Source organism: Candidatus Pantoea communis (assembly GCF_011752685.1).
GTDB classification, from domain to species: Bacteria; Pseudomonadota; Gammaproteobacteria; order Enterobacterales; family Enterobacteriaceae; genus Pantoea; species Pantoea communis.
Window position 1 is genome coordinate 173,014 of record NZ_VWXC01000001.1, and the last position, 110,570, is coordinate 283,583.

Genomic DNA, 110,570 nt, shown 5'->3' on the forward strand with positions numbered 1-110,570 from the left:
TGAGCATGAAGGATGACCACTTCGCCAATCCGCAGGTGCGCGAAGCCGTTCGCTACTTAGTCGATTATCAGGGCATCAATAAAACGCTGATGGCCGGTTATGGCACCTTGCATCAGCGTCCCATCCAGTCTGGTATGCCGGAAACACTGCCCGATCCCGGTTATCGTCTTGATGTGCCGCGAGCCAAAGCGTTGCTAGCCGCAGCGGGCTACCCTAATGGCTTCGACACCACCTTGCGTGTGCTGGCTGATCAGCCGTTCCTCAATATCGCCATCGCCATTCAATCCACGCTCATGCAGGCAGGCATTCGCGCCAAAATCATCACCGGCACTGGCAACCAGATTTATGGCGCAATGCGCGAACGTCAGTTCAATTTACTGGTGGGGCGTGGCGGCAGTGGTGTTGAACCGCATCCGCACTCCAGTTTGCGATCGCTGGTGTACAACCCAAATAACGCCGACAGCGCCCGACTTACCAACTTCCAGGGCTGGCGCACCGGCTTCTACGATGCTCAGCTTAATCAGATGATCGATCAGGCGCTGCTGGAGCGAGACAGCACCAAACAGCAGCAGGATTACGTGGCGATTCAGCAGCGTTACGACCAGTTGATCCCGGCGCTGATGCCGATTTCGCAGATGACGGATTCCGTGGTGGTAAATAATCGCGTGCAGGATTATGTGCCGCATCCTTCTGCCACCACCTTCCTGCGTGATGTGTGGAAAACGCCAGACAGCCTGGCCGGAGGTGTCCAATGACCTTAACCAAACGCCACTGGCGTCGAGCGCGTAGTCGAACATTACAGGTTGCCATCACGCTATTCGGCCTGTTGCTGCTGACCTTCTTTATTGGCCGCGTGATGCCGCTCGATCCGGTGCTGGCGATTGTTGGACCGGATGCCGACCACGCCACTTACCAGCAGGTTTATCACCAGTTAGGCTTTGATAAACCGCTGTGGGTGCAGTTCTGGATCTACCTGCAAGGTTTGCTGCACGGCAATCTTGGGCTGGCGCTGCTCACCGGGCAGCCGGTGATTAACGATATCCTGCGCGTGTTCCCTGCCACCCTTGAACTCGCCACGCTGGCGATTGTGCTTGGCACCGGACTCGGCGTACCGCTGGGCGTCTGGGCTGCGGCACGCCGTAACAGCCTGGTGGATTATCTGGTGCGCATTATCAGTCTGGCTGGATACTCCACGCCAATCTTCTGGGTCGGCATGATCGGTTTACTGCTGTTCTACGCGCATTTGGGTTGGGTTGGCGGTGCCGGACGGGTTGATTTCAGCCTGGATGGTATTGTGCCGCGCCGTACAGGTTTGCTGCTGGTGGATGCGCTGCTGGCGGGCAATATCACGGTGTTTAACAACGCGCTCAATCATCTGATCCTGCCCGCTTCGCTGTTGGGTTTCCACTCGCTAGCCTACATCAGCCGCATGACGCGCAGCTTTATGCTTGCGCAGCTGTCGCAGGAGTTCATCCTGACCGCACGGGTGAAAGGGCTGACCGAGTGGCAAGTGATTTGGCAACACGCCTTCCGCAATATTCTGGTGCAGTTGCTGACGGTGGTGGCACTGGCATACGGATCCCTGCTCGAAGGCGCGGTGCTGATTGAAACCGTGTTCTCCTGGCCCGGCTTTGGCTCTTATCTCACCGGCAGTTTGATGCTCGGCGACATGAATGCGGTGATGGGCTGCGTATTGGTGGTCGGCCTGATTTTCGTGCTGCTTAACCTGCTCTCTGACCTGCTTTATCAGGTATTCGATCCGAGGACCAAAGTATGACTGCCTCTCTCGATCTGCTTCATGCGAGCAGCACGCGCGAACGTGTGGCACGCTGTCGTCGTACCCTCTCGCGTATCGGCCATTTCCTGTGGCAAATGGCCTGCAATCCCCTCACGGCCATCGGCGGCGGCATCATTTTACTGCTGCTGATCGTGGCGCTGTTTGCGCCGTGGATCGCCCCCTACCATCCATTGATTCAGGATTTAAATAACGCACTCACGCCGCCGAACACGCAGCACTGGTTTGGCACCGATGAGTTTGGACGCGACATCTTCAGCCGCTTAGTGTGGGGCGCGCGCATTACCTTGTATATCGTCATGCTGGTGTCGATCACCGTCGGGCCATTAGGCCTGTTGTTGGGCGTCACTGCAGGCTACTTCGGCGGCAAAGTGGACAGCGTATTAATGCGCTTCACCGATATCTTCATCTCATTCCCGAGTCTGGTGCTGGCGTTGGCGTTTGTCGCGGCGCTGGGTCCCGGCCTGGAACATGTGGTGATGGCGATTACCCTCACTGCCTGGCCGCCGATTGCCCGTCTGGCACGCGCGGAAGCGTTGTCGCTGCGGCAGGCAGATTTCGTTTCTGCCGTGCGCTTACAGGGCGCGTCTTCCCTGCGCATTCTGTGGAAGCACATTGTGCCGCTGTGTCTGCCTTCGGTGATCATCCGCATCACGATGAACATGGCAGGCATCATTTTGACTGCTGCGGGCCTGGGGTTCCTCGGTTTGGGCGCGCAGCCGCCCGATCCGGAATGGGGCGCGATGATCGCCAGTGGCCGCACTTATATGCTGGAGTGCTGGTGGGTGGTCACCGTGCCTGGGTTAGCGATTCTGATCAACAGTCTGGCGTTTAACTTCTTAGGAGATGGCTTACGTGACATCCTCGATCCCCGCAGCGAATAGCGCTGCCCACCTGCTCGATGTGCAGGATCTACAGGTTAATTTCGTCAACGGCCGCCAGATGACTCCAGCGGTGCGCGGCATCTCCTTCCAGTTGGGTAAGGAAAAGCTGGCGATTGTCGGTGAATCGGGCTCGGGCAAATCCACGGTGGGCCGCGCACTGTTGCAACTGCATCCGCGCAGCGCGCAGGTTACCGCCCAGCGCATGCAGTTTGCTGATGTCGATCTGCTGCGGGCTTCTCCTGCACAAATGCGTGCCGTGCGCGGCAAACGTATTTCGATGATCATGCAGGACCCGAAATACTCACTGAATCCCGTGGTACGCGTGGGTGAACAAATTGCCGAAGCCTGGCGCAGTCACCATCCGGGGCAGCGTGAGGTGGCACGCCAGCGGGCGCTGGAGATGCTGGAGGTGGTGCAGATCCGCGATCCTCAGCGCGTCTATCAGTGCTACCCACATGAGATCTCCGGCGGACAAGGTCAGCGTGTGATGATCGCCATGATGCTGATTACCGACCCGGAACTGCTGATCGCCGATGAACCGACCTCGGCGCTGGATGTTTCCGTTCGCTTGCAGGTATTGACGCTGCTGGATGAACTGGTGCAACAGCGCGGACTGGGCCTGATCTTTATCAGTCACGACCTCAATCTGGTGCGGCGCTTTTGCGATCGCGTATTGGTGATGTATGCCGGCCGCGTGGTCGAATCGCTGTCTGCCGATCAACTCGACCACGCCCAGCATCCTTATACCCAGGGATTACTGGCCGCGCTGCCGGATATGGATGCGCGCCGTTCTCGGTTGCCAGTGCTACAGCGCCAGGCCAGCTGGTTACAACCTTAAGGAGAGAGCATGAACGAGATGATCCGTGTGAGTCACCTTAACCTCAGCTTTGGCGAGGATGAGCAGCGCAACCAGGTGCTATATGACGTCAATTTGTCGGTGCGTGAAGGAGAAATTTTTGGTCTGGTCGGCGAGTCTGGATCGGGGAAAACCACGGTGCTGAAATGTCTTGCCGGGTTGTTTACCCATTGGGATGGTGAACTAGCGATTGCCGGAGAAAAACTGGAGCATCGCATTGCCCGCGCACGCTGCCGCGAGGTGCAGATGGTGTTCCAGGATCCTTATGGCTCGTTGCATCCGCGCCATACCATTGGCGACATTCTGGAAGAGCCGCTGCATATTCACGGCATCGGACAACGTTCCGAACGCGTGATGACCATGCTGGAAAAAGTGGGCCTCAACCGAGCCTGGCAAACTCGCTATCCGCATCAACTGTCTGGCGGTCAGCGCCAGCGTCTGGCCATTGCACGTGCGTTGATCCTCGAACCGCGCGTGCTGTTACTGGATGAGCCAACCTCAGCGCTGGATGTGTCGGTACAGGCGGAGATCCTGAACCTGTTGAGTGATTTACAGCAGCAGGAAAATCTCACCTACCTGATGGTGACACACGATCTCGGTGTGGTGGCGCATTTGTGTCATCGGGTTGCGGTGATGCAACACGGGAAAGTGCTGGAGACACTGGATGTTGATGCATTAGTGGGGAATCGGGCGCAGGTGGCCTATACGCAGATGCTGGTGAAGTCGAGTCGGACTTAGACGGTACAGGCTGCCATCAACGGGGATGGCGCTGAGGTGAGTTCTGGTCAGGTGCGCAAGGGTGCGCACCTGATTTGAGTAGCAAGATCCGCTTAACAGCAGCGCATTACAGCAATTCACGCACGTATCGCACGATATCCTGATTCTGTCCGTGTTCGAACAGGCACTCCTGCAGACGCGACCCGCTCACTGCGGTTTTTACTAACTCAGGGTCCAGCGCACGCAGCGAATCCAGGTAATTGTCTTTCAGCAGCGCGGCTTTGACTTCATTGAGAATGCCCGCATTGCGCACCTGCGGCTCTTTACGCTCAGGCGGGTAACCCAGGCCTTTCTCGCCGGTAAAGGCTTTCTCAAAGATAAAGCGCAGATTCAGTTCTGCACCCCAGCCAAAACCTTTGGCGAACGGCAGCGAAAGCGCATTGCCATTGTTGATCTGAGCAAACAGATAGGCATCAGCGGGATCGATACAGTAGCCACACACCACGCCAGGATGCAGGTTGAGCGATACCAGGGCGCCCTGTCCGGTGCCACAACCGGCGACCACAAAGTCCACCGCTTTGCTGTTAAGCAGGACGCTGGCCACGATGCCGAGGTGAATATAAGTCAGATGATGATCCTGCTCGTCGCTCATGCCGACGTTAAATACCTGATGGCCGAGCGGTTGCGCGACGTTTTGCAGTTCTTTCCATACGGTTGCGTTCTTAGCGGCCTGGCTATTTTCCATCATCAAAGCGATTTTCATGATCCATCCTCAAATTAAATTGAAACACTGTTTCATTTTAATCAAGGTGCGCTAAAATGCAGCCCTGAAATGTCCCTTTTGGTGTGAGTTACTTCACACATTAATGAAGTCACTGGTGAGGAGAACCCATGTTTATTTATAAAAGCGCAACCACTCAGGAAGACCTCGGTAACGGCGTGAAGAGGCGAGTCATGGCCCACGGGGGACGGATGATGGCGGTCGAAGTGACCTTTGAGAAGGATGCGGTTGGACCGTTGCATCATCATCCACATGAACAACTGACCTACGTGTTGTCGGGCCGTTTCGCTTTTACGATTGATGGGCTTACGCGGGAGGTCGGCGCTGGAGATACGTTGTATAAAGCGCCCAATGTGGTGCACGGTTGCGTTTGTCTGGAAGCGGGTACCCTGCTTGATACCTTTACACCGCAGCGTGAGGATTTTCTCGGAGCGCGGTAGATAGCGGATACACATGCAGTTGCATCTCTGGATAGTGCATGAGTTCCTGCTGGATTACCGCTTGTCTGTTAAACGACCAGCGTGAACGCAGTCTGGGGCCCCTTTGGGGCTGGCGGTCCTCGCACCGCTAACGCGGTGCCTTCACGTCATTCGTTTGCCTTAGCACGAAAAGCTGCCACTCCGAGAAGTGACAGCCTGGCTAAGCAGTAATCCTATCTGTCAGTCAATACGCTGTTTAGGGCGATCTGACATTCACTTACGCGCTAGCTAAATTTTTCCGCCCACCAGAGCCGCAATTTCAATCCCCAACTGCTGCTCCAGCCGGTGGTGGTGCTCACCACTTTGCCCTGCTGCAATACGATAAAGGTCGGTGTCACGCTGATGTCCCAGCGTTGACTCACTGCACCGTTCTCATCGTTCACCGCCGGACCGCGCAGACCTTTCTTCTCCAGCCAGGTCGCGACACGCGGGTCATCACCCGATCGCAGCGCCACAGTCACCACCTGCGTACCGTTCTGGCTCAGTGCAGCCACCGTTGGCGTGGTAAGTTTGCACACCCCACACCAGGTGGCCCACACATACACCAGCACCGGCTTGTCCTGGCTTAATGTGACCAGATTGACTTCGCCTTGCAGCGTCGTTAGCGGCTTTTGTGCCAGATCGGCTGGCAGCTGCGGCGCGCGCAGCCAATCCATGCCCCAGATTATCGCCGCGGCGATCAGCACCAGCACTGCTGCTTCACGCAGCCAGCGCTTAATGCGCGTCATGGCTTCGCCTGCAACGCGCCCTTCACTGCCGCCTCCAGTTGCGCATAAGGCACCGCGCCGCTGATCAGCTCATTGCCCACCAGCGTAGCAGGTGTGCCCTGAACGCCTAACTGCTGCGCCAGCGTCAGATTCTCATTGATGGTGTCGAGGCTGGCTTTGCTGGGTTCTTTCAGCTTAATGCCAGTTTTATCCAGCGCCGCTGCAATGCTCGCCTCATCGTGGTTACCCTTTTTCGCCATTAAGCGCTCATGAAGTTTCAGGAAGTTTTTAGGTTGTTGTTCCCAAACCGTTAACGCCAGACGCGCGGAGGTCAATGATGTCTCGGCACGATACGGCAGCGGTTTCAATACCACCGCCACTTGAGGATAAGTTTTCAGCAGTTTCTCGATATCCGCATCGAACTTCTTGCAGAACACGCAGTTGTAATCAGTGAAATACACCAGCGTCAGTGCTGGTTTTTCAGCGCCGATGCGTGGCGAGCCCGCATCGTTGAACAAGGCATCGTGGTTTTTCTTCACCATCTGCGCGACAACGCTCTGCTGCTGTTTCGCCGCTTCTTTATCAAAGGCATCCGCTGCTTCGGCCAGAATCGCCGGATTCTGCACCAGCGTTTCTCGAATCAGCTGTTTGATGCGTGCCTCTTGTTCAGGTGTAAAGGGTGCCGCCGCCAGCGCAGGCAGCGTCAGAAACATCAGGGACAGTAACAGGGATTTTTTCATCATTTTTTGGCCTCAGAGAGAGTAGAAATCACCGCTTCACGACTCAGCAACGGTGACAAAATGTGGCCATGCGGCAGTGCCGGGCCATAAATTTGGTTAAAAGGGATGGCGACACGGTCGCGTTTACGCAGGAATTCACCAATCGCCGGATCGGGCTGGGTCCAGTCACCGCGCAGCAGCACCACATCGTCGGCTTTCAGCGCGGCACGCACGTCAGGTTGATTCAGCACGCGGGATTTATTCACCTTGCAGGTAATGCACCAGTCGGCGGTGACATCGACAAACACGCGCTTATCTTGCTCCAGTGCCTGATTGATTGCCGCTTCGGTCAGCGGCTGCCAGTAGAGCGTTTCCTCCTCTGGCTCAATGCGCGTCATCAGGAATACCGCCCCCACCAACGTCAGAGTGATAAATACCACACCGGCTTGTTGCAGCGCCCGACGCTGAATTAACCAGCCACAGAGCACCAGCAGCAATACGCCACCCAGTACCGTGGCAACGGTGCTACCCCAATGCGGGATCAACAGCGTGACCAGCCAGAAGGTGGCGAGCAGCATTAACAGACCAAGCAGAGTACGCAGATGAATCATCCAGCGTCCCGGACGCGGCAGACAGCGCGCCAAACCTGGCAATGCCGCCACCAACAGCCATGGCAAGCTCATGCCGATACCTAATGCGGCAAACAGCAACCATAACTGCGGCAAGGGTGCGGTAAGCGCATAGGCCACTGCGGTTCCGAGAAACGGCGCGCTGCACGGCGTCGCCAATAACGTGGCAAAAGCCCCCTGACCAAAATGCCCCAGCAGCCCGCTACCGCCCTGCGTTGCCAGTCGAGTATTAAGGCCTGAAGGTAAACGGAAATGCAGTAAATCGAACAGACTGGCGGTGAACAGGAACATCACCAGTACCATCAATAGCAGGAAACCACTGCTCTGGAACTGGATGCCCCAGCCCAGCGCCTGCCCGCTTAGCCGCAGGCCGGTCATCAACGCCGCGAGCAGCAGGAACGAAAACAGGATCCCAGCGCTGGAGGCAAGAAACTGCTGCCTGGTCTGACGCCGCGATTGGCCTTGTTGCTGCACCAGACCGCTGAGTTTTATGGCCAGCACCGGCAGCACACATGGCATCAGGTTAAGGATCAATCCGCCCAACAGCGCCAGCAATATCACCGACCATAGGGTTTGTGATGTGCTGTCGGAGACAAGGGGCTGAGCGCCGATAATCACCGAACTTTGCTGGGCAATACCCGCGTCAACAACCACCAGCGACAAGGTTTTACCGCGCAAATCGGGTGCTGCTTCGCCCCACTCATCGGTGACCGCGACCCGAGCGCTGAGTATGTCGCCCTTCACCGTGATCTGCGGTGCAGCCAGCATGCTGCCTTTTGGATAGTCGAAGAACAGCTCAGGTTTAGTCCAACCACCCTGACGCTGAGCGCGGATTTGCAGTTCGCCATTGACGTTGCTGACGTCGAGTTGATCGGTCAAACCGCTTTCAGCGGGGATCTGCCCCATCGCCCGGGCGTAATCGCGGGCAAAATCGGGGTCAGCCTGCTGGTCGAGATCCAGCGTGAAAGGGAAATCGGTCAGAATGCAGACATCGCTACAGGTCGACAGCGTGAGCGTGCCGGCGAGGTGTTTATTTGACACCTTCGCCAACGCTATCGGCAGCGTGATATCGCCTTTATAGCCTTGGGTGGTGAGTCCGCTCACGTCAAAACGAGCAGGTGCTGGCCAATACCACGTGGCATTGACATCGGGGGTTTGCCAGCGAATTTCAGGGGCCACGCCGCCTTCGCCCGGCGACCGCCAGTAGGTTTTCCAACCCTTTTCCAGGCGGATATCCAGCAATATTTGCGCATCGGCGCCATTGTTTGCGCTGCGTAAGCGCACTTCAGCATGGCTGTTTTGTGCATTACGCAGCCAGCCTGTGTCGGCAGCGTGCACAATACTCGTGCAGCTGACCAACAGGAGCAGCAGGCTCCTGATAAAGAGATTCATGAATTTTTCTCCGGTGAATAACAAGGTTTACGCGATGGACAGCGTGGTGTTATTCCTGGAAGACACAGAAGGTCAGATGCCGCCGCTGTATCGGCGGAAAGAGGGGTTCGCGACGATAGCCGCTAACCGCATTAGAAGTGCATAGCGTGGTAAGCAGAGCCACGACCATCAATAAAAACGGCATGACGCTGTCGATAATCGGGGCAGCCGCGTGCAGTGATTTTCCGCTGATGGAGCAGAGTTTTTCGCCACCGAACGTTTCATGATCGCTGAACGACGAGGCGCTGATCTGCGCCTGAGGGGCACTCGGCAAATTAAAGCTACGCTGGGCAAGACAAAACGCCAGCACCAGACAAAGCAGTGCCAGAATCCATTTTGCGCGTTGTGCTGATTTGGTCATGCCATCGCCCCAGAGTAAAGTGCGGGCATTTTATTCACTCGCAGCAGAAACACCAAGCTTTGCTGTGTAAACTTTTGTCTTGGTGTTTTGCATGTCGATAGCGTAGCAGCGCAATGATTTATGCTTTCTGGCAGTTTGATAGCTGTCAGAAAGCATAAATCACGCCGCTACGGTTTTGTGCTTACCATCAAATGGTTAAACAATATCATCCACCACACCGCCATCAACGCGCAACGCCGCGCCGGAGGTAGCTGATGCCTGTTGTGAACAGACGTATACCACCATATTGGCAACTTCATCGACCGTTGCCGCGCGCTGAATCACCGAGCTCGGCCGCTGTGCCATCACAAACTCTTTTGCCAGCACCTCTAACGATTTTCCGGTACGTTTTACCTCGTCTTCCATCATCGCGGCAAAGCCATCGGAGATCGTAGGGCCAGGCAGCACACTGTTTACCGTCACGCCGCTCCCTGCCGCGACTTTCGCCAGCCCACGCGCCAGGGAGAGTTGCGCGGTTTTGGTCACACCGTAATGCACCATATCCGCGGGGATATTGCGCGCCGATTCAGAAGAGATAAACACCACACGCCCCCAACCGCGTTTCACCATCTCCGGCAACAAAGCGCGAGACAGACGTACGCCCGACATCACATTGGTCTGCCAGTACGCTTCCCAGGTTTCATCATCGGTGGCGTAAAAGTCCTGCGGACCATAAATCCCCGCATTGTTGACCAGAATATCGATGGGCGGTAACCCGTTAAGCAACTGCTTCACGCCCTGCGCGCTACCCAGATCGGCGATAAAAGTATGAATTTTGGCCCCCGCCACCAATCCATTCAGCTTCTCACGCGCGCGGCTTACCGAGGCTTCACTGCGACCGTTAAGCACCACTTCGGCCCCACTCTCAGCCAATCCCTGAGCGATGGCGAAGCCAATGCCGCCCGTTGAGGCAGTGACTAATGCGGTTTTACCGTGCAAATCAATTTTCATACAGATCTCCTTGATGGATGCGCAATATCATGCAGAACATCCATCAAGCCTGGTTGAGCGTATGAAATATGCCTTATCAAATCATGCGGTTATTATCACGATCCGGGATGACCATAAGCGCTTGCGGCCCGTTTTCTTCCCCGCCAAATCGTCCACAGTGCCACCGTCAGCAGTAATAAAAGTGCCGGGGCAAAACCGCTGACGCCGACGCTATGCAACAACGCCCCCCCGAGGATTCCGCCGCCGGCAATCGCCAGATTCCAAACCGTGACCAGCATCGATTGCGCAACATCCACCGCATTACCGGCATGCTCCACCATCGCGGTTTGGAACAGTGTGGCCGCTCCGCCAAACGCCAATCCCCACAACATGACCGCTAACCCGATTGCCATTGCCGAGGTGGAAAACAGTTGCAGCAGCAGCGCGGCAGCCATAAACAACAGAATGCTGATCAACAACATCGGCTGTAAGTAGCGGTCCACCCACCAGCCTGTGATAACAATGCTGATCAGCGAACTGATACCAAACATCAGCAATATCGCGTCAGCGCAGGGGGCCAGCCCGGCAGGTTGTAAAAATGGCACGATAAAGGTGTAGAGGATGTTGTGCGCCAGCACCACACAGAGCACCAGCATCAGCACTCTGGCCACACCGGGTAGTATTAACACCTGGCGCAAAGGCAAACGCTGCTGCGCCGGGTCTGCTGGCTGCTGTGGCGCAGTCAGCCGTAATAACAGCATCAGCAGCAGCGATAAACCACTCAGTGCGGCAAAACTCAGGCGCCAGCCAATTACGTTGCCCACCAGGGTTCCCAGCGGCACGCCAAACGCCAGCGCCAGGGGCGTGCCGGCCATCGCCATGGCGATGGCTTTGCCCTTCTGCTCAGGCGGTACCATGGCGGCGGCGTAACCCGCCAATAGCGCCCACAGCAGACCCGCTGCCATACCGGCCAGAATCCGAGCCACTAGCATCAATGAATAGTGGCTCACTAGCGCGGTTGCCGCGTTGGCGGCGGTGAATCCTGCCAGCGCAAAGAGCAGCAGGCGACGTCGTGGTATGCCCTGCAACAAGGCCATCAGCGGTATGGCAGCCAGGAGGGAACCTATCGCAAAAGTCGACACACTCTGGCCCGCAGCAGCCACTGATACCTGTAAATCTTGAGCCATGGGTATCAGTAATCCGGCGGGCAAGGCTTCGGTAACGATGGTGACAAACGCCGCCAGACTGAGCGTGAACAGAGGCACTAACGGTAAACGTGCGCTCATTAGGCCCCCTGTAATGCCTGGTAAACAACATTGCGCAGGTCATTAACAAATTGTCCGGACATGCCTTCATAAAGCGTGTTGGTAAAGGCCACCACACTCAAGGCCTGTTGTGGATCGACAAACCACGCATGACCGTAAGCGCCCCCCCAGCGCCAGGTGCCGACGGATTCCGGTGAGCCTGCCAGCAGCGGATCGCGCAATATCGAGAAGCCCAGTCCAAACCCGACCCCAGGCATATCCGGCAAGACGTGCTCGCTGACTTGATCCTGGGCCATCTCTGCAATCCACTCTGGCGACAGTAGAGTACCGCCTCCGCTGCGCAGCATTTCCAGCAGCGTCATGAGATCACTGACCGTTCCGACCATGCCTGCGCCGCCAGACGGAAACGCCTGAGGATCGTATACGCGTGCGGGGCTATATGGGATACCCACGGTCCCTTCAAACGGTGCAACCACCTCTCCTTCGCTCAGGATATGTGGACGCGGCGTGTCGCTGACATAAGCGGTTGCAACAGATTGGTCGGCTGACAGTGAGAAGCCCGTCTGTTTCATCCCCAGTGGCCCGGTGACCAGAGAACGTATGGCCTCAGGCAATGGCTGCTGCTGGACCTGTTCAATGATCGCCCCCACAACATCCATCGCCAGTGAATAGCACCACGCTGTTCCCGGAGTGAACAGCAAGGGAACCGTACTCAGTCTCTGAAGGTTCTCCTGCAGGGATAATGGGGTCGCATCCATACCGTCCGAGACCCCTGCCCGCGCATAGGGTCCATCGGGTGTGGCTTCAAGGAAGCGATAGCTAAGACCGGCGCTGTGGCTTAGTAGTTGACGCAACGTGATCAGCGCCCGGCTGCCGTCAGGCTGCCGCGGTTTAAACGTTGGCAGCCAGCGCGTGGTATCGCTATCCAGTGACAGCCTTCCCGCTGCGACCAGCATCATCGCCGCAGTACTGACTATTGGCTTGCTGACGGAGGCGAGGCGAAAACGCTCACCCACGCTCATCAGTCGTTGGCTTTCGCGATCGGCATAGCCCGCTGCCTGATGGAACAGGGTTTCGCCATCGCGCTTCACCATGACCTCCATCCCCACCAGACGCTGTTCATCCAGTGCCGTTTGCATCACCTGCTTAAGGATCTTTTGCATCGTTCTCGCTCCTGAGTCATAAGTCCGATTAAGGTAGCCACTTCCCGATTACGGAAAAAGTAGGGTACATTTCATGACTCACCGGACATTTTTGTCCTGAATAAGGGGTCAAGATGGACAGCCTCAATGGATTTATGGTGTTCGTTCAGGTGGCGGAAACACGCAGTTTTGTGGCGGCGGGACGACATCTGGGGGTTACGGCGTCGGCGGTCGGGAAGAGTATCGCCCGTCTGGAGGACCGGTTGGGTGTAAGGCTGTTTCACCGCAGCACGCGTAGCATCACCCTCACCGCTGAAGGCACGCTGTTTCTGGAGCGTAGCAGGCGTATTCTTGCCGAGATAGAAGCAGCCGAAAGTGAATTATCGAAGGCCGCACAGCGTCCGACCGGGCGATTAAAACTCAGCCTGCCAATCGTTAGCTCACTGATTTTGCCAGTGCTGGGTGATTTTATGGCGGCCTATCCTGATATTCAGCTGGATCTCGATTTTAGCGATCGCCTGGTGGATGTGATTGCCGAAGGCTATGACGCGGTCATGCGTGGCGGCCAGCCGACGGATTCTCGTCTTTCGGCGCGCAAGTTGGGTTATGCCTGCTCGGTTGCCGTCGCGTCACCCGATTACCTGGCGCGTCACGGCACGCCGCAGATGCCGGAAGATTTGCAACATCATGCCTGCCTGCATTATCGCTTCAACACCACCGGCAAGCTGGAACGCTGGGTACTACGCGGTTATGAAGATGAACATGAGCTGGCTTTGCCTTGCAGCATGGTGTGCAACAACATCGAGACGCGAGTCTGTTTTGCGAAGCGAGGTTTAGGGATTGCTATGCTGCCTAATTTCTCAGTGCGGGAAGCCCTCGCGCAAGGCACACTGGTCGAAATCCTTAGCGATTACGCCTGTCACCGCAATGTGTTTCATCTGCTGTGGCCCGCCAGTAAACATCCTTCACCCAAAGTCCGCGCGTTAATTGATTTTCTCAGCACGCGCGTCTTTTCGCCGGGTTAACGGTTGTATTTGCTTGCACTTCCCTGCACACGATCCTTTTAGCACGTTCCATACTGAGAAGTTAATGCCTGAAGGAGTTATCGTGATGACAACCATTGCTATCGCCGCACCCGGCGCTATGGGCGCGGCCATCGGGGCTGTGCTTGCCCAGCACGGGGCGCGGGTGATTACCCCGCTAAGCCAACGCTCCGCCCAATCTCAACAGCGTGCACAACAGGCCAATATTGTCGACTGCAGCGCAGAGGCACTGTGTGAGGCCGATATTATCCTGTCGATCCTGCCGCCCGAATCGGCACTCAGTTGGGCGCAGCAGATGGCCCCGCTTCTGCAAGCTGCCGTACATAAGCCGCTGTATGTAGATTGCAACGCCATCAGTCCGGAGACGCTAAAGCAGGTGGCTCAGGTGATCGAAAGCACCGGCACACCCTTTGCTGATGCAGCGATTATTGGCTTGCCGCCGGGCGAGCAAAATCCCACCGGACCACGCTTCTGGTTTGCAGGGCCCCATGCCGGGAAACTGGCGCAGTTAAGTGATTATGGATTGCGGATACGGTTGATGAACGCTCAAAACGGCGCCGCCTCAGCATTGAAGATGGCGTACGCCGGTATCAACAAAGGCATTACCCTGCTGACGTCGGCGATGCTGATTAATGCCAGCCGCGTGGGAGCCGCCGAGGCATTGCGCGAAGAGATGCAGGAGAGCCAGCAGGCCCTGCTGAAACGAATGGAAAAAGCCGCCCCGGATATGCTGCCAAAAGCCTGGCGCTGGGCGGCGGAGATGGATGAGATTGCCACGCTCAATCAGGGCGAACTGGCCACCGACCAGCTTTATCGCGCATTAGGGGAAATCTGCCGCCAGCTGGCTGACAATCGCCAACACGATCAACAGTTCAGCGCCTTACTGGCGGACTTCTTTCAACCTGATGCAGACAAAGCGGGCTGAGCACTCACCGGCAGCCGCAGCTGACGCTGCAACCAGGCACTCGCGGCCGCTTCATCCGGATCGGCGGCATCAAGTTGCAGCACCGGTCCGAGCGCCATCGGCTGCGCCGTTTCCGCCAGCTTGCGCAGTTCCGGCAGATACTCGGCACCTGGATGGCCCGGGATGCGATCGGTCAATCGTGACTGATAGCGCGCGACCGCTTCGTCCGGTGTGATGGAAAGCCACAGCTCCAGTACCCGGGTAATGCCCGCCTGCTGCAATCCTTGCTGCAGCACTTCTTTAGGCTGGAAGCCAAACCAGGCATCAATCAGGTATACGCAGCAGTTGGGTGCCTGTCCGACCACCTTCCAGATCGCCTGATAGGCCGCGCACCCCAACTGCCGGTTACGCAGTCGGTCCACCGGCGCGAAACTGGCCATAAACGGTTCTTTCAGGCTGTCCAGCGTCAGCACTGGAAAACCAAACTGCTCCGCCATGGCGCGTGTCAGGGTGCTTTTCCCCGACGCGGGGATGCCGTTGACCAGCACCACCACCTTTTCTGCAGTGTGAGAAGTCATAGGATTTCTATCACCTCCGCCACACTGCTGGCCTGGCGTAACCGCACCAGCGTCTCTTCATCTTCCAGTAACGAGACAATTGCGCGAATGCCTTCTTCGATGTGCGCATTGCTGTCGCGCGCGCCGAACATGATCACGATATCGGCTTTGTCACTACCCTCAAAAGAGATCGGTTCATCCAGCACAATCATGCTGAAGCAATCTTTCAGCACGCCCGTTTCCGGACGCGCATGCGGAATGGCTATCCCTTCCTCAAACACATAATAAGCACCGTGCGTCAGCGTATTGGCAATCACCGCCTCCGGATACGAATCCTTCACATATCCTCCGCTCACCAACGGTTGTGCGGCCAGCGCGATCACTTCGCGCCAGTCCGTGGCGCTGATCCCCACCTGAATCGCATTCGCTTCTTGCAGCAGTCGCTTAATACTCATACTGCCTCCTTAAATTGATTTGCGGATGGTATTACGCAGTTCATCAATTTTAACGAACAGCGGATCAATTTCCTGACGAAAACGGCGGCTTTTCGCAAAGATATTTAATGCACGATTATATTCCAGCATTAATTGTTTCTGTGTATCAACTGCCTGCGGATTAACAGCGAGCTGTTGTTCCAGCTCGCTAATTTTTCCACTGATGGTTTCTGCCTGAAGATCTATTTCTTGTGAATCCTGGCTCTTATTTTCTGAGCCCTTTTTCAAGAATCCAAACATAGCGTCTCCTGCCCCGAATGGCGCCAGGGCACCTCAGGTTTATTACGTCATGAGTGAGTCGTACTTAACGGAACAGTGAAATCTTTTCTACCAGCACATTGGTAACGGCATCATTTGCGGGCACCAGGAAGTTGCGTACGCTGTCATTCACTTTACCTTTTTCAAACGTCTGCTTGCAGTTTGCCACCCACTGCACATTCATTTCCGTGCCGACGTTCACTTTTTCGATACCGCTGCGCACGGCCAGGCGCATGTCTTCATCACTCACGCCCGTACCGCCGTGCAACACCAACGGGGTTTTAGTCGCTTCAGTAATATCGGCCAGACGCTGATGCTGAATATGCGCTTTACCGGTATACAGTCCATGTACAGTACCGATGGAGATGGCCAGCATATCAACGCCTGTTTCATCCACGAAACGCTTAGCATCATCTACGGTGGTAAAGGACGCATCGTTCATTTCGACTTCTTTACCGTCTTCTGAACCACCGATAGCACCCAGTTCGGCTTCAACCGATACCTGCAATGGGCGCGCCATATCAATCACGCGACGCGTATTGGCAATATTCTCTTCAATCGATAAATGCGAGCCGTCGTACATAATGGAGCTGAATCCGGCGTCCAGTGCCGTTTGAATCGCATCGAGATCTGAACAGTGATCCAAATGCAGGCACGTCGGTACATTACGGCTTTCAGATAATGAGCGAATCGCATCGACTAATAATTTGTGTCCGAGATATTTCGCCGTGCCGGTTGAGATCTGAATCATTAATGGACTGTTGGTTTTCTCTGCTGCTTTAAAAAAGGCCGGTAACATTTCCAGGCAGTGCAAATTAAAGGAACCTAGCGCTTTAAATTCACGTTGTTTAGCCACCTGTAACAGATCGGTAAAGTTATAAAGTTTCATGAAGCTTTTCCTCGTGGGATTTAGGGGATTTTCCGTTAACAAACCAGGCGATCAGAGTGATAAAGACAATAAAGAGTGCGACGAACAACCAGTTGCCCTGGAACGCATGACCCAATACCAGTCCGGTACTGATGACGTCAGAGTCACTGAAGGTCACACCGGTGAAGCCGTAGCTTTCGAGCATCGGTACCAGAATGGCCGGCAGGAAGGTGATAAACAGACCGTGTACAAAGCCGCCAATCATCGCTCCGCGGCGTCCACCCAGCGCGTTACCAAACACGCCAGCGGTGCCACCGGCAAAGAAGTTGGTGAGCAGCCCAGGCAGAATCATCGCCAGACCGAACATAGGGAACACCAGCATACCGACCACGGAACCCAGCGTTGTTGCCAGGAAGCCGACAATCACGGCATTCGGTGCGTAAGGGAACATTACCGGGCAATCGAGTGCCGGTTTGGCATCCGGCACCAGGCGCATAGCGATACCACGGAAGGCTGGCACCAGTTCGTTCAGCAGTAAACGCACACCGCTGTACAATACGAATACACCCGCAACAAACTGAATCGATTGCATGAAGGCATACATCAGGTAGTTCATGCCATTGCTGTACTGACCGATAAATTCTGGGCCTGCTGCCACTGCCGGGATCAGGTACATCGGTACCATCACCACTGCCATCGACAGATAGGTGTCCTGCAGGAACTTGAAGTTGTCTGGCAGCTTGAGATCTTCCGTTGAGCGCGAGCCTTTACCGACCACCTTCGCCACTGCCGCTGTCAACAAGTAGCCAATGGTGCAGAAGTGTCCGAGTGCCACATCATCGGAATCCGTGATTCGGCGCACCACCGGCTGAGCCAGCGCTGGCATCACGACCGCCATAATGCCGCCGAAGATGCCGCCCGTCAGGATCAGCGGTAAACCTGTCAGCCCGGCTTTGTAGCCAATCACCGCGCCGATGGTTGCCATCCACAGCAGCGCCTGGCCGGTGAGGAAGATGTATTTGAACGGCGTCAGACGCGCGATGATGATGTTGACGATAAAGATCACCAACAATGTCAGCGCCACTTCTGATCCCAGCTCGCGGCTGGCTAATCCGGCAATGGCGGCCACATCGGTGATATAGCCCTTCATGCCAAAACCGTGGGTGAAGATGGTATTCAGGAAGGTCAGCGTACCGACAATAATGTTGATACCCGCCATCATAATTAAGAAACCCAGCAGCGTTTTAAAGGTGCCTTCCACCACCTTACCTGCGGATTTTTTCTGCAGTAGCAGACCAATCAGGGCAATAAAGGCGATCAGAATCGATGCCTGCCCTAATAAGTCTTTTACCAGGAAGTTGATCACACTATTCATGGTTAGCAACCTTCAGATTACGTTCTTTCATAAACGCCACGATTTTTTCTTCAATTTCTGCCTTGTCGGTCAGCTTATTGAGAATAATCACCCGTTTGATTTGCTCGGGGCTGGCATCGGCATTCAGGACATCCGCAAAGGCTTTTTGGGTTAGAATCATGTCGGATTTAAAAGCATTGGCTTCTGAAATCGTGGTGTGATCAATATCCGCTTCAATTTCGAGTTTCTTTAATACGGATTTGGCACTCATTTCGATAGCGAAACTGGAGCCCAGACCACATCCACAAACACATAATATTTTCAGCATGGCGTTTTCCTCACAGAATATGCAGTTGTTTAGCGAGTTTGTAATGATGCCCTTCGGTATCAACCAGGCGTTTTTTCATGCTTATAAGATCAATCGGTATCGGTCGATTACTGCCATTAATAATCACCGCTTTGTTGCGCATCCCCGACTGAATACAGCGCGCAACTTCACTGGCCATAATGGTGCCTTGATAAATCTCTTCACAGGTCGGGTCACCACTACGCAAGCCGTAACCAATAATAGTTTTACGAATTCGTACCCCTATTAGCGGCTCAATCTGTTTAATTAAGGTATCAATCGCGCCCTGAAAGCCCGGCGAGTATTCGCGGGTGTAGCCTTCAGAGCAGAGGATTACCACACTGTTTTGTGCAGCAAGTCGTTGCGTGATGCGCTCTGCCAACTCTTGTGTTGGGATTTGGCACTCCGGAATCAGCGCAAAATCAGCATTGGATTTGATCGCTGACTGCAGCGTCAATTCACCACAATAACCGCCGAGCAACTCCACCATGAATACGCGACCGGTTAATGCACGGCCGGTATTTCTTAACTTCGAAACTTCTTTTAAGACTTGCTCACAAGCGGTAGAGAAACCAATGGTGTAGTCACTGCCAAAAACATCATTATCAATGGTCATACCTACACCAAAGCAATTCACGCCGAATTCACTTAATGTATGTAAAAACTGTAATGAGCCATCCCCCCCGGCCATAATTAATACATCAATGCGCAGCGATTTGAGTTGTTTGGCGATCATCTCATACTCAGGGCGAATTAATTTTCGCGTGGTTCGTCCTGATTGCATCACGGGAATGGAAGTGATGGCATAGTCCACCAGATCGCGCTGTGACATTTCCTGATGGCGATTTTCTAATAAACCGGGAATGCCGCCATTAAATAACACCATATCTGCCTGCGTCATACGTGATATCTGAAACACAAAGTTATTTATTCCGGTAACATCGCCACCGCTTATCACTATGCCAATTCTCATTGTCATCACTCCGTATGCTGCGCGTCTGACATTCATTCTTCCGGTGAACGACTTTTCTATTTGCAACAGAGATCACATTTTTGCCATGTATTTCATTCCATCTGACGTTGACAAGTATTAATAGTCACTGTTTTTTGTGATGATTATCACATTGCAATTTTCACCCATCATTTAACAAAACCAATAAAATCATCCGGTTATATTTATTTCATGGTGTGAAACGCATTTAGCCTGCCATCACGTTTTTGCCTGAGTTTCTTTCGATCTGAATTGTGATTGCCCGCGCATTTTTATCGGTACGCCGACTTTTCCCCACGAAAGATAAAGGGATAATGATTCAGTGCGTTATTTGTTGATCAGTGCCGATGAATGATTGACGTCACGTTTATCTGGCTGTCCAATATCGCAGCAAATAAATGACGAAGAAGAGAAAACATGACCAACTCGCAGGAGATGTTGCGTCAGCTCGCTGACATAGTGGGCGACAAACAGGTATTGACCCATGCTGATGATAAAGCCTGGTACACCAAAGGATTTCGTGTCGGTCGCGGTGAGGCACTGGCAGTGATATTGCCGCAAAACTTGCAGCAACTGTGGCAAAGTCTACAGGTCTGCGTGGCACAGGACGCCATTATCCTGATGCAAGCCTCGAATACCAGTGTGACCGGCGGCTCAACGCCGGATGGCAATGATTATGACCGCGAAGTGGTGATCATCAGTACCCGCCAGCTCAAGGGCGTGCAGGTGATCGATCAGGCGCGTCAGGTCATCGCCTTCCCCGGCACCACCCTGACCGAACTAGAGCACACGCTGCAACCGCTGGGACGCGAACCGCACTCGGTGATTGGTTCCAGCTGCATTGGCGCTTCTGTCGTGGGCGGTATCTGCAACAACTCGGGCGGTTCGCTGATTCGCCGGGGCCCCGCCTTTACTGAAAAATCACTGTTTGCCCGTATTCATGATGATGGGCGCTTAGAAATGGTCAATCATCTGGGTATCGATTTGGGTGAAACGCCGGAAGCAATGCTGAAGAGTCTGACTGAGCAACAGTATCAGACCGGCGACCAGGCAGACTGGGACGGCAAAATATGGGCCGATGATTACGCCGATCGCCTGCGCGATGTCAACGCTGACTCCCCTGCGCGTTTTAATGGTGACCTGCGCTATCTGCACGACAGTTCTGGCAGCGCGGGTAAAGTGGTGGTGTTTGCGGTGCGCTTACCCACCTTTGAGGCCAGCGCGGGTAGCGATACCTTCTACATTGGCACAAACGATGAACGCGAGTTGGTGGCACTGCGTCGTTTTCTCCTCACCGAGATGAGCGAACTGCCGCTGCAGGCAGAATACATTCATCGCAACGCCTTCGACTTAACCGTGCGGTACGCCAAGCATATGTATCTGGCGATCCGTAAACTCGGCCCGCAGGCTATTCCTAAAATGATGAGCAATAAAGGGAAGTGGGACGTGCGTGTCAGCCATCTGCCTTTCCTGCCGCGTAATTTTGTTGATCGGGCGCTGCAATGCTTTAACCAGCTCACGCCGAGCTTTATTGCCCCGCGCATCATGGCTTATCGCGATGAATATCAACATCATCTGATGATCAAAGTCGATGCCCAGCAGACCCCTGAATTGCAGACGTTATTGCAGCAGTTCTTTGCCGGACACAGCGGCGGCTTTTTCCATTGTGATGCCCGGGAAGGCGCAGATGCCTTCCTGGTGCGCTTTGGCGTAGGCGGTTGCACCATCTCTTATTGTGATGCGCTGGGTTATAACCCGAACGAAAGGCTGGTGGCCTTCGACGTGGCGTTGCGCCGCAATGACGATGCCTGGCGTTTAATCTTACCCGATCACTTAGCGGCACAGGTGCAGGTTGATTCCTGCTGCGGGCACTTTTTCTGTTATGTGAATCATCAGGATTATGTGTTGAAGGAAGGGGTCGATGCGAAGACGTTTAAGGAGGCGGTGAAAGTCTATCTGGCTGAGCGTGGTGCAAAGTATCCGGCTGAGCATAATGTGGGGCATCTCTATCAGGCATCGTGCGAGCATGTGGATCACTGGAAGCAGTTGGATCCGACTAATAGCTGCAACCCTGGCGTGGGTAAAACCAGTAAGAAGAAGTATTGGGCGTAAAGGCATAACCTGGCACCATCCTATCTTCCCAGCCGTTACGCATCCTGATCCCTGTCCCGCAACAGGATGCGTAACCTTACTTTACTGACACGCCGTGTGAATTACTTCGCGTACGCTTCGGTAGACAGGGTTAGCGTCACATCATCGCTTACCGCTGGCACATATTTATCCAGTTTGAAATCCGAACGTTTGATCACGCCTGTAGCATCAAAACCAATCGCCTGCTTCTTCACCATCGGGTGCATGCCCTGTTGATTCAACGTCGCGTGCAGCGTGACCGGCTTAGTGATGCCTTTCAACGTCAGATTGCCTTCCACATCAAACTTATTGTCACCATTCGCCACCACTTTGGTGCTGTGGAACACAGCTGAAGGATATTTAGCGGTATTGAAATATTCCGTACCGAGGAACTCTTTGGTCAGCGCGGGCACATGCGTATCAATCTGAGAGATCGGCAACGTAACATCGACGCGCGACTGCTCAGGATGATCCTTATCAAACACCAGCGAACCTTTGCTGTTGGGGATGTCGGCCGTTGGATGGGAGAAACCGAAGTGCGTCCAGGTCACAATAACCGAGGTATGCGCGGGGTCGAGGTCATAATGCATCGCCGCAGCCTGAGAAACAGGTGCATACAAAGCAGCGGCTGCCAACATTGGCAGGATTAAACGGGTAACGTTTTTCACTCAGCGTTCCTTTTAGATCGGGAGAATCTATTGAGTGTCTCCAAATCGGAGGCTGAGGAATAGTGAAGAGATTTGCCCGTGACCTTCAAATATATTCAAAAATATCAGTGGGTAATGGTTTAGTGTGGTGAAAGTTTTTTAGACTGATAGTATTCATAGCCTGTTAACTATGACATCTGTCATAGCAGAAAAAACTGTGGGATTGGGCGCACAACACCGCAGTATTTGATTGGCGATTCATTCAAGTAGTGTTCAATTAAAAATAGCGGCCTGCCCCGTATTTTGCTATGTTCTCGTTTATATGCCTACAATCTGTAATGGAATTATTGATAAGGAAATCAACTTGCACAACGACTACATCATTTCTCAAATCGAGTCAGACAGGTCTCTAGCTCTGCGCTTAGAGAACGCCGTCAAAGGTGTAAGTGAAAATCTTGCAAAACAAATGAGCCAGATTGGCTCTGGTGTGACCCGACTCAGCTGGTACACGTCATGTTTAACTGATAACTATCTCGACGTGTGTTCTAAATTGAAGGACGAAGATGTTAGATTTTTACTCGGCCTACGGGAAATTTACAAAAGGCAGAGTATTGCAGTAGATATAATACAAATATATGTGGAGCATGAAATAAAAAACCTTAACTCTCATGGTAGAGATAAAATAATTAAAGAGTTAAGCGGGTATGGTAGTCGAATAGCATCCAACTTTGGCTTAAGCAATGGAATTTCCCTATCCATTGCATTAGCTGTAACTCGTGGATTAAATATTTCTGGATTTCATGTCGGAAAATGGACGGCTATACCTGTAATGGCGACAGGGCTTTATGGTGTTGTTCAGGATGCTGCAGAATCAGCTGGAAGATTGAAAATGTTAAACCCATTATTTTATCATGTTCTTTACACTAAAAAATTAGAAATGATGTACTTTATAGTGGAGCCGGTTCTTGGCCATGTCATCAAGGATTCATTTTTCGACGAAAATACAATAATTAAAAATTTAAAACATTTGCTCACCATGTCAGGAAATATGTAATCTTATGAGAAATTTAAAAAGCTTACTAAAAGATTTCCTTTGGATGCAAGTATTCACTGTCATACCTATTATATTTTTGGTGATCATTACATCATTCACATATGACAGATGGCCTGAAAAAACCTGGGCTACGTTAGCAATAAGTACATTTATACTGTATGGAATATTGATTTTCCTCGCTAAGAAATTTTGGAAGTAACTTTGGACTATAAGGCGTTACGTGGCTGCATTGGGCGGAGAGATAAGTATTGATGTGACTTTGCCTAACGGTAAGCACATCGCTTTTCAACTCTGATTAACGAGTATTCGCCAGCGGCGGCGTTCGCGCATTAATCGGGTATGAAGCTGCTGGATAAGGGGCAGTGTCAGGGATGCAACCGCATCGCGCGTGAGGGTCGGCAATCCCTGCTGTTGTCGTAACCCCTGCAGTGCGACTTCCGCGTTATCGCTGGCATCACACTGTTCGCGCAGTGTGGCTTGCCAGGCCGCTAAGGTTTGCGGCGTGATGGCATCTAGCTCTGCCACGATTTCGCGTAAAAAACGTTTGCAGTGTCCAAGCAGCGTTTGCCATGGAATCTGTGGCGACTGAAGTGCCAGCATTAGCCCATCGACATCCGCCACGCGCTGGTAGCGTGCCGACACCACATAGCCAATTTGCTGATCGACCCGTAATCGCTGGAAAAAGCGCGGTTCCAGCAACAACGACAGCGCGCGCAATGCGGCTATTTGCCTGTCATCAGCTAGCGGCAGCGGAATAAACAGCAGCAGCGCCTGATCGCCTCCGGTACAAGGGACCGGCTTAATGCCCCGCTGCAAGCGCGGCGGCTGTGCACCGCTTACTAAATCAGGCGTGAAGTCGCTGAGCAGATGCGATACTCGCTGATGCAATGACGTGTGCTTACCGCACCATGCTGCCAGCCATCGAGTGTCACCAGCCGGGGCAATCAATTGAGCGGGCAAGGCGGCAAGAAGCTGCCGAATCACAATCGTTTGGGCATGCGGCAGCGGTTTTGGCTGGGGCGTCAGGTTCAGTGCCTTAAGTGCATGATGCACGGACAACAAAGCGTGTGACTCACAGACAGGCAGATTCAGCACCAACTGCCAGACCCCCTGCTTCTGCTGCCAACTGCCACTTCCTCCAGCATGCCGCAACGCCGCCAGCACTGGACGCAGCCGGGTTTGCCGGGCCTGCGCTTCGGCATCACTCATCGTGTGATAAAAAGCGGGTCGCAACAGCAAGGTTTCAACCTGTTGCCGGGGCGCAAAACGCGGCAGCGGCATCGCTATCGGTGATAACAGTGGCAATACGGCCGGTTGCGTAGTGGGATAGAAAAAGAGTGCAGGCGTTGAAAATGTGCTGCGGCTTTGCGGCAGCCCTTTTTTGCGCAGCAGCGTGAAACCTTGCGTCTGGACGCTTTCTGGCGAGTCCAGTTGCTGCTGAGTAAGCAAGCGTGAGCAAGGCGCCTGCGCCAATGCGGCGATAAAAGCACTGAACCCCTGCGGCACATAATCGGCAGGCGCAAAGCCCAGCGCCCGGCCACGCAACTGCTCCAGTGGCGATAAGCAGGCAAAATCGTGCCGCGCCAGCTGCGCATAATGCTGCTGTTGCTCCGAAGAGCAGAGTTTGATGGCGTCTAAATGCTGCCAGAAGCAGTGTTCAATGTGATGAGCCTGCTCCGCACTGATTTTAGGCCCGCTGAAGCGCAGTGCTAGCCAACCGTGCTGCGCATCCTGCCACAGCCATTGTCCCTGCAGCGTATCGCATAATTCAGCTTCTCTGAGCGCGCTCAGCAGGCTGCCTGGCGCCTCATCTTGCCAGAACACACTGAGCAAGGTGACATTGTCACGTAAGGCACGTTCATCACCGGATAACATTAAAGTCAGCCAGAAGCTTTCATCACCTGCCAGCTGCAACATCACGTCGCCTGGAGGCTGTGTGAGTGTGAGATTTGAAGGTAAGATTTTTGCCGAGCTGATCGAAGAAAAATGCAGCGCCAGCTCCGCCAACTCATCTAACGATTGCGGGCCCTGCAACCACAACTCCATGGCATTCGCGTGATAAAAGCGCTGATGGAAGTCGCGCAACGCAACCTGCAATGAAGTGACATTGTCACCAAAAGCCTGCTGATTGCCGACGCGAAAACGTTGAAATGCCCCGCCCAACCTATCCACCAGCGCCGTTTCACAAAGCGTGTCGGCATGCTGTTGCAGAAGTTGACATTCCGCATCAATCACCGCCACTTCCTGCTCTATAGCCTGCTGACTCAACAATGGTGCGGCGATCATATCGCTCAACCGCTGCACACCCTCAGACAGCTTCGCCGCGGGAAGCTGGAAAAAAAAGGCGCTGTGGCTGAGTTGCGTGGTGGCGTTGACCTGCCCGCCGCGCTGTTGCACCCACGGCATCAGGCGCTCAACGTCTTTAAAACGCTCGCTGCCGCAAAACAACAGATGCTCCAGCAAATGCGCCAGACCCGGCCAGCGGTCGGGTTCATCCAGACTGCCCGCACGCACGCGAATCAACGTGGCGGCATCACGCGCATCAGCCTGATGATGCAGGTGGCAACGCAGGCCATTGGCTAACACCAGCTGGCGCGAGGTCATCAGGTGACTCGCTGCTTGAAGATCAGTTCAGAGTTGGAGCGATTGCGGAACTGAAGCTGGGCGATTTTGATGTCGCTACAGGTAGCTTCGCGGCGCGCTTCCAGGATCTTGCCGTGATGAGGTGACTTACTGCATACCGGATCGGTGTTATCCGCATTGCCGGTCAGCATGTAGGCCTGGCAACGGCAACCACCGAAGTCTTTCTCTTTCTCATCACAGGAGCGGCACGGCTCCGGCATCCAGTCATAGCCGCGATAACGGTTAAAACCAAACGAGTTGTACCAGATGTCTTCCAGACTGTGCTCAAGCACTGATGGGAACTCAACCGGTAACTGGCGTGCGCTGTGGCAAGGTAACGCCGTACCTTCCGGTGTCACACTGAGGAAAATTGAACCCCAACCGCCCATACAAGGCTTTGGTCGCTCTTCGTAATAATCCGGCGTGACGAACAGCAGATTCGTGAGGTTGCCGGTTTCGCTCATTCGCTCACGGTACTCCGCCACCACCGATTCGGCATGGGCAATCTGTTCCCTCGTCGGCAATAAGCCCTGGCGGTTAAGATGCGCCCAACCATAGAATTGGCAGGTCGCCAGTTCCACGTCGTCCGCTTCCAGCTCAATGCACAGGTCGATAATTTTATCGATCTGGTCGATATTATGGCGATGCAGCACGAAGTTCAGCACCATTGGATAGCCGTGTGCTTTTACCGCTTTCGCCATTTCCAGCTTCTGCTGGAAGGCTTTTTTCGAACCGGCCAGCGCGGCATTGAGGGTTTCATCACTCGCCTGGAAGCTAATCTGAATATGATCCAGACCCGCATCGGCGAAGGCGTCGAGTTTTTTCGCCGTCAAACCGATACCGGAAGTAATCAGGTTGGTGTAGAAACCGAGATCGCGTGCCGCCTTGATCAACTCGGGCAGATCTTTCCGCGTAAGCGGTTCGCCGCCCGAGAAGCCCATCTGCACACTGCCCATGGCGCGCGCCTGACGGAACACCTCGATCCACTGCTCAGTCGTCAGCTCTTTCTCCTGTTGCGAGAAGTCGAGCGGATTCGAGCAGTATGGGCACTGCAGCGGGCAGCGATAAGTCAGCTCAGCCAGCAGCCACAGCGGCGGCGTGGCGGTTTTATTCAGGTTCACGACACTGGATCCATTTCTGTTCTACGGCGGATTGCAGGAATTCCTTCACGTCATCATCCACGCCGCCCGCTTCCGGGAAACGGCTGTTGAGAATGGCGATGATGGCGGCCACATCCTGTTTGCCGGTGACCAGTTCAAGGATCGCCGTCGCGGTTTCATTCAGCTTCGCCATGCCTTCGGGATACAGCACCACATGGCTATCCTGCGCCGCTTCCCACTGCATGCGATAGCCACGACGGAAGGCCGGAATCAGATTATCTTTTATCATGTTACACCAGTCTTGTGCTGTGCCAGGACACCTGATCGGTGACCGTGTGATAAGGCGGGCGTTGCAAAGAATACGCCATGGTCATGGCATCCAGCAGCGTCCAGAGAATATCGAGTTTGAACTGCAGAATTTCCAGCATGCGGTTCTGCTGCTCAGCAGTGGTGAACACTTCCAGCGCCAGCGCCAACCCGTGCTCCACATCGCGGTTTGCCTGGCTCAGGCGGCTGCGGAAATAGAAGTAACCCTCTTCTTTGATCCACGGATAGTGCTGCGGCCAGCTGTCGAGGCGCGACTGGTGGATTTGCGGTGCAAACAGCTCAGTTAATGAGCTACAGGCCGCTTCCTGCCAGTTGGCGCGACGGGCGAAGTTAACGTAGGCATCCACAGCAAAACGCACGCCCGGAAGCACCAGTTTTTCGGACAGCAGGACTTCACGATCCAATCCCACCGCTTCACCGAGTTGCAGCCAGGCTTCAATACCGCCTTCCTGACCGTTGCTGCCGTCATGATCGAGGATGCGCTGCACCCACTTACGGCGGGTTGCGGGATCCGGACAGTTCGCCATAATCGCCGCGTCTTTAAGGGGAATATTGGTCTGGTAATAGAAGCGGTTCGCGACCCAGCCCTGAATCTGTTCACGCGTCGCTTCACCATTATGCATCGCGATATGGTACGGATGATGAATATGGTAAAACGCGCCTTTGGCACGCAGCGCCTGCTCGAATTCTTGTGGCGATAAGGCTTCGGTGATGATCACGATGCGCTCTCCTGCAGATGAATCGCCATCCCGTCCCAGCTCACTTCAATGCCCTGCTGCGTCAGATACTGACGCTGTGGCGACTGCTCGTTGAGGATCGGATTGGTGTTATTAATATGAATTAAGATTTTGCGTTTCGCCGGCAGTGACGCCAGCAGCGCCATCAGGCCATGCTCTTCCGCGAGGGCCAGATGCCCCATCGCTTTGCCGGTGTTTTTACCGACGCCAGTGGCGAGCAACTCATCGTCTTGCCAGACGGTGCCGTCAATTAACAGGCAATCGGCTTTCTCCAGCCACGGCATGATCACCGCATCGGGCTCGCCCAGACCTGGCGCATACAGCAGCGTCTGCCCATTGGCGGTATTTTCAATAAACAGCGCGACGTTATGGCCCGGTAACGGACGATCGCGATACGGCGAGTATGGCGGCGCGTTGCTGAGAATCGGGATGGCGGTGAACTGCAGGTTACGACAGACATCGACGCGGAACGGTTCGAGTGGCGTAAGACCATGATGCTGCAGCCCGCCATTCCAGTGCTGCAACATGGTGAAAATCGGGAAACCGCTGGTGAGATCGGCATGCACCTCGGGCGTACACCACACCTGATGCGGGCAGCCTTCGCGCAGACTGAGTAAACCGGTGGTGTGATCGATCTGACTGTCGGTAAGAATGATGCTGCCAATCGCGGTGCCGCGCAGTACCCCTTTTTTATTCAGTTCGGGTGTGTGGGCGATCTGCTGGCTGATATCTGGCGATGCGTTACACAGCACCCAATCTTCGCCGTTGTCACTGACAATGATCGAGGATTGCGTCCGCGCCTGAGCCTGAATCGTACCGTTGCGCAGGCCGCTGCAATTGGCGCAGTTACAGTTCCACTGCGGAAAGCCGCCGCCTGCCGCTGAACCGAGCACTTTAATAAACATGAGAGATAACCAGAATGAAAAATAAAATGCCCGCACGAATGGCGGGCAGAAAGTCTTAGCGGTTGGAGATGTACAGAGTCACTTCCAGGCCCAGACGCAGGTCAACAAATTCAGGTTTTTTCCACATAACTTTCTTCCTCAAAACAAATAACGCAGAGCAGGCTCTGCTGGAAATGCTTGCACCAGTAAACGAATTTTCTGGCAGCAAGGCACGACGCGGGCTGATGTTGCGCCAATGTAGCGGGCAGATCAACCCTGATTCGGTAAGGGAATTGTGCTAATCCTGCCAAATCTGTTGCAGGACGCGCAGCCAGTTCCCCCAGGCAAACTGCTCAATCATGACCTGATCATAGCCGAGTGACGTGAGCAGCGCATAGAGATGCGGTAGCCCTGAAACATCCTTCAACGCATCGGGCACGCTGATGCCGTCGAAATCCGAACCAAATGCTACGTTTTCTGGCCCCATTATTTCAACTAAATGATCCAGATGTTTAACAATTTCGATCAATGGCGTATCACTATCGCGCTTGCCATCCGGCCGTAAGAAAGCGTTACCAAAATTAATACCTACCACACCGCCGCTGTCGCGAATGGCACGCAGTTGCGGGTCGGTAAGATTGCGCGGCTGCGCGCAACGCACGTGAGCGTTAGAGTGGCTGGCCACCAGCGGTGCCGTTGAGAGCCGTGCGGTGTCCCAAAACGCTTTCTCATTCATATGCGACACGTCAATCATCATGCGATGGCGATTGGCGGCAAGGATCAACTGCTCACCGGCGGTGGTCAGGCCCGGTCCGGTGTCTGGTGAATGCGGGAAAGCACCGTTTACCCCCTCACCAAATCGGTTAGGTAAGTTCCAGAAAGGCCCGATGCTGCGCACGCCTGCCTGATAAAAGGCATGCAAATCTTCGCCATCGGCATCGAATCCATCCGCCCCTTCAATATGCGCGACCATCGCCAGCACGCCATCGTGGCGACAGCTGGCAATATCCGCCGCCGTCAGGCATAAACGGGCCCGCCCGCCGGACTGCGCTGCCAGCGTCTTGAGGATGTCGAGTTGCTGCCAGAGAATATTGAGCGGCTGCCACTGCTCGTTTGCACGTTGCGGCGCGACCTCATTGATGTAGCGCTGCGGCGGGACAAACAGTGCAAAAAGCCCACCGGCAAAACCACCCTGCTTCATACGTGGAAAATCCAGATGCCCTTTCTCAATGCCAGAAAAAAAGGCGCCAGCGGGATCGTCACGATGATGCAGCCACAGATTGAGCAGCAGGTCGTTATGACCATCGAAGGTTTTAAATAACATAGGGGATCACACAGCGAGACAATATAGGCGCCATGCTACTCGCGCCCGGTTGATTCGCCAAATAAAGGGGCACAAAGCGTTAGTTCTGTGCAACCTTTAGGCCATGATAAAAGGTGGGTTTGACGTCGAGATGCTGCTTGATCAGACCCTGATTTTGATAAAAATCGGCGGTGTCCTGCTGCTGCGCAATAGTGGCATCATCGATGGCTTGCCAATGCGACTTGCGCCGCGCAAAGGACTTCGCCGCGGCTTCTTTTGGGAAGCCGATAATTTTTGCCAGCGTGGTGGAGTACGCATCAACATGGCTGTTCGCCCAGCGATCTGCCGCCGCCAGACGATTAACGTAATCCTGCAGCGCCGCGCGTTTGGCATCATCTTTAAGGGCCGCATCGGTGGCCGCGAGGAAACTGTTGCCGCTGGAGAGGCCAACGCCATTGATCAGCACACGTCCAGTATGGGTGACTTCCGCTAGCGCGGTATAAGGATCCCAGGTAGACCAGGCATCCACTGAACCGTTGGCTAATGCGATGCGCGCATCGGCGGGCGTCAGGAAACGAAAGTTGGCGTCTTTATCGGTTAAACCGGCCTTTTCCAGTGCTTTTAACGCTTCAAAATGACCAATTGAGCCGCGCCCGGTGGCAATATTTTTGCCTTTCAGATCGGCCACGGTTTTGATCGCTGAATCCGGGCTCACCAACACCGCTAAACCTGCGGGTACGGATTTGCTCACTGCCACCGCTTTCACCTGCGAACCCGCCGCCAGCGAGAACAGCAGCGGCGCGTCACCGATAATCCCCGCATCGACGGCGCCTGCATTCAGCGCCTCCGCCAGCGGTGCCGCTGCCGGGAACTCCGCCCATTCGATTTTATAATTGAGATTATTGAGCTGCTGCGCCGCTTCCATCTCGGCATGCATATTGCCCTTCTGGTCGGCAATGCGCAGTGTGACGGTTTCCGCCGCAGCGGTTCCACTGGCAAGCATCACTAACAGGGCTAAAGCTTTTCTTTTCATTCTATTTTCTCTTATAGCGCAAAACCCCAGACTACCCTGTTGTGCTAAAAGCCCAGATGCCGATTTCGTCTGAGGAAAATCATCCTGCGCATAAGCAGTACAACGCTTTTGGCCGTCGATTCTCATCATCCCACATTTGTTGTGAACGGTTGGGATAGCGAGGGTTCACAGAATGTGGGCCCGGCTGCTGCGGCAACTTCGCAACGAAATGTCAGTTACGCAATGTAGCTTGTCAGTTATGCGTGAGCAGCGTGCGGCGATGTGGTCCAGACTGAGTACAGACCCATAAGGAGAACCTCATGCTGAACCACCCTGCTGAAAAATACCGCCCCTTCCCGGTGATCGATTTACCCGACCGTCAGTGGCCATCGCGCCAGCTCACCCAGGCACCGCGCTGGCTTTCCACCGATCTGCGCGACGGCAACCAGGCGCTGGCTACGCCCATGGACAGCGCCCGCAAGCTCGAGTTTTGGCAGTTGTTACTGCGCTGCGGCTTCAAAGAGATTGAAGTGGCGTTTCCTGCCGCCTCGCAAACCGATTTCGACTTTGTACGCCTGCTGATTGAGCAGAATCATATTCCACAGGGCGTGGCGATTCAGGTGCTGACGCAAGCGCGTAGCGACCTGATCGAGCGTACCTTTGAAGCGTTGCGTGGTGCACCGCAGGCGATTATTCATATGTACAACGCCACTGCGCCGTTGTTCCGCGAGCGCGTGTTCCGTCAAAGTAAGGCAGAAATCATTGAGCTGGCCTGCGCCGGGGCACGGCAAATCCGCGCCCAATGTGAAGCACAAAACGACACCGCATGGACCTTCCAGTATTCACCTGAAACGTTCTGCTTTACCGAACCAGAATTCGCGCTGGAGATTTGTGAAGCAGTCGCAGCGATCTGGCAACCGAGTCCGGAGCGCCCGATGATTATCAACCTGCCCGCCACGGTGGAAGTGAATACTCCGAACGTCTATGCGGATCAGATCGAGTATTTCTGCCGACATTTTAGCCAGCGATCGCAGGTGGCGATTTGCGTGCATCCGCACAACGATCGCGGCACCGGCGTGGCCTGCGCCGAACTGGCGATACTGGCCGGAGCCGATCGCGTTGAAGGCTGCTTGTTCGGTAATGGTGAGCGCACCGGTAATGTCGATATCGTGACGCTGGCGCTCAATTTGTATACTCAGGGCGTGGCACCGGAACTCGATTTCAGCGATATCCAGCAGGTGCTGGAAGTGGTGACCCGTTGTAACCAGTTGCCGGTGCATCCGCGCCATCCGTACGCTGGTGAGCTGGTGTTTACCGCGTTTTCGGGTTCGCATCAGGATGCGATTCGTAAAGGCTTTGCCGAACGCAATGAGCGTCAGGAAGCGATCTGGCAAATGCCGTATCTGCCACTTGATCCGATCGATATCGGTTGCAGCTACGAAGCGGTGATTCGCGTCAACAGTCAGTCGGGTAAAGGCGGAGCGGCCTGGCTACTGGAGCAAAACCATGGACTACAGTTACCGCGTGGGTTGCAGCAAGACTTCAGCCGCATTGTGCAGCAGCAAACCGATGCTCACGGCCAGGAGATGACCCATCACGCGTTATGGCAGCTGTTCTGTCAGCATTACGGCTTAACCCAGCCTGCGCGGCGTTTGCTGGAAGCGGAAAGCCACAGTGATGAGAAAGGGGAAACGCGGTTTAAAGCGCGGGTGCAGGATGGCGGACAAACGCTGTCGCTGGAAGGTAAAGGCAACGGACTGCTGTCGGCGGCGGTCGCGGCACTGCGTCAGCGCTATGATTTGGCGATTAGCATTGAGGATTACCACGAGCATACGCTGGGTAAACGCAGTGACAGCCGCTCCGTCACTTACATCAGCTGTCTCAATGCGCGCGGTGAACGTGCCTGGGGTGTCGGCATCGATAATGATGTAGCACGCGCCTCGTTACAGGCTTTGCTCAACGCAGCCCACGCTTTTCTGCCGCAGGAAAGTAGTTCGCCGGCGTAACGCCGAGCACGCGGCGGAACATCGCACTGAAGGCGCTCGGGCTGTCATAACCGAGTTCGAGCGCCACCGTTAACACCGTTTCGCCCTGCGCAAGCCGCGCCAACGCCACGCTGAGACGTGCGCGGCGCACCCAGTCGCTGAACTGCAATCCGGTTTCGCGGTTAAAATGCCGCGCCAGCGTGCGTTCAGCGACACAGAGTTCGCTGGCCGCTCTCGCGAGTGTCCAGCTCTCGCCCGGTTGCTGATGAATTTGCTGGCACAGTGCACGCATCCTCTCACTTTCCGGCCACGGCAGGCCGAAGGGCAGCACATCCATTACGCGAATCTCATCGAGAATCAATTCATAAATGCGTTCTGCACGACTGCCAGAAGCGTATTGATCCGGCAATGCCAGAGCACTGACGATCAGCTCACGCAGCAGCGGGGAAATCTGCACCACCTGACAGCTGGCAGGCAAATCCGCCCGCGCCAGCGGATCGACAAACAGCGTGCGTGCCGCCACGGCACCCACAATCTGCAGTGCATGCCCGGTGCCCGCCGGTAACCACACGCCACGACTCGGCGGCACAATCCAGCTGCCCTGCCGGGTTTCAACTTTCACTACGCCGCTTAAGGTATGGATCAACTGTGCACAATCGTGGTGATGCCATGACTCAGCATCACCGTGCACATAATCGTGCGCATAAGGCACCAGCGGACGCTGGCTAAAATCGAAGTTGAGGCGCTGGCTCATTTAGCGCTTCAGGTATTGGTAAACCGCCGCCAGGTCCTGCTCACCGTAACCGGCATCGACCGCTTGCTGCCAGACATCTACGATGTTCTCCAGCGCGGGCAGTTTGGTCTCACCCGCAGCATCCAGTGCCAATCTGGCATCTTTCAAAGCCCACACCAGATGCATCTGCGGGGTGAAATCACCACTGGCGATCATACCCAGTTTCATTTTGGCGTACGGGGCTGCCAGCGGGCCGCCATCCAGCACTTTCCACAGATCGTCGGTGCTGAAACCAAACTGCTCCGCCAGGCGTGTACTCTCCGCCAGACTTTGCATCAGGCCAATCAGCCAGCTGTTGACCACCAGTTTCATACGCGAGCTGGCACCCGCCTCACCCAGCCACTGTGTGCCTTTTCCAATTGCAGCAAACACCTGCTCAGCGGCCTGCGCTTTGCTTTGATCGCCGCTGGCCATCACCAGAATCTGCGCATTTTCGGCAGGCGCTTTGGTACCGGAAACCGGCGCATCGATAAAGAGCACATCCGGACGTGCCTGTTGCAGGTCGGCAATCAGCGCATCAGTCGCTTCCACGCCAATAGTCCCCATCTGGCAGACGGTCGCGCCCTGCTTCAATGCACTGCTCGCTTCGGTCAGCGTCTGACGCGTGGTGTCGCCGTCAGACAGCATGGCGATCACCACATCTGCGCCTTCCACCGCCTGTGCCGCGCTGTCGCTAAGCTGCAAACCAGCATCCAGCAGGTCTTCACCTTTGGCACGCGTGCGGTTCCAGCCGCGCACCACAAAATCTTTTTTCAGTAAGTTTGCGGCAAACGCGTGCCCCATTGCGCCCAAACCTAATACCGCCACGACGGGTTGCTGACTCATCTTGATTCCCTTTTATGCATTCAGACAAAACAGTCAGACTGACAGAAATTTCTGCGCGCAGCCAGGCGAGAGGTGCGCCGAAAGGCATTTTTTAATCTCAACCTCGACAAGACACAGTGGTAATCAGCATGCTTTTAAACAGCACTGGGGGCTTCCTGGCGAGGAGGATGGGATAACGATTTACCGGGTTAATTTTATCATTGCGGCAATGACACAAGAATTCGTATTCATCGCTATTCGATTATTGGAAAAAGTTCGCATATGATAAATGGGAAACTAACACTCTATAAATAATTACCGATGTCATCAGAAAACCAAAGCTTAAAAGTCACTCGAGAACGTGGAAGACCCCGAGTCTTCGATATGGACGACGTTTTAGATAAAGCAATGATAGTATTCAGAAAGAAAGGTTATCACGCTTCATCAATAGCCGACCTGGGCGAAGCCATGAGTTTAACGGCTGGAAGTATATATAAGGCGTTTACTGATAAGCGCACCCTTTTTTTGCGGGTATTTGAACGCTACATTGCCCTCCGTAATGCCGATTTACGTCAGCGGTTGCAACATTTCCCGGATGGCAGATCGCGGATTGAAGAATTACTGCAATTTTATTTAGACTCTGCGGTTGAGATTGAAGGGCGTAGAGGTTGTTTGGTTGTTGGGAGCACGGTTGAACTGCAAACGCTGGATGAAGAACTTTCAGAGTTAGTCAGGCAGGCCGTGTTGCGTAATCAAAACTTTCTCGTTTCGCTTATTATTGAAGGCCAGAAAGACGGATCTATTTCCTCTCAACTGGATGCTGAAACTGCGGCAGGCTTATTGCTGTGCGTGGCATTCGGCATGCGTGTGGTAGGTAAAGTTCAGGATGTGACTAATGGGAAAAAAACCATTACTATGGTGATGAAGGTTCTGGAATAATTCATTTACCATATTAGGAAATAATCATTTCCTAATTAAATTTAATCATAGCGCTCTCCTGAACGCCTGTGATCCCTAAGAGGAATTGATATGTGCATCAATGATGCAGCGAAGAATCACAGAATGGCTATGGAACAGGATGTGGCACCTCCGAAAGATATTTCAGAAGAGGAAGCCCTGGGGCGCGTTGTGGGCGAAATTTTAAGCGCGGGAAAAACGCTCAGTCGTAAAACACTGTGTTTTGAATTGCTCAAAAAGCTGGATGAAGCTGAAGAATCATCAGTTAAAAGGCACTATTCAAATATTTTTAAGAAATTATTGTCTTGTTAGCTTATAAATAAAAAGCGCATCCGTTTGATTGCTTTTAATATCTCTATTTTGAGCAATCATCGTTTCGTGTCGCCGACATCCTTTTTGTATTCGATAACATCATGAGCCCGTGCTTGCCGTTACGCTTATTCTTCTCGTTTCTGTATAAGAAACATCCCAATCATGGCTAAAACAAAGTAATAGGGAATAATCTGCTTTCCCCAGCGCAGAAAAAAAACAAAATCACCTCCTCATCCGATAAGAATTAATTATGTGTTTAAGTCATGAGGATAATAAAAATGAAAGACCCTATACAGCGTCGCATCCCGTCAATTTTGTCGCGCATTGAATTATCTGAACAGTGGCAAATCACTTACTGGACGCTCACTCTGCATACGACTCAGGAAAGACTTACCCGGGCGGTGCGAGAAGTAGGATCAGAGACAGAAGCTGTTCGCCGATGGCTCACTGAGCATCCTCCTGCCCGACAACCTCAGTCTTATTAAGATGATAGGCCATCGTCATGACACTGGCGGGAGAGACACATAAAGACAACGTGAGCGCAGTTTCACTATCGTTATGGCTTATGAATCCATCCGGCAGCCGCTCAGTCGTTTGCGTTGTCCCTGTTCAGCCCATTGCCAACAAAATAGCCATGAGTCAACGGCCTTTACGCAGCAAACGTCACAGCCCTCTCCCTGCCTGAGGTATAAAACGCTAATAACAGCATTTATTTAATATCATGCGTGAAAATGTAATACCATTTATCGGCAAAACTATTAACATATGCGCGATTAATGTTCCATTTGGTTCATTCCACGTCTTTTATACGGTCTTTCATAATGAAAATTGCTTTACTGCGACAGGCACCGTTGCTGATGCTGCCTGCATTATTCCCTTTGCAATTGATGGCGGCGGATAATGCCAGCAATACCATGGTCGTCAGTGCCGCGCCCGCGGGCACCGGTTTGTCAGAGCTGGATACGCCCGCGGCGGTGAGTGTGGTGTCCGGTGACGATATGCGTCATGCGGCACCACGCGTCAACCTCTCGGAAAACCTCGCCAGCGTGCCGGGCATGCAGATTCAGAATCGCCAGAACTATGCGCAGGATTTACAAATCTCCGTACGCGGATTTGGTTCGCGATCAACCTTTGGCCTGCGCGGTATCCGCCTGTATGTCGACGGTATTCCCGCCACGATGCCAGATGGTCAGGGACAAACCTCAAATATCGACATTGGTTCGATTGATCACGTTGAAGTACTGCGCGGCCCCTTCTCAGCCCTGTACGGCAACTCGTCGGGCGGCGTGATTAACGTCGAGACCCAAACCGGCCAGCAGCCCACCACGCTGGAAGCCAGCACCTGGTACGGTAGCTACGGCAGCTGGCGCAACAGCGTCAAAGCCAGCGGCGCCACCGGTGATGGCACCCACGCCGGTGACGTGAATTACACCGTGTCGGCCTCGCGCTTTACCACCCATGGCTATCGCGATCACAGCTCGGCAGAGAAAAACCTCGGTAACGCCAAACTCGGTGTGCGCATTGATGATGTCAGCACCCTGACGCTACTGTTTAACAGCGTTCACGTGGATGCGCAGGATCCCGGCGGTTTGACCGAGGAGCAATGGAAAGATAATCCGCGTCAGGTTGCCAGTAACGTAACGCTTTACAATGCGCGCAAAACCGTCGACCAAACGCAGGCTGGGCTGCACTATCAGCGCCAGATGAGCGAGAACGACGATCTCAGCGTGATGATGTACGCTGGTGAGCGTGAGACTACACAGTATCAATCGATCCCGGCTAGTGCGCAGATTAATACTAAAGGACATCCCGGCGGCGTGATCTCGCTGGCACGACACTATCAGGGGATTGATACGCGCTGGACACATCGCGATACCGTGTTCACCCTTCCCGTGACGCTGACCGCTGGTCTCGACTATGAAACCATGACCGAGAAGCGTAAAGGCTATCAGAACTTCACCACCAGCAATGGCGTGACGGATTACGGCGTGCAGGGTGATATGCGCCGCAATGAACGCAACCTGATGTGGAACCTCGATCCTTATCTGCAAACGGCGTGGCAGTTCACCGATAAGTGGTCACTGGATGCTGGTGTGCGTTTGAGCACGGTGAATTTCGACTCTAACGATTATTACGTCACTTCCAGCGATCCCGATGACAGCGGTAATCGCCGTTATCACCGCTGGCTGCCAGCCGCCTCACTGAAATATGCGATTGATAATAGCTGGAATGCCTATGTGTCTGCGGGCCGTGGCTTTGAAACGCCTACGCTAAATGAGTTGTCTTATCGCTCAACCGATCAGTCTGGCCTGAACCTCAATCTGAAGCCGGCGACCAGCGATACGGTTGAGCTGGGCACTAAAAAGCGTATCGGTAACGGTTTAATTACCGCCGCCGTGTTCCAGACCGATACCAAAAACGAAATCGTCTCTGACAGCAGCTATGAAGGCCGCACCAGTTATAAAAATGCCGGTGAAACCCGTCGTCGCGGGCTAGAGTTGGGTCTGGATCAGGAGTTTGGTTATGACTGGCACCTGAAAGCGGCGTGGACCTTGCTGGATGCGCGCTATCGCTCTAACGCCTGTGGCACTGAAAGCTGTGACGGCAACCGTATTCCAGGCATCGCACGTAATATGGCCTATGCCGGGTTAGCCTATGCACCGGATCAAGGCTGGTATGCCGGCGGTGATGTGCGCTACATGAGCGACATTGCAGCGGACGATGAAAATGATGTCAAAGCACCCTCTTATACCGTATTTGGCCTGAACTCGGGTTATAAGTGGCTGGTGCAGAACTGGACGCTGGACTTGTTTGGTCGCGTGGATAACCTGTTTGACCGCACCTATGTGGGTTCAGTGATCGTCAATGAGAGCAACGGTCGCTATTACGAGCCGGCACCAGGACGCAACTACAGTGTAGGTCTGACGGTAAGTTATGCGTTTCAGTAACTGACATCGCGCCTGAAAAAAAGCCCTGCAACCTTATTCGGATTGCAGGGCTTTTTTTATGCCGTTTTGACAATGCGCATGCAGTGCATGAGCATGCCTGACCAGTCGTTTTACTTCAGCAGAGCCAGCACGTCGGTGGTTGAGCCGGTTTCGCCCAGACGCGGGAAGATACGCTCAACGCTGTTTTGGTGGGTATCAGCGTTCAGACAGGTCATCGCATCTGTTGCCAGCGTGACGTTGTAACCTAGCTCGTAAGCCTGACGCGCAGTGGATTCCACGCCAATGCTGGTGGCGATACCGCACACCACCACCTGAGTGATACCACGCTGCTGCAACTGATCGTGCAGATCCGTGTTGTGGAAACCACCCCAGGTCTTTTTCGTCACGGCAATCTCATCAGCTTTCAGCGCCATTTCCGGCACCAGCACAGCCCAGTCGGCTGGCAGTTCGCCACTGTGACGCGCCTGCTCGTTACGGCCTGGTGCGCCACCGGCGACATTCACTTTCACCACCGGCAGGTTTTTGCCATGAAACGCCTCAACCAGTTGTGCACAACGCTCAACCACGACATCGGCTGACAAAGGCGCAACAGGAAGGCGGACAATACCGTGCTGCAGGTCAATCACAATCAGGGCGGTTTTTGCGTCTAAGGTCGTTAAAGCCATGGGAATTCCTCTCAGGATTATTGGTCGGCAATACGTTGCAGTAAGGGAATAGCGGCCATTAAAATTTTCTGTTCCGCACTATTGAGCGTGGTTGCCATGCTCTGGAGTAGCCAGTCATCACGTTGTGCACGATTGGCAGCGATCAGCGTCAGGCAGCTTTCGGTCGGCAGATAGCGGGTTTTACGGCCGTCCAGCGGGTCGGCTTCGCCTTTCACTAACCCCTGCTCCTGCAAGCTGGCAACGGTCGCACCCATCGACTGGCTGCGCACGCCTTCTAACCCGGCCAGTTCAGTTATCGTCATCGCGCCATCGCGCACCAGATAACCCAACACAGAAACCTGCGGCCAGGTAAGATCGCCCGGTGGGGCCGATTCGCGCAGACGTCGCGCCAGTTTGCCATTCACGCTGCGTAGAGTCGCAGCCGCGCTATTCAGGTCACTCATGGCACCTTCTCCTTACTGATGAAGCGCGAGTATATAAATACGAAGGCAAACTGTGTAGTTTACCTTCGTATCAATTTGTAATTGGCACTCAGGGCCGCTTGATATAATGAATCAAACTGTGAAAACGCAGAGGTGTGCTGAGGGGATTGCGGTAACTGTGCGCGACATCCGCCGCAAACTGGTGCGCTTCGCCGCTTTGCAGACGACGCCAGGTTCCCTCCACGCACAGCAGCAGCTCACCTTCCAGCACCACCACCTGCTCAATCACGCCACTTTCGTGTGCGGAAGAGTCGCTTTGTGCACCGCCAGCAAGCGTGACTTCCAGCAGATCAAAACGCAACGCGGCATCATAGGGCAGCAGCGGCTTCACCTGCATTTGCGCATTGGGTTGGCTAAACGTCGCGGCGATACCCGGCGGTTGATCGCTACCCTGAACAAAAAACGAGAAAGGCACATTGAAACCGGTAGCGATTTTCCACAATGTCGCCACCGTCGGGCTGGATTCACCGCGTTCAATTTGGCCCAACATCGCTTTGCTGACACCGGTGCGATCCGCTGCCAGTGTCAGGCTCCAGCCGTTCGCCTGGCGCAATTGTTTTAACGCCTGGCTCAAATGTTGATGCAGATTTTCCATGCTATCTCCTGGCAAATTCGCGCGCAGTGTAGCACTTGTGCGTTATAACACACTCGTGCAATAGTGTGCGTTATAACGCACAGCAGGATGCAAACCAATGATCACCGCCACTTCGCGCAACGCTTTCTCTTTCCCTATGCTGGTTTCCGGCTTTATTGCGGTGCTGGTGGGATACAGCAGCACTGCCGCATTGATTTTCCAGGCCGCTCAGGCTGCAGGCGCCTCGCCAGAACAGATCGGCGGATGGCTGTCGATGCTCGGCATTGGTATGGGTCTCGCCTCTTTCGGTCTTTCAGTGTGGACACGCATGCCCATTCTGGCCGCCTGGTCGACGCCGGGGGCGGCACTGTTGGCCACCAGCGTGCAGGGCCTGACCTTAAATGAAGTGGTCGGCGTTTTTGTGGCGACCAATGCGCTGATCGTACTGAGTGGCGTGACCGGACTGTTTGCCCGCTTGATGAACCACATTCCGCAATCTTTGGCCGCGGCAATGCTGGCGGGGATTTTGCTGCGCTTCGGGATCGGCACCTTTACCGGTTTACAAGGCAATTTCGCCCTGTGCGGCAGTATGTGTCTGGTGTGGCTGTTAAGCCGACGCTGGCTGCCACGCTATGCCATCATTCTGGCGCTGATCGCTGGCGTGCTGGTGGCGGTGGGTCAGCAGGCGATTCATTTCCCGCCGCATGCTCTGACGCTGAGCGTGCCGGAATTTATCATGCCGCAGTTCACGCTGGCATCGCTGATTGGGGTGGGATTGCCCTATTTTCTGGTCACCATGGCCTCACAAAATGCGCCTGGCATTGCGACCTTACAGGCGCATGGTTACCAACCGCCGGTTTCCGCTCTTACTGGCTGGACCGGCTTTATTGCGCTGGTCTTGTCTCCGTTTGGCGGCTTTTCGGTGTGTATTGCGGCCATTACCGCTGCCATTTGCATGGGAGAGGATGTGGATGCCGATCCGAAACGACGCTGGATGGCCTCCGCGATTGCCGGGATTTTCTATCTGCTGACTGGCTTTACCGGCGCGCTGATTGCCATTCTGTTAAGTGCCTTGCCGCAGGTGCTGATCGCCACGCTGGCCGGGCTGGCGCTGCTGGCTACCCTCTCCGGCAGCCTGCAACGCGCTCTCGCCGAGCCCGATCACCGTGACAGCGCCATCGTCGCCTTTTTAATCACCGCCAGTGGTATCTCTCTGCTGGGGATTGGTTCTGCCTTCTGGGGATTAATCGGCGGCATGATCACCCATCTGGTGCTGAGCCACCGCGCACGCGCTTAAAATTTCAGCAACCGACGCTTACACGCGGGAAAAACACCCTGTTTTTCCCCCTTTATCAGCCGTTTGATTCCCCTGCATTTGGCTTAAGATCACCAGCATCGCCAATTACACACACTGTTTTGCTTCAGGCAACCACCGATAAGGGCCCTACGAGTGGCAAAAACTTTTCTGCGCAGCGGCAATCTGGATTCGGTACTGGCACTGGGTGAAAACGGCCAGCCGGTCTGGGCTTCTGCCCTGCAAATCCGTGAAACACTGCGTTTGCGCCGCCAGACGGCGCTGGCAAACTGCCTCGCCATTCCCCAGGCCAACGAGCGCGGGGATCGCCTCGACTGGTATGCGCCCTTTAACGGCAAAGTGAAATCGTGGCGCGGTGCCAGCGATCATGAACGGCAAAAAGCGCTGGAACTCCTGACGCTCAACCAGCAGGATTTACTGGCCGCAAGTTTACGCGCGCGTGACGCGGAGAATCCGGCGATGCGCCTGTTTGGCGCCTTACTGAGCAAGACGCTGCAGTTCCCGGATCAGCAGTACGTTTATCTGGTCGACGGCAAACCCGTCATCACCTTCTGGGGCTTTGTCGATCCGCAGGCGCGCTCACGCGATGACGCACTGGCCTGCCTGCGCGACAGTCTGGAGGAGGATTTACCGCCGTTGCTGCCAGAACCACCGGCTGCGGTTATCGTGGCACCGGTTATTGCGCCTTTGATTGAGGTGCCTGCCGTTGTGGCTGCACCCGTGGTGGAAGAGCCCGTTGAGATCGCCCAGCCTGAACCCGAAGCGCCACAACCCGCACCTGAGCCTGAGCCTAAAGTTGAACAGCCGCCTGTTCGCCGCCCTTCCGCATTGCGTCCATTGGCATTGCTGCTGCCGGTTGCCGCCGTGGTTGCGGCTGGCGTAGCGTTCTGGCTGCACAGCCCAGCGCCTGAAGCCACACCGCCTGCCCAGGTTGCCGATGCACCGGCTCCCGTTTTCACGCCACCGCCAGTGGTCGCGAAAGCTGAGAAACTGGCCGCCACGCTGCCACAAAAAACGGCCACGGTCACCGCTGCGCCTGTGCCTGCCGCGCCTCCTGCACCGCCTGAGGTGATTGCTGAACATACGGAACCGGCTAAGGCTGATGACCTGGTGATGACTACCGAAGATGCGCGTATTGGCTCCGTGAAGTTTATCAACGGCACCTGGCGCGTCATATTACGACAAACTAACCTGCCAACCGGTAAGCCACCGAGCCTGCGTTACCAGCTGCGTAACGGTAAAGGCATCGCTACCATTACACAGGGCGATAACATCCGCTGTAAAGCCGATGTGACTGCCGCAATGACGGTGGACGGCACCATGGTGGTTCGCAGCCGCTATACTGCGACCTGCAGCGACAAATCGCGCTACCGCATGCCGGAACTGGTGTGTAAAGCCGGTGATGGCATTGCCAGTTGTACTGCGCAGTACGGCGCAGATCAGGTCTTCCCGTTGACGATTAAGCGTGAGAGTAAGTAAACATGTTGGCTCCCCTCATCGATGACAAACAAAAAATCACGCTGATTGAAGATAGCGGTGTGCAGTTTCTCGATTTTGGCTTACGTCTGCCTGCCCTGCAGGCGCGCCGCCAGTTCGTTCGTCAAACCGCTAACGGTCCGCTGCTGCGACTGAACGTGGACGGTAACAGCGGCAAATTTTTGCTCTATCCCGAAGATGGCGGTGCAGCAGAGGTGGTACGTCCCGAGTCGGACATTGCACTGGCAGATTCGTTAACGCTGCTGGCGCATCAATGGCTGCCGCTGCCGGTGCTGCGCTGCACCAGCGGTCGCCGTTTTATTGGCGGCCCGGATAACTGGGCACGCCTGCACCTGGCACCGCTGGCACAGCCCGATGCCGCAGGTAACACCCATCGCATTACGCTGGCGTTTGACACCCGTATCGTGCCGGAACAGGACGGCGGCGAACAGCACGGTCTGAGCAAAGCCGATGCGCAAAACGGCGTGAGTTTCGCCCTTGCCTGGCACAACTATGAACTGGGTGAGTTTCTGGACCACACCTGGGTGGATGGCTGGCTGCGTGAAACCTTTACTCAGCAGGTCAACGCGCTGGAATCTCGCCGCGAGCAGGAGCTGAATCAGGCGCTGCGTGAGTTTGAGTATCAGGCACACTATCTCAACCTGCTGGAGCTGCTGGGTGAGCAGTTGGATCTGGCCGAGATCTACATTCAGGCCACCTCGCTGCAAACCCCGGCGGTGAATGTCGATATCATCCTCGACGTTGGCAACTCGCACACCTGCGGCATTCTGGTGGAAGACCACGCTGAAGAGAGCAACGGTCTGCGCCAGACTTACGAACTGCAACTGCGCGACCTTTCTGAGCCACATCAGGTCTACAACGAGCTGTTTGACAGCCGTCTCGAATTTGCGGAAACCCGCTTTGGTAAAGCAAACTTCTCGCTGGAAAGCGGCCGCGAAAACGCCTTTATGTGGCCATCGCTGACGCGCGTTGGCCGTGAAGCCAGCCGTCTTGCCCTGCTGCGCGCGGGCACAGAAGGCAGCACCGGTCTCTCCAGCCCGCGCCGTTATCTGTGGGATGAAGCACGTTATCAGCCAGGCTGGCGCTTTAACGCCCATGGCAGCAGTGATGAGCCACAGGCAACTGCGCTGCCTTTCACCCTGTTGCTGAATGACGAAGGCCAGCCGCTGCACGCGCTGGCGGAAGACGATCGCCTGCCGGTGTTCTCTGCCAGCTACAGCCGCAGTTCGCTGATGACCTTTATGCTGTGTGAGCTGCTGGCTCAGGCGATGATGCAGATGAACAGCGTGGCACAGCGTCAGCGCATGCCGCAGAGCCAGGCTCCGCGCCAGCTGCGTCATGTGATCCTCACGCTGCCTTCCGCGATGCCGAAACCGGAACGCGAGATTTTCCGTCGTCGCATGCAGGAAGCCATCGGGCTGGTGTGGAAAGCCGAAGGCTGGCATCCGGCTGAGGAAGATTTCAGCGTGCAGAGTCAGGCGAAAAGCCTGCGCCCGGTGCCGGATGTGCAGATGGAATGGGATGAAGCCACCTGCGGACAAATGGTGTGGCTGTTCAATGAAACCCAGGTGAACTTTGCCGGGCGTGCGGAAGATTTCTTCAGCAGCATGGCGCGTCCGGATCGTCCACGTGAAGTCGACGAAGTACCGGGCAAAAGCCTGCGCATCGCTTCTATCGATATTGGCGGCGGCACCACCGATCTGGCCATCACCCAATATCGTCTCGATGACGGCCAGGGTAATAACGTTAAAATCACCCCGCGCCTGCTGTTCCGTGAAGGCTTTAAAGTCGCAGGCGACGATATTCTCCTGGATGTGATTCAGCTTTGGATTCTGCCTGCACTGCAACAAAGTCTGCAGAAGGCTGGGCTGACGCTGGCCGAACCGCTGATGAACAAGCTGTTCGGTCACGACAGCCGCATGGATGGGCAAGCCACGCTGCGTCAGCAAGTCACCCTGCAGCTGTTCATCCCGCTGGCGCAGGCCGTGCTGGAACGCTACGAAAATTGGGATCCGCTCGACAGCCACAGCGAAATCAATGCGCTGTTCGGTGAGCTGGTGCCACAAAAACCGGCCAGCAGCGTGCTGGCGTTTGTTAACGGTGAGATTCAGCGCACGCTGGGCGGCGACAACCGCTTCGATCTGCTGGATGTGCCTTTGGTGGTCAGCATGGCGCAGCTGCACGGTGAGTTCCTGCAGCATCGTATGGCGATCATCCCGGCCCTGCGTGCCATGTGCGAAGTGGTGTCGCTGTATCAGTGCGATGTACTGCTGTTAACCGGCCGTCCTTCGCGCTTCCCGGGCATTCAGGCGCTGGTGCGTCATCTGCAACCTTTGCCGGGCAGCCGTATTCTGTCGCTGGAAGGCTATCACACCAGCGACTGGTATCCGTTCAACAAACAAGGCCGGATTGATAACCCGAAATCCACGGCTGCCGTGGGCGCGATGCTGTGCCTGCTGGCGCTCGATCTGCGTCTCAGCAGCTTCTGGTTCCGTGCGGGTGATTTCGAGCCTTATTCCACCATTCGCTATCTCGGCGTGCTGGATGAAACGGCCACGCTGAGCGATGACAACCTGTGTTACAGCGAGATCGACCTCGACAAAGGGGATTTCGCACTGGACCGTAAAAGCAGTTTCCGCATTCGCGGCAATGTCTGCCTCGGTTTCCGTCAGCTGGATAATGACCGCTGGCCAGCTTCACCGCTGTACAGTCTGAGCATCACCGATCCGAATCTGGCGCGTAAAGTCGCCGGCGAAAGCATCCTGCGTATCAAGCTGGCGGTACAGCCGGGGCCGGACAACTTTGGTCCGGAGCGCCTGGTGCTGAGCGATGCCCGCATGGATGACGGCACTCGCGTGCCGCTTGAACAACTGAGTCTGAAACTGAATACGCTGTCTGCGACCGGCAATGCCAACGCGCAGTATTGGATTGATAGTGGCTCCATCCGCAAGTTTTCACTTTAAAATCAATTAGATAACTCACAACACTGATTAATAAATAGACGACTTTTCATGACAAAACATGATGATCCACTACAAATAAATCAATAACTTACAGTATCATTTCGAACGCTAAAATCGTGAAATCCAGCTTTCGGGGCTGCTCAATGTGCCATAATGGAGGACGAAATGTCCTCCTTTTTTCTTGTCACGTCGAGGAAAGCAAACACGATGTTTACCCCGAACGAGTTTCAAAAAGCAGCGGGGATCTCTGATTACCTGCGCGACTTCTGGTTTGATTCTTTGCTGGAAAACCTCATTAATTTTGACATCATCACCCCGCTTCGGATTGCGCATTTCATCGCTCAGATCGGTTATGAGTCTGTTGGTTTCTCTCAGGTGGAAGAGTCCCTGAATTACTCTGAGGCTAGTCTTCTCTCAACCTTTCACGGTCGCATTACTCCTGAACAAGCAAGCGCATATGGCCGCACTGACGCCCATCCAGCGAATCAAAAAATGATAGGGAATATCGTTTATTCGAAAATGAACGGCAATGGCGATATCGATTCTGGTGACGGTTATAATTATCGTGGCCGTGGACTTATTCAAACCAGCGGGAAAGGAAACTATTCAGCCTTGCTGGATTACCTTTCTTTTGACGTTCTCTCTTTCCCTGACTTGCTGTGTCGTCATGATATGGCCACATGTTCTGCTGCTGCATATTGGGGCGCATATCGACTTAATTATTATGCTGATAAGGATGACGTGCAAAATATCACTCAAATCATTAATGGTGGTCAGAACGGGATTGAGGGACGTAAACAAAAACTCGCATTATCGAAATCTGTATTTTGCTAGATAATAAAAAGGCGCTCAATGAGCGCCTTTTTGTTATCGAATCCAGAACGAGAGATTCTTTTCGAATGTGACGTTCAGCTTTTTCGCTGCTCGTTCTAGTATCTCTATCTTCTCTTTTGTGATGCGAAGGTTCTTCTTCAAATATTTGATGCCTATATCAATCGCTAAGGCGGCTTGATCAGGAGAGAGGCGCATGAACCCTATCTCGCTCAAAATCTGCTTTGTGGCGCGCTCAGGGTCTTCCTTGAGCCTGTCCTCAAACTCCCCTCGCAGATTGAAAACATATTCATAATTGAAAATGAGATCGGTGTTCGACAGGATCAGACTCTTCGCCGCCCTCACCTCTTTGATTCTGAGGGGCGCACCGACTGAGTCGATAAGGGAAAGGATCGCTGTGGTCGCGTAGGCGAATTCTTGCGGGTTTGGTTCTTTTTTCATGATGGTCATCGTCTAACAATGGGAAAAGGAATAGCGGAGATAAAAAGCGCTCAGAGAGCGCTTGAGGTGTTAAGCAGTCAGGCGAGCTAAATCAGGTGTATGAGGTAGCGCATGACTCCAGCGTTTCGATTTTTTGTTTGAAGTCGGACACTGGCAGGTTGCCGCGATCGTGTTCGCTTTCATGATTTCAGACATTTTATTACCCAGGTAATCAGGATCGTGAGAGACCCGAGCGCGGAACTCAGAAGGAGTGCATCCGCAATAACGCCGGAAAAGTCGCGCCAGTGATTGTTGACTGGAGAAACCATTGTCATAACAAATATGAGTAATGCGTTTGTGAGTGTTCGCGAGGGCGGTCGCGACATTCAACACGCGGGACATACGGATATACTCTGAAAGCGTATAGCCTGTAATCTCACGGAATAAGCGTTGAAAATGCCAGTGGGTATAACCGCTTACGACTGTAACATCGGAGGCCTGAATTTCAGTTTTGATGTGGTCATTAATCCAATATGTCATTTCTATGACAGTTAATACACGGACGTTATAATTAAAATTGGCCATACGTTTAACCTCATTAATTCAGTGATTATCCCTGGAACATCCGGCAAAAATAGCAAACAGCCAGATCTGAAAGTGATTTGAATATACGAAAGATCAAAAATCGCATTGCTTGTGATTTTGCAATTCTTTAGACGTGGTAAAACATATTCTTAACAAACTCAATCACTTAAGGAATTCGCTCATTATGATTAGACTATTTGGCTTATTAATTTCAATTGCTGGCGCGGTACTTCTTGCTGAACATTTTTTGATGGCGAGCGAATCTTTCGCTCCTGATGTAAATATCAGCACGATTCACGAAGATATTAATAACCTGATAACAGTCATTACTGAATGTTTCGTTATTACGTTCGGATTAATCCTATACGCTGGCAATATCAAAGAAAAGAAAGTCGTCGAATCTGTCCTTAAACGATCACATTTGATGACCGAACTTATTGTGTCTGATTTGGTGCGAGAGACATCCTCCGGTTCATTTGAACTGGATGAGTCGTCCGTCGAAGAACTGGCAATGTCCTATCAGACAGAATGTCCACACAGAAGCGTGAATGACATCATCTTGCTTAAAGCATTAGAGATAGCAGCGATCACCGAACTCTTACCTACGGAGGTGCGCGAGTATTTTGAGCCACTACTAAAGGAAAAACTGAGACAGTTTGATGAAACAAACACAGAAAACTGACATCACCTCGACGCAACATGAATACATAGGTGATGATTTCGCTCAGATTGTGTATTCCTCTGATTTTCAGTAAGTAATAATCTGAATTCGCAAAGACTGAACGCAAAGCGTTAAGATATTGCGTTGACGTCTGCGGATGATCCTTATCAATTTTCTTTTGCTGTGTGACTTTCGCCGGGGTGACTCCCGGCTTTTTTTTCGTCTCGCGTTCACGAACAACCTTCATCGATATGAACTCAACATCTAAGAACAGATCGTGATGAATGTTTGTAGCTGATACTTCGACAGGCTCAATGGTGAGTGTCGAAACCGACATCGGTTCGGATTCCGTTTCTGTCCATTCAGCAAACCAGCGATCGAACTTTACTTCATTCTCAGTGAGTTTTTGACTGCCTGGTTTGTGACGCGAAAGGGTGATGACGCCATAACCCTGAATCGACAATACCACCTCCACGACTGAACCGCGCTGGATGGATCGAATGCGCGTGTTCGTCATGATGATTTCGGATTGGTTATCCTCAAGCAGGGAAAAGAACTCTGATTTGTTCATGATCGGCCTTGTAAACATTTTTGTTGCATTAAGGCCATACTAGTTGGAGGGGCTTTCGTTGTAAACATTTTTGTTTACAAGGTGATTGAGAGGAAGGGTTAGAAAGAGGACGGTTTAAGCTCAGATTGATACGCATCAAAGAAAATGTTCGTGAATAATGCCTTCTCTGTCCAGCTCGACAGTACAACCTCATTAAATCAAGAGTTACTTCTATCACCGTTTTGGACTCTTCCGGCTTAGGGATCATCCTCCAAGCCGGTTTTTTTTAGCCCATAAAACAGTAATCTATCAGCAAGACGACCCATCCTGTCCAGATCCAATGTCCACAGACTGCCAGACGATCGAACCAGCAATTGAAGCGGTTGAGGTTGTACCAGGCGAGCCACAAAGGCAAAAAATATAAAACGATGGTGATTATTATGATGTTGCTGGTGCTCATGATTTAAGCTTCCCTTAAGCTTTAACTCTATCCAATCAAAAAACGTTCACTGTAATCAGGGCGAGCCTTGCTTATCAGGATCACCGAATCATCATTGATGCCCTCACAGGATTTATAGATGAATTCGCTCCATTCGATCTGAAAATCAATCCAGTTCGGGATCTCTTCAATAGAGGATTCGCCCTCAGTATCTTTCAAGCTGAAAACTGAGACATCAGATTGTGTGAAAGAGGTCAGTAAACGACCTTCCCAGAAATGCGCGCCGCATAATGTCATCGGGCCTGGTGTGATGGCGATATTGAATGAATCAAGGAAATGCTCAAAGAAACGGGTGGCAAGGAAATGAAAGGCGTCACGATGTCCCGGCACAAGAGAACTCCAGACAAGGCATTGCGTGATTTTTTTTGACAGGGAGGAAATGCGTTTAAGCATAAACTCTTTGGTAGGATCCAAATCAAAGAGCTTAATATAAAACAACGTCTTTGGTCTGGGTTCATCTGAAATGATTCTGTACTCATTACAGTGAATGGCTTTGAAGAGCCTGAACGGCTTTGGGATGAAGAACCCAGGAATGGAACACGCCTCACCCGCATAGGTCATGAAGGTATGAGTCGTGTCCCGATTCTGATCGTCCTCGTTTAATAGTACGGTGATCTGTGAGCTATGCATGTGAATGATCCTCTTTTTTGTAGGTTCTTTCACAGCATTTTAAGAATGATGGAATTGATTAACTCTCATTCTATGCGAATTAATCAGCTTGTCTCTTCAGGCTGAAGATCATGATAGGAGGTATCGCCCTTATTTATCATTTCGTCATCTAAGGAGGTGTTAATTTTAGAGCATAAATCATTTAATTTATCTCTTCCGGCACCATTCGGATCATCAAAAATGTCTTTTATCATCAAAAGCATTTCTTTTATCGATTCGGTATGAAGTGCTGTTATGCATCCATAGTCGAGCGCTAGATAAGATTCAAGAACTGAACCATCAGAAAATTGAATTGGTTGGGGAACTTCAGTACAGCTTTGAGGAAATTCTTTAACAATGTCCTGAGCAATGACACCCGCCGAGTCGTGACCATTTTTATCATAAGTCATCCCCCTCATTCCGACGGTTTTCTCTAAACTATTCTCTATGAATTTCTTATTAAACTTTAATCTTGAATCTGACGTTTGATTAAATGATGCCGCATAACAACCTTGCGCTCCTCCGCGAACCTGAAACGTCGTTGTTCCGTTCATTATTGTTCGCCAGCTATGATATTCTCCTGCAACCAAATAATAACCTAAGTAACAGTTATAATTTGTATCAGCTGCGGTCATTATCAAAGCATTATTGCTGACATTTCCTGTTGATTCAGTGGCAAGATTACTGGAAATAATAACATCTGCGCTGTTTATTCTTCCAGCAATATCGATTCCGACATTATAAAGGTGCATTCTTCCTACACCCGCACTATCCTGAAAGCGAACGGAGCCATCATCGAGAGCACGAATCACCGCCCCACCGCGACTGTAAAGCCCTAGTTCACCTGATTCGGCAATGATATCTGTTCCAACACCCCCAGAACCAGACGCTCCAGAGTTTATAGCTAAAACATTCGTATTCGTTCCATCGGATGATTCAATGATCGATGAACGTGCGGTGGTGGTTCCAAATGTTGTTCTTGCTCGAAATGTGGAGGTTGTTTCTATCGCACCCGCAACATCATATTCGCTAGTGACTGAACCTCCATATACAACAGCGCCAGAACCAGGCTCATCTTCATCAGCATTGATGACATTAAAAACAGTACTTGCCGATTCAAACACCCCACTCACACGAATCAGCCAAATGCCCTTAACAGAATTCGGACGAACCTCAGTCGTTGAGGTATTACCATATGCTGAATTAGAATTTGACGCGTCAAACCTCATGGTTCCGTATGACCGAACTGAAGCATGAGTAGTCAGATCTGCTGGAGTTCTATAGTTGGAGGTGTCACCTTCAGCTCCTACACAGAATCCCGTATAACCTGCAATAATATTAGCTGCACCCTCAGCATGAAGCTGAAATGAACCAGTAATATTCGGTGCGGCTGAAGGTCGAATTGTTCCTACTCCACCCCCTTCGCTACCACCGTCCCCCCTTAAGAACAATCCCTCAATAGCATTCAAAGTTGAATCAGTGGGATGTACAAAGAGACCATTCAAATCAGGCATTCGAAATGTTGTTGATCCGTCCCCTGTGCTATATGACCCGCGAGAAGTCCGCGTTCCTTGCCAGGTGTCATCATCAATACTTTGGAATATGTCAGAAGAAATCGCTTCCCATAAGTCAGGATAATCAGCGCGATTAAGAAGTTGCCCATCTGCGGCCAAATGTGCTGCGGGTAAAGCCGCGCGCGTTCCGACAAACCATTCTACAGCACCGACAAAATTGTTCATCACCCCGTTAAGGGTTGAACCATCGCTTGAACCACCAGCAACAGCCGCGCGTAATTGACGTAAAGTGACTAATTCATTATCTGCTGAGGCATCTCGACCGACACCTAATGCACCCTCAAAGGTCACATCATTACCGTTTACGGTATCGATGTTTAATCCTTCACTTGTGATTAATGTTCCTGCTAAATTCGGTAAAACCCAGGATGTCGTAACATCCTCTGAACCGCTTGAATCCACAAGAACGATTTCACCTCCTGCTGTTAAGCCGTCATTAAAGGTGGAATGCAAACTGATTGCTGAGATATCAGTTTGATTGACCTGATACGTTGAGGTTAAATCTCCACCTTGAGCAACATCACCTGTTGATCCTAATTCACTATCAGAATAGATAGAATTGAAAGATTGTGGTTCTGTTGCGTTCTCACCTGCTATTAACGAGCCTTTAAAATAAACATCATTTGTATCTGAATCTACATGATCAATCGTAGCCGCGAGAGCATTATTATTCTCAAGATCGGCGGCGGCTGCTTCCGCACGGTCAGCGCTATCGCTCGCATCAGACGCGCTTTGTGCGGCATTGGTCATCGCATCCTGTATCCCTTCAGCTGAATTCGATGCATTTGTTTCGCTGGTTGCTGCTGCTGCTGCGCTATCACTCGCATCTGACGCGCTTTGCGCTGCTTCATCTGCTGAACGGCTGGCATTACTTTCAGAGGTTGCAGCATTGTTTTCAGAGGTTAAAGCATTCGCTTCGCTTGTCGCGGCATTGGTTTCGCTTGTACTGGCGGCTGAGGCAGAATCGGCTGCATTACTTTCTGATGTTGCGGCGGCGCTTGCAGAATCTGACGCCGCTGAAGCGCTTGCGGCTGCCTGAGCGACAGCATCGCCGATAGAGTCCGCTGAGGCTTGCGCATCGGTTGCGCTTTGATCGGCGGCGGTTGCGCTATTCGATGCATTCTGTTCGCTTGTCGCGGCATTACTGGCGCTTGTTGCTGCGTTGGTTTCAGATGTGCTTGCCGCTGTTGCTGCATCGCTGGCGGTTGTCGCATCTGAATTCACCTGATCAGCAATCGCATTGATCGTATCGAGATTGGTGAGGTCAATCCCCTTTGATGCCTCTAACCAGCTAACACCTGAATACTGAGTTCCATCAGGTAAGGTAACGGTAATGTCATCATCAACACTGAATACTTGCTGCCAGTTATCCTTATCAAGATTCAATCCGCGTATGGCGCGTGTCGTCTGATAAACGAGATCCATCGGGATTGAAACCATTTGGTTTTGTGGCACTGAATTGAACGAAACACTTGCTGTTGTCGGGCCATCGAAATCATCAGCAAACGTTAAAGCGGTATCGCTTGTAATCGTCAATATAGGATAGGTGTAAAGGGTTCCTCCAATCGTAAACAAGATATAATCGCCAACGCTCAGTTCGGATGTGAACGCGGTATCCATACCGACGACATCACTCGAACCATTCTCAACAGAAATAGTTCCTGAAGCCATAATAAGCCCTAGATTAATTAAGATTGGATTTAAATGTGAACGCCTCTGAGTTCATTTAAATTTTCTTTAAAGCTCTCGTTATCTCCGTCAGCCAGATAACCCAACGCCGCAATTAAAGACTTTGTTTTTTCTTTTTCAGCCTTCAGTTCATCTGAAATTGATGATATTGAGGAATTTAAATCTTTTACCTGAGTTCTTAACTCTTGAACGCAAACAACAACATCAGCAAGAATCGCCCGATCTCTGACATTCAGGACAGTAAACTTATTCCCTTCGCTGTCGATATTCTCGCCGTTTAAGTGAGTATAAAGTTCATCTATCTCCTGAACTTGTTGCGCAATACATCCCCGCTCTTTTATTCCTGACCGGATCCATTCAAATTCGATGACCTCTATCTGATCAATTCTTTCTCCAGCGCCAGGTGTCGTCGGCTGGATGTTCGTTTTCATCCTTCGGTCAGAACCTCCGGCTGTTAATTGACCTAAAGGTGAAGATGTTGTTTCGTCTTGATTAAATGACCAACTCCAGTCTGTACCATATCCATTTAAGTTAAATATCCCTCTTGCCATCACTCCGACTTCTTCCTGATGATACATCCCAAAAAAGCCACCTCTAGTATCACCTCGTGCTCCTCTTCCTATCAATAAAGCTTTGACTGCTGGGGTGTTAAGATAATTTCCATTTGTCGGAGAGCTGGGAGCGGTTGTCGCAGTAACTACTTCCCCATTGACCGCTTGAATAGGACCTGTTAAAGCGTCAATTTGTCCTGGTGTGACAAAGTGACCTTCACCTGTCATGAAAAAGCTCTGAACGGCCTCTGAATCCTGAGAGACCTGGAAGACCAAACCGCCATCAGCTGAATTTCGGTAAGCATACATCTGACCAAAACTTTGAGTCGTCTCAGATCGGTAATGTCCACCCGTTCGATTATTATCCGACCCGGCACCACTTGCCTCGCGATAGACCATCCCTGTTTTATCAAACTGGATCTGATCTGTTGTGACGGTATCGCCTGAGGAATCGATGATTTCAATCATCGCTGAAGGAATAGTACCGACGGTTAATTGGGAACGTAATCGAGCAACAACATAATCTGATCCATCAACCTGATAAACTGATTGTAAATCTCCTCCGTTTACAACAACTCCTGAATCAGGAAGTGCATCGATTGCGTTGATAACATTGAAATTCGTATCTGATGAAACGAACGATCCGTTTACACGTATCAACCACATACCAGAAACAGAAGGCGGTCTAACTTCTGAAAGATTATCTTTATATATACTGCTCCCGCGACTGGCATTGAAATTCAGATCAAATAACCCGCTCGAAGACGGAGATGTTCCTGTCCCTGCGTATGTTGGAGCTGTAATCCCTGACCACATTAAAACGCCAGATCCTTGATTGCTTGATGTTGCACCACCACTTAAATTAGATCCTAGATTTCCCAGGGATCCTGAAATGTTAGGAATAGCACTCGTTCTAACCTCACCAGGCAACATGCCATCTTCATCACCTCGAAGGAAAATTCCTTGAGTTGACCCACTTTGACGACCATTAAGATCGGGTAATCTGAACGTTGTAGAGCCGTCGCCAGTAGAATAATAACCTCGATTACTTGCTGATGATTGCCATGTTATTTCATCTATACTGGCATATAATCCAGCTTCAACCGCTGCCCAAAGGTCAGGGTAATCTGTTCGAGTTAATTCCTGTCCATCAGCCGGGAGATGGCCAGCTCGATCAACTCCTCGCGCGCCATTCACCCAAACAACCCCTCCAATAAGATTATTCATAACCCCGTTTAAAGTCGCACCATTATCGCCTCCCACACCAGCTAAAGCTGTATTGAGTTGCCGTAATGTCACTAACTCTGTATCGCGAGAGGCATCAACTGTGACCCCGACGGAACCTTTAAAATTAACAACGGTATCGCTTGCTGAACTCATTCCAGCGGCATCGAGGTTAAGTAATTGCCCTTCAGTATTAGGCATCGACCATGATTTCGTTGACGTTTCGTCTCCGGTTGAATCCGTCAGCACAATATCGACTGTCGGATCATTGCCAACTGTCACATTCGTTTGAATGGTTGCGGACAAATATTCGTCATCACCAACGATGATCGATGTTTTTATTACTCCGCCATTAACAACATCGCCCGTCACAGGTTCATTCGCCAGGACAAAAGCGGCATTCATTTCTGATGGATCCGTTGAGGTATATCCTGAAATCAAAGAACCTTTAAAATAAACGTCATTAGTATCCGTATCGATATGATCAATGGTTGCGGCTAACGCATTGTTATTTTCCAGATCTGCCGCTGCGGCTTCAGCCCGATCGGCGCTATCACTCGCATCTGATGCACTTTGTGCCGCACTGCTGACAGCGGCACTCAAACCAATGGCTGAATTCGATGCGTTGGTTTCGCTTGTCGCTGCTGAGGTTGCACTGTCTGCGGCATCTGATGCACTTTGTGCCGATGCGTCAGCCGAATCGCTGGCATTGGATTCTGAACTTGCGGCGTTACTTTCGCTTGTCGATGCGTTCTGTTCGCTAGTTGCCGCATTTTGTTCGCTTGTACTGGCTGCGGAAGCGGAATTAGCGGCATTATTTTCTGATGTTGCGGCTGCACTTGCTGAATCCGATGCGGCTGAAGCGCTTTCAGCCGCTTGCGTAACAGAATCACCTATTGAATCAAGGCTGGTTTGGGCATCAGTTGCACTTTGTGCCGCATTGGTTTCGCTTGTTGCGGCGTTTTGTTCACTTGTTGCGGCGTTAGATTCACTGGTCGCGGCGGCACTTGCGCTGTTGGCTGCGTTCGTTTCGCTGGTGGAAGCCGCATCGGCGTTAGCCTGAATTTGTGAGGCAATCGCGGTGACTTGATCCAGGTCAGTGAGATTGATTCCTTCTGCCACTTTCAACCAGCTGGGACCGGTAAAGGTCGTACCATCTGGATTTGTGATTGTGACATCATCATCAACAGTTAAAAGCTGATTCCAGTTATCCCGATCGGTTTGGTTTCCTCTTAGTGCTTGAGTGGTTTGATTCACCAGTGATGCAGGGATTGGAATCAACTGAGTGATTGGCACGACCTCATATGTGAGGCTGGATGTCGTTGTGCCATTGAATCCCATCGCAATTGTTAAGCTTGAATCACTGTCAACGGTGGCAACAGGATAGGTATATTGGACGCCGCCAATCGCAAAGGAAATATAATCACCCGCATTCACATCAGTTGTAAAAGTGGTGCCATCTCCAGTGATGGTGGTTGAGGCGTTAGTAACGGTAATCGTTCCCGATGGCATAAATAAACCCTCAGATTAGGAAGCGGATACACTAATCGAGTTGTAGTTTGTGGGGAGAGAAGAGACGTCAACAGCCATGACGTGTGAAAGGCTTGCATCATGCATCCAGCCCGTCGCCGGAGCTTCATCGAGAAATTCACCTCTTGGCACTAGCGAGATCATCACCTCGTTACTTGCTCCATCAAAGTGAAAGGATTCATATAACACGATACCAAAGGTGCCCAGACCCTGATAAATCCAGCCTCGCGGATTGGGCATCGATCCAGCGAGTGTTCCGGCACCCATCGTTCCGACGCTTGTCCAGTTTGAACCACCCGGATCGCTGGCATGATTCGGGAAACCCGGGTCGAGCCATTTGATATTCACGACCTTCATGAAATTCCATCCGGCATCAAAGATGATATTCCCTGAACCGTCGAAGGCCTGGATGCCATAATCTGATCGCTCAGGAGGAACCCATTGATCGAAAATGTAATATTGCATCGTGCCTATTGTGAGGTTGTACCATTTCAAAACGGTTCCTCGTTTTTGGGTAGCACCATTCGCCCCTGCAATGTGTTCCTGAATGCCTGGGATATAAGCAATGCGCGAACTCGATGTCATGGGTCGAAAGAAAACCAATGGCGCGTTCATCGCGCTGATATCCATATACGCGTGATTATAATATTGGCTGGTCGTATTAAAGTTTGCGTCTGAGAATTGACCGGATGACCGTAAAACAAAATTCACATCCGTTGTTGTCTGTATTGCCAGGTCATGTGAATTGATAACCTCTAATACAAAGTCAGTCATAAATCATGTGGCCCGTAATAAACACCCCAATACACCATTAACCCGCCTATCCATAATCCTGTTGCCAAATCGTCAGGGAATGAGGCGATGTTATTGTTGTACGAAAGCGTGATTGAACCCGAACCGATGGTGATGTTGGGGGTGAGATAAGCGAAGGTTTCCGTATTCGGCACCGTTATCCCGGCAATCGGGACAAAAAACGTAAAGGGTGTGCCACCTGAAAAGTCAGCTGCAAAGCTTACCGAATATGGAGCCTGAAACGTATATTGCGAAATCGGAATCTGAAACGAACCCTTAAGTCTGGAAAACATCACGCTCGTATCAAACTGAAGTCCGGCACTTGCGTTAAATCCCTGAAAACCAAAATCACTCATAGGCGTCCCACCTTAAAACGAACCACATTATTCGCATCCGTAAAAATAAGGTTGTTGTCATTCTTACTCAGCCGCCAGCCTCCGCCGTTTCCGTAAGAAGATGACTGAATAACGTCCTGAATTTTGGCGCTGGTAATGGTCGCATCTTCGATGAATGCGGAATTTATATAGGTTTGAGAATTCACAACAGAAAACGCCAGCTGATAGTTTGTGGGGTCTGAACCGTTATAGATACCGAACTGATCCGCACTGAACACGATGGTCGATTCATACCCGCCATTTGTTGCAGGAGCGATACCGACGGCCATCCCGCCTGAATAGAAGGTTCCACTACGTGTGACACCGACCTCAAGCGAGAATGTCGCGGTGGCCGTGCCGTCATCCGTGACGTTTGCCGTCAGCTTTTCATCAATCAGCGCGGCGGTATCATCGATTTCCGCATCTAGCCGCGTTTCCAGATCGGCTAAGGCCTGATTCTGGTCCGCGACCGTCGTACTGATAGTAAGAATTTCGGCGTGAACCTCTCCATATTGCTGATATTGACGCTCTACAGTGGCATTGTTCGCGAGCGCATTCTCAAGAATCGCGGCTGCATTATCGGCGATATTCTGATTAATCGCCTGGAATGCAGGTGACGCCTCAATCTCTTTACTGATGTCGCCGATAATGTCCGGGATATTCTCTGATGCCTCACCATGGATCCAGTCGGTATAACCTGACTCATTCCCGGTTTTGTCCACCAGCTGCGCGCGGAACCAGAATCCCTGACCCGAGACTAAACCCTGCATTACGTAAACATGACTGGGATAAGCGACATCGGCGAGCAAGGTCGCATCGGTTCCCTCAGCATTCGTCGCGGTCTGGATGGTCGTCTTGAGTGTATCCTCTGTGTTATCAGGAAAGCCCCAGGTTAACGTAATCCCCCAGACAACATCTGTTGATGCGTTAAAGCCAACAGGCAAGGGAGGATTACCCACCTTACCTGTTAAATCCACCAGATCCGAATTCGCCCATCCTGATGATATCTCAGCGGCGTTAATCGCTCTGACCCGCGCCTGATAGGTGCCTGTGTAGATTGCCGGAACCTCAAAGGAGATGGTCGAGGTGCGGGGAACATTGATCCAGTTCGAGGAATTGCGTCGCCACTGCGCTTCATAGGCCAATGCGTTATCCGTCGGATCCCACTGAACGCGCATTGTCTGGAGACTGATACCCTGATTCACCACCGAATATTCATCGATGACAATATTCGAAGGCGCGTTCTGTGTGCCAGCGGGTATTACGCTGACAGGTCGGGTATCGAGCTGCGCGCCATTATCGATCGCATCGTATTTCGAGGAATCGTAAGTGCTCCCGGTGATACTGAAATTCCCGTCATCATCCATACTGACCATCGAGACGCGATAGAGCTGGGCTAGCACCTCCGTTGATTCGACGATCCACACTGATTCTGTCTCTGGTGTTTCAGTATAGGCCACCGAGACCGTCACGATGTTTTCGGCGATCGACTCAATGGTTCTTGCCTCTGAAGTGCCTGAGGGTAAGTTAAGCTGTAGTCGGTCTCCCTCATTTGCATCCGGCGTTCTGTCGAGCGTAATAATCCGACCATCAACCGATCGAATGCGTCCACCTGCTACCCGACCCGATAAATACTCATCGGCCACAGCAATAATATAACCGGGTAACGGAATATCCCCGTCGAGACCGACCTGAAACGTGATCACCCTGTCCTGAATGTTGGTTAAAATCCCCCAGCGCCCTCGCCTGTCTGCCTCGCTCTGTCGAGTACAGGCAATGGCTGTGAGTTCCAGCTGGTTAAACGTCTTATATCGTGTGACTAAGTCAGGTTCAAAGACAGGCTGAACGGCGTTGGCATACCCATTCGCCGGATCGGAATATGAAACGAGGGCTGAGGTATAACGGGTTTTGGTGTTTGAACTGGAATAAGCGAACTGACCGTCAATGACATTGGCGTTTGTGTAGTTGTAATCGACATCGCGCGGCATATCAGCCAGCGCGACAATCTGATCACCGGCCCAATACGTCATCCCTCTGAAAATGGCTGCAAAGTCCCGAAACACGGTATAAGCATCAGATCGGTTCTGAACATACACATCACATTTAAAGCGCGGTTCCGTTCCACTGCCTCCTAACCCGTCCGGCACCAGTTCATCACAATATTGCGCGACGGTGTAAAGCGTCCACTTATCGATGTTGTCTGAGGTCAGTCGGTCTCCCAGGCCAAACCTGTCTGTGACCACCAAATCATAAAACACCCAGGCCGGATTATCTGTCCAGGCGAGTTTAAAGGTGCCGTCCCATGTTCCGGTATAGGTTCGCGTGTCAGGATCGTAGTTATCCGGCACACGAATAATTCGACCCTTCGGTTCACAGGTGATTTGTGGCACGTTGCCTGAGAACTGACTGGAGTCGAACTCCATATAAAGTAAAGCGGTTAAGGGATAACGCAGTTTCGCGTCAATGACCTCTGTATAACTCTCAAGGGTCATCGTATCGCCAATGAGCGCCGAGTTCTGAACCGCTGTAGTGCGATTTAAACGCACTGTCCATGTTGAACCGCCCTGAGGCAAATCCACGCGATGTGAACGCTCATAACCTGTGGTCGTTTTACCTGTCACAGCGGTATCAATGACGGTGTTGAACGTGCCTCCATCGGTTGAAACCTGAATGTTATAGGCTATCGAGTAACCGTTTAAGTCACCGTTGCTGTCCTGAGAGAATAACGATGGCCATTGAATACGAAGCCGGATTGCGGAAAGGGTGGTATCGGTGAAAGTCCGAGTGAACCCCGTGGTTTCAGTAATCGTGGTTCCGACGGCAATTTCATTTTCGGTTCCTGGCAAACCCTGGATATAAGTCTGATCCTGTGTGCCTGCCCGAAATTCCCATGAGACACCGCTGAAATTACTCGACCCATCCGCATTCAGTAACGGTGTTCCGTCGAGATAAATATTCTGTCCTGTCAATTCTCCCGCAAACTCACCCTCACCGAGCGCAATCAGTATCTTTTCTTTCGCGACCGACTGGAGATCATCGGGTTGTTCAACAGGTGTTCTGGATGATGTGGAACCGCCCTTCCTGCCTGAAATCTTTTTGTTTGCCATATCGCGCCTATAAAAAAAGGCCGCTTGCGCGACCCGTCTTCACAACGTCGTTATTGCTGATCTTCGACATACATCCCGGCTGAGACGATCGCCCCGCCGATTCGCCTTTGTCCGTACAGTAACGGAACTGGATAACCCTGTGATGCGGTGTTCGTTGGTTGCCCGAATGCATAGGAAGGCTGGTTGTCTGAATCATCTTTGTAGGATAAACCCTGTGCCTGAGGCGAAAGCATTTGCACCACGCCACCGAGCGTGACCGCGACGCCTGCCTGAAAAGCAAAGTTACTTCCTGCAATCGCCGCACCCCATGGAGCAAAAATCGCGATCGCAATCAGGGCGACACCCACAATCGTTTGTAAGAGTCCGGCGCGCTTGCTGCCCATAATCACCGGAACGATGCGGATCACCTCACCCGATGCGGGTTTTTTCAGATCGTCAAAGCCAATATTGGTTTTGCCTGTAAACACAGAGAATGTCAGTCCGCGCTTTCGGCTCGATATCATGTATTTCTCAAACCCTTTGAGTGTGGCGGCGAGCGCGTGAGCGGCTTCCTGGGTTTTGCGAATCGACCTGTAATGCACTTTACCGAATGTTTTTCCCAGCACGCCTCCGAGTTCAATGCGCGTCATCACTTCGTTCATAGATGATCCTTATTGCTGGTCTTCGATATAGATTCCGGCGCTGATGACCGCGCCACCGATTCGACGCTGGCCATAGAGCAACGGCACCGGATAACCTTGTGCCGCCGTATTGACCGCCGGTCCAAAGGCATAGGAGGGGGCATTATCAGAATCGTCTTTGTGAGCCAGTCCTGGCGGCTGAGGTGATAACATCTGGATGACACCACCGATAAGCATCGCACCGCCGAATTTTGCGATACCTGCTCCGACCGCTGACGCCGTACCGCCTGTGAAGTAGCTGATAGCTACGCCAACGACCACCAGAACCGCACCGATAATCGTCTGAAAGAGTCCACTTCGTTTACTGCCGATATAAACAGGCATGATTTTGATCGTCTCGCCCGTCACCGGATAACTCAGCTCTTCGAATCCGATATTGGCTTTGCCACGAAAAACGCTATAGGTCAGCCCTCGCCGTTTGCTGGTAATCATGAAGGATTCAAACCCTTTCACCGTAGCGGCAAGCGATCGACACGCCTCCTGAGTGCGGGTAATCGAACGGTAATGAACTTTCCCAAAGGTGCGACCGAGAACGCCGCCGAGTTCAATGCGGGTCATGACTTCATTCATCGTTAATCCATTTGGAAAGAGAGATTTGAGTGATTTATTTTTAACAAAACGAATACATTTCATTAAAAATAAACCGCTCACTTTGATAAGCTTTGACAGAATAGAAGTTTATTATCCTCGCGCTTTTTAATGAGGATAACGAAGTGAAAAAATTAGTAATGCTTTTATTGTCGATGGTTGCTTTATCAGGATGTTCTATGCGCGTTGCCGATCTGACCGTCGCCAGTACCAAAAACATGAACCTGAATAGCAATGGATTTATTATTGGAAAGCGTGTGACAGGTATCGATCGTGTTCCTATCATTATTTTACCGATTGGCTATCCTAATGTTAAAGAAGCTACTGATAGAGCCATTGAAACAGATAAGTGTGCCGTGGGTCTGACTGATGTTGTTGTTGATGAAAACGGGTTTTATCTTCTTTTTGGATTCGACGGATTCAACGTGAAAGGTAATCTTATTATTGATAAGAACTTACCTGGCTGTGAAAACCGAATGCCTGAAACCGAACTTCTCGCAAGCAAATAACAAAACCCGCCGAAAGGCGGGTTTCTTATTTCAGAACGTCAATCTTTTAGAATGTCGCAGACATTCCCACATTCCACGCAATATCATTATATTCACTGTTACCGACAACCGTCGAAACACCTGCATAGGCATTCAGCACGTTATCAATCGGGATGTTTGCCCCGACAGCAACATTCATATAATTTTTATCACCCTCTGGAACGGTGGTGACAAACGAGGTCGGTGAGGTTTTCAGCCCTGAATTGATTCTGGAATTCTCATCACCCCACAAGTGATTGTAATCCACCTCTACCCACGGATTGACAGGTAAGTTTTTAGTGTCGATGCGCCATCCGAGCGTTCCGGTTTGGGTGTGATCTTCCTGAGCACCAAAGCGCATCGCGGTAGAATCATTCCCCTCTTCCTGATAACCGCCAACATGGACATAATCCCAGGCATAACCGACAACAGGAGAGGTTGAGAGGTAATCGGTGATCGGAATGTCCCAGCCTGTCTGAGCGCGAAGCCCGAACATCTTACCGTTCGTGCTGCCTTGCTCAGTACGGCGATCTGGCCCCAGATTCATTGAGCGGTTAATGCTGTCAAAGCTCAGGTCGGCAAAATGCAGATCGCCATTAATCCACCAGTGATCGAACAGCTTCAGCTGACTGAACAAACCGACCATGTTTCCGCGCAACTTGTAGTTAAAATCCCCCAGTGGTTTTTGACGGTCGTCACTGTGAGCATACATAACCCCAACTTGCCAGTTATCAAGCAGGTTATAACCAACACCTAACGAAAGATCGGTTGTGTTACCGTTTCCGTTACTCCCATCGTCATCTTTATAGTTGACGTGTGAGCCTGTATAGCCTGCATAGGTGGTGACATCGCCTTGCTGACCTGTTCCTGATTCACGCTGTTGCTGAAGGTTGCCATCAAGGGTGGTTTCCATTCCTCCCAAAAAAATTGATGGCCCCTGTGAAAGCGAACCGACCTGTTGAGGCGCTTTCATGACCGACACCAGGTAATCACTCAGGATTTTTTCCAGCGCTGGGTTTGGGTGGAAATCATCAGAGAAGAGATCGGTCTGGTCTTTGCTGAACGTATCCTGATCGGAGGTACACGTATTCGCCGCGACGCCAAATCCGCAAGCTTGCCCGATGGTATTCGTAAAACCAAATTTTTTCGGGTCATTGATAATCTCGTTAAAGAGTCCGGCAAAGTCAGGACGAACAATGTTTCCTTTGAGTTGGTCTAATCCGGCTTCTTCCTGCTGGTTATACGCTGCGGTTAAAGCTGAAACCGAACCGCTGACCTCGTCATAAGCTTGTAATAACCCTTGATAGATTTGAGCGGTTTGATCTGCATCGCCTCCCCCTAATAACTGTGCTGCACTTTGCAATGAAGCCTGAAGGGCTTTCTCGCGTGTTGCTTTATCAGGGGTTTCTTGTGTATTGGCAAACTTGATCGCCTGCTCTGCTGCGGCTGCGATCTGGTCTTGAGTCAATCCAGCTTGACCTCCGAAAGCCCCGATTGCTGTTTGTAACATGAACGGCGTATTTCCGAGGTTCGGAATGTTCGGCACGATGACCGTTCCCGCACCTGCGTTCAGGAGCTGCTTGACCTGATTCACCGACAGATTTGCACTTTTCGCCACTGTTTGAATTGCTGTTGAAGGCGTTAAGGCGGCTGTCGCGATATCGTTCGCCCCGATCCAATGGATATAGAGACCGTGAGGATCCGCTTTACCGCCGTTCGCCTGAAGATAATTGTTGATCTGCGTTTGCGTATCAAATCCTTCTGGAGCGGGAGGCGATGAAATCGAGTCCAGTGAACCATCACTGACCGCGCCACCCTCAGCGAAATTTGAACCTCCCTGGCTTGACGGTGTCAGATTTAAGCCAAAGTGCTGAGCGAAAAGTTCGTCATACATCGGATGTTGAGCGCCATCGAAGATGAAACGTCCTACATTGCCTCCGTCACTCAAGCTGTCGCCAAACGCTGTGACGGAATCAAAGTTTTGCGCGAGCGCGTGTGAACTGAAAGACACTGATACAATCAGGCTTAACAAAGAAAGCGTTGAAACCTTGCTCATTCATATCTCCACAAATATTAATTAACCTGTGATTTGACTCACTTTTTTGGAATCTCTCATTCCAGAGGTCATTTTGTGGGATATCTTCGCTTTTAATTCACAATCTAAGCGAAATCACTACTTAGGTTAAACTTTGAATGTGATCAGGTGTCGCATCAAATCTTTACCTATTCACAAAAACAAAAACCCGCCGTTCGGCGGGTTCTGAATCAGTTGGTGTATTTGATGCCAGGTTTTCTGAATGAGGCATGATAAATCAAATGATGTTGAGGATGTCCGGCTGGGAATTTCCATTCACTGACATCGTTGATCACGCCTCTAGAAAACAAATATTCAGGATGTTCAGAAAGGATATGAATGTTTTCGGTTTTCCCTCGACTATCGACATCGAATGAAACACTGACATCGCCATCAACATTCAGCGCCCAGGCTCTTGAAGGATAGGTATAGGTTCCAGGCTTCTTGTGAGAATACATCGAGGAACATCCCGACATCATCAAGACCAGAATCAGCATTATTTTTTTAAACACGATAAACCTTAATTGTGACAAGTTAACACTCCTTGCGGAGATACAAAGTGTATACGCAAGGAGTGCTAAAACTTCTCCGTTTGTGCTGATTCCTATCACATCAAATCTTTATGCCTGACGATTTTAATCGTTCGCTCACGCCAGTAACCCCCATAAGGGATCCGGTTGCTGGGTCTGCCATAAAGATGATGAAGCATCATGTTCCCGTCGAGTAAAATTCCGGCGTGGTTCCATTTCTTGCTTCGAATCTGCATCAGGATGACATCTGACGGCTGAGGTTGACCAACAAACTCGCGAAAGCCACATTCAAACCAGTTATCCCGATAGAGGTCTTCACTGTGTCCATCCTCCCACCAGGGGAAATCGACGCGGTAATCATTGAGCGTGATGTGATGAACCTGGTTGAAATAGCTCATGACCAATCCCCAGCAATCCGAATGACCGAGGACAAAAGGCCGTTCGATTAAGGGGAGTTCACCTCTGGGGTAAATGGTGTTGAGATCGCCCTCAGGCCAGCTAACGATAATCCAGGGCACCGCGCTGTCATCGCACATCGCCCGATCAAGATGGCTGGGCTGTGGGGTTGCATCTGGATGACTATGCACGATGGCGGTAATGGTGCCGAGGTCTTCGGCTCTGGCAAAATCTCTTGGGCAGAGGATAAATTGCTCTGTGGGGTCTTCGGACAGGTTATGACACGGTATGTAATACTTTGATTCGCCTGTCTGGACAATAACGCCACAACACTCATTGGGATAAACGCGCTCAGCATGACCGAAGATCTCCTTTTGTAAGGTCAGATCCATGTCTTACCCCCAAAAAAAACCCCGCTTTCGCGGGGTTCATTTTACTTTAAGATACTCCTGAGAATGTTCGGATCTCGATTGAACTCGACAAAATGAGTCGACTCAGGATTTTTGTGAGCCAGATATTCAGCGACGTCGTTCACGATGCGTTGCATGAAGATCTTCTCATTCGCATCAATGAAGAACTTCATTTCGAAATGAAACGCATCCGTATAATATTCAGCGCGGCTGAACGCGACTTCTTTTGTCGGGGTATCGGGTAACTCCACCCCCGCCATTTTCGACGCGTCGCGAATGTTCACGAACTCTGTGTTGTAAAGATGATAATAGTAATTTTCATAAAACATGGTGAGATAAAGCAAACCAAACCACATTTTATTTTTCAGGAGTTCTTCCCGTTCTTTCAGGACGTTTTTCAGGAGAGGATTTTGAATCGCCGCAATGGCATTTTCAAAATTTACCTTACCGTCAATCGTCAGAATTTTTTTATCGCTCATAGCATTCTCTCTTTTGCTGAAATGGATCACTGAGCATGCTCCGTAATAAAATCGTGAACAATCTGTTCGAAATGCTCCTGTTCCTCAATGAAAGGGAAATGGCCACTGTGCCTGAAAAGCACAAAGCGCGCTTTCGGGATATGTTCCGCAATCCAGCGTGATTTCAGAGGGGTGATCACCCAGTCATACGCGCCAGAGGTGACAAGCGTCGGCGCTTTAATCGCCTTAATCTTATCCCCGACATCATAATACGGCATCAAATGACCCACGAAATGATCCATCACGCGGAACGTCGGACGTGTGTAAGCCATAATGCGACCGAACATCGGCATGTTATCGGGTGCGCAATAGTACGGCCCCACCTTGCTCAGGTATTCGGTATGCATACGACGACGACCTTCGGTCGTACCCTCTGAATATTGCTCAGGATTAAACAGTCTGGCCATCACGTTCATCACGCTTTCTGGCGCTCTGGATTTCAGCTCAGGTTCGACCTCACCCATCTTCTCGCTGTAGGTGAACTTATGCCCGGATCCGGTATTCACCAGGATTAAGCCCTGAATGAGTTTCGGATATTCGAGCGCGAGAATTTGCGCAATATATCCCCCGGCCGAATGGCCGAGGAAAAACGCTTTCTCAATCCCGAGATAATCACACAGCCCTTTCACATCATCCGCGCATTGCTCAAGTGTAATGCTCTCGATCGGGACGGCGTCTGACCGTCCCTGACCGCGCAAGTCGAGGTAAATGAGGTGAAAATCGATGGCGAGCATATCGAACGCGGGGCGAAGATACCCATGATCGAACCCCAGACCGCCATGAATCAGGATTAGCGTCGGCTTTGGTTTGAGTTGCGCGGTGACAGAGTTGAGTTCTTCACCGACAACATCAAAGAAAATCCGCGTATCGTTAATGCGAGCAAACATCGTTCTTTACCTATGCTTTTTGCAAGTCAAGGAAGCCTTCCACGCATCCGATAAACGATTGCGGTTTTTCCGCAAAGCTCAGATGACAGGATTCGGCAAACTCACGATAGATAGAGTTTTTGATGTTCTTATGCATCAGGCGCGCGCCGCTGGGAGGCGTCAACCAGTCCTGAGAACCCGCCACAATCAGCGTCGGGATGTCGATCTGTTTGATTTCTTCCCGCACATCAAACTTCGGATAAATCTCAGTCACAAAATGGTCGAGCATTTCCACGTTCATTCCGGTGAAGGAGAACACAGAATCATACATATCCATGTAATCCTCCGCGAAGAAGTATGGCCCGACCTCTTTCAACATCTTGTCGACCAGCTCTTGTGTGAGCGTTTCCTCAGACACCACGCCTGGCGCATAAACTCGAAGACAGGTGTTAACGATATCTTCGGTGGCGCGCTCATTCAGCATCGGGTTCGGCGCGACCTGGTCATGAGATTTGGTGTAAGAAGGCGCGGTATTCACCAGAATTAAGCCTTTCGCGACGCCGGGATGACGGATCGCGAAATGTTGCGCCACAAAACCGCCTGCACAATGCGCGAAGATGTAAGGCGATTGAATGCCCAGATAATCAATCATGCCTTTCACATCATCTGCCATCGATTCAAACGTGATGGTTTTGACATCAACATGCTTTGAACGACCGGAACCCGGCAAATCGATATAAACGATCTGACCGAACAGGCTCAGCTGATGTAAGCTGTTGCGAAGATACCCATGATCGAAGCCTGAGGCGCAATGCAGCACGACAAACGTCGGACGGGGTTTAAGTTCAGGTGTGGCGGTAGACAACCCCTCACCGACAACATCAAAGAAAATCTTTTTACCGTTAACATTCGCAAACATAGAAACCTCTTTAAGTGATTTGAAAATAACAGAGGTATTTTTACATCCCTGTAACCGATCAACACCACATCACACGGCGAAGGAATTTTTATCAATAAAGCTCCAGACGGAATCCTGAAATTTCTCAGGTTCTTCGATAAACGGATAATGGCCCGATTGATCGAACTCGACATAATCACAGTCAGGTAACTTGTTGGCGAGCATATAGGAACCGACGGGAGGTGTTGCCCAGTCATACATCCCGGCCATCAGCAAAGTCGGTTGTTTAATATTCGAGACCTGACCCTGTGAGTTATAAAACGGCATCAATCGCCGATAATGGTTCACAAGGTCGATGTTATAGGTCACATAGCTGATAACTTTTTCACACAGTCCCATATTTTGCGTGGCGAAATAATAAGGACCGATGTTGTGACAGTAATACTGGAAATCCTGATCGGTGAGTGCGGTCGGTTGGAAGAAAAAATTATGTCCGACGTCAAGCAACTCACCCTGAACGCGATCTTTGAGGAAAAACTGTGGATAACCTTCTTCCGCTTTCCCAGGAATAACCGACATTCCCATTGTGCTTGAGACCAGAATCAGCCCTTTGACTTTGTCAGGATGCCGGATCGCCATTTTTTGCGCGACGAAGCTCCCTGAGGCATGACCAAAGATGATCGCCGATTCCAGACCGAGCGCTTCCACCAATTTCGCGACATCGTCAGCCATTGTTTCAAACTGAATCGTTGAACGTTTCACGGCTTCAGATTTGCCATGACCCCGCATGTCGACATAGACAATTTGATAATCTTTGCTCAACGCATCCAGGCCTAAACGAAGATAAGTATGGTCGTAACCATACCCACCATTGAGCGCGATGATCACAGGTTTCGTTTTCAGTAACGTGTCGGACATATCCACACCCGATCCGATCACGTCAAAGAAAAGTTTCACCGTATTTACCGTTGCGAACATGTTGACCTCTTACCTGTTGGCAATCCTGATAATAGAAGTGCCGATTTAATAAACATCACAATCTGAGCGATCAGGTTCGCAATAGCGAGGTTCCTGGGAAACCTCCGAAAGATAATGGGTTATCCTGCCCGAACCGGAGCTTGCATCCGGTGATCGTGCCCGAGCAGACATCCTGACTGGGATCATCAACGGGATTATTGAACTTGTCGAAATAATTCGTTCCGGCGTAATCACAACCGTCGCCGGATCGGTATTTCCCACGCATACACCAGGAACACACCGCATGAAGCTGACGGGTCGGAATTTGCAAACCTTGTAAGTCCATCGGACTCGACAACTGGAATTCGACCTGAACTTTCGTTTCGGATGTCTTGCTGTCGATATAAAACACCCTGAGCTTTTCCTGTGTCGGATCGGCGTTCAGATTCCCGTCATCAAAATTCGCCGCATCGAGATAGCTCGCCAGCGTGTCATGAATCGAGACTTTCGCCTGAAGCATGTCCTGAAACTGCAAACAGAGTGCGGTAATGGATCCGTTCAGGTTCGCGACCGTTAAACGTGGGCTGGGTGCGCTGCCTGTGGTGGAAATCTCTAACCCTTCAATCTTGCACGGCCATGCGGAATATTCCTCGCCCTGCCAGATAATCGATTTGGCGGGAAGCTGGGTTTCATCACCGTTAGCCGCGAGAATTTCAGCCTCTGTGTGAGGAATATTGTGAGAATGAAACCGTAAAATCTCATCGACACCGAACGCGGATCCATCCACCTCGTACAACCGGATTTCTGAACCCGGTTCCAGTTTCTGATAATCGCTGGTTAAGCTCATGGTGCAAACGCCTGGGTAAAGGTTGCGGTCATTTCGAAGAGACCCCCGCCGAGTGCGGTCGGGTTATAAGAGCTGCATCGGTAAAGACCGAGATCTTCGCCTGGCGGCTCCCAGGCAAACGCCTGATAACCTGCCTTGTCATCGAGGAACGTTTTAATTTCCTCAATAAAGTCTTCGGTTCCCGTAAAGGTGAGGTTCCAGTTCTGGCTTCGGTTGTTGATGCCGTTTCCGGCCACTTGCGTATATCCATCCCCGAACTGAATGGATCGGACATTGAACGTCATGTCACCTGAGGCGTTTATTCGCGCACACCAGGTGAAGGTTTCGACTGCCATCGTTCACCCTCTATCGTTTGCCGCGCACCACGCGACCGATATCCCCGTCATCACGCAAATCACGGGCGAGATTTCGTTTATAGCGTTCATCGACAAAGCGTCCGATCTCATTACCGAACTGACGCCAGTCCGCGCTGTTGGTGGTGGAATTAGATCCTGAATCGGAAATGGTAATGTTGACCTGAACGCCGCCTGTCGGTGACGTATTGTTCTGACCGAAGCCACTGGCTTTCACGCCCAGCGAACCATCAGCGGCGCGCTGAAGCGGGATAATCGCCTCTGGACCATCCTCGCCCATGAGTCCTGCACCGCTGGCAAACCGGAACATGGTCGGTGTCGACACGATCGAATTGCTGTAAGCGCTTAACCCCGCACCGTAAACGCCGCCTTTCGCGTTCGCGGTGGTAGACGCGCCGAAGAAATTCGAAATCCCGCTGATAGCCGAGCTGAATAAGCCACTCGATCCGCTGAACAGGTTTGACGCTGCCGCCTGGACGGCGACTTTCTCGATCATCTCCAGTACAGAGACACTCCACTGTTTCCAGCTCACTGTGTTTCCCTCAAGCGCTGAATTCACATTATCGAGTGCGGAACTCATGGCGCTGGACACGTCATCTTCAACCGTTGAGGAGATGTCTTTGGTGGAATCGACCCAGTTTGCAAACCCGGTTTGCGCGCCGTTCAGCCAGTCAGACTGAAGCGCGTCAATTTTCTTGTAATAATCCTGCTGATCGCTGATGCGAGTTTGCAACGCCTGAGACAATGCGGCGGTTTCCCGCTTGTACACGTCCGCATCGATATCGCCTCTGGTCTGCTGATCATTGAGAGCTTGCTGTTGCTGGAGATAATCCTGACGAATACTGATGATGTCCTGTAAACGCTGCTTCTCTGTGTCGCTCAGGCCAAAGCCTTGTGTGTTCACATTGTTCGAGGCGTTCGCATTCTGATTCTGGTTCTGGAGGTTGGTAATGAACTGCTGAACCGCGAGATTATCCTGATTGGCTTTCTTGACCGCGTTCAGCCGGTCCACCTCTGTGGCCAGATCCCTTAACCGCGTCTTTTGCGCCTCGTTCAGATTTTTCAGGTTGCCGCTGGTCAGGTTGAAATTCAGCTTCTGAAGCTCTGTGACCTGCTGTCCGCGTTGCGCACTGGTGTTAATCGTGGCGATCATGCGCTGATATTGCAGCGTTGCGGCACTGTATGCGCTGGCGAGCTGCTTCGCGGCCTGATTCGCCTGATTGGTCTGACCGGGATCGAGTTTGAACTGACCTGGGAACGTCGCTTGCTGGGTAGGCAAGTTAATATCAGAAATCGATTTGTTCTGATTAGCCTGTTGCTGGTTATAAAGCGCATAACCACCCGCTTTAAACCTGTCACCCACCTCTGAAAGCAAGGTTGCAAACTGCGCCGCGCGGCTTGCGATTGCGCCAAAGTCAGCAACCAGCTTCGCCACACCACCGACCAGCGTTGTTAAGCCTTGCAGAATTTGCGGATCGGTGAAGACGCGACGAATCTGATCGAGACCCCGCTGAAGCGGACTCAAATCAACCTGAGCGAGGCCTGTCGCGATTTGGGTTTTTAATCCTTCGACCTGGGCATCCAGATCACGGAAAAAGTTTGATACTTTAACCAGCCCCTGAATCTGATCGTCAGAGGGTGCCAGCCCGTAATCTTTCGCCGCATCTTTAAACTGGTTCAGCTGTTTGTTGTTGTCCTCAAGGAGAGGCAACAGGCGTGAACCGTCATTCACCAGGCTTTCGAGAATGTTGGTTTTCCCTGCCTGAGAAATGTTTGAGTTGTTTAAGGCGTCACCGATTTGGGTCAGGATTTTGTCCGGCGACAGTTTCTGAAGCTTTTGCGCGGATAACCCTAATGTATCCAGCGCCTGAGCTGCATCACCTGACTGATTTAATACTGCATCCCCGACCTTGTCGTTAATATCCTTGAAGATGTCGGATATCTGGTCGCCTGCAATACCCGCTTGTTTCGCGGCATACTGCCACTGAAGGAGGGTTTGGGTCGAAATTTTAAGGGATTTTGCCCAGCGATCCGTTTCGGTTATCTGATCGGCGGTGTTTCTGACCAAACCAATTGAGGCCGTGGCAATCCCGGCGGCGGCGGTTGCCGCGACCACTCCGACCCCTGCAAGCGCTGCGCCCACGTCAGCGGCGGCGGCTTTGACGTTTCGTCGCCATTTATCGGCGGCGCGTTCTGACTGATTGAGTCCACTGACAAAGCCGCCTACTTTGGCGATCAGGTCAATGGTTAATGTTCCAAGCGATCGCGCTGCCATATCTGCCCCATAAAAAAACCCGCCGAAGCGGGTTAGTGGTGATTAGAACAAATCGGAATGCGTCCCTGTTCGAATGAGTTCAACCTCTTTTGTCGTGACTCGATAGAAGAGAACCCAGTCGGGTTCAATATGAGCATCACGCACATCTTTGAATTGTTTGAGCGGATGATCCCGATAATGTTCCGGCAAAGGATAACTTTCGTTGGCGAGGAGCCGAACAAAAGTAAAGAGTTTCTTTGGATCCTTTCCTCTCTTGATCATCTTTTTGAATTCTTTTTCGAATTTCTTAGTTTCAACAACTTTTTTCACAATCCATTATTCCTGATACTTAGCTTCGAATTCCTCAAGAGAGGAAACGATAACGCCGCGACGATTGTTCATGTCGTCGATAGCCTTGAGTGTTTCAGGATTCGTGATTGTCATATCAAAGGGAATGCCCTTCCGGTTGTTCAGTGACCTCACCGCAAACCGAAGATATTCAGACATATTGAGACCAAGCTGAGACAAAATAAGCTCAGCACTTTGAGCTTCGACTTCATCGATGCGAGAACGGATAAGAACAGACATAATGTGACCTCAGTTAACCAATCGAGATCACATTGTGTCATTTTTTAGCGATCCTTTCTAGTCACTTTGTGGCACAAGTTGACTCTTAAAGGTAGGAGCGTAAGCACATTTTTAACTCTTTGACGTAATCCTGCCAGAGGTGATCGGGCATCGTCGATATCAGTTCCGATACTTCAGCATAATTATCTTCAAACAGTTCCTGTGCGGTTTTATTCGGGTCTTTGTGGATAAACTCTAAAGCCTGAATCAATATCGCCTCATAATTAAGATAAGGCTGATTGCGTTTCCATTCCAGAATATAAGGTCGACCACTTCTGAGGATTCTGGCGCGGTCTATTGCATCATAACGCAGGTAATGCCGCTTATTGATGTAATAGACGCCAAAAAGCGCCATGAAAAAGCCGATAGCCAATAACACATACGATCCATGTATTTGTTGAAAAAACCGATCGTGTTTGGCCAGATGGTTAAGCATGAGCAATGTGACTAATGAACCGACAAATAACAGAATATAACCCTTAACAACCGTCTTTTTCATATGACCTCATTATTATTAAGAAACCACATAATGATTTTAATGAATGAGGTCAGGAAGACGGATCAAACCAAGCGAAGTGGATTTGCCTTTAATGCCATGTATTCATGGCGGTTTCGAGCGTGATGGGCGCGTCATCATCCGGTTCCGCTTCGGGTTCATTGAAATGCTGGGTGAAATCGGTGGGTTGAAACGGTGGGGTTTTACTGTCGCGGTTCGTGTTCGCGATAACGCTTGACACCACACCACCCGCCCATTCGGTTCGAAGGCCGGGATTGAGCGAACCATATTTGTTTCGGTAAATCGCCCACAGCTGAAACTCAGGTCGGGAGAGGTTTTCTTTTGCCTCACCAATCGTTCGACCGCCGATCCCGTTTAACACTAGCTCACACCAGAACTCGTCTTCTTCAGTGAGCTGGTATCCTTCCCCAGATCGTTGACCTCCTGAATCGCAAGCAACAGGGAAATCGTCAGCGCGCCATCAAGCGGACCGCGATCAGGATCAGCCTCGCCTGTGATGTCCTCAACGGTAAACACAGGCTTTCCGTCTTCATCACAGATGGAGGCGGCGATACGTCCGGCGATGCCGTCAATCTTGCCTCCGATCGCCATGATATCGGAGGTAGCGGTCTGATAGCCTAGCGGACGAATAAACACCGTCGCCTTAAACGTATCCTCGCCCTGTGTCCATTCGATTTCACGTTCGACAGGTCGACCCGTAAACGCGCCAACGGTTTTGAGATTATCAAGTGTGAGCTTCATATTCGTTCCATAAAAAAACCCGCACGAAGGCGGGTTGTAGGGAACGCTGTGCTTTTCGGCAATCGAGACAGTTAAAATGGCGACGGCGAACCGTCGCCTTTGACCTCGCCTGAGTTAGCGGCTCAGAGTTGCATCATAAATCACACCTCCGATCTGAAGGTGAACCTTCTCTAACCTGGTGCCTTCTTCCCAAATGGAAAACAGGAAGGTCAGGCAAATCACAAGAACGATCAGGACAGATTTACTACGCATAGAGCCTCCGATTTGCTTTTCAGCATCAGCGGGGCTACTATCAAATTGTCTAGGTTTGAGAGCGCCCCAGTTAACGTTAGTTGCTGGGGCTTTCTTTTGCCTGTCGATCGCGCTTGCTCTCGACAAACAGCCGAAAGCACAGCATCAGGAATGTTATCAGATTGAGGCGATTCAACAACTCCCAATCTGTCATTTAAGTTTAAAAGGCCAAGTATTTGCTTAGAAAGGAATGCTGTGCTTATCGGCATACAAAGACAGATACACGGCGGCGAACCGCCGTGTTCAGTCCCTTACTTGCTGAGTTCGTAGTTCAACATGGCAGAAACCTTGATCCCTCCTGCTTTCAACGTCACAGAACACACTTTGTCTTGCTCAAGAGCGAGCAAAGCAAGAACCATGAACAGGGTGATGATGAAAAGCTTGTTGCGCATATTAAACCCTCAGACATTGCCTTTCGGCCTGTAAGGGGCTACTATCATGTTGTCGATGCATGAGAGCGCCCCGGTTGAATTGAAAAATTCGCTGGGGCTTTCTTTTGCCTGTCGATCACATTTGCTCTCGACAAACAGCCGAAAGCACAGCATCAATGATGTTATCAGATTGAGCCAAATCAACAACTCCCAATCCGCAATGTTTGCTTTTCGATTTTTCAATCGGTAAGGTGAGATCTCTTCAGGCATGAAGAAAACCCCCCGCCCCAGTCGAACTCCGAATTCGCTGGGGCATCCTGAACGACAGACATAAAAAAACCTGCACTAGGCAGGTTTCTTTTTATCCCATCACTTACGCCCGATACGACACATCCTTCTCGTCGTTCAGATGAAACGTAAATTGCTGGCTTCCATTCATGTAATAATCGACCTCGATGATCGCCATTTTATGCTGTTTCAGTTCTTTCATAAAACGTTTGCCGTCTGTGATCAGCATGACGTTGTTCGGGTTGCCGTTCACCATTTCCAGATGGAATGTCTCAACCTTACCGCCGTCAAAGCTCACCACCGCTGAACAACCATCATAACCACAATCAAACTGACCGTCAGTTGTGGTTAAGAAGACATTCTTAACAGGTGCGTGATCTTTGGTTTTCAGCGACTTGATCGGATAACTCACCGTCTGAATGTTCAGCCAAGCGCCTCTGTTATACGGAAATGCGAACTTATGCTGATTCAGTGAGGCGTTCGAACCGTACTCTTTGGTTTCGTGACGAAGCTTGTCAGTCTCAAAGTGATAGTTCCAGCTAATAGTTTGCTGAACACTTTTCTCAACTCTCTTCATCGGCAAGCTTGCAGGTAACGCACTGACCCTTTCCGTTAAGGTTGTGACCTGTGATGTCGTTGTGACCGACTCATGATAATCATGAGTCTTATAATAAATCTGCACACCGACCACCAACGCACAAGCCACAACAGAACCGATCAGTCTTACGTGTTTCATTGTCATCCCCTTCAATTTCATGAAAGAGATGATACATTGTATATACTTAGGAGGAGTGGCCAATTGTGCTTAAGATCCGGCGTCGTCAGTCTTCGGCACCCATACACCCGCGCCTGAACGCTGAATGGTTCCGGTTGATTGAACCACCGTGTTCGCCTGGAAATCAAACGGGAAATCTGACACATAGCCCTTGAACACATACCAGGTGCGGTCGGCAGGCAGGATCAGCCCGTCAACCGCATCATCAGAATCCGCGTCATCAATGGTCGGTTCCGATTCGCCGTCGCTCCACCCAATCGCAAAGGTCAGATCTGACTGGTCAGCCGTCTCCGCCAGGTTACTCAGGAGTAAGTGACTGGCGTTGTTCGGATCAGCATTAAGTGTGAGAGAGGCCTGGGCAGGGGTGCGAAGGCCTTTCTTATAAGTTCGGGTGCTCTTTTCACTCAGGCAGGTGTCTTCAATCTGGTCGGCAGGAGAGGAACCGGGGTTAAAGGCGGTGATACATTCGATTTCGCCCACCGTCACATTATTGTACACGTATAACTGAGTACCTTGAGTTAAGACTGACATAATTTCTCCAGACGAAAAAAAACCGCCTTGCGGCGGCGTTTATCGGATGGGTTAGCGAAGAACCATCCAGTCAACATCAAACGAATAGCGATAACATTTTGAGTCGTCGTCTATCCCCTGCATACCCCAACGGGTGATATAAGCATGGGGTTCGATGGCATCACGCATGGCCAGCGCAATACTTCTTAACGAGCTGGCATCTTTCGAATAAATATCGAATTGAATTGAGTATGAATCGACGTCAGGCAAGTTACCGAGAAATTGCTGAGCGTCTCCGGCGTAGTTCTGGTAAGTCGCGTAAGGATAAGTCGGAACAACTGGTTTATTACCAAACTCATAAAGACGCATAACAGTTGGCCCGAGCAGCGCAAGCAAATCAGCGCTCTTAAACAGCGTTTCAAAGACAGGAGCGCTCGTCGTCATGAGGGGGTCGACCTCTTTTGCGCACGTTTGATCGCTCTATCGAGCGATTTTTCATATTCGGTGGTGAAAGTATGGATCACATCGTTCAGGCTGGATTCCATTGCTGGACGCATAATCGGTCGCGCGCGCATTTTTTCAGTGCCAAATTCCAGTAATCGCCAATGCGGCGTGGGCGCATTCACGCCCAGGTCTGGATGATCAACCAGCACGGCACCATGAAGGACACCGATTCGAAAAGCAATGTTGCCGTTCTGTTTGAACTCGCGACCGTTCCACCTCAGCGCAATGTTCGCGGTGATACTTCGCCCCGTGTGAGGATCGTCGACGCGTTCGGCGTTGCGTTTGGCACGTTCAACAATAATATTCCCTGCTTTACGCAATGCCGCGCGACCGCCTTTGCGACGTACATCATCACTGACGGTAAAGAGTTTGCCTAACAGCTCGTCGACACCTGTGATTGAGAATTCAAGGGTATCAGCCATCGTTCAGCCCCTCCGTACACGGTAAAGTAATGTAATCGAGGCCAGATAAAAGATCAGGCAAGACAGCAGCGATATTATAAATTTGGTTTCGAAAAAGAATTCGCCAGTCGTTTGTAATATCACTGCGGTAACGAATCGTAATCCTGACAGAAATTTCAGTTTGCACGGCTTGCGCGGCGATAAATTCACGACCCGATAACGGTGCGACTTCGCCCCACACATAAGCTATCGTTGTCCATGCGAGAGTAATATCGCCCGTAACTGGATCCTGAACTTCTTGGGGCTGTTGAAGTTCAAGCCGATGTTTCAAGATCCGTGCAAACATGGATTATCCTCGCGGCTTGCCATTCAGATAAGTCTGAGCGACATCATCATCTTCGGGTTCAATGAATTCAGTATAAATGATACCGATCAACCCTTCGACGACTTTGGTTAATCTATCCATCGCCGCTGTGTGTTTTATCAGTACCTGAATGAGTTCGTTTTCCGAAGGTTCGTTCATAGGCAAGTCTGGCCATCTTCTTAATCCACGCGCGACGCGCGGCACAACCGGAACAGGCCATAGTTCCTCCTTAAATGATGGTCGGTGATCGCAATGAATAAATCAGGCTGGTCACGGTGAACGGGAGATAGCCTTGCTGAAACATCGTGTCATCCTCTGCGTTCCGAAACGCATCCAGAATCCCCACCAGTAACAGCGTGGCCATCTTGACCCTGTCGAGTTCGTTAGTGCCCTCGATCACCTCCCCGTCATCATCTACCAGCACATCGCGTGAACTCTGGATGTAATCCAGAATTGATGCGCTGGCTGAATAGATTTTTTGCTGAAGATCATCATCGCCATCATCGGTATCAATGCGGAGATGGGCTTTCGCCTCATCGAGCGTCACGAAGGCTATCATTCACGACTCCTCCCATCCCGACCGCGTTTCACCGCCAGACGCCAGCCCTTAGAACCTACATCGTTCGGACGGTCTGAGGTTTCTTCATAGCAATGCCAAATAGAACCCGCGAACGTCACACAATCGCCGGGGTAATAGGTTTTCTCAGGTTTGAACACATCGCGGTAAATCATGACCGGGATATCAAAGGCGCGTTCTTCGGTCTCACCGTTTGATTTAGTCATGCGAACGGTAAAGTGACGGTCATCAGAAACATCGATATCAATGTCATTTAGTCCGTTCACCACACATTCAAAGCCGCTTAATCCCGATGTGTTCTGGTAGGCGCGCCATAACCCGCCGTTATGAATGGCGTATGTCCCGCGAGGATAGCGTTTGTTGGTGTCGATGGCAGGGATCACCTCAATCTGAAGCCCGTCTTTGCCGTCTTTCCCATCCTCTCCCTTTCCGGGTTCAGGTAAGGAAATTGATTTAACGGCATTCGTCACCGCCTCAGAAATCATTTTGTCGAAATCAGGAAGCGAAATCGGCTCCGGTGACGGGAATTCTATTCCGGCCACGGCACCCGCAATCATCGCCTGAATGTCTGGCAAAGGCTCAGGTTCTTTCGGTTGCGGGATCTCAATGGCAGCAACGGCATCTTTGACCATTTTTTCAATATCCGGTAAAGGTTCAGGCTCCGGCAACGGATATTCCGCAACGGCACGTTCAATCAGAAAACCAAAATCGGGTAACGGCTCAGGCTCTTTCGGCTGCGGCAACTCAATCGCCGCGACGGCGTCTTTCACCATCTTGTCAATATCCGGCAGGGGTTCCGGTTTTGGCACCTTGATAGACCTGACCGCGACTTTGACCACCTCAGCGGCGATGCGTTCGACATCAGCAGTGACATCCTGTTTCGGGATCTCAATGTTTGACACGACCTCTTCGATCATTTTCTGAATGTCGGGCAACGGTTCGGGTTGTGGAACCTCGATCTGTTTGACGGCCTCAGCCAGGAATTGTTTGAGTTCCGGCATCGGATCCGGCATCGATTCGATCGTTTCACTCACCATCGCCTGAATATCCGGTAACGGTTCCGGTTCCGGGAGCCGGATTTGACTCACCACCTCGTCGATCATGCGCTGGATATCTGGCAACGGTTCCGGCTGAGGTAATGGAATCAAACTCACCGCCTCTTTCACCATAGAGTCAATATCCGGTAGTGGTTCCTGTTCAGGAATCTCGATCTGACTGATGGCGTCTTTGACCATTTTCTGAATATCAGGTAATGGTTCAGCCTCTGGGATCGGAATCATGCTGATGGCCTCTGACACCATCGCCTTTATATCAGGTAACGGTTCGGGATCAGGTAATTCAATGTGACTGACCGCAATTTCGACCATCCGTTCGATATCCGGTAAGGGTTCCGGTTGTGGAAGGGTGATCTGACTCACAGCCTCACTGACCATTGAGGCAATATCAGGAAGCGGTTCAGGTTGCGGGATCTCAATATCAGAAAGCGCAAGCGCAATCAGGCGTTCAATGTCAGGCAACGGCTCAGGTTGAGGAAGCGAAATCTGACTGACCGCCGTTTTCACCATCTGTTCGATATCCGGTAACGGTTCCGGTTCAATGAGCGGCATTTCAGATAACGCTCGTTCCACCAGCTGCTTCACGTCAGGCATTGGTTCTGGCACTGGAAGGCGAATCGACGCGACCGCATTTTTCACCATTTCGTCGATATCCGGTAACACAGGAGCCTCAGGCATCACGATATTCGCGACCACCTCATCGATGATGGCGTTGATATCAGGTGGAATAAAAGGTTCAGGTTCTGGCAGTTCAATTTCATCGACCGCCTTTTTCACGATCTCCGCGATATCCGTCGGGGTCAGATCGTCCTCGCGTGCCAGCCGAACCGCTTTTAACACCATTTCATAAATATCGGGTAAGGGTTCAGGCTGTGGAATCGGGATCTGACTGATGGCGTCTTTTACCATCTGCGTGATATCCGGTAACACAGGTGCATCAGGCACCTCGATTTGTGCATACACCATCGCGGCAATCGCGGATTCGTCGACCGCGTCTTTTTCAAGATCGGTGATGCGTTCCATTTGCTGTTTAATGATGTCGGAGAGGTCATCGACCTTTTTATTTAACGCCGCGACTTTCTCTTCGTCCTCACGAATCACCTCTTCCTGAGCATCGATAATATTATCTTTCTCAGTGACCAAATCGTTCAGTTCACGCTGAAACAATTCGCGGGATTCATCGATTTTCTTATCGATAACTTGTCGGATGATTTCCGCGAACCCGCGTTCTCTTTCTGTAATCATAGGGGTTTCCAAAAAGGGGACCGGCCTTGTCAGCAAGTCGTTTAACTCACGGGTGTCATCAGTCGAAGGAGGTTGATTTGGGTCGTTCTGATCCGCTGCGGGTGTTGGCGTCGTGTCAGCGTTCGGATCGGCATTCGGATCGGGTGTGGTGTCAGGTGAAGAACCTGATGATGTTGAGAACGGATCATCCTGTGCGTCACGTTTCGCCAGGGCTTCCAGCGAATAGTTCTGTTGCTGAAGGTAAGGTAAATCCCCACCCTCTACAGGCTGCATATTCTCTTTGACTCTCGCCTCATTAGGTGCAAGGAATCCCGCACCGATGCCGTCACCGTAAGATTTGTAACGGGCGGCGGTATCCATGCGTAACAGTCGGCTGTGGTCGAACTCGACACAGGTTTGTTCGTTCAGATCGAAGGTGTCCGCAATGAGGGTTTCAATCGCGGTCATATGCACCTGAAGGCATTGTGAGTAATACGCCTGTTCAAGAGCTTCGATATTGTTATAAGACGGGGTCTGACCGGAATCGATTTTGTATAAGGGAACACGGAACGTTGCGGCCACCAGCTGGTTCGACAAATTGAGTTGTTCAACGAGCTGGGAATCGGTCGCGGTTTGCGCGACGGCCACAAAGGCGGCACCGTCAGCGAGTAACGCGGTCTTTCCGGCGTTGGCACCCGAATAACCTGTGTTCCAGTTGTCTTTAATTTCTTTCGCTTTATCGGCATCCACAGAACCCGGCACGGTGATGATCCCGCCAGGCTTGCCACCGTTCTTAAACGTATGGGCTGAATTTCTCAGCATCGCCTCACCGCCGATGGCGGCAAGACCAGAGGCATAAATCGGGGAGAGACCACACAGCGGATGAAAGAGCGTATTAAACCGATCGTGAATCAGCTCGCGGGAGGGCACAAACAACCCACCTTGCAAGCCGTTCAGTTCATCGGTCAGCACGGAATAAAAGATTTCGCCATCATCGGCGATATAGGGGATCACGCGTCGCGGATCTAACACGCGAAGCTGGGTGACGCGACCGCCACCGTCCCTGAGTTTTAAAATATAGGCGTTGCCGTGCGCGAGTTTTGAAATCATCCACAGTTCAAAGAACTGCATCGGGGTTTGATAAAAGTTTGGCTTAATCAGTAAGGGACTTAAGTCAGGGTTATTGCCCTTTACCCATACGCCATTTGACTGACGGCGTCTGACTGAAATCGGCATTTTGGCGATATCAGACGAAATCAGCGAGATACAACTGAAAATCGCCGGATACGCTAAAACACTGTCTAATCTGACCTCGACGTTTTCTTGCCAGGCTCCTGCATACGGTTCAAGAATCCGACTCCACGCGCCAGAGGGCAACGAGTGAAGCGCCTTGTTTTCTTCTTTTGGCTTGCGCCGAAGAAAATTAAACATTCTTAAACCTCTTATTCAATACGTTTAGGAGGACGGCCTTTGCGTTTTTTTTGAACGGTGTGAAGAATTTCGACATACCCGGCCATTTGAAGAATTAAGGCATGATCACCCCGGATAAATTTCTTCTCACCCGCGAAACTGTCGTGGGTCGTTTTCAGATAACGGACTTCAGTCATGGGTGTTATAAGGCGGGGCGAACCCCGCCAGTCTCCTTAACTGCCAGCGGTGACGCTGTAATCAACATCGGTGATAACCGAAACCGCTGCATCGCGGCGGCGCTGCCAGTTGATCCAGCGTTCCGCACGAACAGCGACGCTGTTTGTCTGGAACATGCTCACCAGCTCGATCGGGGTCGGGGTGATGGAATCGTGCGTTGGAGTGCTCTGCATTTCCAGAGACGCCTCAGTCGAAATGTCGATGGCCACCGCGCCGTCGTCAGCCAGATAGATGTTTGGCGCATCCACCAGGATCAGCGAGTTATCGATGTACTGAGACACGATCACAGGTAGACCGTTGAACGTACCGCCGAACATGGTCATATCCGGATATTCACGCTGACCCAGCGCGTTTTTACGCTGTGACAGGGTCAGGGCGGTAGTGGATGACATCAGCCACACGGCACCTGTTGGTGACAGGTTCGCGTCGATGAACACAGAAAGCGCGGTGTTCGCATCCTGATCCGGGACACCTGTTGACGCAGAAGACGCGGCACCATTGGTGATAGACGCCGGAGACACGCCGTCGACAGCGGTTTTATCCGGGTCGATGAAATCTTCATCCAGACGTTCAATGACCGCATCGGCCAGCGACTGACGCACCAGAGAATCAGCGGATGGAGTGGAAAGACGAATCACCTCGTCAGTCAATACAGCAATCGCGGCAACTTTGGTGAAGCCGAGGGTGATCTGAGAGAAATCGAAGCTGGTCAGCGGTTTCGCTTTACCTTCACCGACCCAGTTCGCCGCACCGCCAGACGTCTGACCCTTAATGCGGACGTTGAACGGAATACGGGTCAGGCCGGGAATGCCACCCGCGCCGAAACGTCCGATGATGGTCTGAGGTCGCAGGAAATCAATGAAGTCGGCGGTGTAATCCTGCACGGTCACAAGATTGCCGGCCCAGTTCGGATCGGAGGTGGAACCCGCGCTGATCAGGTCTTTCATCACAGACTGAAGCTTGATGTCGTCGGGATACTGGTATTTCGCCAGCGTCGCCGCCTCAGACTTCAGGCCTTTGGATGCCGCAAGCAGTTTCGCCATGCGCGCAAAGCCGATGCCTTTTTCAAGCGGTTTTTCAACGTGAATGATATTCGGCGGGGTCACGGCTTTGGTGGTGGTGACGGTGTCTCCACCCGCTGCGGGTTGAACGGGTTTGGCGGTGGTTGCTTTCTGTTGTTCCAGATCGCGCAAACGGTTCAGGTGTGAGTCAAGACTTTTGACCTCACCTGTCAGTTCGTCGTATTTGTCGGTTTCCTCAAGATCGAGGGTGCGACCTTCATCGAAGGCCTTTTGCATCACATCGGCGCGTTCAGCATCAAGCGAAGCACGTTTCGCCTCAAACGATTTAATTTGTTCACCAATATTCATTGGTTTTTCCTTATTCTGAGTAATGGATTTGGTCATGAATGCTGAAGCGCCAGCCGGGGAATTCAAATGAACGACTCTGTGAGTCGGTAAAGCGGGAATTGGCGGTTTGCCAGACGCGGCGCGCAATTCCTGGTCGATGGTCTTCACGTTACTGATCGAGCCTTCTGCGTTGGCGGGAACCGTCACCACAGAAAGCTCGTACCATTCCCATGAAGAGAACCGGATCCCGTCGTCATCGAGATACGAATACTCGATCGGACGAAAACCGATTGAGAGACCCTTCACCAGACCCAGTCGAATCGACTGCCACGCCTCATCGAGACGGGCGGCGAGCTGGCTGGGTGCATCGGCTTGCGCGAGCTGCGCTTTGATTTCAATTCCGGCATCGGTGACGCGCGCGGAAGTGACCTGGCCGATCGGCGAAAGGTGGTCATGCTGCCACAGCAGCGGGATAGGCAAATTGAACTGAGCGCCGTCCGGCATCACGATATCGCCGTACCTGTCAGGTGTCGGCGTGGTCGCGATTCCGGTGATCGTGCGCGTGTTTTCATTCACCGCCTTTAACTGCAACAGACTGACCGCGCGCTGATGGTTCATGGCGAGTCTTCCTGTTGAGAAAAAGCCCGATCGCGGGCTTAGATTGTGAATTTTTTGGGGTGTGTCTCTGTTATGGTGCCGATCTCTCTTTATGAGAGTGTCGGTTTTGACCTGGAGACTGACCTTTGAGAAGAAAAAACAAAGCTTATCGGATGCGGATCATCCGGCCTCGTTTCCACAAACGAGATCTCGTCAGACGTCTTTCGTTTGGGATGATCGGATTTGCGATTGTTCTTGTCTTATTCGCCCTTCTGAAGACGTAAGGAAGTATCATGTTCTCAAAGAGTTATGCCGTTGATCCGAAACATATCGATTTTCAAGGGGTCATGGATGGTCTGTATTACCCCTTCTATTTCGAATGGGCGCGTCATGCGTTTTTGTATGAAGCGCTGGGGATCGACATCGAACAGCTTTTTGAGCAAGGCAAGATGTATGTAGTGCTGGAGTACCAACTGAAATTCAAACACAGCGTGAAGCGAGGCGATCAGGTCGACATCACTTGCGATCTGGAGAAGCATGAAAAATCCACCCGGATTAACGTGATTCAACAGATGACGGTGAACGGTCAGATTGCCGCCGAAGCGACGTTCGTTTGTACCTGTATTGAGCGGGGCCGCCCGAACGTGCCGTTTGAATTACTGAATATGTTAAATTTTAAATAACCCTCAAGGGCGATAACCTCGCCCTTTTCTTTCCATCTGACGACAGGACACGCTATTTATCGAATGAATATTCATAAAATCGTCAACAAACTGAAATCCATTCCTCTTCCCAGACTGAAAAAATACACAGAAATCGACGGCAAGCGTTATTACAAGATTAATAACCATCTTGCCCGAATCGAATTCGATGAAGAACTGGGAATGTTCGTCGGGGTATTTGAGAACATGCGCGCCATGACGTGTTTTTACGTTTACTACGAATCAGATATTCACTCAGCAGGATTAGACGCCCTTCGGAGCTACCTGGCTCACTGTAAGAACAACAATCTGGATCCGTACAAACAACAGAAAGAGACATAAAAAAAAGGGAGCCAGTTGGCTCCCTTTCGTTTATCCCCAAAACCGTTCTGAGTCGTAGCGATACGGATGGACATAAGAGGGTAAGGATTCCGGCACATACTCGCAGTCGAGATACACCGCGCAATTGACGTTCGGCATATGGATAGAGCGACCGCGTTTTACCCCGATGTTATCTAACAGGGTTTCCGTGTGAAATTCGCCGTGTTTGCGCATAATATCGAGGTCAATAATTAAATCTGTCTTATTCATTGTCATCTCCTACTGTGTGAACACGGCGATTGTCAGCGAATAACGAACCTAAAAATTCATAATCCATGCGATTTATTATTTGTGACAATTGCCTTAAGGTTATTTTAATCTTTATTTTCTTCTTTCTAACGCATTGATAACATTATCATCCTGTTGATGATGGTCGTAAGACATCGCCCAGATTAAAGCGATCATCCAGCCGATAACAGTCCACCCTAAGAAAATATTGGTCAACATAATTGCCCAGATATTCAGGCGAAAGCGCAAGATACCGACGAAAGTCGGCAGAAAATACAGAGGTAATAAAATCAAGGTTAAAAAGAGCGAAGTCATCACTTTTCCTCATACAAAAAAACACCTGATGAATCTTTATGTTCATGGTATATATTATGTATATACTACTCAAGTGTTTTTAATGCGTTTAAAGCGCGGATTGTGCTCTTTACAGAAAGAAAAACGGATCCATTCGAGCGGTTACACGTAAAAAATCCCGTAATCTTTTTTGACCGGTCCCGGATTGAGCGCCATGAGCGACACAGCATCAAACAAGGCCATGAGCGGATCGATTTTACCCACCCCACTCGCCTGTTTGGTGATCAGCATGGCATTACTGGACGTCACAACCTTCGCATTTGAAACACACCAGTTCATCAGCGGCTGTTTCGCGTGGATCATGGCACCCTCAGCAAGCTTGCGTTCGGCGGTTTTGATGGCCCCACCTAATCGCCAGCCCTGACTGATCCCAATAATCGACTCCTGAGGAATTCCGGCTTCGACCATCGCATCGAGTAACATTCCGACACCCGCCGGATCCATGCCAACCTTATCGAGTAATCCAGCCTGGTAAATTTGTAAGACCATTTGACTGATCTGTTCAAAATCTTCACCGACCTCGTCAATGATGGTGAAATCACCATCCGTCACAAAGTCGTTCAGGCGGCTCTCCTCGCTTTTGCGACGCTCGATCGCTTTGCGCGTTGCCCAGCCATATGACCAGGTGAGCCAGAGACGGGTTTCTTTACATCGACCGACAACCGTTAAGCCCAGCAAGTCATCGAGACCGCCGCCATCGATGCCCACACAGATCACCTCTGAACGTTTGAGGATAGACTGGAATGAAATCGAGCTATCTTCCTGACCTTGCCAGTAATCGGCACCAGCCCAGCGGTCATTTCGCAGGTTAAGACCGATTTCAATGTTCAGGTGTTTGGCGAGAAATTGCTGATAAGTGCCATCCGTCTTATGACGGTACTTTTTAAACTCGCCTTCGAGCCATTCACGACTGACAGAACGCCCGATATTCGGATTGGTGATGTAAAAATTATCGGGATTCTCATACGCCTTGCTTTCGATCATGTTCTGAGGGAACTCATAAAGAATGCCGAGCGTTTTTTTATCCTCGATTTTTCCATCACGCACATCGCGCCAGTAATCGAGCTTTTGTTTAAAGATACCTGAGGGGGGTTCGTCGCTTTGCGTTGTCAGAAAGATGACCCAGCCTTCATTACGCGAGACCTGACCGCCTAACGCTTCCATAAACATCGATTCGGCTTTCGCGCGCTTACCGAAAATCCAGAGTTCATCAACCAGGATGCGACCTGACTTTTTACCCGATACGGTGTCGGTATCGGCTGCCACCACCTTCAGTGAATTGCGGTTGACGCGATGGGTAATCGTGCGCGTGTGATCCTGAACGTGGAAAATGTCGGTCAGCACATCATCCGATCGAATCATCGCCGCTGCGGGTTTAAAACTGTTGTCGGCGACCTCTTTCGTCGGAGCCAGAATCAGATGTTCTTCGTCCTCGCGCCAGCATAAGATCAGCGCCGTGAGCATAATTCCGGCTGCAATGGTGGATTTCGTGTTTTTCTTACTGATTAACAGCCCGTATTCACGGATTTTCTGATTGCCCGTCTCTGTATCATACCCACCAAAGATAGCCAGAACGAAATCAAACACAAACTGATCGGAACATTCGCCGAATGTCGGCTTGCCGGGTAAGTCAGAAACCCGAAGCTGTTTAAAGATCCCCAATCCCTGATTCGCTATCTCTGGATAAATAGGAGGGGGAATAATCGATTGCTTGTTAATGAGCCTTTCAGCCCAGTCCGGGCAATCTGTACGCCATTCCATATGAAGACCCCAGTAAAGAGACCGCTCAGATTGAGAATCTTTAAGTCGATGCCATGTTAATTTCTGACATTTCTGAATGAGAGAAACATTATGCGTTCGAAACGAATCATTACTGATTTCAAGCTAAAGACGGAATATCAGTCGATGGAAGAAGTCACCCGCCAGCTTGAGCTGGTGAAATTCACCTTAGGGTTATTCTTCGCACCTCTTCCGCTGCCTTATCAGATGGAAATGATCGGCACATTTGAACGCCTGGGCGGCGATTTTAAGGAAATGGCCGATTATTTACGCCAGTTTAAGCAGGAAAAAGACGCGCCTGAGGTCGTTTTAGGCCAGAAACCTAATTGTTAACCACCAGCTTCGGCGGCTGCATCGAGGCAAACGCATTGATCGCCAGTTTCGCCGCGCTGGATTTCTGTTCTTTCTTACCACCCTCACCGATTTTGGCTGACACATACGGCGCAAGCTTCGCGGCGGCATCCAATGACAACTTAGGATCGGTGTAAAGGTTATCGTTCATGATGCGACGCATGACCACCAGCGGATCATCAATCGCGGCTTTCTCAAGAATGCCCTCAGGGATGGTCTCGCTGACGATATCGACTTTCGGAGGGGTCTTCGCCTTCTGAACAGGTTCAATGGCGGGAACAGGTTCAGGATCGGGTTCAACGGGCTGAGGATTTAAGGCTTTGAGACGTTCAATGTAGGCTAACACCTCTTTATTTTTAGAGAGTTCATAGCCTTTATATTTTGCGCTCGCCGCACTGTATCCGGCCTTAATCGCCGCCTTTGTCCGGTGTTCTCCGGTCATCAAGACTTCCGCAAAAGTCCGTTTTTTAGTCGTTAACATGGTTTTTCTCGCTTATTTTTTTGTTGATGCGTGTTTTTTTGCGAATAATTTTGCATGAAACAAGCAGTCGTCGAAGATTTTACCTTTCCGGCTGGATTGAGAAGCGCGACGAAAATAACTCACGCCTTCTCTTGCGCCAATATGACACGCCGTCGAATCAAATCCCAGTTTGGATAATTCTTTTATCAGATGGTCTTCAATAAATTCGATGTGTGTCATTGGATCGTCCTGTTTTCATCGTCGATCCCAGGGAGGGTTAACTGAGAAAGCTTCTTCACTTTCTCTGAAAAAGCCTCAAGCTCTTTTTTCTCTTTTTTGCGGAGCTGCATTAACCCGCTTCCCTTCTGACCGTGCTCACGGAAAGATCGTTGTTCGAGTAATACCAAACGATGTTGATATTCCTCCATCGCTGACGCGTGAAAGTCCTGATCGCTGACAGAAATCTGTATTTCTTCGCTTTTCAGGCGTTCTTCCAGCTCGATCATCCGGTCAAAAACCCTCGCCTGAGCGTCATAATCGTATGACATGGCCATCAAACAGGCCTCACGCTTAGGGAATTTGTATATCTGACGCGAGCTAACAGCTCCCTTACCAGTGGCGAAATTATCATCGGCTAAAAATTTAGCCGATGATAAACCGAGCACTTTCGGCACTTTTTGCAAAAAATTCTTATGCAAAAGCTTTGGGTACTTAGAACAAGGATACTTAATTGCTTCGTCTGAAGCTTTTTGCTCCCGAACCTGATTGATGAAATCCACGACCTCAAGACTTGTCATCGTGGGTACATTTTCAGCAGGAAGAAAAAGAGGATTCATGCTCATATTTTTTCCGTGAAGGGGTTGCACTTTGTGAAAAACAGTCTACGAAAGGCGTGCTGTCGTAGATCGTCTCTCAGGACGAAAAAAAAATTTACGTGATTGGGGGCGAGGTTTAAAAAAGCTTGACTGCACGAACTTTTTCATACCCCCCCGTCATGTTTTTGAACACCCATCCCCCTGGGTTCTGTAAGTCGTTGAATATCAATGACTTACGTGATGTTTCGAAAGAATTTTGAATGGTTGATCACGGTGATCACAACACGAATTGCTCCAATCGCGTTGAATCTCATTCGTGATTGAACATGCAAGGTTATTGATGACCGGGAATCAGGGCATAAAAAAAGCAGGACAGCTGTCCTGCTTTGCTTACATCACATCGTTAGAGGGAGGATGAGACTCATTATTATTGCCAGAGAATGACAACCAGCGAACATTTCTGACAACAAATGCTCCAGCGGGAGCAAAACGCTTCAACAAAACGATCGAACTTTCGTCTGATTACTTACCGTGTGCCTTAGCAATGTCATCGAAAGATATGCCGATGCCATGCGCACGACCAAAGCCAGCCAGCTGATCACCAATCTTCTTGATCTCACCGTTCACAGCTTTTTCAGTTGTCATGATGAAGTTGCCCGAATCGGTCGCAAGACGAACAGGCGTCGCCGCATCAAAAGCTTTGATCGCCGCATTCATATCATCAGCATTGCGTATCGTTTTTGTTTCAATGTTGTCCATAGCAAAAACCTTTTTCAATGAGCCTTAATAAAGGCTAATTAAGACTGGCTCAGTTAGAGCTTGATAGGATTGTTCAGATGTTTGACCGCGTTCATAAACTCGCGGGTCTTCTGCTCAAGCGTGGCTTCAGGGATCAGAAGAATGTTGTCATTGGCATCTTTAGGATTTGCCACTTTCAACGTTTCGTCTTTACCTGCGTTGACCATGGCTTTAACAAGGTCTTCAGGGCGAGTAAACAGATCATCAGAAAGCATAAGTATTGGCCTTAGCACATTAATGAAAAGGTGTATCTCACTCAGGTATTGAGGAGACGCTATAAAGATAGCACTGACCACTTACTTAAGTTATTGCAATTGTGTGAATCTGAACTTGCTAACGACCGCACACTTTGACACTTCATTGAGTTTGTTTCTTAAGAGTGAGGCGATAAGGTTGAGCGTTTGTCATTCTAAATAAAGAGGAACAGATGATAGTCACCATAGAAATTGATGATGATCTGTATCAGAAGGCGATTGCTTATCTTGATCCGTTAATCAATAAGAATGAGATTTTTCAAGAGGCCATGAAAACGTTTGTTCGCGTTGAAGCTGGGAAACGAATGGCCGCATTAGGAGGAACAATGCCTAACCTAAAAGATGTCCCAAGACGAAGGCCAGAGGATAACGATTAATGTCATTATATTCATCCGATTTTTACGCCTGGGCAATGGAACAATCTCAACTAATAAAAGATCGTCAAAATGAGGCGATAGATATCTTTCATTTAGTCGAAGAGATTGAAGGTCTGGCAAACAGAGAAAGAAAAGCGCTCGAATCATCCATTCGGGTTTTATTAGGTCTTTTGCTGAAGTGGAAAGTCAGAAAGAATGATCGTTACGCTATGTTGAGGTTACTCATTAGAGAACAAAGAATGAGAGTGAATGACGTTCTCGATGACAATCCTAGCTTGCGATCTCAAGTAAATGACATCATCCCTCGCGCTTATCGTTATAGTTCTATATTGGCGATAAAAATGACTGGAGTTGACAGTTTTCCTGAAATTTGCCCGTGGGATTTCTGGGAATTCATGGATCCAGAATTCTGGCCTGAATAATCTTTCTTTTTCTCTGAAATCAAAAAGCCCGGAAAATCCGGGCTTTCTTTTAGAAGTTCTCAATCTGCATCGGGATACCATAGCGTTTAGTGATATCCGCTGTAGAGGAATGTAGCGATTGTAAGAACTGATTGAAATCAACCGCTTTGATGAGCACGAACGATTCTATGTCGGTTGTGAACTTAACAGGTGCGCTTTGCGCGGCGTCAACAATCTTTTTCATCTGATCGTTGATATCGGTTAACGGGAACTCTTCCATCTTTCTCTCCTTTGGTTTAGCTGTATTGGGCAATTACGATTCTGACCAGCTGGTGACAATCACTTGCGCACCACCTGGCGATTTGGCTTTCATATAAATCACGACAGGAGGCCGGATCTCAAGAACGAGACCGAACATCGTATGCCAGACTGTGCTATCAGCGGAATCGGCATAGAGAACCGCACCATATACGGCGGTGACATGCGCACCTGTTGATCCATCGGTGATTTGAATAGCATCTGATGTGAGATCGCGAAGATCGGACATGATAACCTCACGTAATAAAGGTGATTTGAGTAATGTAACGGGCTGACCAGTCCAGGGAGGCTAATGGAATCGCTGCCTGGTCATTCACAAAATCAACCGTGACCGTTGAGTTATCAGAGTAATGAATCACGATCCTGGTGGCATTGTCGGTATTCGTCACAAAGGCAGATGCCGATGGCCGGGTGTTTTGTTCATCCGCGTTATTGAATATCGGTGAGGTCGCAATCGTGCCTTGTTCGAGCTGGGGAGCGGTTGATTGCATGTTTGCATTCGTCAGACGACGGAAGACAGAGGCAACACAGACACCCGCTGGCACCGCTGGCGCTTTCTCATAAAGATAGCTCGAAGAGTTTTCGCGCTGGGTATACCAGCGAAGCTGAGATTCGGTGTCATTGGTAAAGGGCTGAACGACCCTCACCCAATCAGTTGTTGTGCCAGGGTCATTATCTGGGACTAAGAACGCGGCATCGGTTTCGTTATATACCGCGACGTTAATCTTACGCAGTTCAACGGAAATCGTCGGAAACTGACTCACGTTTGAGGCGGCGACAGTCACGGTGGTTCCCTGGGAATACATCCAGTTTCCGTCGACACCTGGCTCGTTGATATTCGTCGCCGCTGAATCGAGGGCGTAATTCGTTGATTCGTCTTCAGGTTCATGACGACCGACCGCGATTCCGTTCTGATATTCGAGTGGCCACTCGTTCTCATTGCTGGTTAAGAGATTGCCGCCCAAATCATAAACGGTGTGCGCCGGTCCGATATAGGTCACGCGAGAATCGAGCGTTTCAGCCAGCATATTAATCGGCGTCGGATCTGGAACCTCAGGCGTTGTGGTGACGGAATCACTGTCACTGATGGCTTCATTACCCATATTGCCGGGATTGACACCTGAACGCACCATCTGACCGCCAACAATATAAGCTTGTGGGGAAATTGGCATAGCATCACCGAATAAAAGGGGCGTGATTGAGGATCATTTCGTCATACAAATCGCGCGAAACAAGGACAACCGAAGTCCCGTCATCACGAAACACCTCAACGGGTTCAGCCTCAGCGTGATCGAGATAGGTTTCAACGTCATCGAGAAAAACGGGTTCAGTAATGGTTTTCATGCTTTCATATCCTGTTTGGTTTTTTTCTTGTGACACCCGTCCTCACCACAGCAAAGAATCTGTGTGTTTGAAATGACGTCCTCACCGCCCTGATAAAGCGGAATAATATGATCCAGTTCGAACCCGGACGGATAATCGGTTAACCGACCACACATCACACAGCGGGGATCGCGTTGCCAGACTTTGAAACGGCGTTTTTGTAAGGTCACGCCCGTTATCCGATTATCGGCAATCGTCATCGTTTTCAGGCGATGTGGATTGAGATTCGACAATCGGGGTTTCAATGTTGTCAGTCTGGCCACCGTTCGATGCCCTCATGTAAGCGCCACGCTTTTCTTCGTTCTGTGCGTTTATGTCCATCAGGATGACGTTCAACCACATCGAGATCGGCATGTTCCACCAGCGAAAACGCCGGATAGATCACCTTGCCCTTATTGACATCACTTATCGCATAATCCGCGCCTTTATTCGGATTCCAGTTCAGCAACATCCGTTTCAGGAAAGCGGGTGGAATCGAATAACAGACACCGTGAATCAGACGATTCATCCAGATGTAATCGGTTCGAAACTTATCGGTATCAATCAGCCGCATCGCGATTTCTAACTGACGGTGCGGCGGTCTTCCGGTGCCCAGATAAAACGAAACCACATTGTCAGGGAATCGGTCTAACCAGCTTTCAGCCAGATGTTCAAAGCCATTAACAGGCAAAGCATCATCTTCGAGCACGATCACGCGTTTCGATTGGGTCGCTGCCCATTCTAACGCGCGACGGTGATTCCAGTTGCTGCCATGACGCTCTTCATCAATAAAGAGACGGGCATTCAATCGTTCACCGAGCGCATTGGCGCTATCACGTCGGGAATGATGCCCCACGACACAAAAGTTTATTTGTGCTGCCAAAATGCGTATTCCCTTCCAATTCCGTTTGATTTAAACACCGTGTGAACAGAAGGACCGGTAATCAGCCGATCCTCATGACGATAACCCACCATGCCGAACGCAATCATATCGCCCACAGAAAACGGCTTTTTGCGCTTATCCCAGAAGTTATGCGATTCCACATTTGAATAAATGCGGAGGATAGAATGCGCAAACATCATGACATCCTCACGCGAACCGCCTAGCAATCCGGCGTTCAGCATCACATCATTCGTATGACTGGCAATAAACGCCTGATATTGCGGCTCAGGGTGGTGATGAATCGCCCAGTTATCGGCGTAAGTTTTCGGCTCGCTCCCGACATAGATTTTCCCCTCGATCATGACATCCCAGGGTTCACGAAGCATTTCGACATCGGTTCCATCTGTACACCAGACTTTATCAATCTCAGGGTGGACGCGAAGGTATTGCCAGACGTGAAACCAACGCAGGAAATAAATGTTCATGCTCGATTCACTGACGCGAACCAGTTCAGCGCCTTTCGGTGCCTCTAACAGCTGGTCAGCCATCACCACCGCTTTCGCGCCTGAAATCGAGCTTGCCCAGGCGCTCAAGGCATCAGGATTCGACTCTAAGCGTTTATTTCGCTGTGGATCTGGATAGGCCGTCAGATAACTGGTGATAACCACATGATGTTTATCGCGCAGTGGCACAAATCCGGCATATTCATTATCACGACGATGATTATAAATACCGACATTACGCCGAACCTGTTGATCGCGTTCAGCACGATTAAGTGAACGCTTAATGCTCATGTGTTCATCGAGCGAATAAATCAGTCGACTTGAACCCACAATATCCGCAAAGGCCCAACTGGTTAATCCAGCGTGATAAATGCGAAGGGCTAAATCCGCATGTTCATACATACCACGCTGATAAACCGGGTCAAACCCACCGACCGCCTCAATCGCGGAACGATGGTAATACAACATCACGCCGCGCTGGCCTGTATAGGCGATGTGTTTTTCATCCTGATAGAGAACGGATAAGTCACGTAATTTGATGTTAATCGCCAGATCCAGAAACTGATAAGACAGATGCACCTCTGGCGATTCAATGTAAGGCTTTTCCCAGTCGTGAGAGATTGGCCATGCGTCGTCATCAAATAAAAACAGCTGTTCACACCCTGCATCGAGCAAAGACACCAGACTCGCATTTTTGGCGGCAACAATCCCGCGAGACTGCTCAAAGCGAATCAGCTCAACTGAATCCGGCACCACTGCCGGAATCGTGGAGCCGTCATCAACCACCACCAGCTTCGCACCAGATGGCAAAAATTTAAGGTGGTATTCCAGCGCCTTTTGAAGGGTGTCAGGTCGGTTATGGGTCGTGATGGCCACACCGATTTTTGACACCTCCCGAACGTTAGGCGTGAACCGAACGCCATTAATGACGACTTCCATTCTCTTTCCTGACATTAGGCGTGATTATTGGCAAGGTAATCGAGGAACACGATAAAAGTGGCCAGATCGATATCCATCGGTTCAGTCAGCTCATTTTCTTTTTCATCCTCGTCATGCGGCACATAACGAAGATTCAGAAAATAATGGCCGTCTTTCGGTGCCATTTCAGTTAACACGTCTTTGAGCTTGTTGAACAGCTCGTTGTGTTCGTCGCTGATCGGGCCATCGGCATCGAACATTTCGACATGAAAGCGTTCGTGATTGGTGCGAAGAATCGATTTCAGGCCGTCTTTGCCTACCGTTTTCTTTTGACGCCCTTTCACATTGATGCGTGCTGGAAGCGGAATCGGGAATTCGGTAAAGCCGTTGATCCCGGCGTCGGTGATCTCACCATTTTCGTTATAAACAGCCCAATGTAACGGAGTATTTAAACGTGTGTACCCGTCAGGGCTGAATTCAATTTCTAAGTCGTATTTTAATGTGTCGGGCATCAGGGTTTTACTCATTAAGGTAGTGAGCTTTAAGGGATATCAAAGATAAAAAAGAGTCTCAATGACTTGAGTATTATTTCGCACGGTTTGACACGACTTTACAGATTGAGAAACTACTCTTTGCACTCCGAATAACCACTTAAGGATTTGAAATGCCAGTCATCTTAACTCCTCACCCAGGCGAAGAGATAAAGCGAATGTTGAGATTGCTGAATGTGAATCACAACAGGCTCGCGAATGACATCGGTGAATCGAGCGTTCTGATTGACCGCCTGATCCGGCGTAAAACCCAACTGACGCCGAATCTTGCCATCAAGATCGCCAAAGCAATCAGCACTACACCAGAGGCATTAATGGAAATGCAGGCCAGACACGATATCTCACGCGCGCGTCGGCATGAAAACGCTGAATCTGTGCCGATCTACCCGCTGCCGAAAAGCGAAGACGATCGCTCAGAATGAGCAATTCCTAACCTGAGTTCAGGTAAAGTCACTTCCGGTATTATTAGGGAGTGACTTTTTTTATGCCTGAAAACCTTCATCCACATCCGGGATTGATTCTTAAATGCCGTTTAAGGGAAAAAGGGATCCCCTTTTTTGACCTGGGCGAAAGGGTCGATTTCGATGAAAACAAACTCAAGGACGTCATCGACATGAAAAGGCCAATGTGTCTGTTGCTTTGTGAAAAGCTCTCACGATTTTTCGGCGATGAACTCAGTTTCTGGATAAAGCTTCAGATCAACTATGAACTGAGTCTGGTGGCCTACGAAACCAGTTATCCCAAAGACATCGAAATCGATCCCATGCAATCACCCTTACCGGATCGATTTGGATGAGTAAGGGTGTTCCGGGCGCTGAATGGTGTAAATCATATCGACAAACGCGATAGCGGAAATCACCGATAACAACCCGACCTGAGCGTTTCCTTCCTCAAGCAACGCTTTTGCCTGTAAAAGCTCGTTTCTGACCATCGCGAGCTTTTTCTTTTCAGATTCACGCATCACACTCTCCTTTCAGAATCCCAACGCATCATTTAACCGATCAAGCAGCGTTTGCACAGTCGGAGAGATTGTCTTTCCGGCCAGCGCCACCTGTTGCGCATAATCGAGGATTTTTTCACACCGATCTTTGCTGGTTATAATTCGGGAAATATTCAACAAAATCCGGTTTGCGGTTCGCTTGAAATCGTTCGCGAGCTTTTCCTCAAGGGTGACAGCAATAATATCGTTGATGAATCGGTGATTCTGAAGAATGGGTTCGAGGCGTCGAATGTTCTGAATCAGGCGAATCTGTGCGGTGGTCGGGGCATGTTCAGCAAACCCGATCAGATAGATGGCATCGATCAGGATAATACCGAAAATGATATCTTGTTCATCGCGGGTTACATTTCCAGGCGAATCATACATACTTGCTCCTTCAGGTAGTTGGTCATTGACTTAACGATTTACCCTGAAAGATAAAGCAGTTTTTGAAAAACGATTCCTAGTCTGTGCGATTGCGAAGATAATAATCGATGTCCAGATCGAGACAATCCGCCAGTTCCTGAGCAATAATCTCTTCAGATTCAGTCATATCGCTGTCTGATTCCGCGATATCGAAATAAAGCGTCATCAGACGATGTGATCGTTCTTTATCATCAGGAAGTTGCTCAAGCGAGTAAAAGATATTGTCGAGCGCACTGTGATAATCGCGTTCGAGTTCCGCTTTCTGGCGTTCAGCAAGCTTGCGAGACACAAACCGCGCATCACCTTCTAACCCCATGGCCTCAAAAATGTCATTCAGCATTTCTTTCTGATTCTCGTTGTATTCGCCATTGGCAAACACAGCAAGATACATGACTTTTAAGGAAGCGATCAGCTCGTTAAGGGTCAGTTCAGCCGGAATGTCCACGTTCAACTCCTAGTGTTGCATGAAACAAAGAATTATGATGTAATCATGTTTCATGTTACACGAAAGGAGAATGAAACATGCAATCTACAAGTCGCGTTCAGAAACATCGCGATGCGATGCGGAAAGCCGGAATGAGGCCGATCCAAATCTGGGTTCCTGATACACGTCGAGCTGATTTTGTCGAAACCTGTCGTCGTCAGGCATTGAATATAGCTAAAGCTGAAAACGATCCTGAGTTAGACAGTCTTTTAGAGAGAAGCCTGAATGAAATTGAGGGTTGGGACTGGTGAAAAGAGGAGATATCGTTTCTGTCGCCTCTAACGATGGCGAATTTATCAATAAACCTAGACCAGCACTAATCATTCAGTCTGACAACTTTAATCCATTTAATTCGGTGGTCATTTTGCCCATAACTGGCACGGAATTTAAAGACAGTGATATTTTCCGTGTTGAGCTGGCACCCGATGAAGTGAACAACCTTCGAAAAAAATCGTGGGTAATGATTGATAAAATCAACACTGTTCACAAACATCATCTTGGTGAAGTATTTGGTCAAATTGACCACGCTAAAATGATTGAGGTTGAGCGCTCATTAACTGTGATGTTAGGTATCGGTTAAGTTTTGCCCCGTTTATCGGGGCTTTTTTGTCTGCATCAGAACATAAAGAACTCCGAGCAAAACCGCATCAGAGACGCCAGAGGCGATATTACCCAGAAAATGAAAGATGATGAAAAACGCCAGAAAACCCACGAAATACACTTTATCAGGATATTTATTCAAGATGGTTTTCCAGTCGCAGACCTAACACCAGTGCGATTTGTTCCAGCACTTTCATTTCTGATTTTTCAATCTCGCCATCTGCCTCCGCAATCGCGACGGCGACATCGAGCACATCTTCAGCCTCACGCTGATCGCCCTTCACGTCCTCAATTTCACGCAAAGCAGCGCGACGACCGATTTTGAAATCCGTCTCCAGCAAATTCACGATTCGACTGGAGATCTCAGCCAGCTCAGAGGTGAAATTGTAGAGAACGGGATTCGTTTTCAGAACCTGGTCGATTTTGGCACGTTCCAGCGCATCGCAATTGCCGTCAGCATAGGCCACCAGCCAGGCGGCATTGACGACCGCCTGAGCGAGATCGCGCTTGTCAAATTTGGTGATGTCAGTGGTCATGCGCTTTGCGCGCTTTTTCAAAAATCCGAACATGGGTTTTCCTTTTAGGGGTGAGTCAGTGCCCAGGAGAACACCCACAGAGAGAGACAGGCGAACCCACCTGACTCACCCCGAAAAGGCTCTCTGAATGGTTCGCTTGGGCAAAGCGAGGGTAAAAAAAAAGCCTGAACAAAACGTTCAGGCCTGTCGATAGGTCTACAAATATACTGAGGAATCACACCACGCGTATCAGTAAGGTTTTACCGAGAGCTGTGAGCGCTTTTTGTATTGTGTCAATTTTTGTGGTGTGACTCAAATTGAATATGCGGGTAATTTCCTGTCGCGGAAGATTGAGCATTTTGGCGAGGTCGGTCTGGGAAACGTTCTGTTCTATTACCTCGTTGAGCAACATCACTTTCGCGGCGATGGAACAGGGGATTTCGATCGTCTCGTCTCCGCCGTTTGAGGGTAATGGGATCGGGACTCGATGACAGAAAAATTCATCGAAGACGGCGATCAATGCATCTTGACAGCTGGTCAAGGCTTCCGTTTTCGTGATGCCGTATCCTTGCGCTTCCTGCAAGTCACGACAGAACACGATAAACCCACAGCTGGTGGCCATCACATCAACAGGATAACGCATTGCTTAATCACCGAATCAGTTATGAAGCCGGGATTGTAAGCAGAAAATCTTCTCGAAAACCACACAATTTGAGCAAAAAAAACCCCTGAATCCTCAGGGGTGCAAAGTCTGCAAATGCTACGGTAGGTTTTCACTTTTTCGAACATCCATCAGGTCACAAAGTTAAATTCATCAGAATACAAATTTAACGCTTTGCAAAGCCCTGAAAGAATATCGATTTTCTCTGGAGGGATTTCTTTATTGGATTTCACGACATCAAGCGCCATGTTAACGATTTCGGTGGCCTCTTCATGTTCCAGGTCGAGTCGTGTCAGTTCGGTTAACAATGCCTCTTCGGCATGTTCAGGATTGTTCTCTAACTGTGCTTTCAATTCATCAAGTGCTTCAAGAGAAAAATCGGTTTGGTCATACATCCGTTCGGACTGGTGGATCTGAATGTAAATTTCTTCAAGTTCATTTTCAGTGGGTTTGCCGTTAATCATGCTGACAAGACTCATAGACGCGACGGCAGCAAAAGCGAACTTTTGATCATGATTCAATAAGGGTTCCATAAACTCACTCTCACACATTGGTTATTATTAACAGAACTGCGATTTGTTGCGCAATTCTATCTTTGTCGTGTTATGGCGACCTGTGCAATTTTGCAATTAACTGAAGATCAAAAAATAACCACTTCAAAATGAACTTATTATCCCGTACCGAATAATAAAAAATAAACCGCTCAATTTAATACGTTTTAAAAAATGGCGTCAGTAAACTGGATCTCGATGGTCGTGAGATCGTCGCTATCGTTATCCACAATGTGAAACATTTAGGCCGTCAGGATGACGGCCATTTTTTTGCCCGTCAAAAGATGGGTTCTCTCTCACCCATTCCCACACACACGAGGAAGGAATCCCTGACAGTCGGTTCGGCAGAACAACATGATGGATACCACAACGAAAGAATGAGGAGAGAGAAGAGTCGAAAGTTTGCATATCAACCGGGCTAACGGCGGAGTTCTCACTTTCTGTATTCAGATTATGCCGTTTGTGCCAAAACCGCAAGACGTACAATGAATAAACCGCTCGAATTGATACGTTATTGCGTAATTGCCTTAAACAGGGAATTCGCCACCGATTCCGCTTTATGACATTCCGACACCAGTTCATCGATAATCGGCTTCACGCGACGAAAAAACGTGCGACGCGAAAACTCAGGATTGATTTTCATCACCCCGGCCATCAATTGCGTCACTTTCACTTTCTTGTACCCTTTCCCCTCACATTTGGAACAGGGTTTATCGACAGGCATATTCAGCGCTTTGCTGGCTTTCACATCGCGCACCATGCCGCGACCGTGACAATACGGACACCGTGACCCGGCATCCTCAGCGGTGCGGCAATAAGTTTCGAACGCAAAGAGGGAAATCAGATAGGAAAGCTGTTGACGCTTTCGACCCGGCAGCGCGTTAAACGTGCGCCAGCCCATCAGCCGTTTACGTGCGATTTTCATCAGAAAACCGACGGCTTTGTTTTTTTCGTTCTGGCTGACACCCATTTTGCCAAAGAACGCCGCCATACCAAATCCTTCTTGAGCCTGTGCCAGTCCGATCGCGGCGAGCACCTCCGGCGCACGTAAAGCGTCATTACTCGTTGAGGGAACGTCATCGGTAATCCTTAAGGATTTGGGATAATGAAACCGAAGGGTTTTTTCGAGATTCATATGAACTGTTTTCCTTTCCGTAGTGATAAAAGGTGATCGCCGCGCCGTTTAAAGACATCCGCAATGCGAATCAGATCCGGGATGGAATGTCGGTGAAACACATTATCCACCTCTAACCGGATAACGATAGAGAGACCGAAGCGCTTAATCAGCCCTTTTCTGAGCTGAGGAATGTTCCCGGATAACTCTCTGTTGCAGTGCCAGCAGCAGGTAACACAATTAAAGACATTGAATCGCAGGTGAGAGGCCGAACCGCGAGAGCGGTAATGACTGGCATCCACAAAGGCTCCCGATTTGTTGGGATTGTTATCGTTGAGTTGACAGCCGCAAGCGTGACAAGCCCGACCCTGATCCCGAATGCGTATATAGCGATTAAACGCATTCTGAGCGGCTTTGTTATATTCAGACCAGGTCTTTTGTTGGGTGTGGGATTGAGCGCGTGAAAGACGGCGTTCCGCGCGCGCTTTATGCCGTTCATCCTGAAGACGGTTCCAGGCAAGCGCACAACGGTAGTTGCCGCAAACGTGCTGTGTTGTCATCCAGGGCACAAAGGATGCATTGCAAATCGGACAAATTTTTTCTTTAGCGTAAGCGATCATCAAGATTCCTCGTTTCAGAAATCAGAATGTCGCGGATGATCGGAGAAAAGCCAGCCTGAGCTGGCTAAAAGTGAAAACTTAATTCCAGAGATTATTAATATAAGCGCGGTTCGATCGTGGCACGAATTTTGACACAGGCAAAAAAGCGCTCACGATAAAAAATCGCGGATCCGATGTCAGGTGTTTTTCTGTCGTCACCCCGCGCTTTGCGTAATCGCGTATCAGGCTGTTCGCCTCCACCTCATTCATCGGATAATGTTCAAACCAGGATTTTTTCACGTTAGTCCCTCACAGTTCGGATAAGTTGATCGAAGGTGAAAACTTTGGATTGCTCACGGCATGAATTCACTATGTCATCATACTGACGTTTGTGTTCCTTCGTTCGAACCTGAGGTTTGCGCGGAATATAGTGAGAACCAAATTTCGGATGAAGTGCCGCGATACGGTATTCCGTCGGGAAATTGCGTACCAGCTGGCGGCGCAACGTGCCGATTTTGAACAAGCGGAAAAAGACATCTTTCAATAAATAATACGGAATGTAACTCCGACAGACCTGATAAACGTCCTCGATTGAGCCTTTATCAAACTTTGTCAGAAAATCCATAATGAGGGCTTCGACCTCTTTAATCTGCTCAGGATCCACGTTTTCCATGATTTTTGACCTTCAACAGTTTTTCACCCGCCTCTTCGAGCGCAAGTGAAACATCGTGTAATTTGAATTGCGCCGTTTTAATTCGGGCGCGCGTATTCACCTCTTCCCGCTTGAGATTTTCAAGGCTTTCCGTGCGGCGTTTTATTTCTGAACGCAGGTGACGAAGATCCCAGTCGAGACGCGTTTCACGTTTGGCGATGGAGAGCACATAATCGAACGTATCGAGGGCCGCACCACACAAACGACAGCTGATTGAACGCTCATACTCAGACACAAGGATATTCGTATGAGGGCAATAACGCGCCGTCTCCCTTCGCTCTTCCTCAACGAAATTTTTCATTTCGTTGATATCAGCATTCGGATCAGACCGATCCCAGAGGCTGATGACGTTGTCAGAATCACTCGTCAAAATCACTCCTCCTGTTTGCGTTTCAGGGCGAAAAATTCTGACGTCGTCGGCACCCGTAAGAAACAGCCGATATTGAGACACCAGGCCTCAACTTGCGTCATGAACTGGAACATTTCGCCCGTCCTGAGCTTAGAGGTTTGGCGCAAGGTTTCCTTCACGATCTGAGCGCCTGTTTTTACATCGGTATAACAAATTTCCTCAAACCCCAGAAAGGTGAACTTCATGGCGTCTTTGCACCACTCAGGGGAACAAAACGGTCGCCCTCTGTTAATCAGAAACCGACTGAGTTCACCCATCCAGGCATGAAACATCGCATTCTGATTGAGCGTCCGCTTCTCATGCCAGGGTTCAACTTTTATCAACAAGCGCTGACCGGAATTGATTTCGCGGTCAAGCAGCTTTTTGACAGCCTCACAATTATCGGGGTGAACACAAATCCCCTCTCTGGGTATATGGATCATGATGGATGCAACTGATTTTGTTTAAAGGCGATGCGCTGTCGCGCAATATCAAAATAATCGCTGTCGGATTCCATGCCAATAAAATCAAAGTCCTCGATGACCGCCGCCTTGCCAGTTGACCCACTTCCCATAAACGGATCGAGGATGACGCCGCCTGTGGGTGTCACCAGACGGCAAAGCCAGGCCATCAGGGAGGTCGGTTTAACGGTCGGGTGAGGATTGCGGGTCTGGGTTTCCGACATCATGTGTAACCCCTCGTCGCGGTCTTGTTTGCTGGCTTTGGCACAATAGAAATATCGGGCAACCGATCCTGAATCAGAATATTCCTGACTCATGTGATTATCCATGAGCCATGACGTCCCTTTAACGCTTGCCTGTCGGCTGGCCTCACTGCGATTGCCGTTCGAGGTCGAGTGAGGAAACAGGTTTAAAACCTCCTCTGACCCATCATGACAGAAATTTGCTGGCCACCGACCCGACACAAGAGATCCGACACCGTCCTCCGGCATTCCACACACCGACATATTCAGGCTGAGGCCACCGGGTTTATTGTGAGAACGCGGGTTGTAACGTGTTTCCGTTCCGACACGGGTCGCATTGATATTCATTGCGCCTGTGCCGTGTTTTAAGACGTTCTGAACCACTGACCCTGTGAACGGCTTACGTGCCACACAAATCGGTTCGTGAGCGGGTTTCAGCGCCGTTCCCCAGCCATCCCAGTTCTTTGCATCCTGAGAGGTCGGAACGTGCAAGTCACCCTCCGCGTAAGGGATCACTGTAGGCTTAATGCCTAATGCTTTATCAATCGCACGTCCTAAATTATGGGATTTGGGAAAGCCTGAGCCATAAACCCACATAATCTGATCGCGGATTTCAAATCCAGCCAGACGGATCGCCGTAGTGCCGAGGTCATAGGTGCGCGAACCAAAAAACGAGAGCAAATGACCGCCCGGTTTTAATACCGCTAAACACCGTCGCCAGACCGATGGCCCCGGCACAAAACTATCCCAGGTTTTCCCCATGAACCCTGACCCGCGATGTTCATAGTCATCTCCGTTAAGCCAATGGGTTAACACCTCCGTCATATCCGGTGCCTTGCTTAACCCGTAAGGGGGATCGGTGATAATGCTGTCAACGGAATTTTCAGGAAGGGAATCTAAGAGTTCAAGACAATCACCATGAAGGAGATTTATGTTCATTGGGTTCTCAGCAGTCGAATGAATCGAGAATCGCCTCAAAGAACGCGTTAATAAATTCTGAGGCGAGAGGAGGAACTATGGCATTGCCATAACCGCGCAGTCGTCCCACTCTGGCGGGAATCCCATCAGCCAGCGGGAATGCGCCGGGTTCAATTGGCCTGAACTTACCGTCGCGACATCCGAGCCAGTCAGCATCTGACCAGTATGAGAAATTCGAATAAGCGGCGTCAGTAAACCTTGTTCTGTCGCGTAATCCAGCCTGTCGAACATCCGGTTCTTGCCATCCTTGCGGATAACCGTCGGGCCACTGCCTTTGAAGTCGCTGGTGGTCGGTGTCGACCAGCCCGACCAGTTCGGAGGCTGGCTGAAGATCAGGTAAGGGATATCCGCTAAATCGTGACGATAACTCTCTGTAATATTCGGATTGCGGGTTGTATCGCGTTTGAATCGTGGCATTCGCGCCCCAGAGGTATCGTGTGCTTGTGGCGTTGGCCAGTTGGTGCGCACCAAAGAACAATCGATATCGCTGGTGCGGCGCGCCAACGCTTGCAGCTGGCAGAACGGACGATGCACACCCGTAACCTTGTTTTTCCAGCTCAGTGAATAAATCATCGAGCCACCCTTTCGAAATCGCTGCGTTAACCTGTTCGCCAAACACGACTGGAGGATGACACTGTTCGATAAGGGCGAGGAACGCGGGGGAAAGATGTCGGTCATCGAGCTTTCCTTTCTGGTGCCCTGCCACACTAAACGGCTGACAAGGCGGTGAGCCGGTCCAGATGGGCTGATCGTCAGGAATGCCGGATAAGCGCAAGGCAAGACTCCAGCCACCAATTCCGGCAAAGAAATGACACTGGCGAAAGCCTTTCAGATCGTCAGCGGTGACGGCGGTGATACTGCGTTCATCCACCTCACCAGGGGCGATCAATTTCCTGTCGATAAGCACACGAAGCCAGGCAGCGGATTTTTTGTCCCATTCGTTGTAATACGCGGACATGAAGATCTCATTGAGGGAAAATAAGGGCGCAAGCGCCCTTTTCTTAATGACTGGCTTTGATCATGGCTCGCATATTGGCGAGATAAGACAAAGCGACGTCGGGAGAGGTCACAATCACTTTTTTTTCAACCTGGGGAACAGGTTCAGGAGGAATAAATCCGTTTCGGATTTTTTCTCCCAGTCTTTTTATTTCGGACTCACAGACTTTCATTGTTGCGGAAACGGTCAGTGCAAGCGCGGTCATTTTCGAACTCACCGCTGTCACTAACCAATATTCCGCATGAGACGACCAGGGATATTTTTCAGGGCAAGGATATTGAAACCGCCTTGCCCTGAAATTCATCACGGTGTCATAAAGCTCTTCAGGTTTCGGTAAACCATAAAGCTGAGATTCACCTTCTTTACACCATGAAACGAATTCACCAGGCGAGGGTAAAAACGGTTTTTCATGTTGTCGGGCGCGTCGCATTCCGGCTTCGATCTGGGCAGAACAATAAATATGATTTTCCGCGATGGCTTTGACCCATTGTCGACGGAGTTCGTTTAACTGTTCCTGGTCTTTAATTGTCGCCATCATGGCCGGGAATATGGCTCTGAGTTGTTTGAAAATGTCGTTAAATATCTCTATCGCTTGTGGAGGAATACTGTCAGTTTTCTTTTCTGGGTGCGATTGCGCAATCAATGAAAGTTGAACGGCATCGCGTTGTTTAATGGCTTCCGCGATTTGCTTCATATTTCTAATCCTTCTGCCCAGTCATCATTATCGAAATCAAGATGATGATTTCGCTGATTCGGGGTTCGTGTATTTCTCGCTTGCTGACTCTGGATAAATAAATTATCCCAGTGCTTACGAAGCTTAGAAGGACTTAACACATTAGTTTGCCAGAAGCCATCGGAATTCGCATAACGGAAAACAATCGCGATGGATCGATGATCGACCTCTTTTGCATAACGGATCAGTCGAAGATCGTTTGACCAGGAAGACCAGTTCGGCTCTTTCGTCGCGGGATTCACGGCTAAAACGAGCGAGTAGATCCAATTAGCGAGCCGTAGATCTTCCGTGGTGCCCCAGTGTTTGCCGCTGATTGACTGGATGGCGACATCGGGAGGGAGCTTAGCCTGGGATGCCGTAAAGCGTCGAGACTTTTTCAGTCGTGACGAAGGATCTTTTAAAAGATCATTATTAGATCCAGTATTGTTCTGTGTACCGTCGGGTGTACCGAGGGGTGTACCGAGGGGTGTACCGACCACCAGCCTCAAACCCGCGTCAGGACTGGGTTTAGGTGTACCGTGGGGTGTACCGTGGGGTGTACCGTGGGGTGTACCGTCTTCAGAACCGTCTGAAAAAGGCAAAATATCCTGATATAGACAATAATTTGTGATCGCGATCACGCTTGCCTGGTGATTGGATCGGATTGAGATCATTTTTTCACGTTCGAAGAATTTCAGGATCCTCAGGACATGACGTTTATCTAACGGTATGCCTTCCGGCTTGATTTTACTCCCCAGCATGGCGGCGGTTGTCACCAGCTCGCCAGGATTCAGATCCCATTTCCGACCGATAAAGTCGACGGTACGTTTTTTGAAACTCGCATCGGACAATAATCGAATCCAGAGAGAGAGCTTCAACGGGTCGAGGCTCCAGCTTGCAGACAAAACACTTCGAAACAGTGAAAAATGGCCCTGTTTCTGATTTTGCATTTTTTTACCCCGAGCGAGGGCATCCTGGGTGAAATCATGGAGAGTGAAACGCGGTTTCAAAGCGCCACCTCCAGACATATGAATGCGGGAATAACCTTAGAAACTGTAATGTTTTTTAATGCGCGATTTTTTCTTTTTTCGATTGCAAAGTCGATGTTAGAATAACCGTGAAAAGATTCAGGATTCATGCTTTCCACCTCTGAAAATCAGCGTTGAAGGATCTCTGCCCCACAGAGATCCTTTTTTTATATTGATTCAGATCACTCCCTGAAATGAACAAAGGGAGCGGTTCAGTATGTAAAGCGGCTTTGTGGTCTTGACGTTTAACAGATTGTCTGAACTCGACGACGCTTTTATTCCTCTCTCTTGCGCGCGGGATAGTCAGGATCGGCGCGCATCTCCTTTATCAAGAGCTTCGCGACCTCTGAGGCCAGCCTTCTCAAATCGTCATCCTCAATGCCATAACCGATGTATGCGAGAAACCGCGCAAACTTCGGGATGTGGGATTTTTTCCATCGCGAAATCTGAGACCTATCCAGGCCTATCGCTTTCGCAATGTTTTCAGTGCCGTGAATATTGATGGCGTTAAGTAGTGTGGATTCAATCTTTAAGGCCGTGTAATTCCGTGTAGACCGCATTCGGTAAACTCCTGGGTGTTTGTCATTGGTATGGGTGCGAGCGGAGAATCATCTTTAAGTAACAACGCGTGATAACTGTGTCATACAATTGTCATAAAAAGTTCAATCTGATGACTCATATCCATAGCTTTCACTAGTGGGAACAATAGAGAGAGCCGTGGAGCGCCCACGAAAATTTCGCGCTAAAGTGCGCGGCATTTGAGCGAAAACGAAAGTCGTCGTCGTCATAAAAAGACAGATTGTTAAAGAGCGTTGAAGTGTTTCACTTAAGGTTGAGGAAACAATTCAGGTAAATCAGGACGAATTTGATGGGGCTTAAAGTGGCCATCGGTGGCGCGAGAAATCGCGTAAACATATTGCGGAGAAATCTCATTTTGACCGTGAAGCCACTTCCAGACAGCCCCCTGTGTGACGCCGCACGCATCCGCCAGTTTTTTCTGGCTGCCGTATTGCGCAATGGCGAACCGAACGATTTCGTTCACAGGTTTAATTACCTCAGTAATTGCCGGAATGCAAATCATAACGCCTTAAGTATTGGATTTTCAACTCCCAGACATGAAGAGGTTCAAAGAGAGAAATGACATTAGCTGACCGCCTGAAAGCGATGTTAGAAGAGAGAGGTTACTCGCAAGGTGAATTAGCCCGTCGGGTCGGTGTCACTCAGGGAACTGTGTACAAACTGGTGTCAGGCCAGGCAAAATCGAGTAAGCGACTTGTCGAAATCGCGGAGGCGTTAAACGTCAATGCCCACTGGCTGTTAACAGGAAACGGGTTCCAGTATGTTGAACAAAGCACGGAACTTAACCATACTGCTGGCCGAAACGAATCCGGCCTGACACCTGAAACGCTGGAATTACACGGAGGCGTTTCACTGACCCTGGCGGGGGAGATCGCAATACCGTTACTTCCTGATATTGAAAGTGCTTTTGCGAACTCGCCGTTTCCGTTCACCGCTTATTCTGGACTGAAAATGACGCTTTCTGAAGCAGATCTTAAAACGTTTGGTGTTGATGTCGACAAAGGCGATTTCATCGGCTTTTCTGTCAAAGATGACAGCATGGCCCCAGTGATGCCCATCGGAACGCGTGTCGTTGTCGACCTGAACGACAAGCAAATCATAGATGGTAAATTTTATGCGATAGATCAAGGAAACTGGAAAAAAATTCGGGCACTCTATCGATCCGGTTCAAGTGAACTGACCATGCGAACCTATAACCAGGCGCTTTACCCCGAAGAAAAAATCGGCATGGACGACCTTCAGATTTTAGGTCGTATTGTTTTCTCTCAGCGCGGCATGTAACCCCTTCCAATCAGACACTTATCGCCCGAACCCACAGTTCGGGCAAGATTAACAACTTAGAGATTTAAAATTCACATTTCTCGACCCTCGTCACATTTTGACACTCCCACCTAAAACTTAAGTAGTTGACCATTTAAATCTCTTAGTATTTAATCAGGGCGTTGAACGGCGCAACACAGTTCGTCGGTCGCCCGGCGTGATCAGGATGATTGGCAATGGTGCGAACTTGGGTATTCATTCCGGCTGTTTTTTTGATCGCTGAAACCGTCCGAATGAATACTTAGGTCAAACAACGCGATGAAATCACACAGATTATGATTTTTTTGTTAATAACTTGTGGTCTTTTATTGCCTCAGTCCAGCATTTCATCAGGCTCAGGCTTTCCGCTGATCGCGGG

At 50.7% G+C, this 110,570-nt stretch carries 129 protein-coding genes and 1 pseudogene (1 of these 130 running past the window's edge); 32 read left to right on the plus strand and 98 right to left on the minus strand.

Annotated elements, in window-relative coordinates; genetic code table 11:
* From F3J37_RS00740 to F3J37_RS00760, 5 genes are all read left to right on the plus strand, one after another.
* Window positions 1–755, plus strand: partial view of an ABC transporter substrate-binding protein gene (locus F3J37_RS00740; RefSeq protein ID WP_240154055.1) — the 3' portion only. 835 nt of this gene lie to the left of the window's left edge; the window shows 755 of its 1,590 coding nt (coding positions 836–1,590); the start codon falls outside the window, past its left edge; it ends in the stop codon at window positions 753–755.
* Window positions 752–1,777, plus strand: a complete 1,026-nt coding sequence (locus F3J37_RS00745) for an ABC transporter permease (protein ID WP_166931252.1) — start codon at window positions 752–754, stop codon at window positions 1,775–1,777. Before F3J37_RS00740 ends, F3J37_RS00745 begins: the two co-directional genes overlap by 4 nt.
* 95 nt (window positions 1,778–1,872) lie before the next feature.
* Window positions 1,873–2,679 (plus strand): ABC transporter permease, encoded by an 807-nt coding sequence (locus tag F3J37_RS00750; RefSeq protein ID WP_370662121.1) that lies wholly within the window; start codon window positions 1,873–1,875, stop codon window positions 2,677–2,679.
* Window positions 2,651–3,517, plus strand: a complete 867-nt coding sequence (locus tag F3J37_RS00755; protein ID WP_166931258.1) for an ABC transporter ATP-binding protein — start codon at window positions 2,651–2,653, stop codon at window positions 3,515–3,517. Before F3J37_RS00750 ends, F3J37_RS00755 begins: the two co-directional genes overlap by 29 nt.
* Window positions 3,518–3,535: 18 nt before the next feature.
* Window positions 3,536–4,273, plus strand: coding sequence for an ABC transporter ATP-binding protein (locus F3J37_RS00760; protein WP_166932005.1), 738 nt, complete (start codon window positions 3,536–3,538; stop codon window positions 4,271–4,273).
* A gap of 106 nt (window positions 4,274–4,379) precedes the next feature.
* Here F3J37_RS00760 and F3J37_RS00765 read toward each other — a convergent pair whose 3' ends face one another.
* Window positions 4,380–5,015, minus strand: coding sequence for an RpiB/LacA/LacB family sugar-phosphate isomerase (locus F3J37_RS00765; protein WP_166931261.1), 636 nt, complete (start codon window positions 5,013–5,015; stop codon window positions 4,380–4,382).
* A 128-nt stretch (window positions 5,016–5,143) separates the two neighbouring features.
* Between F3J37_RS00765 and F3J37_RS00770 the strand changes: the two genes are divergently transcribed.
* Complete coding sequence (locus tag F3J37_RS00770) at window positions 5,144–5,473, plus strand: cupin domain-containing protein (protein WP_166931264.1); 330 nt, start codon at window positions 5,144–5,146, stop codon at window positions 5,471–5,473.
* 263 nt (window positions 5,474–5,736) lie between these two features.
* Here F3J37_RS00770 and F3J37_RS00775 read toward each other — a convergent pair whose 3' ends face one another.
* From F3J37_RS00775 to F3J37_RS00805, 7 genes are all read right to left on the minus strand, one after another.
* On the minus strand, window positions 5,737–6,240 hold the full coding sequence (locus F3J37_RS00775; protein WP_166931267.1) for a protein disulfide oxidoreductase: 504 nt from the start codon (window positions 6,238–6,240) through the stop codon (window positions 5,737–5,739).
* Entirely contained in the window at window positions 6,237–6,959 is a 723-nt protein-coding gene (locus F3J37_RS00780) for a DsbA family protein (protein ID WP_045814387.1), read from the minus strand. The genes F3J37_RS00775 and F3J37_RS00780 overlap by 4 nt, the downstream gene beginning before the upstream one ends.
* Entirely contained in the window at window positions 6,959–8,959 is a 2,001-nt protein-coding gene (locus tag F3J37_RS00785; protein WP_166931270.1) for a protein-disulfide reductase DsbD family protein, read from the minus strand. The genes F3J37_RS00780 and F3J37_RS00785 overlap by 1 nt, the downstream gene beginning before the upstream one ends.
* A 49-nt stretch (window positions 8,960–9,008) precedes the next feature.
* Window positions 9,009–9,359: a hypothetical protein gene (locus F3J37_RS00790; RefSeq protein WP_166931273.1), complete on the minus strand. Its 351-nt coding sequence runs from the start codon at window positions 9,357–9,359 to the stop codon at window positions 9,009–9,011.
* A gap of 195 nt (window positions 9,360–9,554) precedes the next feature.
* The gene (locus F3J37_RS00795; RefSeq protein WP_034827267.1) at window positions 9,555–10,349 is read right to left on the minus strand and encodes an SDR family NAD(P)-dependent oxidoreductase; all 795 of its coding nucleotides are present in this window, start codon (window positions 10,347–10,349) and stop codon (window positions 9,555–9,557) included.
* 95 nt (window positions 10,350–10,444) lie between these two features.
* Window positions 10,445–11,614 carry an MFS transporter gene (locus F3J37_RS00800; RefSeq protein WP_166931275.1) on the minus strand — a complete coding sequence of 390 codons (1,170 nt, stop codon included), beginning with the start codon at window positions 11,612–11,614 and terminating at the stop codon, window positions 10,445–10,447.
* Window positions 11,614–12,756 (minus strand): serine hydrolase domain-containing protein, encoded by a 1,143-nt coding sequence (locus F3J37_RS00805; RefSeq protein ID WP_166931277.1) that lies wholly within the window; start codon window positions 12,754–12,756, stop codon window positions 11,614–11,616. The genes F3J37_RS00800 and F3J37_RS00805 overlap by 1 nt, the downstream gene beginning before the upstream one ends.
* A 113-nt stretch (window positions 12,757–12,869) precedes the next feature.
* Between F3J37_RS00805 and F3J37_RS00810 the strand changes: the two genes are divergently transcribed.
* Complete coding sequence (locus F3J37_RS00810; protein WP_166931280.1) at window positions 12,870–13,760, plus strand: LysR family transcriptional regulator; 891 nt, start codon at window positions 12,870–12,872, stop codon at window positions 13,758–13,760.
* 85 nt (window positions 13,761–13,845) lie between these two features.
* The gene (locus F3J37_RS00815; protein ID WP_166931282.1) at window positions 13,846–14,703 is read left to right on the plus strand and encodes an NAD(P)-dependent oxidoreductase; all 858 of its coding nucleotides are present in this window, start codon (window positions 13,846–13,848) and stop codon (window positions 14,701–14,703) included.
* Here the strand turns inward: F3J37_RS00815 and F3J37_RS00820 are convergent.
* The 7 genes from F3J37_RS00820 to F3J37_RS00850 all read right to left on the minus strand — a co-directional run bounded on the left by F3J37_RS00820 (window position 14,676) and on the right by F3J37_RS00850 (window position 19,532).
* Window positions 14,676–15,260, minus strand: a complete 585-nt coding sequence (locus F3J37_RS00820) for a P-loop nucleotide/nucleoside kinase family protein (RefSeq protein WP_166931285.1) — start codon at window positions 15,258–15,260, stop codon at window positions 14,676–14,678. The two genes, F3J37_RS00815 and F3J37_RS00820, sit on opposite strands and share 28 nt — an antisense overlap.
* Window positions 15,257–15,694, minus strand: coding sequence for a PTS sugar transporter subunit IIA (locus tag F3J37_RS00825; RefSeq protein ID WP_038647128.1), 438 nt, complete (start codon window positions 15,692–15,694; stop codon window positions 15,257–15,259). The genes F3J37_RS00820 and F3J37_RS00825 overlap by 4 nt, the downstream gene beginning before the upstream one ends.
* A gap of 9 nt (window positions 15,695–15,703) precedes the next feature.
* A complete protein-coding gene (locus F3J37_RS00830; protein ID WP_034827286.1) occupies window positions 15,704–15,973 on the minus strand; it encodes a hypothetical protein in 270 nt (89 codons plus the stop codon).
* Between the two features lie 64 nt (window positions 15,974–16,037).
* Window positions 16,038–16,880, minus strand: coding sequence for a class II fructose-bisphosphate aldolase (locus F3J37_RS00835; protein WP_045814340.1), 843 nt, complete (start codon window positions 16,878–16,880; stop codon window positions 16,038–16,040).
* Entirely contained in the window at window positions 16,867–18,234 is a 1,368-nt protein-coding gene (locus tag F3J37_RS00840; RefSeq protein WP_034827290.1) for a PTS sugar transporter subunit IIC, read from the minus strand. The genes F3J37_RS00835 and F3J37_RS00840 overlap by 14 nt, the downstream gene beginning before the upstream one ends.
* A complete protein-coding gene (locus F3J37_RS00845) occupies window positions 18,227–18,541 on the minus strand; it encodes a PTS sugar transporter subunit IIB (protein WP_034827292.1) in 315 nt (104 codons plus the stop codon). Before F3J37_RS00845 ends, F3J37_RS00840 begins: the two co-directional genes overlap by 8 nt.
* Before the next feature lie 10 nt (window positions 18,542–18,551).
* Complete coding sequence (locus F3J37_RS00850) at window positions 18,552–19,532, minus strand: 6-phosphofructokinase (protein ID WP_034827295.1); 981 nt, start codon at window positions 19,530–19,532, stop codon at window positions 18,552–18,554.
* Between the two features lie 435 nt (window positions 19,533–19,967).
* Here F3J37_RS00850 and dld point away from each other — a divergent pair, with 435 nt between their 5' ends.
* Window positions 19,968–21,662 carry a D-lactate dehydrogenase gene (gene dld, locus F3J37_RS00855; RefSeq protein ID WP_166931288.1) on the plus strand — a complete coding sequence of 565 codons (1,695 nt, stop codon included), beginning with the start codon at window positions 19,968–19,970 and terminating at the stop codon, window positions 21,660–21,662.
* Between the two features lie 101 nt (window positions 21,663–21,763).
* Here dld and F3J37_RS00860 read toward each other — a convergent pair whose 3' ends face one another.
* Window positions 21,764–22,318 (minus strand): YceI family protein, encoded by a 555-nt coding sequence (locus F3J37_RS00860; protein ID WP_205298845.1) that lies wholly within the window; start codon window positions 22,316–22,318, stop codon window positions 21,764–21,766.
* 373 nt (window positions 22,319–22,691) lie between these two features.
* On the opposite strand from F3J37_RS00860, the gene F3J37_RS00865 reads away from it, so the two are divergent.
* The gene (locus tag F3J37_RS00865) at window positions 22,692–23,381 is read left to right on the plus strand and encodes a hypothetical protein (RefSeq protein ID WP_166931294.1); all 690 of its coding nucleotides are present in this window, start codon (window positions 22,692–22,694) and stop codon (window positions 23,379–23,381) included.
* Window positions 23,382–23,580: 199 nt separating this feature from the next.
* Window positions 23,581–23,676 (plus strand): annotated as a pseudogene (locus F3J37_RS28080) (helix-turn-helix domain-containing protein); the annotation flags it as partial.
* Here the strand turns inward: F3J37_RS28080 and pqqF are convergent.
* The 8 genes from pqqF to F3J37_RS00905 all read right to left on the minus strand — a co-directional run bounded on the left by pqqF (window position 23,667) and on the right by F3J37_RS00905 (window position 31,387).
* Window positions 23,667–25,985: a pyrroloquinoline quinone biosynthesis protein PqqF gene (pqqF, locus tag F3J37_RS00870; protein WP_166931296.1), complete on the minus strand. Its 2,319-nt coding sequence runs from the start codon at window positions 25,983–25,985 to the stop codon at window positions 23,667–23,669. The pseudogene F3J37_RS28080 and the gene pqqF overlap by 10 nt on opposite strands.
* Window positions 25,985–27,124: a pyrroloquinoline quinone biosynthesis protein PqqE gene (pqqE, locus tag F3J37_RS00875; protein ID WP_160867239.1), complete on the minus strand. Its 1,140-nt coding sequence runs from the start codon at window positions 27,122–27,124 to the stop codon at window positions 25,985–25,987. Before pqqE ends, pqqF begins: the two co-directional genes overlap by 1 nt.
* On the minus strand, window positions 27,111–27,392 hold the full coding sequence (gene pqqD / locus F3J37_RS00880) for a pyrroloquinoline quinone biosynthesis peptide chaperone PqqD (RefSeq protein WP_064511334.1): 282 nt from the start codon (window positions 27,390–27,392) through the stop codon (window positions 27,111–27,113). The genes pqqE and pqqD overlap by 14 nt, the downstream gene beginning before the upstream one ends.
* A gap of 1 nt (window position 27,393) precedes the next feature.
* Window positions 27,394–28,149 (minus strand): pyrroloquinoline-quinone synthase PqqC, encoded by a 756-nt coding sequence (gene pqqC / locus F3J37_RS00885; RefSeq protein WP_038647148.1) that lies wholly within the window; start codon window positions 28,147–28,149, stop codon window positions 27,394–27,396.
* Window positions 28,146–29,072 (minus strand): pyrroloquinoline quinone biosynthesis protein PqqB, encoded by a 927-nt coding sequence (gene pqqB / locus F3J37_RS00890; protein ID WP_166931299.1) that lies wholly within the window; start codon window positions 29,070–29,072, stop codon window positions 28,146–28,148. Before pqqB ends, pqqC begins: the two co-directional genes overlap by 4 nt.
* Before the next feature lie 55 nt (window positions 29,073–29,127).
* Entirely contained in the window at window positions 29,128–29,199 is a 72-nt protein-coding gene (pqqA, locus tag F3J37_RS00895; protein WP_010617686.1) for a pyrroloquinoline quinone precursor peptide PqqA, read from the minus strand.
* A gap of 150 nt (window positions 29,200–29,349) precedes the next feature.
* Window positions 29,350–30,375, minus strand: coding sequence for a dipeptidase (locus F3J37_RS00900; RefSeq protein WP_166931301.1), 1,026 nt, complete (start codon window positions 30,373–30,375; stop codon window positions 29,350–29,352).
* Window positions 30,376–30,454: 79 nt separating this feature from the next.
* Window positions 30,455–31,387 carry an ABC transporter substrate-binding protein gene (locus tag F3J37_RS00905; protein WP_166931303.1) on the minus strand — a complete coding sequence of 311 codons (933 nt, stop codon included), beginning with the start codon at window positions 31,385–31,387 and terminating at the stop codon, window positions 30,455–30,457.
* Between the two features lie 299 nt (window positions 31,388–31,686).
* Here F3J37_RS00905 and leuA point away from each other — a divergent pair, with 299 nt between their 5' ends.
* Window positions 31,687–33,372, plus strand: a complete 1,686-nt coding sequence (gene leuA, locus F3J37_RS00910; protein WP_166931306.1) for a 2-isopropylmalate synthase — start codon at window positions 31,687–31,689, stop codon at window positions 33,370–33,372.
* Here the strand turns inward: leuA and F3J37_RS00915 are convergent.
* Window positions 33,323–34,105 carry an AraC family transcriptional regulator gene (locus F3J37_RS00915; RefSeq protein WP_166931308.1) on the minus strand — a complete coding sequence of 261 codons (783 nt, stop codon included), beginning with the start codon at window positions 34,103–34,105 and terminating at the stop codon, window positions 33,323–33,325. The two genes, leuA and F3J37_RS00915, sit on opposite strands and share 50 nt — an antisense overlap.
* Entirely contained in the window at window positions 34,106–34,969 is an 864-nt protein-coding gene (locus tag F3J37_RS00920) for an NAD(P)-dependent oxidoreductase (protein ID WP_166931311.1), read from the minus strand.
* A gap of 300 nt (window positions 34,970–35,269) precedes the next feature.
* Between F3J37_RS00920 and F3J37_RS00925 the strand changes: the two genes are divergently transcribed.
* The 4 genes from F3J37_RS00925 to pqqU all read left to right on the plus strand — a co-directional run bounded on the left by F3J37_RS00925 (window position 35,270) and on the right by pqqU (window position 39,165).
* A complete protein-coding gene (locus tag F3J37_RS00925) occupies window positions 35,270–35,887 on the plus strand; it encodes a TetR/AcrR family transcriptional regulator (protein WP_034827323.1) in 618 nt (205 codons plus the stop codon).
* Window positions 35,888–36,010: 123 nt separating this feature from the next.
* Complete coding sequence (locus F3J37_RS00930) at window positions 36,011–36,217, plus strand: biofilm development regulator YmgB/AriR family protein (RefSeq protein WP_072017021.1); 207 nt, start codon at window positions 36,011–36,013, stop codon at window positions 36,215–36,217.
* Window positions 36,218–36,495: 278 nt separating this feature from the next.
* Window positions 36,496–36,702 (plus strand): DUF3606 domain-containing protein, encoded by a 207-nt coding sequence (locus F3J37_RS00935; protein WP_166931313.1) that lies wholly within the window; start codon window positions 36,496–36,498, stop codon window positions 36,700–36,702.
* A gap of 336 nt (window positions 36,703–37,038) precedes the next feature.
* Entirely contained in the window at window positions 37,039–39,165 is a 2,127-nt protein-coding gene (gene pqqU, locus F3J37_RS00940; protein WP_205298835.1) for a TonB-dependent receptor PqqU, read from the plus strand.
* A 110-nt stretch (window positions 39,166–39,275) separates the two neighbouring features.
* Here pqqU and F3J37_RS00945 read toward each other — a convergent pair whose 3' ends face one another.
* From F3J37_RS00945 to F3J37_RS00955, 3 genes are all read right to left on the minus strand, one after another.
* Window positions 39,276–39,830, minus strand: coding sequence for an isochorismatase family protein (locus F3J37_RS00945; RefSeq protein WP_034827326.1), 555 nt, complete (start codon window positions 39,828–39,830; stop codon window positions 39,276–39,278).
* Window positions 39,831–39,847: 17 nt separating this feature from the next.
* Entirely contained in the window at window positions 39,848–40,273 is a 426-nt protein-coding gene (locus F3J37_RS00950) for a MarR family winged helix-turn-helix transcriptional regulator (protein ID WP_166931316.1), read from the minus strand.
* 88 nt (window positions 40,274–40,361) lie between these two features.
* Window positions 40,362–40,907 carry a helix-turn-helix domain-containing protein gene (locus F3J37_RS00955; RefSeq protein ID WP_166931318.1) on the minus strand — a complete coding sequence of 182 codons (546 nt, stop codon included), beginning with the start codon at window positions 40,905–40,907 and terminating at the stop codon, window positions 40,362–40,364.
* 97 nt (window positions 40,908–41,004) lie between these two features.
* Here F3J37_RS00955 and F3J37_RS00960 point away from each other — a divergent pair, with 97 nt between their 5' ends.
* The 4 genes from F3J37_RS00960 (at window position 41,005) to F3J37_RS00975 (ending at window position 47,495) form a co-directional block, all read left to right on the plus strand.
* Window positions 41,005–42,183 (plus strand): benzoate/H(+) symporter BenE family transporter, encoded by a 1,179-nt coding sequence (locus F3J37_RS00960; protein WP_052127500.1) that lies wholly within the window; start codon window positions 41,005–41,007, stop codon window positions 42,181–42,183.
* Window positions 42,184–42,336: 153 nt separating this feature from the next.
* Window positions 42,337–43,680 carry an SrfA family protein gene (locus tag F3J37_RS00965; RefSeq protein ID WP_166931321.1) on the plus strand — a complete coding sequence of 448 codons (1,344 nt, stop codon included), beginning with the start codon at window positions 42,337–42,339 and terminating at the stop codon, window positions 43,678–43,680.
* Between the two features lie 2 nt (window positions 43,681–43,682).
* On the plus strand, window positions 43,683–46,661 hold the full coding sequence (locus tag F3J37_RS00970; RefSeq protein WP_166931324.1) for a virulence factor SrfB: 2,979 nt from the start codon (window positions 43,683–43,685) through the stop codon (window positions 46,659–46,661).
* Window positions 46,662–46,868: 207 nt separating this feature from the next.
* Window positions 46,869–47,495: a glycoside hydrolase family 19 protein gene (locus F3J37_RS00975; protein ID WP_166931327.1), complete on the plus strand. Its 627-nt coding sequence runs from the start codon at window positions 46,869–46,871 to the stop codon at window positions 47,493–47,495.
* A gap of 33 nt (window positions 47,496–47,528) precedes the next feature.
* On the opposite strand, the gene F3J37_RS00980 is transcribed toward F3J37_RS00975, so the two are convergent.
* Window positions 47,529–47,933: a hypothetical protein gene (locus F3J37_RS00980; RefSeq protein WP_166718910.1), complete on the minus strand. Its 405-nt coding sequence runs from the start codon at window positions 47,931–47,933 to the stop codon at window positions 47,529–47,531.
* Window positions 47,934–48,002: 69 nt separating this feature from the next.
* A complete protein-coding gene (locus F3J37_RS00985; protein ID WP_166718909.1) occupies window positions 48,003–48,497 on the minus strand; it encodes a helix-turn-helix domain-containing protein in 495 nt (164 codons plus the stop codon).
* A 184-nt stretch (window positions 48,498–48,681) separates the two neighbouring features.
* Between F3J37_RS00985 and F3J37_RS00990 the strand changes: the two genes are divergently transcribed.
* The gene (locus tag F3J37_RS00990) at window positions 48,682–49,179 is read left to right on the plus strand and encodes a hypothetical protein (protein ID WP_166718908.1); all 498 of its coding nucleotides are present in this window, start codon (window positions 48,682–48,684) and stop codon (window positions 49,177–49,179) included.
* On the opposite strand, the gene F3J37_RS00995 is transcribed toward F3J37_RS00990, so the two are convergent.
* From F3J37_RS00995 to F3J37_RS01035, 9 genes are all read right to left on the minus strand, one after another.
* On the minus strand, window positions 49,100–49,729 hold the full coding sequence (locus tag F3J37_RS00995; protein ID WP_166718907.1) for a hypothetical protein: 630 nt from the start codon (window positions 49,727–49,729) through the stop codon (window positions 49,100–49,102). The genes F3J37_RS00990 and F3J37_RS00995 overlap by 80 nt on opposite strands.
* 466 nt (window positions 49,730–50,195) lie before the next feature.
* Window positions 50,196–50,837 carry a hypothetical protein gene (locus F3J37_RS01000; protein ID WP_166718906.1) on the minus strand — a complete coding sequence of 214 codons (642 nt, stop codon included), beginning with the start codon at window positions 50,835–50,837 and terminating at the stop codon, window positions 50,196–50,198.
* 83 nt (window positions 50,838–50,920) lie between these two features.
* Window positions 50,921–54,100 carry a tail fiber domain-containing protein gene (locus tag F3J37_RS01005; RefSeq protein ID WP_166718905.1) on the minus strand — a complete coding sequence of 1,060 codons (3,180 nt, stop codon included), beginning with the start codon at window positions 54,098–54,100 and terminating at the stop codon, window positions 50,921–50,923.
* Window positions 54,101–54,129: 29 nt separating this feature from the next.
* Window positions 54,130–57,405 (minus strand): tail fiber domain-containing protein, encoded by a 3,276-nt coding sequence (locus F3J37_RS01010; RefSeq protein ID WP_166718904.1) that lies wholly within the window; start codon window positions 57,403–57,405, stop codon window positions 54,130–54,132.
* Between the two features lie 15 nt (window positions 57,406–57,420).
* The gene (locus tag F3J37_RS01015; protein ID WP_166718903.1) at window positions 57,421–58,197 is read right to left on the minus strand and encodes a hypothetical protein; all 777 of its coding nucleotides are present in this window, start codon (window positions 58,195–58,197) and stop codon (window positions 57,421–57,423) included.
* Entirely contained in the window at window positions 58,194–58,571 is a 378-nt protein-coding gene (locus F3J37_RS01020; protein ID WP_166718902.1) for a hypothetical protein, read from the minus strand. Before F3J37_RS01020 ends, F3J37_RS01015 begins: the two co-directional genes overlap by 4 nt.
* Window positions 58,568–61,696, minus strand: coding sequence for a TipJ family phage tail tip protein (locus F3J37_RS01025; protein WP_166718901.1), 3,129 nt, complete (start codon window positions 61,694–61,696; stop codon window positions 58,568–58,570). The genes F3J37_RS01020 and F3J37_RS01025 overlap by 4 nt, the downstream gene beginning before the upstream one ends.
* A gap of 50 nt (window positions 61,697–61,746) precedes the next feature.
* Window positions 61,747–62,337 carry a tail assembly protein gene (locus F3J37_RS01030; RefSeq protein WP_166718900.1) on the minus strand — a complete coding sequence of 197 codons (591 nt, stop codon included), beginning with the start codon at window positions 62,335–62,337 and terminating at the stop codon, window positions 61,747–61,749.
* A 9-nt stretch (window positions 62,338–62,346) separates the two neighbouring features.
* Window positions 62,347–62,946 carry a tail assembly protein gene (locus tag F3J37_RS01035; protein ID WP_166719122.1) on the minus strand — a complete coding sequence of 200 codons (600 nt, stop codon included), beginning with the start codon at window positions 62,944–62,946 and terminating at the stop codon, window positions 62,347–62,349.
* 143 nt (window positions 62,947–63,089) lie between these two features.
* Between F3J37_RS01035 and F3J37_RS01040 the strand changes: the two genes are divergently transcribed.
* Window positions 63,090–63,473, plus strand: coding sequence for a hypothetical protein (locus F3J37_RS01040; RefSeq protein ID WP_166718899.1), 384 nt, complete (start codon window positions 63,090–63,092; stop codon window positions 63,471–63,473).
* 46 nt (window positions 63,474–63,519) lie between these two features.
* Here F3J37_RS01040 and F3J37_RS01045 read toward each other — a convergent pair whose 3' ends face one another.
* The 25 genes from F3J37_RS01045 to F3J37_RS01165 form a co-directional block, all read right to left on the minus strand.
* Window positions 63,520–65,547 carry an autotransporter outer membrane beta-barrel domain-containing protein gene (locus tag F3J37_RS01045; protein WP_166718898.1) on the minus strand — a complete coding sequence of 676 codons (2,028 nt, stop codon included), beginning with the start codon at window positions 65,545–65,547 and terminating at the stop codon, window positions 63,520–63,522.
* A gap of 209 nt (window positions 65,548–65,756) precedes the next feature.
* Window positions 65,757–66,098 carry an energy transducer TonB gene (locus F3J37_RS01050; protein WP_166718897.1) on the minus strand — a complete coding sequence of 114 codons (342 nt, stop codon included), beginning with the start codon at window positions 66,096–66,098 and terminating at the stop codon, window positions 65,757–65,759.
* A 74-nt stretch (window positions 66,099–66,172) separates the two neighbouring features.
* The gene (locus F3J37_RS01055) at window positions 66,173–66,883 is read right to left on the minus strand and encodes a C40 family peptidase (protein ID WP_166718896.1); all 711 of its coding nucleotides are present in this window, start codon (window positions 66,881–66,883) and stop codon (window positions 66,173–66,175) included.
* A 41-nt stretch (window positions 66,884–66,924) separates the two neighbouring features.
* Window positions 66,925–67,380, minus strand: a complete 456-nt coding sequence (locus tag F3J37_RS01060) for a hypothetical protein (protein WP_166718895.1) — start codon at window positions 67,378–67,380, stop codon at window positions 66,925–66,927.
* Window positions 67,381–67,406: 26 nt separating this feature from the next.
* Window positions 67,407–68,306, minus strand: coding sequence for an alpha/beta fold hydrolase (locus F3J37_RS01065; protein ID WP_166718894.1), 900 nt, complete (start codon window positions 68,304–68,306; stop codon window positions 67,407–67,409).
* 10 nt (window positions 68,307–68,316) lie between these two features.
* Window positions 68,317–69,204, minus strand: a complete 888-nt coding sequence (locus tag F3J37_RS01070; RefSeq protein ID WP_166718893.1) for an alpha/beta fold hydrolase — start codon at window positions 69,202–69,204, stop codon at window positions 68,317–68,319.
* Between the two features lie 69 nt (window positions 69,205–69,273).
* Window positions 69,274–70,161 (minus strand): alpha/beta fold hydrolase, encoded by an 888-nt coding sequence (locus F3J37_RS01075; RefSeq protein WP_166718892.1) that lies wholly within the window; start codon window positions 70,159–70,161, stop codon window positions 69,274–69,276.
* A 70-nt stretch (window positions 70,162–70,231) separates the two neighbouring features.
* Entirely contained in the window at window positions 70,232–70,987 is a 756-nt protein-coding gene (locus F3J37_RS01080) for a phage minor tail protein L (protein WP_166718891.1), read from the minus strand.
* Window positions 70,984–71,322, minus strand: coding sequence for a phage tail protein (locus F3J37_RS01085; RefSeq protein ID WP_166718890.1), 339 nt, complete (start codon window positions 71,320–71,322; stop codon window positions 70,984–70,986). The genes F3J37_RS01080 and F3J37_RS01085 overlap by 4 nt, the downstream gene beginning before the upstream one ends.
* A gap of 10 nt (window positions 71,323–71,332) precedes the next feature.
* Complete coding sequence (locus tag F3J37_RS01090; RefSeq protein ID WP_166718889.1) at window positions 71,333–73,615, minus strand: phage tail tape measure protein; 2,283 nt, start codon at window positions 73,613–73,615, stop codon at window positions 71,333–71,335.
* 42 nt (window positions 73,616–73,657) lie between these two features.
* Window positions 73,658–73,924: a type II toxin-antitoxin system YafQ family toxin gene (locus F3J37_RS01095; RefSeq protein WP_369410637.1), complete on the minus strand. Its 267-nt coding sequence runs from the start codon at window positions 73,922–73,924 to the stop codon at window positions 73,658–73,660.
* Between the two features lie 6 nt (window positions 73,925–73,930).
* Window positions 73,931–74,182 carry a type II toxin-antitoxin system RelB/DinJ family antitoxin gene (locus F3J37_RS01100; RefSeq protein WP_166718888.1) on the minus strand — a complete coding sequence of 84 codons (252 nt, stop codon included), beginning with the start codon at window positions 74,180–74,182 and terminating at the stop codon, window positions 73,931–73,933.
* An 85-nt stretch (window positions 74,183–74,267) separates the two neighbouring features.
* Window positions 74,268–74,720, minus strand: a complete 453-nt coding sequence (locus F3J37_RS01105; RefSeq protein WP_166718887.1) for a hypothetical protein — start codon at window positions 74,718–74,720, stop codon at window positions 74,268–74,270.
* 88 nt (window positions 74,721–74,808) lie between these two features.
* On the minus strand, window positions 74,809–75,099 hold the full coding sequence (locus F3J37_RS01110; protein ID WP_166718886.1) for a phage tail assembly protein T: 291 nt from the start codon (window positions 75,097–75,099) through the stop codon (window positions 74,809–74,811).
* Window positions 75,099–75,479: a phage tail assembly chaperone family protein, TAC gene (locus F3J37_RS01115; protein WP_166718885.1), complete on the minus strand. Its 381-nt coding sequence runs from the start codon at window positions 75,477–75,479 to the stop codon at window positions 75,099–75,101. Before F3J37_RS01115 ends, F3J37_RS01110 begins: the two co-directional genes overlap by 1 nt.
* A 542-nt stretch (window positions 75,480–76,021) precedes the next feature.
* Entirely contained in the window at window positions 76,022–76,162 is a 141-nt protein-coding gene (locus tag F3J37_RS01120; protein WP_166718884.1) for a hypothetical protein, read from the minus strand.
* Between the two features lie 352 nt (window positions 76,163–76,514).
* Window positions 76,515–77,165 (minus strand): hypothetical protein, encoded by a 651-nt coding sequence (locus F3J37_RS01125; protein WP_166718883.1) that lies wholly within the window; start codon window positions 77,163–77,165, stop codon window positions 76,515–76,517.
* A 69-nt stretch (window positions 77,166–77,234) separates the two neighbouring features.
* Window positions 77,235–77,735: a phage tail tube protein gene (locus tag F3J37_RS01130; protein WP_166718882.1), complete on the minus strand. Its 501-nt coding sequence runs from the start codon at window positions 77,733–77,735 to the stop codon at window positions 77,235–77,237.
* 51 nt (window positions 77,736–77,786) lie between these two features.
* Entirely contained in the window at window positions 77,787–78,158 is a 372-nt protein-coding gene (gene gp17 / locus F3J37_RS01135; RefSeq protein ID WP_166718881.1) for a tail completion protein gp17, read from the minus strand.
* Window positions 78,155–78,640, minus strand: a complete 486-nt coding sequence (locus F3J37_RS01140) for an HK97-gp10 family putative phage morphogenesis protein (RefSeq protein WP_166718880.1) — start codon at window positions 78,638–78,640, stop codon at window positions 78,155–78,157. Before F3J37_RS01140 ends, gp17 begins: the two co-directional genes overlap by 4 nt.
* The gene (locus F3J37_RS01145; protein WP_166718879.1) at window positions 78,633–78,965 is read right to left on the minus strand and encodes a phage head closure protein; all 333 of its coding nucleotides are present in this window, start codon (window positions 78,963–78,965) and stop codon (window positions 78,633–78,635) included. Before F3J37_RS01145 ends, F3J37_RS01140 begins: the two co-directional genes overlap by 8 nt.
* A gap of 3 nt (window positions 78,966–78,968) precedes the next feature.
* Entirely contained in the window at window positions 78,969–79,142 is a 174-nt protein-coding gene (locus F3J37_RS01150; protein WP_166718878.1) for a hypothetical protein, read from the minus strand.
* Between the two features lie 70 nt (window positions 79,143–79,212).
* Window positions 79,213–79,542, minus strand: coding sequence for a head-tail connector protein (locus F3J37_RS01155; RefSeq protein ID WP_166718877.1), 330 nt, complete (start codon window positions 79,540–79,542; stop codon window positions 79,213–79,215).
* On the minus strand, window positions 79,539–83,270 hold the full coding sequence (locus tag F3J37_RS01160) for a phage portal protein (RefSeq protein ID WP_166718876.1): 3,732 nt from the start codon (window positions 83,268–83,270) through the stop codon (window positions 79,539–79,541). The genes F3J37_RS01155 and F3J37_RS01160 overlap by 4 nt, the downstream gene beginning before the upstream one ends.
* A gap of 212 nt (window positions 83,271–83,482) precedes the next feature.
* The gene (locus F3J37_RS01165) at window positions 83,483–85,453 is read right to left on the minus strand and encodes a phage major capsid protein (RefSeq protein WP_166718875.1); all 1,971 of its coding nucleotides are present in this window, start codon (window positions 85,451–85,453) and stop codon (window positions 83,483–83,485) included.
* A gap of 272 nt (window positions 85,454–85,725) precedes the next feature.
* Here F3J37_RS01165 and F3J37_RS01170 point away from each other — a divergent pair, with 272 nt between their 5' ends.
* Both F3J37_RS01170 and F3J37_RS01175 read left to right on the plus strand, forming a co-directional pair.
* Complete coding sequence (locus tag F3J37_RS01170; RefSeq protein WP_166718874.1) at window positions 85,726–86,115, plus strand: acyl-CoA thioesterase; 390 nt, start codon at window positions 85,726–85,728, stop codon at window positions 86,113–86,115.
* A 63-nt stretch (window positions 86,116–86,178) separates the two neighbouring features.
* Window positions 86,179–86,475 carry a hypothetical protein gene (locus tag F3J37_RS01175; protein WP_166718873.1) on the plus strand — a complete coding sequence of 99 codons (297 nt, stop codon included), beginning with the start codon at window positions 86,179–86,181 and terminating at the stop codon, window positions 86,473–86,475.
* Between the two features lie 30 nt (window positions 86,476–86,505).
* On the opposite strand, the gene F3J37_RS01180 is transcribed toward F3J37_RS01175, so the two are convergent.
* The 3 genes from F3J37_RS01180 to F3J37_RS01190 all read right to left on the minus strand — a co-directional run bounded on the left by F3J37_RS01180 (window position 86,506) and on the right by F3J37_RS01190 (window position 88,857).
* Complete coding sequence (locus F3J37_RS01180) at window positions 86,506–86,724, minus strand: hypothetical protein (RefSeq protein ID WP_166718872.1); 219 nt, start codon at window positions 86,722–86,724, stop codon at window positions 86,506–86,508.
* Window positions 86,725–86,835: 111 nt separating this feature from the next.
* Window positions 86,836–87,057, minus strand: coding sequence for a superinfection immunity protein (locus tag F3J37_RS01185; protein WP_166718871.1), 222 nt, complete (start codon window positions 87,055–87,057; stop codon window positions 86,836–86,838).
* 141 nt (window positions 87,058–87,198) lie between these two features.
* Window positions 87,199–88,857 carry a terminase large subunit gene (locus F3J37_RS01190; RefSeq protein ID WP_166718870.1) on the minus strand — a complete coding sequence of 553 codons (1,659 nt, stop codon included), beginning with the start codon at window positions 88,855–88,857 and terminating at the stop codon, window positions 87,199–87,201.
* A gap of 90 nt (window positions 88,858–88,947) precedes the next feature.
* Between F3J37_RS01190 and F3J37_RS01195 the strand changes: the two genes are divergently transcribed.
* Window positions 88,948–89,208, plus strand: coding sequence for a hypothetical protein (locus tag F3J37_RS01195; protein ID WP_166718869.1), 261 nt, complete (start codon window positions 88,948–88,950; stop codon window positions 89,206–89,208).
* Here F3J37_RS01195 and F3J37_RS01200 read toward each other — a convergent pair.
* The 5 genes from F3J37_RS01200 to F3J37_RS01220 all read right to left on the minus strand — a co-directional run bounded on the left by F3J37_RS01200 (window position 89,198) and on the right by F3J37_RS01220 (window position 91,514).
* Complete coding sequence (locus F3J37_RS01200) at window positions 89,198–89,707, minus strand: terminase small subunit (protein WP_255464732.1); 510 nt, start codon at window positions 89,705–89,707, stop codon at window positions 89,198–89,200. The two genes, F3J37_RS01195 and F3J37_RS01200, sit on opposite strands and share 11 nt — an antisense overlap.
* Window positions 89,708–89,719: 12 nt before the next feature.
* Window positions 89,720–89,926: a hypothetical protein gene (locus F3J37_RS01205; RefSeq protein WP_166718867.1), complete on the minus strand. Its 207-nt coding sequence runs from the start codon at window positions 89,924–89,926 to the stop codon at window positions 89,720–89,722.
* Window positions 89,923–90,528, minus strand: a complete 606-nt coding sequence (locus F3J37_RS01210; RefSeq protein ID WP_166718866.1) for a Rha family transcriptional regulator — start codon at window positions 90,526–90,528, stop codon at window positions 89,923–89,925. Before F3J37_RS01210 ends, F3J37_RS01205 begins: the two co-directional genes overlap by 4 nt.
* Before the next feature lie 495 nt (window positions 90,529–91,023).
* On the minus strand, window positions 91,024–91,260 hold the full coding sequence (locus F3J37_RS01215; RefSeq protein WP_166718865.1) for a hypothetical protein: 237 nt from the start codon (window positions 91,258–91,260) through the stop codon (window positions 91,024–91,026).
* Between the two features lie 53 nt (window positions 91,261–91,313).
* Window positions 91,314–91,514 (minus strand): hypothetical protein, encoded by a 201-nt coding sequence (locus F3J37_RS01220; protein ID WP_166718864.1) that lies wholly within the window; start codon window positions 91,512–91,514, stop codon window positions 91,314–91,316.
* Between the two features lie 212 nt (window positions 91,515–91,726).
* Between F3J37_RS01220 and F3J37_RS01225 the strand changes: the two genes are divergently transcribed.
* Window positions 91,727–91,930, plus strand: coding sequence for a type II toxin-antitoxin system VapB family antitoxin (locus F3J37_RS01225; protein WP_166718863.1), 204 nt, complete (start codon window positions 91,727–91,729; stop codon window positions 91,928–91,930).
* On the plus strand, window positions 91,930–92,352 hold the full coding sequence (locus F3J37_RS01230; RefSeq protein WP_166718862.1) for a DUF29 domain-containing protein: 423 nt from the start codon (window positions 91,930–91,932) through the stop codon (window positions 92,350–92,352). The genes F3J37_RS01225 and F3J37_RS01230 overlap by 1 nt, the downstream gene beginning before the upstream one ends.
* A 49-nt stretch (window positions 92,353–92,401) precedes the next feature.
* Here the strand turns inward: F3J37_RS01230 and F3J37_RS01235 are convergent, their stop codons facing one another.
* From F3J37_RS01235 to F3J37_RS01270, 8 genes are read right to left on the minus strand one after another with little or no spacing between them, the layout of a single operon-like run.
* Complete coding sequence (locus F3J37_RS01235; RefSeq protein WP_166718861.1) at window positions 92,402–92,611, minus strand: hypothetical protein; 210 nt, start codon at window positions 92,609–92,611, stop codon at window positions 92,402–92,404.
* 33 nt (window positions 92,612–92,644) lie between these two features.
* Entirely contained in the window at window positions 92,645–92,878 is a 234-nt protein-coding gene (locus tag F3J37_RS01240) for a hypothetical protein (RefSeq protein WP_166718860.1), read from the minus strand.
* A gap of 7 nt (window positions 92,879–92,885) precedes the next feature.
* Entirely contained in the window at window positions 92,886–93,821 is a 936-nt protein-coding gene (locus tag F3J37_RS01245) for a hypothetical protein (protein ID WP_166718859.1), read from the minus strand.
* Window positions 93,822–93,825: 4 nt separating this feature from the next.
* Window positions 93,826–93,993, minus strand: coding sequence for a hypothetical protein (locus tag F3J37_RS01250; RefSeq protein WP_166718858.1), 168 nt, complete (start codon window positions 93,991–93,993; stop codon window positions 93,826–93,828).
* On the minus strand, window positions 93,990–94,295 hold the full coding sequence (locus tag F3J37_RS01255; RefSeq protein WP_369410638.1) for an HNH endonuclease: 306 nt from the start codon (window positions 94,293–94,295) through the stop codon (window positions 93,990–93,992). Before F3J37_RS01255 ends, F3J37_RS01250 begins: the two co-directional genes overlap by 4 nt.
* Window positions 94,283–94,897 (minus strand): hypothetical protein, encoded by a 615-nt coding sequence (locus tag F3J37_RS01260; protein WP_166719120.1) that lies wholly within the window; start codon window positions 94,895–94,897, stop codon window positions 94,283–94,285. Before F3J37_RS01260 ends, F3J37_RS01255 begins: the two co-directional genes overlap by 13 nt.
* A complete protein-coding gene (locus tag F3J37_RS01265; protein WP_166718856.1) occupies window positions 94,879–96,336 on the minus strand; it encodes a glycosyltransferase family 2 protein in 1,458 nt (485 codons plus the stop codon). The genes F3J37_RS01260 and F3J37_RS01265 overlap by 19 nt, the downstream gene beginning before the upstream one ends.
* Window positions 96,337–96,350: 14 nt before the next feature.
* Entirely contained in the window at window positions 96,351–96,842 is a 492-nt protein-coding gene (locus tag F3J37_RS01270) for a hypothetical protein (RefSeq protein WP_166718855.1), read from the minus strand.
* Window positions 96,843–96,979: 137 nt separating this feature from the next.
* Here F3J37_RS01270 and F3J37_RS01275 point away from each other — a divergent pair, with 137 nt between their 5' ends.
* Both F3J37_RS01275 and F3J37_RS01280 read left to right on the plus strand, forming a co-directional pair.
* The gene (locus F3J37_RS01275; RefSeq protein ID WP_166718854.1) at window positions 96,980–97,288 is read left to right on the plus strand and encodes a HigA family addiction module antitoxin; all 309 of its coding nucleotides are present in this window, start codon (window positions 96,980–96,982) and stop codon (window positions 97,286–97,288) included.
* A 62-nt stretch (window positions 97,289–97,350) separates the two neighbouring features.
* Window positions 97,351–97,662, plus strand: coding sequence for a helix-turn-helix transcriptional regulator (locus tag F3J37_RS01280; RefSeq protein ID WP_166718853.1), 312 nt, complete (start codon window positions 97,351–97,353; stop codon window positions 97,660–97,662).
* Here F3J37_RS01280 and F3J37_RS01285 read toward each other — a convergent pair.
* From F3J37_RS01285 to F3J37_RS01295, 3 genes are all read right to left on the minus strand, one after another.
* Complete coding sequence (locus F3J37_RS01285; RefSeq protein ID WP_166718852.1) at window positions 97,642–97,827, minus strand: hypothetical protein; 186 nt, start codon at window positions 97,825–97,827, stop codon at window positions 97,642–97,644. The genes F3J37_RS01280 and F3J37_RS01285 overlap by 21 nt on opposite strands.
* 12 nt (window positions 97,828–97,839) lie before the next feature.
* The gene (locus F3J37_RS01290; protein WP_166718851.1) at window positions 97,840–98,232 is read right to left on the minus strand and encodes a hypothetical protein; all 393 of its coding nucleotides are present in this window, start codon (window positions 98,230–98,232) and stop codon (window positions 97,840–97,842) included.
* Window positions 98,233–98,308: 76 nt separating this feature from the next.
* On the minus strand, window positions 98,309–98,716 hold the full coding sequence (locus F3J37_RS01295; protein ID WP_166718850.1) for a TerB family tellurite resistance protein: 408 nt from the start codon (window positions 98,714–98,716) through the stop codon (window positions 98,309–98,311).
* A 77-nt stretch (window positions 98,717–98,793) separates the two neighbouring features.
* Between F3J37_RS01295 and F3J37_RS01300 the strand changes: the two genes are divergently transcribed.
* Together F3J37_RS01300 and F3J37_RS01305 are read left to right on the plus strand one after the other, a co-directional pair.
* The gene (locus F3J37_RS01300) at window positions 98,794–99,006 is read left to right on the plus strand and encodes an antitoxin MazE family protein (protein WP_166718849.1); all 213 of its coding nucleotides are present in this window, start codon (window positions 98,794–98,796) and stop codon (window positions 99,004–99,006) included.
* Window positions 99,003–99,335 carry a type II toxin-antitoxin system PemK/MazF family toxin gene (locus F3J37_RS01305; RefSeq protein WP_166718848.1) on the plus strand — a complete coding sequence of 111 codons (333 nt, stop codon included), beginning with the start codon at window positions 99,003–99,005 and terminating at the stop codon, window positions 99,333–99,335. Before F3J37_RS01300 ends, F3J37_RS01305 begins: the two co-directional genes overlap by 4 nt.
* Window positions 99,336–99,489: 154 nt before the next feature.
* Here the strand turns inward: F3J37_RS01305 and F3J37_RS01310 are convergent, their stop codons facing one another.
* The 14 genes from F3J37_RS01310 to F3J37_RS01375 form a co-directional block, all read right to left on the minus strand.
* Complete coding sequence (locus F3J37_RS01310) at window positions 99,490–99,924, minus strand: tellurite resistance TerB family protein (RefSeq protein ID WP_166718847.1); 435 nt, start codon at window positions 99,922–99,924, stop codon at window positions 99,490–99,492.
* A gap of 181 nt (window positions 99,925–100,105) precedes the next feature.
* Entirely contained in the window at window positions 100,106–100,513 is a 408-nt protein-coding gene (locus F3J37_RS01315; RefSeq protein WP_166718846.1) for a type II toxin-antitoxin system HicB family antitoxin, read from the minus strand.
* 149 nt (window positions 100,514–100,662) lie between these two features.
* Window positions 100,663–101,064 (minus strand): tellurite resistance TerB family protein, encoded by a 402-nt coding sequence (locus tag F3J37_RS01320; RefSeq protein ID WP_166931332.1) that lies wholly within the window; start codon window positions 101,062–101,064, stop codon window positions 100,663–100,665.
* A 529-nt stretch (window positions 101,065–101,593) separates the two neighbouring features.
* Window positions 101,594–102,217 (minus strand): antitermination protein Q, encoded by a 624-nt coding sequence (locus F3J37_RS01325; protein WP_166718844.1) that lies wholly within the window; start codon window positions 102,215–102,217, stop codon window positions 101,594–101,596.
* Entirely contained in the window at window positions 102,214–102,816 is a 603-nt protein-coding gene (locus tag F3J37_RS01330) for a recombination protein NinG (protein ID WP_166718843.1), read from the minus strand. The genes F3J37_RS01325 and F3J37_RS01330 overlap by 4 nt, the downstream gene beginning before the upstream one ends.
* 280 nt (window positions 102,817–103,096) lie before the next feature.
* The gene (locus F3J37_RS01335) at window positions 103,097–103,468 is read right to left on the minus strand and encodes a hypothetical protein (RefSeq protein WP_166718842.1); all 372 of its coding nucleotides are present in this window, start codon (window positions 103,466–103,468) and stop codon (window positions 103,097–103,099) included.
* Complete coding sequence (locus F3J37_RS01340) at window positions 103,449–103,877, minus strand: hypothetical protein (RefSeq protein ID WP_205298837.1); 429 nt, start codon at window positions 103,875–103,877, stop codon at window positions 103,449–103,451. Before F3J37_RS01340 ends, F3J37_RS01335 begins: the two co-directional genes overlap by 20 nt.
* A gap of 2 nt (window positions 103,878–103,879) precedes the next feature.
* The gene (locus F3J37_RS01345; protein WP_166718840.1) at window positions 103,880–104,338 is read right to left on the minus strand and encodes a recombination protein NinB; all 459 of its coding nucleotides are present in this window, start codon (window positions 104,336–104,338) and stop codon (window positions 103,880–103,882) included.
* Window positions 104,335–105,537, minus strand: a complete 1,203-nt coding sequence (locus tag F3J37_RS01350) for a DNA-methyltransferase (protein ID WP_166718839.1) — start codon at window positions 105,535–105,537, stop codon at window positions 104,335–104,337. The genes F3J37_RS01345 and F3J37_RS01350 overlap by 4 nt, the downstream gene beginning before the upstream one ends.
* A gap of 7 nt (window positions 105,538–105,544) precedes the next feature.
* A complete protein-coding gene (locus F3J37_RS01355) occupies window positions 105,545–106,534 on the minus strand; it encodes a DNA cytosine methyltransferase (RefSeq protein WP_205298838.1) in 990 nt (329 codons plus the stop codon).
* A 43-nt stretch (window positions 106,535–106,577) separates the two neighbouring features.
* Window positions 106,578–107,267: a replication protein P gene (locus tag F3J37_RS01360; RefSeq protein ID WP_166718838.1), complete on the minus strand. Its 690-nt coding sequence runs from the start codon at window positions 107,265–107,267 to the stop codon at window positions 106,578–106,580.
* Complete coding sequence (locus tag F3J37_RS01365; protein WP_166718837.1) at window positions 107,264–108,295, minus strand: phage replication protein O; 1,032 nt, start codon at window positions 108,293–108,295, stop codon at window positions 107,264–107,266. The genes F3J37_RS01360 and F3J37_RS01365 overlap by 4 nt, the downstream gene beginning before the upstream one ends.
* A 293-nt stretch (window positions 108,296–108,588) precedes the next feature.
* Window positions 108,589–108,873, minus strand: coding sequence for a CII family transcriptional regulator (locus F3J37_RS01370; RefSeq protein WP_166718836.1), 285 nt, complete (start codon window positions 108,871–108,873; stop codon window positions 108,589–108,591).
* Between the two features lie 266 nt (window positions 108,874–109,139).
* Entirely contained in the window at window positions 109,140–109,355 is a 216-nt protein-coding gene (locus F3J37_RS01375; RefSeq protein WP_166718835.1) for a transcriptional regulator, read from the minus strand.
* A gap of 95 nt (window positions 109,356–109,450) precedes the next feature.
* Between F3J37_RS01375 and F3J37_RS01380 the strand changes: the two genes are divergently transcribed.
* Window positions 109,451–110,173, plus strand: coding sequence for an XRE family transcriptional regulator (locus F3J37_RS01380; protein WP_166718834.1), 723 nt, complete (start codon window positions 109,451–109,453; stop codon window positions 110,171–110,173).
* The last annotated feature ends 397 nt before the right edge of the window (window positions 110,174–110,570 follow it).

What these genes read in the sequence shown, in the direction of transcription:
- F3J37_RS00955 (WP_166931318.1), bottom strand. Translation starts at nt 40,907, where the DNA reads ATGGAAAATCTGCATCAACATTTGAGCCAGGCGTTAAAACAATTGCGC.
- F3J37_RS00970 (WP_166931324.1), top strand. Translation starts at nt 43,683, where the DNA reads ATGTTGGCTCCCCTCATCGATGACAAACAAAAAATCACGCTGATTGAA.
- F3J37_RS01140 (WP_166718880.1), bottom strand. Translation starts at nt 78,640, where the DNA reads ATGGCTGATACCCTTGAATTCTCAATCACAGGTGTCGACGAGCTGTTA.
- F3J37_RS01150 (WP_166718878.1), bottom strand. Translation starts at nt 79,142, where the DNA reads ATGAACGAACCTTCGGAAAACGAACTCATTCAGGTACTGATAAAACAC.
- F3J37_RS00935 (WP_166931313.1), top strand. Translation starts at nt 36,496, where the DNA reads ATGAAAGACCCTATACAGCGTCGCATCCCGTCAATTTTGTCGCGCATT.
- F3J37_RS00830 (WP_034827286.1), bottom strand. Translation starts at nt 15,973, where the DNA reads ATGTTTGGATTCTTGAAAAAGGGCTCAGAAAATAAGAGCCAGGATTCA.
- F3J37_RS01250 (WP_166718858.1), bottom strand. Translation starts at nt 93,993, where the DNA reads ATGAAAACCATTACTGAACCCGTTTTTCTCGATGACGTTGAAACCTAT.
- F3J37_RS00990 (WP_166718908.1), top strand. Translation starts at nt 48,682, where the DNA reads ATGATTAGACTATTTGGCTTATTAATTTCAATTGCTGGCGCGGTACTT.
- F3J37_RS00745 (WP_166931252.1), top strand. Translation starts at nt 752, where the DNA reads ATGACCTTAACCAAACGCCACTGGCGTCGAGCGCGTAGTCGAACATTA.
- pqqU (WP_205298835.1), top strand. Translation starts at nt 37,039, where the DNA reads ATGAAAATTGCTTTACTGCGACAGGCACCGTTGCTGATGCTGCCTGCA.
- F3J37_RS01355 (WP_205298838.1), bottom strand. Translation starts at nt 106,534, where the DNA reads ATGTCCGCGTATTACAACGAATGGGACAAAAAATCCGCTGCCTGGCTT.
- F3J37_RS00850 (WP_034827295.1), bottom strand. Translation starts at nt 19,532, where the DNA reads ATGAGAATTGGCATAGTGATAAGCGGTGGCGATGTTACCGGAATAAAT.
- F3J37_RS00845 (WP_034827292.1), bottom strand. Translation starts at nt 18,541, where the DNA reads ATGCTGAAAATATTATGTGTTTGTGGATGTGGTCTGGGCTCCAGTTTC.
- F3J37_RS00800 (WP_166931275.1), bottom strand. Translation starts at nt 11,614, where the DNA reads ATGAGCGCACGTTTACCGTTAGTGCCTCTGTTCACGCTCAGTCTGGCG.
- F3J37_RS01120 (WP_166718884.1), bottom strand. Translation starts at nt 76,162, where the DNA reads ATGCGCAACAAGCTTTTCATCATCACCCTGTTCATGGTTCTTGCTTTG.
- F3J37_RS01210 (WP_166718866.1), bottom strand. Translation starts at nt 90,528, where the DNA reads ATGAGCATGAATCCTCTTTTTCTTCCTGCTGAAAATGTACCCACGATG.
- F3J37_RS00905 (WP_166931303.1), bottom strand. Translation starts at nt 31,387, where the DNA reads ATGAAAAGAAAAGCTTTAGCCCTGTTAGTGATGCTTGCCAGTGGAACC.
- F3J37_RS01220 (WP_166718864.1), bottom strand. Translation starts at nt 91,514, where the DNA reads ATGCTTTCTGATGATCTGTTTACTCGCCCTGAAGACCTTGTTAAAGCC.
- F3J37_RS01380 (WP_166718834.1), top strand. Translation starts at nt 109,451, where the DNA reads ATGACATTAGCTGACCGCCTGAAAGCGATGTTAGAAGAGAGAGGTTAC.
- F3J37_RS00860 (WP_205298845.1), bottom strand. Translation starts at nt 22,318, where the DNA reads ATGTTGGCAGCCGCTGCTTTGTATGCACCTGTTTCTCAGGCTGCGGCG.
- F3J37_RS01090 (WP_166718889.1), bottom strand. Translation starts at nt 73,615, where the DNA reads ATGGCAGCGCGATCGCTTGGAACATTAACCATTGACCTGATCGCCAAA.
- F3J37_RS00825 (WP_038647128.1), bottom strand. Translation starts at nt 15,694, where the DNA reads ATGAGTATTAAGCGACTGCTGCAAGAAGCGAATGCGATTCAGGTGGGG.
- F3J37_RS01085 (WP_166718890.1), bottom strand. Translation starts at nt 71,322, where the DNA reads ATGGCAGTCGAAACCTTCACCTGGTGTGCGCGAATAAACGCCTCAGGT.
- F3J37_RS01280 (WP_166718853.1), top strand. Translation starts at nt 97,351, where the DNA reads ATGCCTGAAAACCTTCATCCACATCCGGGATTGATTCTTAAATGCCGT.
- F3J37_RS00780 (WP_045814387.1), bottom strand. Translation starts at nt 6,959, where the DNA reads ATGAAAAAATCCCTGTTACTGTCCCTGATGTTTCTGACGCTGCCTGCG.
- F3J37_RS01100 (WP_166718888.1), bottom strand. Translation starts at nt 74,182, where the DNA reads ATGTCTGTTCTTATCCGTTCTCGCATCGATGAAGTCGAAGCTCAAAGT.
- F3J37_RS01065 (WP_166718894.1), bottom strand. Translation starts at nt 68,306, where the DNA reads ATGTTTGCTCGCATTAACGATACGCGGATTTTCTTTGATGTTGTCGGT.
- F3J37_RS01155 (WP_166718877.1), bottom strand. Translation starts at nt 79,542, where the DNA reads ATGATAGCCTTCGTGACGCTCGATGAGGCGAAAGCCCATCTCCGCATT.
- F3J37_RS01315 (WP_166718846.1), bottom strand. Translation starts at nt 100,513, where the DNA reads ATGCGTTATCCTGTTGATGTGATGGCCACCAGCTGTGGGTTTATCGTG.
- F3J37_RS00820 (WP_166931285.1), bottom strand. Translation starts at nt 15,260, where the DNA reads ATGACTTCTCACACTGCAGAAAAGGTGGTGGTGCTGGTCAACGGCATC.
- F3J37_RS01030 (WP_166718900.1), bottom strand. Translation starts at nt 62,337, where the DNA reads ATGAACGAAGTGATGACGCGCATTGAACTCGGAGGCGTGCTGGGAAAA.
- F3J37_RS01265 (WP_166718856.1), bottom strand. Translation starts at nt 96,336, where the DNA reads ATGGAAGTCGTCATTAATGGCGTTCGGTTCACGCCTAACGTTCGGGAG.
- F3J37_RS01320 (WP_166931332.1), bottom strand. Translation starts at nt 101,064, where the DNA reads ATGGAACCCTTATTGAATCATGATCAAAAGTTCGCTTTTGCTGCCGTC.
- F3J37_RS01125 (WP_166718883.1), bottom strand. Translation starts at nt 77,165, where the DNA reads ATGAAACACGTAAGACTGATCGGTTCTGTTGTGGCTTGTGCGTTGGTG.
- F3J37_RS01335 (WP_166718842.1), bottom strand. Translation starts at nt 103,468, where the DNA reads ATGGAAAACGTGGATCCTGAGCAGATTAAAGAGGTCGAAGCCCTCATT.
- F3J37_RS01145 (WP_166718879.1), bottom strand. Translation starts at nt 78,965, where the DNA reads ATGTTTGCACGGATCTTGAAACATCGGCTTGAACTTCAACAGCCCCAA.
- F3J37_RS01075 (WP_166718892.1), bottom strand. Translation starts at nt 70,161, where the DNA reads ATGTTCGCAACGGTAAATACGGTGAAACTTTTCTTTGACGTGATCGGA.
- pqqD (WP_064511334.1), bottom strand. Translation starts at nt 27,392, where the DNA reads ATGATAAAAGATAATCTGATTCCGGCCTTCCGTCGTGGCTATCGCATG.
- F3J37_RS01205 (WP_166718867.1), bottom strand. Translation starts at nt 89,926, where the DNA reads ATGACACACATCGAATTTATTGAAGACCATCTGATAAAAGAATTATCC.
- F3J37_RS01175 (WP_166718873.1), top strand. Translation starts at nt 86,179, where the DNA reads ATGAATATTCATAAAATCGTCAACAAACTGAAATCCATTCCTCTTCCC.
- F3J37_RS00930 (WP_072017021.1), top strand. Translation starts at nt 36,011, where the DNA reads ATGGCTATGGAACAGGATGTGGCACCTCCGAAAGATATTTCAGAAGAG.
- F3J37_RS01290 (WP_166718851.1), bottom strand. Translation starts at nt 98,232, where the DNA reads ATGTATGATTCGCCTGGAAATGTAACCCGCGATGAACAAGATATCATT.
- F3J37_RS01035 (WP_166719122.1), bottom strand. Translation starts at nt 62,946, where the DNA reads ATGAATGAAGTCATGACCCGCATTGAACTCGGCGGCGTTCTCGGTCGC.
- F3J37_RS01285 (WP_166718852.1), bottom strand. Translation starts at nt 97,827, where the DNA reads ATGCGTGAATCTGAAAAGAAAAAGCTCGCGATGGTCAGAAACGAGCTT.
- F3J37_RS01360 (WP_166718838.1), bottom strand. Translation starts at nt 107,267, where the DNA reads ATGAAGCAAATCGCGGAAGCCATTAAACAACGCGATGCCGTTCAACTT.
- leuA (WP_166931306.1), top strand. Translation starts at nt 31,687, where the DNA reads ATGCTGAACCACCCTGCTGAAAAATACCGCCCCTTCCCGGTGATCGAT.
- F3J37_RS01215 (WP_166718865.1), bottom strand. Translation starts at nt 91,260, where the DNA reads ATGGACAACATTGAAACAAAAACGATACGCAATGCTGATGATATGAAT.
- F3J37_RS00810 (WP_166931280.1), top strand. Translation starts at nt 12,870, where the DNA reads ATGGACAGCCTCAATGGATTTATGGTGTTCGTTCAGGTGGCGGAAACA.
- F3J37_RS00995 (WP_166718907.1), bottom strand. Translation starts at nt 49,729, where the DNA reads ATGAACAAATCAGAGTTCTTTTCCCTGCTTGAGGATAACCAATCCGAA.
- F3J37_RS01310 (WP_166718847.1), bottom strand. Translation starts at nt 99,924, where the DNA reads ATGTTCGGATTTTTGAAAAAGCGCGCAAAGCGCATGACCACTGACATC.
- F3J37_RS00985 (WP_166718909.1), bottom strand. Translation starts at nt 48,497, where the DNA reads ATGGCCAATTTTAATTATAACGTCCGTGTATTAACTGTCATAGAAATG.
- F3J37_RS00805 (WP_166931277.1), bottom strand. Translation starts at nt 12,756, where the DNA reads ATGCAAAAGATCCTTAAGCAGGTGATGCAAACGGCACTGGATGAACAG.
- F3J37_RS01055 (WP_166718896.1), bottom strand. Translation starts at nt 66,883, where the DNA reads ATGGATCTGACCTTACAAAAGGAGATCTTCGGTCATGCTGAGCGCGTT.
- F3J37_RS01115 (WP_166718885.1), bottom strand. Translation starts at nt 75,479, where the DNA reads ATGAAGCTCACACTTGATAATCTCAAAACCGTTGGCGCGTTTACGGGT.
- F3J37_RS01235 (WP_166718861.1), bottom strand. Translation starts at nt 92,611, where the DNA reads ATGGAAGAGTTCCCGTTAACCGATATCAACGATCAGATGAAAAAGATT.
- F3J37_RS00835 (WP_045814340.1), bottom strand. Translation starts at nt 16,880, where the DNA reads ATGAAACTTTATAACTTTACCGATCTGTTACAGGTGGCTAAACAACGT.
- pqqB (WP_166931299.1), bottom strand. Translation starts at nt 29,072, where the DNA reads ATGTTTATTAAAGTGCTCGGTTCAGCGGCAGGCGGCGGCTTTCCGCAG.
- F3J37_RS01195 (WP_166718869.1), top strand. Translation starts at nt 88,948, where the DNA reads ATGCGTTCGAAACGAATCATTACTGATTTCAAGCTAAAGACGGAATAT.
- F3J37_RS01045 (WP_166718898.1), bottom strand. Translation starts at nt 65,547, where the DNA reads ATGAGCAAGGTTTCAACGCTTTCTTTGTTAAGCCTGATTGTATCAGTG.
- F3J37_RS00980 (WP_166718910.1), bottom strand. Translation starts at nt 47,933, where the DNA reads ATGAAAAAAGAACCAAACCCGCAAGAATTCGCCTACGCGACCACAGCG.
- F3J37_RS01345 (WP_166718840.1), bottom strand. Translation starts at nt 104,338, where the DNA reads ATGATCCATATACCCAGAGAGGGGATTTGTGTTCACCCCGATAATTGT.
- F3J37_RS01190 (WP_166718870.1), bottom strand. Translation starts at nt 88,857, where the DNA reads ATGGAATGGCGTACAGATTGCCCGGACTGGGCTGAAAGGCTCATTAAC.
- F3J37_RS01020 (WP_166718902.1), bottom strand. Translation starts at nt 58,571, where the DNA reads ATGAGTGATTTTGGTTTTCAGGGATTTAACGCAAGTGCCGGACTTCAG.
- F3J37_RS01185 (WP_166718871.1), bottom strand. Translation starts at nt 87,057, where the DNA reads ATGACTTCGCTCTTTTTAACCTTGATTTTATTACCTCTGTATTTTCTG.
- F3J37_RS00900 (WP_166931301.1), bottom strand. Translation starts at nt 30,375, where the DNA reads ATGTTATTTAAAACCTTCGATGGTCATAACGACCTGCTGCTCAATCTG.
- dld (WP_166931288.1), top strand. Translation starts at nt 19,968, where the DNA reads ATGACCAACTCGCAGGAGATGTTGCGTCAGCTCGCTGACATAGTGGGC.
- F3J37_RS00815 (WP_166931282.1), top strand. Translation starts at nt 13,846, where the DNA reads ATGACAACCATTGCTATCGCCGCACCCGGCGCTATGGGCGCGGCCATC.
- F3J37_RS01325 (WP_166718844.1), bottom strand. Translation starts at nt 102,217, where the DNA reads ATGAATCTCGAAAAAACCCTTCGGTTTCATTATCCCAAATCCTTAAGG.
- F3J37_RS01180 (WP_166718872.1), bottom strand. Translation starts at nt 86,724, where the DNA reads ATGAATAAGACAGATTTAATTATTGACCTCGATATTATGCGCAAACAC.
- F3J37_RS01000 (WP_166718906.1), bottom strand. Translation starts at nt 50,837, where the DNA reads ATGCATAGCTCACAGATCACCGTACTATTAAACGAGGACGATCAGAAT.
- F3J37_RS00960 (WP_052127500.1), top strand. Translation starts at nt 41,005, where the DNA reads ATGATCACCGCCACTTCGCGCAACGCTTTCTCTTTCCCTATGCTGGTT.
- F3J37_RS01300 (WP_166718849.1), top strand. Translation starts at nt 98,794, where the DNA reads ATGCAATCTACAAGTCGCGTTCAGAAACATCGCGATGCGATGCGGAAA.
- F3J37_RS00920 (WP_166931311.1), bottom strand. Translation starts at nt 34,969, where the DNA reads ATGAGTCAGCAACCCGTCGTGGCGGTATTAGGTTTGGGCGCAATGGGG.
- F3J37_RS01270 (WP_166718855.1), bottom strand. Translation starts at nt 96,842, where the DNA reads ATGAGTAAAACCCTGATGCCCGACACATTAAAATACGACTTAGAAATT.
- F3J37_RS00950 (WP_166931316.1), bottom strand. Translation starts at nt 40,273, where the DNA reads ATGAGTGACCTGAATAGCGCGGCTGCGACTCTACGCAGCGTGAATGGC.
- F3J37_RS00795 (WP_034827267.1), bottom strand. Translation starts at nt 10,349, where the DNA reads ATGAAAATTGATTTGCACGGTAAAACCGCATTAGTCACTGCCTCAACG.
- F3J37_RS00750 (WP_370662121.1), top strand. Translation starts at nt 1,873, where the DNA reads ATGGCCTGCAATCCCCTCACGGCCATCGGCGGCGGCATCATTTTACTG.
- F3J37_RS01170 (WP_166718874.1), top strand. Translation starts at nt 85,726, where the DNA reads ATGTTCTCAAAGAGTTATGCCGTTGATCCGAAACATATCGATTTTCAA.
- F3J37_RS01330 (WP_166718843.1), bottom strand. Translation starts at nt 102,816, where the DNA reads ATGATCGCTTACGCTAAAGAAAAAATTTGTCCGATTTGCAATGCATCC.
- F3J37_RS01015 (WP_166718903.1), bottom strand. Translation starts at nt 58,197, where the DNA reads ATGACTGACTTTGTATTAGAGGTTATCAATTCACATGACCTGGCAATA.
- F3J37_RS00975 (WP_166931327.1), top strand. Translation starts at nt 46,869, where the DNA reads ATGTTTACCCCGAACGAGTTTCAAAAAGCAGCGGGGATCTCTGATTAC.
- F3J37_RS00945 (WP_034827326.1), bottom strand. Translation starts at nt 39,830, where the DNA reads ATGGCTTTAACGACCTTAGACGCAAAAACCGCCCTGATTGTGATTGAC.
- F3J37_RS00765 (WP_166931261.1), bottom strand. Translation starts at nt 5,015, where the DNA reads ATGAAAATCGCTTTGATGATGGAAAATAGCCAGGCCGCTAAGAACGCA.
- F3J37_RS01275 (WP_166718854.1), top strand. Translation starts at nt 96,980, where the DNA reads ATGCCAGTCATCTTAACTCCTCACCCAGGCGAAGAGATAAAGCGAATG.
- F3J37_RS00840 (WP_034827290.1), bottom strand. Translation starts at nt 18,234, where the DNA reads ATGAATAGTGTGATCAACTTCCTGGTAAAAGACTTATTAGGGCAGGCA.
- F3J37_RS01005 (WP_166718905.1), bottom strand. Translation starts at nt 54,100, where the DNA reads ATGGCTTCAGGAACTATTTCTGTTGAGAATGGTTCGAGTGATGTCGTC.
- gp17 (WP_166718881.1), bottom strand. Translation starts at nt 78,158, where the DNA reads ATGACGACGAGCGCTCCTGTCTTTGAAACGCTGTTTAAGAGCGCTGAT.
- pqqF (WP_166931296.1), bottom strand. Translation starts at nt 25,985, where the DNA reads ATGACCTCGCGCCAGCTGGTGTTAGCCAATGGCCTGCGTTGCCACCTG.
- F3J37_RS01160 (WP_166718876.1), bottom strand. Translation starts at nt 83,270, where the DNA reads ATGTTTAATTTTCTTCGGCGCAAGCCAAAAGAAGAAAACAAGGCGCTT.
- F3J37_RS01130 (WP_166718882.1), bottom strand. Translation starts at nt 77,735, where the DNA reads ATGTCAGTCTTAACTCAAGGTACTCAGTTATACGTGTACAATAATGTG.
- F3J37_RS01240 (WP_166718860.1), bottom strand. Translation starts at nt 92,878, where the DNA reads ATGTCCGATCTTCGCGATCTCACATCAGATGCTATTCAAATCACCGAT.
- F3J37_RS01080 (WP_166718891.1), bottom strand. Translation starts at nt 70,987, where the DNA reads ATGAGCTTAACCAGCGATTATCAGAAACTGGAACCGGGTTCAGAAATC.
- F3J37_RS01105 (WP_166718887.1), bottom strand. Translation starts at nt 74,720, where the DNA reads ATGAAAAAGACGGTTGTTAAGGGTTATATTCTGTTATTTGTCGGTTCA.
- F3J37_RS00760 (WP_166932005.1), top strand. Translation starts at nt 3,536, where the DNA reads ATGATCCGTGTGAGTCACCTTAACCTCAGCTTTGGCGAGGATGAGCAG.
- F3J37_RS01165 (WP_166718875.1), bottom strand. Translation starts at nt 85,453, where the DNA reads ATGAACCATCAGCGCGCGGTCAGTCTGTTGCAGTTAAAGGCGGTGAAT.
- F3J37_RS00775 (WP_166931267.1), bottom strand. Translation starts at nt 6,240, where the DNA reads ATGACGCGCATTAAGCGCTGGCTGCGTGAAGCAGCAGTGCTGGTGCTG.
- F3J37_RS01200 (WP_255464732.1), bottom strand. Translation starts at nt 89,707, where the DNA reads ATGTTAACGACTAAAAAACGGACTTTTGCGGAAGTCTTGATGACCGGA.
- F3J37_RS01225 (WP_166718863.1), top strand. Translation starts at nt 91,727, where the DNA reads ATGATAGTCACCATAGAAATTGATGATGATCTGTATCAGAAGGCGATT.
- F3J37_RS01010 (WP_166718904.1), bottom strand. Translation starts at nt 57,405, where the DNA reads ATGCCATCGGGAACGATTACCGTTACTAACGCCTCAACCACCATCACT.
- F3J37_RS00785 (WP_166931270.1), bottom strand. Translation starts at nt 8,959, where the DNA reads ATGAATCTCTTTATCAGGAGCCTGCTGCTCCTGTTGGTCAGCTGCACG.
- F3J37_RS00790 (WP_166931273.1), bottom strand. Translation starts at nt 9,359, where the DNA reads ATGACCAAATCAGCACAACGCGCAAAATGGATTCTGGCACTGCTTTGT.
- F3J37_RS01230 (WP_166718862.1), top strand. Translation starts at nt 91,930, where the DNA reads ATGTCATTATATTCATCCGATTTTTACGCCTGGGCAATGGAACAATCT.
- F3J37_RS01245 (WP_166718859.1), bottom strand. Translation starts at nt 93,821, where the DNA reads ATGCCAATTTCCCCACAAGCTTATATTGTTGGCGGTCAGATGGTGCGT.
- F3J37_RS01350 (WP_166718839.1), bottom strand. Translation starts at nt 105,537, where the DNA reads ATGAACATAAATCTCCTTCATGGTGATTGTCTTGAACTCTTAGATTCC.
- F3J37_RS01025 (WP_166718901.1), bottom strand. Translation starts at nt 61,696, where the DNA reads ATGGCAAACAAAAAGATTTCAGGCAGGAAGGGCGGTTCCACATCATCC.
- F3J37_RS01370 (WP_166718836.1), bottom strand. Translation starts at nt 108,873, where the DNA reads ATGCGGTCTACACGGAATTACACGGCCTTAAAGATTGAATCCACACTA.
- F3J37_RS01060 (WP_166718895.1), bottom strand. Translation starts at nt 67,380, where the DNA reads ATGAGCGATAAAAAAATTCTGACGATTGACGGTAAGGTAAATTTTGAA.
- F3J37_RS00915 (WP_166931308.1), bottom strand. Translation starts at nt 34,105, where the DNA reads ATGAGCCAGCGCCTCAACTTCGATTTTAGCCAGCGTCCGCTGGTGCCT.
- F3J37_RS00925 (WP_034827323.1), top strand. Translation starts at nt 35,270, where the DNA reads ATGTCATCAGAAAACCAAAGCTTAAAAGTCACTCGAGAACGTGGAAGA.
- F3J37_RS01070 (WP_166718893.1), bottom strand. Translation starts at nt 69,204, where the DNA reads ATGTTTGCGAATGTTAACGGTAAAAAGATTTTCTTTGATGTTGTCGGT.
- F3J37_RS00770 (WP_166931264.1), top strand. Translation starts at nt 5,144, where the DNA reads ATGTTTATTTATAAAAGCGCAACCACTCAGGAAGACCTCGGTAACGGC.